The following is a 107,375-nucleotide window of genomic DNA, read 5'->3' as shown; positions in this document are numbered from 1 at the left end:
CGCGCCGGAGAGCAGCGGCACGAGGTCCTCGGCCGTGCTGTCGCCGCCGTACTCGTCGGTACCGAGCCAGAGTTCCAGCCTCTCCAGGGCGGGCAGGTCACTGCCCACGATCCCGCGCACGACCTCGGCACCCAGACCGCCGGTCTCCACGACCAGGCTCTCCAGACCGGTGTGTCGGATCGAGGGGAAGACCAGGTCCGAGCCTCCGCGCACCCCGAACTCCCGCAGGGCCGGGTAGGCGGCGAGCAGCGGGGTCACATCGGACTGGATGATCCAGGAGATCTCGCAGAGGGTAGCCCTGGCTGGCCCTGGACCTGCAGTGATACTCCATCACCCCTAGGGGGTGGGAAACCGATGGGAGATGATCTAGGTCTGGGCGCGCTTGGCCTCGCGCTCCTGGAACCCTTCCCACCGCTGCTGCAGTGTCTTCATGATGGCGCGTTCCATCGGCACTGTCACGCTGCTGTAGACGCCCTCCACGCCGCCCATCTCGTGACCCATGCGAGCCTCGACCGCATAGCGGCTGTGCTCCAGCTCCTCGTCCAGCCACGCCTTGTGCGCGTGCCGCAGCAAGTACATGCGCCGGCCCTCGAACTCGGGCACCGGCGGGATCGCGGGACGCGGAATCCTGACCCCCGGGCCCTTGGGCCGCTCGTCGGCGCCGCCGCGGATCTCGTACCAGTAGTCGCCGTTGAAGTCGCCGGCGGCGAGGCAGCCGCCGCGGTAGGCCGGGAAGACCCAGCGGCTCGCGTGTGAGGCCAGCACGCCCTCCAGCATGTCCGCCAGGAACGGCGGGATGACCAGGGTGCGCTGGCTGCCGTACTTCGGCGGGAAGAACTCGGCGCCCTTCACCCTCTTGGTGCGCTGGACCTGCCGCTCGACCCGGATGGCCGGCATGAGATCGCCGCCCTTGCCGTAGCGCTCCAGGTCCTCCTCGTACCGGTCGATCTCGTCCCGGTCGAGCCTCAAGTCCGCGGCCGGCCACGCCGGGTAGCAGTACTCGCGCGTCAGGCCGAACAGCTCACCCGGCCGCATCCCCGTCACAGCCATGGTCCAGATCATCACGTAGCCCGGCTCGCCCAGCAGGACGCGGGCGTTGCGGGCGAGTGCCTCGACGGTCTCCTCGGTGACGTCGCGCTTGCGCTCCTTCGGCCGCTTCGTGAACTTCCCTCGACGCTTCGTGCGCTCGACGGGGGAGACCTTGATCAGGCGGGGGACTGCGTCGTCCAGGATCATGCCGAGGGTCGACAGGACGTTCTTCGCCGTCGTCGTCCCGACGGTCTGCTCGATGTGCTTCTTGAACGCACGGTAGGCAAGGGTGTCGATGTCGCCGATCGCCATGCGCCCGAAGTAAGGCCGGATGTGGGCTTCGACCCGCGACCGGTAGGCGACCTCGGTGGTGAAGGCGTAGTTCATGGCGGCCAGCCAGTCGTCCAGCCATTCGCCCATGAGTGTCGCTCTGCTCCGGTTGGACACGTGGGTGCCGTGCCGGATCTCGTACAGCTTGTCCTGCCCGTGCCGATACGCCTCGTCCTCGTCGGTGAAGCCGCCCTTGGACTCGTAGCGCTTGCGGCCGTTGGGGAGGTACTCGCCGGACCACCACTTCACGCGGCAGGTGCCACCGCGCCACTCGATGTGGACGTGCTGGTCGACGTTGGCCATGGCCGTCTCCCTCTGTCGCTGGAGGCTGCGGTGCCCGGTCGGTTCCCCAACCGCCGGGCCTCCGCGATGCCATGATCTCAGGGAAGGCTGCCGAGCGGGCAACCCGCGCACTGGCCACAGCGGCCTCCCAGACCCTCGACCATCTCCCGGAGGACGTCTCCTTCCTCGTCGGGCGACTGGAGTTGGCGAGGTATGACGCAGACGATCCCGTCGCCGGTCTTGAGGGCTGTCCCATGGAAGGTCGGCCCGTAGTCGACTATGAGCGCGTCAGTTTTCAGCATGGCTCCCCCTGTCGGGTTGGTGCGGGAGCCTTCGAGGGTGTGCACAGACTCTGCCACGGAAAGTGGAAGTTGGAACTAGATGTGACGGAAGTTCAACGCTCGGTTTTGTCAGCATCTGAACTCTCGTGATGGTTGTACGACCATCGGATGAGTTTCAGCCGTCGAGGAAGCCCTTCTCCTTGAGGTCGGCCACCACCTTCTCGCTTAGGGCTCGGATCTCGTCGGCGGTCAGGCCGCTGGTGGTGGCGATGGCGGCGAGCTGCACGACGTCCTTCACGGCGTCGAGCGCTTCGGCCGGCATGGGCGAGATCGAGACACCCGATGCACTTTCGGCTGGGGTCACGAGGACTGGCGATTTGCCTTCGAGGACGGCGACGCAGCTTCCGGGGGCCCAGTGCAGTACGGGCTCGGCTCGGGAGTAGCTGAGGTCTCGGACTGGCTGACCAGTTTCGATGCGCTTCCAGGTCTCGAAGGCGATGCCTGCCTTCTTGGCAGCGGTCTTGTAGCCGTAGCCGAGCTCGATGCGGCGGTTCTTGACGGCCTGCGCGAGGGCGTCGAAGTCACGGGGTGCCATGTCCCCATAGTGACAGGGCCATCTAGGGCCAGCTAGGACCAGGGTCAAGTACGGCTGAATCCTTGACCCTCCCTAAAGGCTGCCTTAAGCCAGGACGTCTGCCCTGGTCAGACCACCTTGGTAGATCTTCTTGTCCAACCCAGGCAGATCAGGGACCAACCAGTGGTGGACATGAAGGTCTAACTAGGTCTACCTTCAAGGCATGCACCAAGCGCCAACCACCATCCAGGTGGACGGGGCAGAGCTGCGCGAACGACGCAAGGCCGCAGGTCTCGAAATCGACGACCTCGCCACAGCCGCCGGCATAAGCCGCTCGCACCTGAGCCACCTGGAAACCGGGTCCCGCACCCGGATGCGACCCGCCAGCCATAAGCGTCTGTTCGCCGCCCTCGCGGCGGCCGAACGGGCCCAGCCCGACAAGGAGTGACATGCCCGGGGACCGGAAAGAGCGGTACCAGAAGTACGAGACGCCGCAGGAGCCCAAGGACCTGAACGCCGACGTCATGACCGTCCAGGAGACGGCCTACGTCCTGAGCTGCAGCGTCCGCACCGTGCACCGCCGCCTCAACGAGCTCGGCCTGAAGCGCAAGCCGGGTCGCACGGTGGTGACCACCAAGGCAGACCGGCAGGCCCTGCTCGAGGACAGCCTGACCCAGCCGCCCAGGACGGCCGTGCCCCGTCGGGGCCGGCAGGGCCAGGGCCGCAAGCAGCTCATGCCCCTCGCCGCCTAGCGCGGTATGCGGGCCGGAGCCGGGCTCCTACACCCGACGGCCGGCCCTCCGAGATCCACCCCTCCACCGCACGCAACCTGCGAGAGAGAAGGAAGACCCCGTGTCCCGAGTATCTCAGACGCACCCCCAGTTGGTGCCCGTCCCGATCCCGGACGCCGTCGCCACCCTGATCGGCCTGTCGCTTCCGCGGCCCGTCCTGCAGGCGGAGATCGACGCCTTCGGTGAGGTCCGCGAGATCCGCCGGCTCCGGCCGCTCAACAGTGCCGAGGACCGCCAGGACTTCGAGGCCGCGCTCGGCCGGCTGGCCCGCGCCAACAAGACCCTCGGCGCCTACGGCCCGCGGCTCATCGTGCGAGGTGCGGCATGAGCACGAACCCCAAGCTGATCAACGCGGCGGCTGACGTGATCCAGGCTTCGATGGCCAGGGGTAACCGTGAGGCTTACTCGCTCGCCTTCGACCTGAACGCCGCCGGCCTGCTCCAGGCGCCGGAGTCCGAGCCGCTCGCATGGGCCAAGGAGCTGGACGCGAAGTCCCTCGACAACTTCCTCACCACGCTCGGCCTCGCAACGGAGCACGAGCCGTTGGACGAGGCGATCGACCAGATCCATGAGCTGATCCGGTCGTTCCGTGAGGCCGTCGAGGGCGGTGCCCGATGACCGCCGCCGACATTGCCCGCCTGGACGTGCCGCTCGCCGACGTCGAGCAGCAGATCGCCGACATCCGCGCCCACGCTCGCAAGGTCACGGGCAAGCAGAGGCTTGACCTCCTGACGGAAGCCGACGCCGAGGCCGCGCACTGGCGGCGCCTCGGACTCCTGCCCCGTGAAGGCGGCGCCCGATGAACGCCATCGACGACCTATGCCAGGTCTTGCGCGACTCCCAGACCCGTCACGCCGCCCTCGGCAACGAGCACGAGGTCGTCGCCGACGGAGACGCGATCTACATGCTCCGCCACCCCGAACTCTGCTCGAGCGACGCCGACTACCCGAACTGGACGCCTGGAGGGGCCCGATGAAGTGCGCGCAGGAGCTGTTCGAGGACGGCCAGACCATCAGCGTCTACGACTGCATCCGCGACATCGGCCACCCCGGCGCCCACGAGGACGCCCGCGGCCGGCGGTACGCCCGCCCGGAACCGCGCGGAGAGATGGACGACATCCTCGCCTTCATCGAGAGCCAGGTGCCGCGGCACCAGCAGTGGGGGCTCGACGAGCGCGACTACTACGTGAAGTTCGAGGTCACCTCGGTCTACCTGGTCAAGGTGTCCGCCGAGAGCCAGGACGCCGCGATCATGCAGTACGAGGACGGTTCCGACTGGCCCGACTTCAGCCGCAAGCAGGCCATCGACGGATCGGTCGACGTTCTTCGCCCCGACCACTACGACATGAGCAGCATGACCGGCGCGCCGTTCGGGCCTCAGATCGCCTGCCCGGACTGCGGAGCGCTCGCCATGCGCCGCGCCTGGTACCACAGCCCGTACCGGCGCTGCCACGGGCCGATCGAGTGGACCGAGACGAAGTCGCCCAGCCCGCGCTGGCGGTACCGGCGGGCATACCAGCAGGGCCCGACGCCGGTCTTCGAGGCCGTCTCATGACCCGGCCCGCGGTCGACATCCTGTCGCCGCTGCTGACCACCCCGACCGTCCCCGCGGCCGCCGCCCACCAGCTGCTCGCCGGCCTGGACCTCGCACCACGGACCGCCGTCCCCTCCTGGATCACCGACCCGAACCTGAGGGCCGACATCCTCGCCGGGTTCGCCGAGATCCCCGACGACGTGCGGGGTGCCCAGTGACCCGCCTCCCCATCTGGCGCACCGTCCTGGCCGTCGCCGCCGCATCCATCGCCCTGCTGGCCCTCGGCTGGCACCTCTCCAAGGAGTCGTCGTGAAGCTCATGGTTCAGATCGAGGACGAGATCCTCCCGCTCGCTCAATGCTTCTGGATCCGGTCCGACGCGAACGGCTGCGTGTACAGCAGCAGCCACGGCGACACCGCGGTCACCGCCGCCGAAGCTCACAAGGGCTTCACTCCCCGGCAGCGCGACCGGGACCGCGATCTGAAGAACGGCTGGACGGTCCGCCTCGTCACCAAGCAGCAGTGGAAGCAGCAGGCCGAACCGTGCTTCCGGGGGACCTGCGAGCACCGGAAGGCGGCCGCGGCGTGAACGGCTACCTGCGCTGTCCGATGCCCGGCTGCACCACCACGGTCACCGGCCTGCTCCACGAGCACGCGGTCGAGGTCATGACCGACCACCTCATCGAATCGCACGACCTGCCCGAGGTATCGGCCAGCTACGAGGCCCAGCTGCTCCTCCCGATCTGCGCTGACCCGCAGGCCGCCTGAACCGCCCGCCGGCCTGACGTGCAGACCACCGCCCGGCCGGCGGGACAAGACCACAACCCCATAGACCGGCGCGTCGAGCCACCCCCCGGCTCCGCGCCAGCCAGCCGCCCCCGAACCCCCAGCGCGGGGCGGCTGGCACCCCACACCCTCAGGAGCCCCAGATGGACAGCATCACCCCGGAAGTCGCGAACCACGTCCTCTTCCACTACGGCCGCGGCGGCTACCAGGCCGGCAGCTTCACCGAGCAGATCATCAAGGCCATCGACATGGCCGACCCCGCCAACCGCGACAAGCTCGCCCTCGGCTTCCCCGGCTACGTCGCCGCCGTCGTCGCCATCCAGTACGACCCCGACGGCGTCACCAACCTCCAGGGCATCGCCCAGGGTGAGGTGGCCGCGTGATCGCCGTCCAGCCCCCGACCGGGATCCTCCTCGGCCAGTACACCCCCGGCACACCCGAGTGGGAGAAGGCCCGTGGCGGCCTGTGCATCACCGCCACCGAGATCGCCGCGGTCGTCAACCTCTCCCCGTGGCAGTCCCGCTTCAGCCTCTGGCACAAGAAGGCCGGCCTGCCCACCCCGCCGTTCGAGTCCAACCCGGCCGTCGAATGGGGCAACCGGCTCGAAGCGGCCGTCGCCCAGAAGTGGTCCGACGGGCACGGCGTCGAACTCCACGAGACCGGCACATGGCGGCACCGCGACCGGGACTGGCAGCGCGCCACCCCCGACCGTATCGGCGACAACTCCCTCGTCGAGGTCAAGACGTCCCCGTTCGGTGAAGGCTGGGGCCCGGCCGGCAGCGACGAGATCCCCGTCTACTACCGCTGCCAGGTCCAGTGGCAGATGGATGTCACCGGCTACCGCACCACCCACATCGCGCTCCTCGTCTCCGGCCACGACTACCGCGAGTACGTCGTCGAGTACGACGCCGACGACGCGCAGATCCTCCGTGACGCGGCCGAGCGGTTCCTCGACGACGTGCGCCGCGGCAACCGGCCCCCCATCGACGGAGCCGACGCCACCTACCAGACCATCCGCGTCCAGCCCCACGGCCGCGACGACATCGACGTCGAGATCCCCCTCGAACTCGCCGCCCGCTACGAGGTCATCGGCGACCAGCGCCGCACCGTCGACACCGAGTTCACCCAAGTCCGCGGCGAAGTCCTCGACCACATCGGCAACGGCTACCGCGCCGTCTGCGGCGAGCGTCGCATCGCCTACCGCACGGTCAACACCGACGGCACCACCCTCGCCCTCCAGCCGTACAGGAGCCACAGCGCATGAGCCAGATCGGCAACGAGATCGCCCGCCAGTCCCACACGCCAGCGGCCATGATCGAGCAGTACAAGCCGGAGCTCGCCGTCGTCGCCGCCAGCCACGTGCGTGTCGACACCTTCGCCCGCCTCGCCGTCGGCGTCCTCCGCCAGAACGAGAAGCTCGCCGCCGCCGCCCAGAACAACCCCGGCAGCCTCATGAGCGCCCTCATGACCGCCGCCCGCCTCGGCCTCGAGCCCGGCACCGAGCAGTTCTACCTGAGGCCCATCAAGCGCAAGGGTCAGCTCGAAGTCCAGGGCATCGTCGGCTACCAGGGCATCGTCGAGCTCATCTACAACGCCGGCGCCGCCCAGTCCGTCGTCGTCGAAGTCGTCCGCACCAACGACGAGTTCGCATGGACGCCCGGCGCCCTCGACGACCACCGGCCACCGCGCTGGCCCGGCGCCATGAAGCAGCCCCACCACAAGGTCGACTGGTTCGGCGACCGCGGCCCGCTCGTCGGCGCCTACGCCTACGCCGTCATGCAGGGCGGGGCGATCAGCAAGGTCGTCGTCCTCAACCGCGACCACATCGCCCGCGCCAAGGCCAAGTCCGACGGCGCCGACAGCGACTACAGCCCGTGGCGCACCGACGAAGAGGCCATGTGGCTTAAGACGGCGGCCCGACGGCTCGGCAAGTGGGTACCCACCTCGGCCGAGAAGCGCAGCGGGGTCATCGAGCGCCTCGACGCACCCGCCCTCCCGCTCGGCGAGATCGACCCCGACGAGGACGAGCCCATCGACGGCGAACTCGTCGACTGAGCAAGGCGAATCAAGAACTCGTGTCCCCGCAGGTCAGCAGAAGGGAAACGCCGTGACCAAGATCGTGAAACCTTCCGTGAAACCAGCCGTGTCGCACCGCAGGCTTACAGGTAGTGGCATGACAAACCCCATCCAGCCCGCGCTCGACGGCACCATCCCCGAGCCGAAGCGGCCCGCCCGCCAGGAGCGCGCCGAGGACTACGAGACGTGGCTCGCCCAGGTCTGGCCCAAGTACATAGACGCCGCGGCAACCGGCCGCACGTTCACCTGCTTTGAGATCGCCGACGAGCACAAGTTGCCCGAGCCGCCGGACTCCGCCCACCACTGGGGACGGCTGATGACCCTCCTCCAGGACGAGGGCTACATCCGCAAAGCCGGCTGGGCCTGCAGCAGCCGCCCCACCGTGAACCACTCCGGAGTCCGCACCTGGAAGGGCACCGCCGCAGCACGCCAGGCCGCGGCATGACCCGCCGAGCCCGCCGCCGTGCCGCCGGCCTCCGCTTCAGGGCGGAGATCGAAATCCTCGCCGACCTCGAACGCTGGCGCCGCACCGACAGCCTCCGCCTCTGCCAGACCCTCTACGACCTCCCCGCACACCAGCCCGCCCGGAAGGAGACAGGACAGTGACCCGCACTGAAGCCCAGCGAGCCGCAAAGACCCACAACCAGCGCCGCCGCCGGCGACTCATGGCCTACGGCCAGTGGCAGCCCATGGTCGACGCCGAACCCGCCAGGCAGCACGTCCTCCGCCTCCAGGCCGGCGGACTCTCCATCGCCTCCCAGGCAGCAAAGACCGGCGTCCCCGTTCCCACGCTGTGCGGACTCCTCTACGGCAAGAACCCCTACCCGCCCAGCAAGCGGATCCGCCCCGAGACCGCCACCGCGATCCTCTCCTTCACGCCCACACTCGACGACTACCCGGCAGGCGCAAGGATCGACGCCACCGGCACCGTCCGTCGGATCCGGGCCCTTGCCCACCTTGGCTGGACCAGCCCCACCATCAACGGCCGCCTCCCCTGCAGCGCTCCTAGGACGATCGAACAGGTCGGGCGTTCGCCGAAGCTGACCGTGCAGGTCGCCCGCTCCGTTCGCGCTGTCTACACGGAGCTCTCGAATGTCGCGGCCGAGGAGACGGGCGTCACCCCGTGGATCGCGCAGCGTCGCCGCAACTACGCCACCGCGCGGGGCTGGGCTCCGCCGGCCGCCTGGGACGACGACACCATCGACGACCCGACCGCCCTCCCCGACTGGACCGGCTTCTGCGGCACGGACCGCGGCTGGTGGACCCACCGCCTGGAGAAGATCCCGGTCTGCCAGCCCTGCCAGGACGCCCACGACGACTGGCTGCAGGAGCGCAAGCACCTGAGTCCTGCTGACCGCTACCGCGCCCTTGGCATGGCCCGCGGCGAAGCTTCCAACCGCGGTGCCGCGATCGCCGAGAACGCCCGCGAGCTCATGCGACTCGGCGCCGACTATGAAACCGCCGCAGCTCGCATCGGCGTCACCCGCAACCACCTCCAGCAGGAACTGCTCCGGCACCCCGAGCCGCTGGACGTGGCCGCATGAGCGACGACGAGCCCCGCCGGCTGGAGATCGTCCCGCCGCCGTACCCGAAGACCACACCCGGGTTCTGCGAGACCGGTAACCCCGTCTGCGGGGAACCCGCCCGGCTCTACGCCGGCGGCTGGCGGTGCGACGAACACCAGCCCGGCCGCCACCACCAAGTCGCCGCCTAGCCACCCACCGCCTTAGCCAGAGAGAAGACGTCTCGTGAGGATCCGCCGCAGCAGGCTGACGAAGGACTTCCTTCAGGTCCCGAACGCCACCGTGCGCGACGACCGTCTGAGCCACATGGCGCGCGGCATTCTCGCCGAACTTCTCAGCCGGCCCGACGGATGGCAGGCCACGGCTGACGACATGTGGCGAGCCTCTGTCGCCAAGCACGGCAAAGCCAGCCCCGGCCGGCGACAGTTCCGCGCAGCCTTCGCCGAGCTCAAGAAATGCGGCTACCTGAGCCCCGACCTCGAGCCGATGAAGGGCGGACAAATCTCCACCGTCCTCCTCCTCACCGACGTACCACACGTCGGTACGTCGGCCCGACCTGCGAACTCTCGGAAAACCGCAGGCCAGACCGACGTACCACACGGTGGTACGTCGGAGAGCACCACCGACGTACCAGATGGTGGTACGTCGGCGCGACCTGCGGAAACGAACGAGAGCGCAGGTCAGACCGACGTGCCACATGGCGGTACGTCGGCGCGACCTGCGGAAACGGGTCTTTCCCCAGCTCGGACCGACGTGCCACACGGTGGTACGTCTAAAGAAGAAGACGGAGAGACGAAGACGGGAAAGAAAACGTCTTCTCTTCCCGCATCCACCCTCACCCCGCTCCCAGGCATCAAGCAGCCCGACCACCACCTCGCCGCCTTCGGTGCCTTCTGGGTGAACTACCCCCGCAAGCGCGACCGCGAGGAAGCCAAGCAGGCCTGGATCGCCGCCATCGAACGCGGCGTGGATCCCCAGCACATGGTCGACGCGGCACTGGCCTACGCCCGAGAGCGAGCCGGGCAGGAACCGCAGTTCACGAAGTACCCAGCCACCTGGCTCAACAAGGGCTGCTACGACGACGAGCCCGAGACCGCCGACCAGCCGCGCCTCCGCGCCGTCGGCGACTACCAGCCCTGGACCAACCCCAACGATCAGTCCGGCTACTACGAGGAGTTGTAGATCATGCAGTGGACACCGCCCATCGACCCCGCCCAGGACGACCTTGAGCCCCTGCTCGCATCCCAGGGCCGAACCGCCGACTGGCTCAACACCGACGACGGCGACCCCTACGGACCGTCCAACGTCGCCCGCTGGAGCAGCCACCAGGTTGCCAAGCAGATCCCCCTCCGCTACCGCGCCGCACACCCCCAGGAGCCGGAGGTCCGCACCTGGATCGCCGACCTGATCGACCGCGCCGCCGCCGAGCAGACGCGTCGAAAGGCTCCCGTCGCCAGCGTCACGGCCGGACCTTCGCTGCTGCTCCTCGGACCCACCGGCGTCGGCAAGACCTACGAGGCCTACGGCGCCATGCGCGAACTCGCCGTCACCGGCACCGTCGCCCGCTGGGTTGTCGTCACCGCGGCCGACTTGTACGCCCAGCTGCAGCCCCGCCACGGCATCGACTCCGAAGCCGAGTTCCAGCGCTATGCCAAGGCCCCCATCCTCCTCGTCGACGACCTCGGCGCCGGCGGCAAGATCTCCGAGTTCACCGAGAGCATCAACTTCCGCCTGGTCAACCACCGGTACGAGAACGAGCTGCCGACGCTCATCACGTCCAACGTGCTGCCGAAGGATCTCGCGGCCCGCCTCGGTGACCGGGTCACTTCCCGCCTTGCCGAGATGTGCCGACGCGTCGTCATCACCGGCCAGGACCGCCGTCGGGCGATGGCCGCATGACCACCGACATCGCGCCCGACATGTGGGACGACGCCCCCGCTGCTCCCGCCTACGACCGGCAGCTCCCGCAGGACATGGATGCCGAGCAGTCCGTTCTCGGCGGAATGATGCTCTCCAAGGACGCCATCATGGACGTCGTCGAGATCGTCACCGGCGCCGACTTCTACAAGCCCGCCCACGAGACCATCTTTGACGCGATCACCACACTGAATGCCAAGGGCGAGCCGGCCGACCCCGTCACGGTCACCAACCTGCTCCGCGAGCGAGGCGATCTCCAGCGCGTCGGCGGCATCAACGCGGCGTACAACCTGGTGCAGGCGACACCCACCGCGGCGAACGCCAGCTACTACGCCGAGATCGTCCGTGAGAAAGCCGTCCTCCGCAGCCTGGTCAAAGCGGGCACCAAGATCGCCGCGTTGGGCTACTCCGGCGGCGGCGCGAACGAGACCGCAGACGCCGCCATGGCCGAGCTCAACGCCGCAGTCCAGATCCGCGACAGTGCCGACTCGGCCCTCCTCGGCGAGGACGCCGAGGACATGGTCACCGAACTCGAAGAGCTTCAGAAGAACGGTCGCGCCTACGGCGTTCCCACCGGATTTGCCGACCTGGACGACCTGACCCACGGCCTCCACCCCGGCCAGATGGTCATCGTGGCCGGCCGTCCCGCCATGGGGAAGTCCACCCTGGGCGTCGACTTCCTGCGCGCTTGCACGATCAAGCACAACCGGCCGGCCGTCATGTTCAGCCTGGAGATGTCCCGGCGCGACGTCCAGCACCGCATCATGTCCGCCGAAGCGCGGGTCGGCCTCCATCACATCCGCGGCGGGTCGATGTCCGACTCGGACTGGGCCCGCTATGCGGAAGCCCTTCCACGGTTCACCTCCGCGCCGCTGACGATCGACGCAACCCCCGGCCAGACCGTTATGCAGATCAAGGCCCGCTCCCGGAAGCTCAAGCAGCGCCACGGCCTCGACCTCATCGTCATCGACTACCTCCAGCTCCTCGAATCAGGCACCTCCCGCGGCCGCGACAACCGGCAGCAGGAAGTCTCAGACATGAGCCGCAACGTGAAGCTCATGGCGCTGGAGCTCGAAGTCCCCGTCGTCGTCCTCTGCCAGCTCAACCGCGGGCCCGAGCAGCGGCAGGACAAGCGGCCCATGGTCTCCGACCTCCGCGAGTCCGGATCCCTTGAGCAGGACGCCGACATCGTGATCCTCGTCCACCGCGACGACGCCTACAACCGCGAGTCCGAGCGCGCCGGTGAAGTCGACCTCATCGTCGGCAAGCACCGCAACGGATCGCCCTCCACCATCACCGTCGCCAACCAGCTCCACTACAGCCGGTTCGTCGACATGGCCCACACGTGAGGGCCATCACCCCCGCCGCCTGACCCGCCCACCACGAAGGAGACCCCGTGCCCGACCTGTTCGCCGGCCCCGGAGGCATCGACGTAGCTGCCCGCCAGCTCGGCATCCCGCTCACCGGGATCGAGCGGGACCCCGGTGCTGTCGCCACCCGCCGCGCGGCCGGACTGCCCACCATCCACGGCAACGTCCGCGACTACCGGCCCGTCGACTGCGACGAGAACGTCCTTGCTGCCGGCCCGCCCTGCCAGACCTTCAGCATCGGCGGCACCGGCAAGGGCCGCGCCGTCCTCGACCTCCTCGTCGACACCGTGCAGCTGGCCGGGGACCGGCTCTGGGTCACGACGCCCGCCACGCTCGACGAGCGAACCGCCCTCGTGCTGGAGCCGCTGCGGTGGATCCTCGACGCCATCCGGGACCGCCACCCATACCGCGCGATCGTCCTGGAGCAGGTCCCCGCGGTCCTGCCGATCTGGCAGGCCTACGCCAAGGTGCTGGAAGCCCGCGGCTACCACGTCGCCTGCGGGGTCCTGAACGCCGAGGAGTACGGCGTACCCCAGACCCGGAAGCGCGCCGCCCTGGTGGCCCGCCTGGACGGCCCCGTGGCCCTGCCCGCGCCGACGCACCGCCCGTACCGGAAGGGTGTCCCGCGGTGCGACGGCGACCCGGCCCTGAAGCCGTGGGTGTCCATGGCCGACGCGCTGCCCGGCCGGAGCCCGTTCACCGTCGTGTCGAACTACGGCACCGGCGGAGACCCCAAGGCGCGCGGCCGACGCGACTGCGACGAGCCCGCGTTCACCGTCACCGGAAAGATCAGCCGCTTCCGGCTCGTCGACGCCGACGGGCGTGAGCTCGAACGGTTCAGCCACGCGGAGGCCGGCCAACTCCAGGGCTTCCCTGCCGGCTACCCGTGGTCCGGCCGCGACATCTCGCAGCAGATCGGCAACGCCTGCCCGCCGCCGCTCGCCCACGCGCTGCTCACCGCAGCCGCCGCCTGACCCGCCCACCACGAAGGAGACACACGACATGACCAGCACCCAGCCCCACACCGTCGACACCAACCTCGGCCCCATCGGCGTCGAGGCGACCGAGCCCGCGCCCGGCCTCCGTGTCTTTTCGCTCCCCACCAACGTCAGTCCGGACTCGCCGTACCGCTGGATCCTCGCCCACCACGACGGCCCCGCCCTGGCCAGCTTCGAGACCGACGACGCCGCCAAGCGCGCAGCTGAGCAGGTCGGTGCGCTCGTCGACTGGACGCGTAACGCCATGACCGTGGCCAACCTGCTCGGCCCCGGCGGGATGAACGACCTCATGGAGCAGCTCCGCAGCGCGGGCGGCCAGCACCCGAACGCCTGATCACGCAGCAGGTCCCCCCGCAGGCAACGCGGGGGGACCGGTATCCAGCATCCCACCACCCAGGAGCAGACCATGACCGAGCCGTACTACGTCGACGAGGCGGCGACCCTCCACCTCGGTGACAGCCTCGACATCCTCCCCACCCTGGCCGACGCCAGCATCGACGCGATCATCACCGACCCGCCTTACGAGATTGGCGTAGCCGGCCACGCCTGGGACTCCACCGGCATCGCCTACTCCGTCCCTCTGTGGACCGAGTGCCTGCGCGTCCTCAAGCCCGGCGGACACCTTCTCGCCTTTGGGGCCCCGCGGACCTACCACCGCATGGCCGTCGCCGTTGAGGACGCCGGATTCCGCATCATCGACCAGCTCGACTGGATCTACACCCACGGCAAGCCGAAAGGCACGGACCTTGCCCGCGCGATCGACCGGCGCCGCGACGACCGCGAGCAGGTACTGCAGGTCACCGCATGGCTGAAGGCGGCCCGCGACGCGGCAGGTTGGACCAACGCCCGGCTGAACGACCTGTTCGGGTTCGCCGCTGGCGGGCAGTCCCAGCACTGGACCACGCAAGGCGTTGCGGCCACTGTGCCGACCCGCGAACAGTGGGAACGCCTTGTCGATGCCCTTTGTCTGGATGACTCCGAAATCCGCCCCCTGGTGGAAGAACTCTGGGCGCGGAAGGGCACGGTCGGCGACGCGTTCGGTCAGCGTGAGGTCATCAGCGAGCAGCGTGGAACGGTGCGAGACACGGGGCACTACAAGGGCTACTCCGGGCACCGCGTCAAGTCCCGTGCCGCGTCCAACGAGGCCCGCCGCTGGGAGGGATGGAACACCACCCTGCGGCCCGCGCACGACCCGATCCTCCTCGCCCGCAAGGGAACCGGATTCGACACCCTCACCGCCTCCGTCCTCAAGCACGGCACCGGCGGCCTGAACGTGGCCGCCAGCCAGGCGTCCGGCGGCGGCTGGCCGACGAACATTCTCCTCGGCCACGACTGCCCGCCCGGCCGGTGCTCGTCCGGGTGCCCCGTCCGCGAGACCGGGGCCGCGGCCCGCTCCTTCCCTGTCTTCCGCCTGGAGTCCCGTACCCCGGCCACCGAACGCGTCGAGGTCGACGGCGTCCACCACGACACCCCCAAGCCCCTCGGCCTGATGCGGTGGCTCGTCCGCCTCGTCACCCCGCCCGGCGGTCTGGTCCTCGACCCGTTCACCGGCTCGGGCACCACCCTCCTCGCGGCCCTCGACGAAGGCGCCCGCGCGATCGGCATCGAGCAGTACGAGCCCTACGCCCGCATCACCACCGCCCGGCTGGACGCCCGGCATCCCAGCCTCTTCGACACCGCCTGACCGTCTCGTCTCCATTCCCGCCCCCACACCCCGCACGGGGGCGGGCCCAACCCGACAGGAGCCTTACGCCGTGACCACCTGGACCGTGGAGGACGAGCGATGACCCAGCCCACGCCGTGCCCGCACTGCCCCGACGGCCACGCCCCCGCCGACCGTGGCAGCCAGCCCTGGGCCGTCTGGGTCTCCGAGCACCGCGACGGAGACGGCCAACCCACCATCCTCATGGTCGCGCGTACCGGAGGAGCCCACGTGGCCGAGTCCGACGCCGAATGGATGCGGGCTCGCCTGAACGGACGGGACCGATGACCCAGCCCACGGACCGGCCCGGCATCGACCACATCACCAGCGACGGACTCGACCAGCTGTACGCGCGGCTGGACCAGGCCGAGCTCGACGCCGAGCAGCAGGAACGTAACTACCGCGCCCTGATGAACGAGCGGACCAGCTACCGCGAGGGCTGGAAGTACGAGCAGCAGCGCCGCGCCAAGGCCGAGGCCACCCTTACCGCCATCCGCGACGCCTTGATGAACCAGAGCTACCTCACCAGCCTCGACGAGACCATCCGCGCCGTCCTTGACCAGCACGGCCAGACAACTGCCTAACCCCAGACACCAACCGGGGCGCGTCCACCAGGCGCGCCCCACCCCGCCCAGGAAGGAGCAGGCATGAGCATCCAAGGCGAGCTGTGGACCGAAGGGTGGATCGCCGAAGCCGACGAGCAGGCGGCGCGCGACCTCCACGCCGAGCCGGAGTGGCCGCTGGCCGAGCACGGGCGGTCGTGCAGCCGGGCCGACATACCGCACCACCGGGCCGTCGACGACGTGCGCGTGACGGTGGAGGCGCTGTGAGCACTCCGCGATTCGGTCAGCCCCTGGGCGCCCGGGAGACCCAGGTCCTCCTGCTCGTGAGCGACGGGCTGAGCTACGGCGAAGCAGCGAGCAGGCTGCAGCCGAAGGTCTCTGAGAACACGGCCAAGGCTCACATGCAGAACGCCTTCATCAAGCTCGGCGCCAGGAGTGCAGCCCACGCCGTCTTCCTCGCCTGCCAGGCCGGGATCCTCGACGGCCGGCCCCGGCGCCACGGCGACCACGCCGGCTACGAAGCGCACCGGCGCCGCGGCGAGACCATCTGCGACCTCTGCCGGGCAGGCGAACGAGCCCACCGCAAGGCCATGAAGAAGACCAGCAAGCAGAACCGGGAGGCAGCGTGAACCCCAACTCGACCCCACTGGAAGGGCTGCACGCCCCTGTGGCGGCCTCTGGCGTCGAATCCAAGGATGGATGCGCCGACGCTGCGAACGGCCCGCAGGCGGCCACTCAGGACCCCGACCCCCAGGCCGTCATCCTCGACGCCATCTCCACCGCCCTCAACGCCGCCGGCTACTGGCTGCCCATCGAAGGCAAGCGAGCCGTCGCCGATGCAGTGCTCAAGGTGGGCGTCGACGAAGCGCGCGCCACAGTCGAGCGAGTCCGGGAGGCCGTGGCCATCGCCGACGACACCGACGTCACCGACTGGCAGCGCGGCTACCGAGCCTGCGTCGGGCGGGTCCTCGCCGCCCTCGACGGGCCCAGGGAGGCGCCGTGACCAAGCCCTACCGGATCCTCATCACCGGCTCCCGCGACTGGGACGACGTCACCACCATCGGGGCCGCCCTGGAGCAAGCCCTGATCGACGCTGGGGCGCGATCCGTCCTAGTGGTCCACGGCGACTGCCCCTCCGGCGCCGACTGGCACGCCGACCACTACGCCCGCTGGCTGCGAGGAAAAGGCTGCGACATCGACGTCGAACAGCACCCCGCCCAAGGCCACCCAACCGAAGACTTCGGCCCCTGGCCCGGCGCCGGCCCCCGCCGCAACCGCCACATGGTCAGCCTCGGCGCCGACCTCTGCCTCGCCTTCCTCGGTCCCTGCACCAGCCCACGCTGCCGCCGGCCAGAGCCGCACCCGTCGCACGGCGCGAGCGGATGCGCCGACCTCGCCGAAGCAGCCGGCATCCCCACCCGACGCTTCACCGCCTGACCGCCCCGCCCGCACCAGCACCGCCGCAAGGAGATCGCCGTGAACGAGTCCAACCACTGCACCGGATGCCCGCGCGAACTCCGCGACCACGAGGCTGGCCGGTATCTGTGTCGCCCCTGCGAGGACCGGGTCGCCGCCGCCCTCAACGACATTCCGGTCCGCTACCAGAAGCTCGGCAGCCTCCTCCACCGCGGCGCCAGCACCGGACCGGCCGTCTCCGGCAGCAAGAGCGCCCCCGTACCGCTGAGGCTCGACGTGCTCGAGATGCAGCTGGAGAAGGGCCCGATCCTCGGCACCCTGCAAGCCTGGGTACGCGACTGGGAGTTCTACGGGCATGCCGAACTCCACGAGACCGGCAGCCTCCAGGAACGCGTCGCCGGCGCCTGCGGCACCCTCCGTTACAACCTGCGCTGGGCCGTCGAGCAGCACCCCGCAGTCGACGAAGCGGCCTACGAGATCGGCCTCGCACACCGAGCCCTCGTCGGCATCACCAGCGGCGAGAAGCCCGCCCGGCACGTCACCGTTACCTGCCCCTGCCAGCAGCCCCTGCGGATCACCCTCGGCGTACAGGCACTCACCTGTCCTGGATGCCGCACCGAGTACGGGCACGGCGAGATCCTGCGGCTGCCGCTCGCGGAACGGCGGGCCGCGGCGTGAGCGACCGCCAGCCGATCGAACGCATCGGCAACAAGATCCCGATACGTACCGACCGCAACGGCCGCGCCTGGATCAAAGCCTCCGACGTTGCCCTACTTCTCCGGGCCATCGCGAGAGGCTGCCGCGAGTACGGCGACAACCCAGCCTGCGACCTCCACACTGCCGCAGCAGCCATCGACACCGAAGCCGACACCATCGAATGCCGGGCCATCATGCAGACCCGGTGAAGGAGACCTCATGAGCACGATCACAGCACTCGCCTACCGCACGAAGCACCGCATCGACAACCGCTGGTGGGACTTCCTCGCCGTCCTCAACGGCTACTGCAACGACCGGCCCGTCAAAACCGGCGTCCCCGGCCAGGGGGGCGGCTACAGCCACACGCGGTGCGCCCTCCCTCGCGGCCACGACAGTGTTCACCGCTCGCGGAACTACGTCTGGGGCGAGAACGGCAAGACCATGTACCTCCCCGTCGAGGACTTCCCCTCCCAGCCGTGGGGGCGGCACCCGACCAGCACGCTGCGGCAGGCCCGCAACGCCCGCCGCTGGCATGCCGAGCAGTCCGCACGTAGAAAGTTCGTCCGCCTCGACCGAGGCGAGCCCTACTGACCGGCTACTCCCCAGGCAGCCGCCGCGCCAGGTCCGTCGCGAGCTGGCCGGCCGCCGCACCCCGCGGCGACAGATCCAGCTGCTCCAGCAGGAACAGATGCCGGACCACCTCACGGGCCTCCGCGGCTGTCAGCAGAGGTAGGCGAGGGGTAGGCGGATAGTCGGCGGTGACAGGCTCGGGAGACTCCACGCAGAGACAACCCCGGCAGAGGCCAGCAGGACACGATGAAGCCCGCCACCCGATGGGGTGGCGGGCTGCTGATCAGAACTTGCGCGCGCAGGCGAGGCAGACCTGCGACCCATGCCACTGCTCCAGCCTGGCCGCCGCCTCCGCGGCATTCCGGTACACGACCGCGCCCCAGCCGACAGCGGCCACGACGACAGCCAGGCCCAGCCCCACCGCGCCCGACGCCGCTGTCGCGATGCCGAGCACCACCACGGCCACCGACGCCCAGTAACTTGCCGCCTCACCGGCCGGCGGCGCGTACCTCGCCTTCAAGGGCGACTCAGCCGGAAGCGACTGCCAGTAATGCGGAAGATCTACAACGTTCGGCGAACCACATCCGCCCTGCGGGCAAACGACCACACCAACCCCCTGAACGTCGGCAGTGAACCACCGCACGATGCCCGCTCGGTTGGGCGTCGACAACCTCACCGCCGGCGATGTGGCCAGCGCCACAACTCGGCAACCACTACGGCCCCGTTGGGCACTGCCCGCGCAAACAAAGGCCCGCCACTGACTGCAGTGGCGGGCCTGTTTGGCGTGCTTGAAGTCAGACGCGGAGCGTCTCGTCGAGGTACTCCTGCACCGGCTCGAACAGCCCCCACGGCACATAGGTCGGGATCTCCTCGAGCCGGATCCACGCGACCTCGGCCAGCTCCTCCTCGTCCGCGACGCGCGCCTCACCGCCGACGACCTCGCACGCGACGTAGGACATGTGCCGGCCGGTCTGCGGGTGGACACGCTCACCGAGGGACCGGACCGCCTTCACCTCCAGGTCGACCTCTTCGGCCGTCTCCCGGACCGCGGCCTGCTCCGGAGACTCGCCAGCCTCGATGCCGCCGCCCGGGAACGCCCACAGGAGCTTCCCCTCCCGCTCCCGCCGCCTGATCATCAGGACGCGGTCGCCGTCCGTAATGATCGCGGTCGAGATGCCCTGCTCGGTCGTCGTCTCGGTCATGCCAGCGCCTCCAGAATCGGCGGGAAGATCTGCTGCTCAGGGATGAAGCGGGTCAGGTCAGCGCGCGGCACCCACGCCACGTCGCTGTTCTCGTCGGGGTCCCGGTTCTCGGCCTCGCCCATCAGATACTCGGCCAAGTGGTACTCCACGAGCACCCCTGTTTTTGGGTGGACGCGCTCGCCGAGCTGCTGCCGGACCGCGCACCGAATACCGGTCTCCGCGCGGGTCTCTTCGACCGCCACCACGGCGCCGGTGCGACCGGGCTTCACGGTGCCGGCCGGGAACTGCCACGACAGGGCGTCGTCGCCGCGGCGGCAGACCAGCAACACCTCGGCGCCTCTGGTCACGACCGCGACCGCCACACGGAAGGCCTGGGCCTGAGCAGCCATAGGGGTCGGGCGGGATAAGGCTGCGAAGCGACGGATCACCGATACAGAGGCCCTTTCGTAGGCGGTGTCGAGGAGCTGCTGGGTGTCGTTCTTCGGGACCATGTCCGGCGCGCTGTGCCAACTGGCTACGGTGCGGACCCCGACGTCGAGGTGCTCAGCGAACTGCTCATTCGTCATCCTGAGGGCCTGCTGCAAAGCGCATGCTGTGCGGCCGGTCCACGTCACGACTTCCACTGTCCGCCCCTCGCGCGATCGGATTCGAGGTCTTGCACTGTCGCAGCACCGTAGGCGCACTGACACTGCCCTGCTCGCTCATGGCAGTTGAGCCGTCAAGTCGGTTGACTACAGGGCATGCAGACAGTGCTTCTACCTGGCGGCACGCGAGATTTGCTCGGCTCGCGAGCCTGTCACGCCGAGCAGCTTGCCGACCTGATTCCAGGAGCGGTCGACGTACAGCTCCTTCGCGACGTCGGCCTTGATCTCCTTGAGAGAAAGATCGAGCCGCGCCTCAAGCTCTTTGACCGCTTCGTACCGCTCGACGGCGTCGCTGATCTCCTTGAGCGCAGCGATGAGCGCCCTCTCTGCGGTGTCCACGGCATCGGTCATGACACGAGAGTAAGGGGCAACCCGAGCCACTTCAAGCAGCTGCTTGACGTGGGCTACGCGACCCCCTACATTCATCTTCAGCGAGGGAATCCAAGCGCCGCTTGGAACCCCTCGGTCGTCCACTCTCACCAGGTTCAGCCTGCGGACGGCGCTACAACAAAAAACGGGCTGGACGCTGCGACTCTCACCTCGCAGGCCAGCCCTACCACGAGGAATCTCTGAAGGGTCACCCTCATGGCTACGCAACAGCTTAGCGGCACCCGTGTGCCCGCTCACTCGAACACCCTCACCGTCGACCGTCTGCTCTCGGCCCCGCTGGCCGATCTGCTGGACGAGGTCGACGCCAAGATCGTCGACTCGTCGGTGACCGACGAGATGTTCTTCGGGCAGGTCGTGAAGCCCCGTACCGGCACCGCGCTGCTGTGCATGCCGGCGGGCCGTTCCGCCTTCGAGCGGGACACGATCGCCCGGATCCTCGTCGGCAAGCTGCTGGGTGCCCCGTTGTGCCCGGTCCCGCCGTCGCTCGACGTCCGCACCTTCGGCGGCTCCCAGTGAGCGCCGCCCCCGCGGTCGAGGCCGCCACGGTCGTCCCGCAGCGTCGCCTGGTCGCGGCCGGCATCAAGCGCGGCTCCGCCGACTTCTCGGTCGAGTACCCGCAGATGTCCGCCGCCGACAAGGCCGCGCACGCCGCCGCCACCCACGTCCGCACCCAGCCGGCCCGGTGATCGCCGTGTCTCAGATCGCCGAACAGCAGGCCGCTGACGCTCTCGCCCAGCAGCGCATCGCCGCCGCCGAGGCCGCCGCACGCGACGCCGAGGCCGCCCGCCTGGCCCGCCTCGCGGCCGAAGCGCAGCGCTAGCACCCCCTCTACTGCCGGGGCCGGCAGTCCAACCCCCTGCTGTCGGCCCCGGCGCTTCACCGCCCCCTTCCCGCACCTCTGCCACGAGGAGATTCGCCATGCCCAAGCTCGTCCTCATCCCGTCCGATGGCCCGTCCGAGCAGCAGCTCGCCGAGATCGAGGCCGGCGTCCGCGCCAGCGTCATCACCGACTTCCTGAAGGCCCGAAGCCGTGGCGACAGCCTCGCCCAGCTGGAGGCCGAGTATCTGGCCGCGCAGATCGACCGGTCCACGCCCGACGGCCCGCGGCTCTCCGACGAGCTCGACGCCCTCCGCCAGTCCACCGCCGCCTGAAGGAGCCCTGCCATGAGCAACCGCCCCGCAGAGAAGTCCGACGGCTTCGCAGGCAGCCGGCCGTTGAGTCGGGCCAACGAGCGCATCGGCAACAACGCCCGCGGCTCCGAGCACCCCAGCACGACCCGCAAGCCGAACGGGCCCAAGGCCTCATGAAGCTGCCTGAAGGCCCGGCCGTGACCGACATCAGCGCCGGCCAGGCCCTTGCCGCGGCCTGTGAAGGCCTCGCCGTCCTCGCGCTGGAGAAGCGACAGGCCGGCAGCACCCCGGAGACCGACGCGCAGCTGGACGCCCTGCTCGCCGCCGCCGCCGTCATCGCCCAAGACATCCGAGAGGACGCCTGATGCAGATCACCCCGTACAAGCTCGACGCCAAGCACCAGGCCGGCCTCGAACGCGTCGAGAGGGTCGCCGACAACTGCTCCGGCATCGTGATCCGGGAGCTCCGCGAGCGTACCGGCCACGTCGACATCCTGGTCACGAGCCGCCGGCACTTTGCCGAAGCCGTCATTTCGGCCGAGCAGCAGGCCGTCGACGTGGGTCACAGGCCACTGCTGGATGACGGCTACGACAACTGGGGCTTCACCACTGTCTCCAGCCGCGGCGCCGTGCTCGTCGTCGACGTCGAGTCCTGCCGCAGTGACCGCGAGATCGACCGGACCCTCATCCACGAGCTCGTGCATGCCGCGCAGTTCCGCAGGTCCGGGATCCGGGACCTCGTCCTCGCCGGGCTCCGCAACAACTACGGCATCCACCAGCTGGCCAAGTCCGAGGCGAAGCGCCTCAACCGGCAGATCGCCGCCCACGAGCGCGAGGCCGGCCGCTACGAGCGTTTCGCCCGCCAGCTTCGCCACTTCCACTAACCCCGAAAGGAGCCCGTCATGGGCCTGTTCAGCCGCAAGCAGGAGCCGAAGGGCTACCAGCCCACCGATGCGGAGATCGTCGACGCCGCCAAGAAGCTCAACGCGGGCAGCCACCACGCCGCCTGGGATCTGGCCCTTCACTCCGTCGACTACCGGCAGCAGACCGCGATGCGCATCCTCGCTGCCTCCGTCGACTACCCGCCCGAGGAGAAGTCCTGATGGGCAACGTCTGGCGTGACGCCCGCAGCATCAACGACCTCGGCCAGAACATGGCCGGCTGGTTGGAAGGCCGGATCCCCTCCTGGCCCGGCTACCTCTCGGAGGAGTTCGGCGCGGAGGAGACGGACGGTGCCCGGCACCTGGTACCGACGCTCATCGCCGCCAACCGCGCCGGGTTCGTCACCACCTGCTCCCAGCCCGGCGAGATCGGCGGAGGCTACCGGCAGCGGGCCTGGGTCGAGGGTGTCGTTCATGACCGCAGCCCGCTCCTTGGCCGCCTCCTCAGCCTGCAGGGCCAGGGGCTCACCGTGGTCCGTGGCTGGCCGAAGCGGCAGATCGTCCTCACCGAGGATGCCGGCCGCCCGTACACGACGATCGGTGGCTGGAGGATGCGCCGCAACGACATCCACGCGACGTGGCGTGGAGTCGGCGGCCAGGCCCTTCGTGAGCTGAAGGAGCACGGCGCCAAGCTCCACATCATCGACACCGAATGGGGCCGCGACGACCGACTGTGGCCCGCGTTGTTGGGAGCGGTCCGGTGATCTCGATCAGCATCGACTGGCGGCAGTTCGTGAAGCAGCTCCAGGGCTACGCCTTCTTCGGCTGCTTCGCCTGGATCTTCGGTCCGCAGGTCCCCGCCTGGCTTCGAGTGCTCCTCGTCGTCCTCGCGGTCGCCTCCGCTCTCGCCATCAGCGCCGAGCCCGCCACCCTCACCGCCCGCCTCATCAAGCCCGGCCCCATCCCGCCGCAGCGCACCCCCGCCTAGACCCTGAAGGGAATGATCGCCGTGAGCGCCACGTCGTTCACCGAGCAGTCCGCGAACGCGGAGAAGACACGGATCGAGGCCCAGAGCGCTGCGGCCGACGCCGAGGCCGCCCGCCGGCGGCGCGAAGCCCTCGACGCCCCCAAGCTCGCCGCCGCCCAGGCCCAGGCCGAAGAGATCAGGCGCAACGCCCAGGCCGCCGCCGAAGCGAAGGAGAAGGAGCGCGTCGAGGAGCTCGCCACCGAGCAGGCCGAGCACCGGCGCAAGCTCGCCGGGAAGAAGCTCGACACGAAGGCCGCCAAGGCAGTCAAGGCGTTCGCGATCGTCTGCTTCCTCGTCGCCCTGCCGCTGCAGATCCGGGCCTTCTACGACCCGGAGCGGCTGTGGAACGTGGCTCTGCCGATCATGCTGGAGTCGGCGGCCTGGGTGACGCTGCGTCTCGTCGAGGCCGCGATCGCGAACCGGCGGGTCGTCTGGCCGTACCTGGCCGCCACCGCGCTGTTCGCGTCGATCGCCGCCACCATCAACATCGCCGACGGCGCCCTCCACCCCGAGATCGGGCTCATCTTCGGTCTCGTCGGCGGCCTCGCGTCACTCGCCGGCCCCGGCGTGTGGACGATCCACAAGTTCGGTGACCGGGCCAAGCACGCCCAGGCCACCCGCGCCGAGCGGAAGACGGCCGAGGCCGCTGCGAAGAAGGCGGAGCTCGACCTCGCGGCGAAGCGGGTCGACGCCGACTCCAAGCGGCAGATCGAGAACGACCGGCGCGCCGCACACGAAGCGAAGGTCGCCGCCGACAAGGCGGCCGCCGACGCCGCCCTTGCCGCTCAGGACGAGCAGCGCCGCACCCTCTACCCGGAGGCGTGGGAGCAGTACGAGCGGATCCTTGCCGCGGCCCCGCTCGGCACGATCAGCCGGGACCGGGCATGGGACGAGGCCCGTCGCGCCGCCGCCCACCTCGACGTCTGGGCCCGCTACCAGATCCTCACCCTGAACGCGCCGGCCAACACCAGGTCGAGCGACCTGTGGGCCGAAGCCTGGCGGTCCGTGAAGGGCCTGCCGATCGGCCAGACCATTGAGACGCTGAGCGCCGAACTCGCCGCCCGCGAGTACGTCGAGCAGGTCGTCGCCGAGCGCATGACCGTTGCCAGCCACCTCGCCGTCGAGGAGCTCCTCACCGACATCTTCGGACGCGGAGGCGAGGGCGGCGGAAGCCCCGCGAAGGGCGCCCCCAAGAAGCCGTCCGGCGGCCCCGCCAAAGGTCCCGGAGCCCAAGGGGGAATTGAGAAGGAGGGTACTTCCCCCTCTGGCCGCAAGGACGCCACGGAGCCCCTCAAGGACTCCGATCTGGAAGCCGCCCGCGAGCTTTACGACGCGTCCCCGGCACTGTTCTCCACCCCCGCCGTCGCCAAGCTCATCGGCCGGTCCGACACCTACTCGAAGCGCATCCGCGACGCCGTCAAGTCCGAGAAGAGCTGAGGACTCGCCATGACCACCGCAGCCCACCCCACGCAGCCCGCAGAGCGGCCGACGCTCTCCATCGTCAAGGACAACACCGACCAGCCCGTCGAGGGCACGGTCGTCGAGCACCAGGGCGGCGCCGTCACCACCCGGCCGACGTGGCTGACCGCCGTGTACGAGCACGCCCTCGACAACCGGCTGTACGCGCCGCAGATCGGCCGCGGCTACGCCCATCTGACCCGAAACTGGTTCCACGCGCACCGCGACTACTGGCCCCAGCAGATCGCCACCGCCGAAGCCGACCTCGCAGCCGCCGCCGACTCCGCCACCCAGAACAAGGCGCGGGCCCAGTTGGAACAGCACCGCGCCAACTACTGCCACCACCGTCGCATCCACAGCCTCAAAGCCGGCGGCTGGGGAGTCGCAACCCTCGCCAGCGCCGGAGTCGGCACAGTGTTCGGCGGCGCCCTCTTCGACATCGGGCTCGGGCTTGCCGCACTCGGACTGGGTGCCTGGAAGGGCCGGGCAGGCGCCACTGCACGGCGTGCGCCCCTGAGCCCCAACCTCGCGCCGAGCGGCGAGACCACGTCCGGCATCGCGCCCACCGCAGGCGACGAGAAGGTCCTGGAGGTTCTGAAGAGGCTCGGGTTCGAGGCCGAGATCATCGAGCCGCTTACCCGGCAGGCCGACGGGACCTCGACCATGACCGTGGACCTCGACGACACCGTCACCGCCCTCAAGAGCAAGACCGAAGCCCTCGCCGGCGCCCTCAAGCGGGACATCACGATGGTCGACGTCAGCAAGGGCGCACACGCCAGCCAGGCCAAGATCTGGCTGGCCGACACCGACCCCTTCGCCACCACCCGCCGCACCCCCCTCCTCGACCAGGTGATGCCGCTCGACTCGTGGCGAGACGGCATCCCCATCGCCTACAGCAAGCGCGGCATCGCCATCCGCATCGCGCTCACCAACCAGAGCACCGTCATCGGAGGCCGCAGCCGCTCCGGCAAGGGCGTCGGCGCCTCCAACCTCATCGTCGGCGCCGCAATGGACCCGCTCGTCAATCTGCGAATCGTCGCCGGCAAGCACAACGGCGAATGGGACCCCTACGCCCGCACCGGCGTTGCCGCCACTTACTTCAAGCCCAGCCCCGAACGTCTCCTCGCCCTCCTCCAGGGCCTCCTGGCCGACAAGGACCGACGCGAACGCGACCTCGGCAAGCTCGCCAAGTCCAAGCTCATCCACGACCTCATCCATGAGATCGGCGGGATCGAAGTCCTCGTCATCGACGAGCTCGCCACCTACACCCGGCCCGGCAAGCGACTGCGCGACGAGATCCTTGCCGCCATCGAGGAGCTGTCGCAGGTCGCCCTCGGCGCCGGCATCCTCCTCGTGCTCATCACCCAGTACCCCGAGGTCGAGGTCCTGCCGCAAGCCATCAGCATGAACTGCGGCACCAAGTGGGCCATGTTCGTCGAGAACGCCAACCAGTCCAACGCCATCCTCGGCGCCGGCCAGGCCGGTGCCGGCCGGGATGCCTCCAAGTTCGACCCGCCCAGGCCCGGGCTCGGCTGGCTCGTCGACCCGTTCGCCGGAGTCACCGACCTCGCCCGGTCCTTCGACCTCGACGAGGACGAGCGCGGCGAGATCTCCGTGCTCCTCAAGCGGGCCGCGGCCTTCCGTGAGGCGGCGGGCAGGCTGGCCGGACAGTGGGACGACCCGATCGAGCGCTACCTGGTTGAGAAGACCGGCCTGTCCTCAGCGGCCGGCGGGCCCGACCGCACCGGCACCCCCGGCCGGATCGGCGGTTCGAAGAGCAGTGAGCTGCTCATCGCCCGAGTCATCGACGTGCTGACCGACGCGAAGGCCGACCGGATGAAGACGGAGCCGCTCGTCGAGGCACTGCGTGACCGCTGGTACCCGGAGCTGACTCCTGACCGGTTCAAAGAAGCGATGAAGGATGCGGGCGCCGGCAGCCCGGTCACCCTTGGCCCGATCGGCGAGGACAAGAACCCGCGCGGCTTCAAGCTGCGGGCACTGACCTCTCTACACCGCCCGTAATGCCCTGATCATCCCCTGCTCAGCCCTGCTCAGGAACGCATAACCCCAGGCCAGGGCCGCTCAAGGAGCTGCTCAGAGGCTGCTCAGCCCGAGCGGTCGAGTGCTCCTGAGCAGGCCCTGAGCAGGCCGCTGAGCACCCCTGACCTGCGCCTTAGCGACGCCCCCATGCCACTGAGCACCCGAAATCACCCCATACGTCCCTCATCTGAAAGGAGACCCGGACATGCCCCTCAAGCCCCACTACCTCCCCACCCGAGCCGACGCCGCAGACCTCGCCCGCGATGCCCAGCCCGGCGACCGGCTCTACGCCATCAACGGCGAGTACATCGTCACCGCCGACACCAGCCCCGTCTTCGGCAGCCACCTCGTCCGCCCCGCCGACAGCGCCCCCGGACCCGGCTCCATCACCCTCGCCCAACTCCTCGCCCACTGCGGCGGCATCTTCACCCAGCCCCTCAACCACGCCTGACCCAACCCCCGAAAGGACCACCGACATGAGCCTCAAGTACCAGTACCGCGCCACCCGCGGCGGCAAGAAGGACCTCATCCGCGACGCGCGGCCCGGGGACACCGTCTACGTCATCAACGAGCACTCCGACCGCGGAATGAGCTACTCGGTACGAGTCGTCACCAACGAGAGGTCCTGGCCCTCCGGAGTCCTCATGGTCGAGTGCCCCGCCACCGGCGCCACATGGAGCATCACCCAGCTCCTCGCCAGCGAACGCGAGGTCTACGGCCAGCAGCCCGCCGGCCTTCCGAACCGAGCCGCCAGGGTCCGCCACGCCGACTACAACCAGGACGCCGAGCTCGCGCGGCAGGAAGTCTCCGACCGCCTCGTCGACTCGAAAGCCGTCGACCTCGCGCAGCACTACAAGCGCCTCGCCCGCCGCTGAGCCTGACGGCTGCCTGTCCGCCCCCGCGACCACCACGGACCGGGGACGGGCAGGGAGCCGGGACAGGCCCGGACCAAACCGAGAGGAACCCCATGGACACCCCGACCCTTCACGGCCTGGAACTCTCCCACGGCGACCACGTGGGCACCGACATCCAGCCGGACTGCTGCGACCAGGACATGACGCCGAAGCCGCCCGCCCGCGACATGCACACGTTCAAGTGCGACAGCTGCTCGACCGTCGTCGTCATCGACAGCCAGGGGCTCGTCTTCGACATCCGCTGACCACCAGTAGAACCTCACCTAAGAAGCCCCGCCATGGCCGCGTCCACCGCCACCCGCCCCGCCGATCTGACGGTCGACGCGGCCACCCTCATCGCCGACATCGAGGCCTACCTCGCCGACCAGGCCCCGCGGACCGCGCACCCGCTCGTCACCAAGACCACCGCCGAACTCGTCGCCGAGGCCCTCGCCACGCCGCCGGCAGCCTCCGAGCAGCAGGCCCCGACTCTCACGGCCCCGAACCGGCTGTGGCGGATCATCCCCGACTGGGCGCTCGCCCTCACCCCCGCCCGACGACTCCACGGCGCCGGACGCGCCATCACCGTCACCCAGCACCTCGAACTCACCGCGCTCGTCATCCAGCAGTACGGATGGCACCGCGGCGCACTCCGATCCCGCGGCGGCGCACGCTGCATCCTCGGCGCCCAAGCCGTCCTCTACCGGCTCGGCTACGGCGACGAAGCGACCGCTGCCGCCGCCGGTCAGCAGATGCAGAACGTGCTCCGCCGCCGCGGCATCGACGAGCCCTACCACCGCTGGAACGACAGCTCGCAGCGCACCCTCGACGACGCACTCCACCTCATCCGAGAAGCCGTCACCAACACGCGACAGGAGAACAGCTGATGGCAACCCGACGGATCACCCTCTACATCGCCAAATGCGACCTGTGCGGCCGCAGGGCAGACGACGACGAATACGCCATGTACGGAGACACTCCCGAGGAAGCAGTCCAGCAAATGACCGGCAACACCGCCGACGACGGAGGAGGGTGGACCATCGACCCCGTCGGCCGCCTCGTCTGCAATCTCGTCAAGGACGCCGCCCACGAAGACGTCCATGCCGCCGCCGGGAAGCGCATGAGCGCGTGTGCCATGAGCGTCGGCTTCGCCAGCAACTAGCTGCCCGAATAGCTCTGAGCTATGAAGGCCGCCAAAAGAATTGCTTGACTCTATGATCTGGGCGAACGTACCGTTTGCTCAATCGGAGCTTTGCGCCTACTGAGGCCGCCCACGCTGGGCGGCCTTTCGCATACCCCCGCGGAGGTGACCGTGCCCTCCCTCGCCCTCGTCGACGAAGAAGCCGCCGCCCACTACGCAGGCAGACCCCGCGTCACCATCCGCAGATGGGCCCACGAAGGCCGCATCCAGCGATACGGCAAGGGGCGAGGGCGAGTTCGGTACAACGTCTTCGAGCTCAACCCAGCCATCCGAGACGAAGACACAGGCGAGATCCTCGAAGCGGGAAGCCCGCCGCCGCTGCCTTCCCGATCAGCAGCCGCATAGGTAGAGGAGCCGACGATGGCCAACATCGTTTTCAACGTCTCGCTTGGGCGTGTGGCATCGCTGGCCGCCCTCCCCGCAGCCAGCGATGCGCTCATCGCCGTACCGCTGGAAGCCACCGGCCTGGTCACCGACGCCACCATGCGCGACTACGACGACCTCAGCGCCCTCCTCGCCAGCGCGTCCAACGAGCAGACGACGATGGGCCGCAAGACCCTCACGGGCGTCACCGTCACCGTCGACGACACCAACGACAGGGTCGCCGTCGACTGTGCGGACATCACGTGGACTGCGGCCACCGGGAACGCGGTCGGCGCGGTCGTCATCTGCTACGACCCCGACACGACCACGGGAACGGATGCCGACCTCATCCCGCTGACCAAGCACGATGTGACGCTGACCCCAGACGGGAACAACTTCACGCTGACCGTCAGCGACTTCTACCGCGCCAGCTCCACCGCGTGACGGCCGGCTTACCGACGGAGGCGGGAGGTCGCCGTGGCCAGCTTCACTGACGACTTCAACCGCCCCGATTCCGCCGACCTGGGCTCCGGCTGGGTGCAGGTGTCCGGCTTCTGGTCGATCGCCTCCAACCAGCTGTCCCCGGGCTCGGACGGCGGGACGATCATCCTGCGTGCGGCCGACCCCATGGACAGCAGCGACCACTCCGCACAGGTCACGATCACGGCCACGACAGCAGCCAGCCACGGCATATGGTGCCGCGGCAACTCGAACATCAGCTCCGGCTACCTGTGGCGCAACGACGGCACAAGCTGGGATCTTTTCAGCGTCGTCAGCGGCACCTTCACCTCCATCGGCAGCTACGCGGCAGCCGCGGCCCCGGGCGACGTCGCGAAGCTGCAGGCCGTCGGCTCGACGATCAAGGGCTTCGTCAACGGGGTCGAGCGCGTATCGGTCACCAACACCGCCGTGACGACCGGCACCAGCGTCGGCATCCGCACCATCTCGTCCGGCTCGATCCGATTCGACGACTTCACTGCCAGCGATGTGGTCGCCGGGACCGCGCTGACGGCCGCCGCGGAGACCAACAGCGCGCAGGCCCTGACCGGCACCAAGGCGCTGACGCTCGGGCCCGCGGCGGCCACCGAAGCGGCACAGTCCACCGCCGGCAGCAAGACGGCCTCAGTCGCCTACGCAGCCGAGGCCGCCTCAGCGCAGCCCCTCGCCGGCGCCAAGACGCTACTGCTGCCCGCCGCGGCTGAGAGCGAGACAGCTCAGCCCCTGGCGGGCGCCAAGAGCGCCGCGCTCGGTACCGCGATCGAGACCGGCACCGCCCGGCCCCTGACCTCCGCCGGCGCCACGGATGCCCTCGGCGTCACCGTCGGCACCCCACGCAGCCTATGGACAGCAGGCCAGGCACAGCCGTCCACCTGGAGCGCGGGAACCCCGCGGACATAGAGGGGGCCCGGTGGACCACAGCAGCCTGCAAGAGCTCCTCACACCCGTCACCGCGCGCACAGACCCGACCGGCTACACCGTCCGCGTGGCCGTCATCCCCGACGGACAGCGCCCAGAGTCCGGCGACTGGCAGGAAGCCGAGTGGGTCACCATCGGCGGCCTGCCCTATGCCAGCCTGCTCGTCGGTCCCGGCGGCGCCGTACAAGTGAGCCGCGGCCCCTACCGCACATGGGTCGAGATCACCGCGCCCCCTGAGAAGCCCGTCGTCGCCAGCCCGACCTTCCATGTCACCTGATCGCCCTGGTGCCTAGGTCACAGCACGGCTACACCCGCCTTCAGCAGCCGTTCGTTCCGGCAGCCTGACCCGATGAACACCAGAACCGTCACCTCCACCCTCGCGGCCGCCCTGCTTCTCAGCCTCACCGCCTGCAGCAGCGAGGCCGGCCCCAAGCCACCGGCGTCCACCACCACGACGCCAGCGCCGTCCACCACCACCGACACCGAAGCCGCCGCACAGGCCTGCTCCGACGCCGTCTACGCCGCTGTCCAGGCCGCCGGGACTGGCAGCGACGACTTCCCCAAGCCGGCCGAGTGCGCAAGCATCAGCGACTCCGACTACCTCGATACCGTCTTCGCCGTCCTTCAGCAGTCCAACAAGGAAGGCCGGGACGCGCTGAAGGAGGCGGCCGAGGACGCCGCGTCTGCAGCCACGCCGAGCCCCTGAACGACGAGGAGGGCGCCCGTGGCCAGCAACCCACGCAACGGGCGCCCCTACCGCCGCCTCACCGCCTACCAGCGCGGCCTCGGCCTCCCCTGCTGGTGGTGTGGCCACGAGATCGACTACCGCATCACTGGCGAAGAAGCCAAGCGCTCCAGCTGGGCGTTCACCCTCGACCACGCCCAGCCAATCAGCCTCGGCGGCAACCTCCTCGACCCAGCCAACGCACGCTCGGCCCACCGCCGCTGTAACTCGGCCCGCGGAAACCGGACAACCGCCAGAGCGCCACAGAAGGCCTCGCGAAGGTGGTGACAGGATGTGACGCTCTACGTGGTCACCGGCCCGCCAGCCGCGGGCAAGTCCAGCTGGATCGCCGCCAACGCCCGAGCGTGCGACATCGTCATCGACCTCGACCGCATTGCCCTATCCCTCGCCGGCCCTGATGCACCCCAGTGGCGCCACGACCCCACCCTCCTCAAGGTCGCGCATCGCGCTCGCTTCGCGGCCATCGACGAGGCTCTGCGCCACCGTGAGGCCGTCGACGTCTACCTCATTCACACTCAACCGAGCGCTCGCGCGACCGCGAAGTACCGGCGCCACCAGGCCCAGTTCATCACCATCGACCCTGGTCGCGACATCGTCATGCAGCGTATCGCCGACATGCGAGACGCAGCGATGACCGCCGTCGCCACCCGCTGGTATCGCGAGGCAGCCAAGCGGAGCAGCAGTCACAAGACCACTCGGCAGGCCTCTCGCAACTGGTGATCAACGCCAGGGAGGGGGGTGCTTGGGCATCGTGAAATCCAGGGTGCGGGCGACCCAAATGCCCTTGTCGCTCAGACTTTTGCGCGGCCAATTTTGAAAGATCAACTTCCCCAGTTTGACAAACCGGGTAAATAGCGACTCTCCGTAGTCGTCACTGTGTGTCACCCTCATTGATCACCCGCTCCTGATCACAGCGGGCAGGAAGGCCCGAGTCTCCCGGCTCGGGCCTTCCGCATTTCCGGGAGGTCCTGTGTCCTTGACGAAGCCCTTCACCTGTGTCGACTGCGGCGCTGTCGGCGAACAGTCAACGCATGGGCGTGACCGTAGGCGCTGCGCCGACTGTTTGACCGCCTTTCGGTCCCACGGTGAGCGGAAAGGGCGCTGCAACGACCGGCCCTGCTCCGCCTGTGGCGCTCCCTTCAAGGCGCGGTCAGCTGCTCAGCGTTGGTGCTCTCAGAGGTGCGCTGCTTCCAACAAGTCGGGCGCTGGCCCGCGTGGCCGTTCTCCGGAATCGTTGGAGCGTCAGCGCCTGTACTGGCAGGCGAAGAATCGACGCCGGCGTGCAGCAAAGCGTGGCGGTGTCTCGGAGCCGTACACGCTGGCACAGATTGCAGAGCGCGACAGGGGGCTGTGCCGGCTCTGCGGCAAGCCTGCGGCGATGGATGAGCGCGTACCGCACCCGAAGGCACCGACGATCGACCACGTCGTGCCTGTCTCAGAGGGCGGGGACGACACCCGCGCGAACGTGCAACTGGCGCACTTCGTGTGCAACAGCGCGAAGGGGCCCCGGGGTAGCCAGCAGCTGGCCCTGATCGGCTGAGGGGGCGTCGTGGTTGCCGAGGAGATCCAGGCGGAGATCGACCAGCTTGGAGTGATGGCTGTAGCGCCAGGCCAGGCGGAACTGGCGTTGGCATTGGCCAGGACGTTCGACGAGACAGAGGCCCCGACCTCCCGAGCTGTGGTAGCCCGCGAGCTGGGTGTCGTGATGAAGACGCTGCGCGCACTTGCTCCGGTCCGATCGGAGGGGGACGCACTCGATGAGATCCAAGCTCGCCGAGAGAAGCGCCGCCACAGCGCCTGAACGCCTGCGCGGCGCCCAGCGGCCCCGCATCGAGACTGTCCCGCCCTACGTCTCCTCTGCCGGTCCTGAAGCGATCGAACTCGCAGCGTCAGCCGGCCTGATTCTTGACCCGTGGCAGCAGCATGCCCTCACGGTGGGCCTCGGAGAGACCGCAGACGGCCGCCACAGCGCCTTCGAGGTCGCCGTCACTGTGAGCCGGCAGAACGGCAAAGGGTCGATCATCGAAGCTCGGGAGCTTGCAGGCTTGTACCTGCTTGGCGAGGGCCTGATCATCCACAGTGCCCACGAGTTCAAGACGGCAATTGAAGCATTCCGCAGGATCGAATCACTGATCGTAAACGCCGACCATCTGCGGAAACGCGTCGCGCGGGTGCGGCGAACGACCGGCGAGGAAGCGATCGAGCTAATCACCGGCCAGCGGCTCCGCTTCCTGGCCCGCTCTGGTGGCAGCGGTCGAGGCTTCACCGGAGACTGCATCATCCTCGACGAGGACATGATTCTCGGCGACGACGCCATGGGCGCACTGATGCCCACAATGGCGGCTGTCGATGACCCTCAGGTCTGGTACCTCGGATCGGCAGGGATCGGAGCCCAGTCCCTCCAGCTCGCCCGCATCCGGCGCCGTGCCCTTGCGGCTATGGAGTCCGGCGAGCCCGATCCTTCGCTTGCCTACCTGGAATGGTCGATCAACGCGCACGTCAAGGAGTGCGCGACCAACTGCGCCGACCACGACGACCCGCTCGCCCCGGAGTCGGTGGCGAAGGCCAACCCTGCACTTGGGTACCGGCTGACGCTGGAGCACACCGAGCGCGAGCGCCGCACCATGGGTCCTGAGATCTTCGCCCGTGAGCGGCTTGGGGTCGGGGACTATCCGGCCGAGGAAGGCGACTCGTGGTCGGTCATCGGGAAGGACGTCTGGGAAGCCCTGGTGGAGGCAGACAGCCAGCCGGAGGCCCCGTACTCCTTCGCGATCGACACCACGCCGGAGCGGTCGCACACCTCCATCTGCATCGCGGGCCGCAACGACGCCGTCGTCCACGTTGAGGTCATCGAGAACCGGCCGGGCACCCAGTGGGTGGTGGACCGGGCCGCCGAGCTGCACGAGAAGTGGTCTCCGCGCTGTTGGGTCATCGATCCGTCGTCACCAGCTGGGTCCTTCATCAAGGAGCTGGAGGAACGCCTGGGCATCGAGGTGGTCACTCCGCGGGCCCGGGACGTCGCCCAGGCGACCGGCCAGTTCTATGACGCCGTGGTCTCGCAGCAGCTGGTCCACATCGGCCAGGCGCCCCTCTCTGTGGCACTTGCGGGTGCCAGGAAGCGCGACCTGGGCGAGGCGTGGGCGTGGGCCCGCCGCGGAGTCGGAGTCGACATCAGCCCCCTCGTGGGAGTCACGCTCGCCCGCTGGGGCCTGAGCGCAGAGGTCGAAGAGAAGCCGGATGAGGTGGAGCCATGGATCGCTTTCGACTGACCCGCAAGGGCTGGGCCCGCGCCGGAGTCCTGGCTGGCGGCGGGCTGGTGACGGCCGGGGTGGGGCTGGCGGTCGACCTGGCGGCGGCTTTGATCTCCAGCGGGGTGATGCTTGTCGCCTATTGCGTCGTCATCGCCGACATTGGCGGTGACGACACGTGACGACCCTGTGGAAGTCGCGGCGCCGCAAGGGCAGCCCGAGCCGGTCGATTTCGACGATCGACGACTACGCCCAGCTCCTCCAGGAGTCCCTCGGCTACGGCGGCTTCTCTCAGCTCGGGATCACGCAGACGCAGCCCGGCCAGGCGGCGGAGAAGGCCCCTGGGGACCTCCCGGGGTACGCCACTCTCTTTGCGACCAACCCGATCGTCTGGGCCTGCATGGTGGCCCGACAGTCCGTGTTCTCGTCGTCCCGGTTCACGTGGCAGCGCCTGAATCATGGCCGGCCCAGCGAGATGTTCGGCAACACGGAGCTGTCGATTCTGGAGACGCCGTGGGTTGGTGGGACGACTCAGGATCTGCTCGCCCGGGTCGTTCAGGACGCTGACCTCGCGGGCAACAGCTACTGGATGCGCGACGGCCCCGAGATGGTCCGGATGCGCCCCGACTGGGTGCAGATCGTCCTGGAGCGCCGGCAGCTCCGTGGCGGGCAACTGGGTTGGAAGCGGCTGGGCTACCTGTACCAGGAGCCCGGCGGCGACCCGGTGCCGCTGTTGGCGGACGAGGTGGCGCACTTCGCACCGGTCCCGGATCCGCTGGCGACGTACCGCGGCATGTCGTGGCTGACTCCGGTGCTGCGGGAGACGCAGAACGACAACCTGATGTCGGTGCACAAGCGGAAGTTCATGGAGAACGCCGCGACGCCGAACCTGGTGGTCAAGCTCGACCGCGAGGTGACCCCGGACGCCTTCGCCGCCTTCAAGGCGAAGATGGACTCGGGGCATCGCGGCATCGAGAACGCCTACAAGACCCTGTACCTGGGCGGCGGCGCCGACGTCAGCGTCGTGGGTAAGGACTTCCAACAGCTCGACTTCGCGAAGGTCCAAGGCGCCGGCGAAACCCGCATCGCGTCCGCAGCCGGCGTGCCGCCGGTCATCGTCGGCTTCTCCGAAGGCCTGGCAGCCGCCACTTACTCCAACTACGGGCAAGCCAGACGCCGCCTCGCGGACGGCACGATCCACCCCCTGTGGGGCAACGCCGCCGGCTCCTTTGCTCCGCTGCTCGCCTCCCCGGGCCCTGCGACACGGCTCTGGTACGACGTCCGCGACGTCCCGTTCCTCCGCGAGGACCGGAAGGACGCCGCCGAAATCCAAGGGATCCAGAGCAGGACGATCCGCGCCCTCGTGGATGCCGGATACACCCCGGAGTCCGTACAGCGCGCTGTCCAGGGCGAGGACTGGTCCCTGTTGGAGCACACCGGGCTCTTCTCCGTCCAACTCCAGGCCCCCGGTACACCCGGGCCGCCCACCATGCCCACGCCACCTGAGGAGGGGACCTGATGGGCACCCTGCTGCATCCCACGGCGCGAGACCTGACCAGGTCCGCGCCGTTCTCGTTCCAGCGAGCCGACGAAGAGCCGGACGATGACGGCCAGACCCTTCGCGGGTACGCCGCCGTGTTCGGCCAGGGCACGGAGATCGACTCGTGGGAGGGCTCGTTCACGGAGACGATCCGCAAGGGCGCCTTCCGGAAGACAATCCGCGAGTCGACGCCGGTCCTCCAGTTCGACCATGGTCGGCACCCGCTCATCGGCTCGCTCCCGATCGGTTCGATCGTCGACCTTCGCGAGGACGACGACGGCCTTTACGTCGAGGCCCGGATCACGGACAACTGGCTGATGGCCCCGGTCCGGGACGCCATCGCCGAGAAGACCGTCAAGGGGATGTCCTTCCGGTTCGAGGTCGTCCGCGAGCAGTGGACCGACGTCCACGGAAAGGTTGTCCGCGAGGACGAGATCGGCCACCTGCTGTGGCAGCCGGGGGACCGCGGTCCGCTCCGGCGGGAGCTGATCGAGCTGAAGTGCCGAGAGCTCGGGCCGGTGGTCTTTCCGGCCTATGCGGGCACCAGCGTGTCCGTGCGGGCCCGGGACATGGCCGACGGCCTGACCGCAGACGACCAGCTGACCCGGCAGATCCGCGCGTCCCTCGCGCGTGACGCCGCGGCCCCTCAGATTCCCGAGGACCCGCAACTGCGCCGCGAGGTCGCCGCGGCCCTTCTCTACCGCACCGTCCCCGGCCCGCTCCCTGAGCAGCCGGCCCCCGAGACCTCACCCCTTGGCGCGCCGCTCGAACGGGAGCACCCGCCAGCCTCCAGCACCACTGACGCGCCGCCCGCCGATGGGCACCCGTCGCCTTCCCCGCGCACCGCCGCCCTCCGTGCCCAGATCCGCGAGATCACCGGGCTCATGGGGGAGCGCCTCGCGTCCATCGACACCCCGAAGGAGAAGAGCTGATGGAGCTCTCCCACCCGCAGTCCGTCATCCGCCTCAACGACATCAAGGCCGAGCTGGAGCGCCTCGAGGAGAAGCCCGAGCTCACCGCCGAGGACGAGCAGTCCTTCGACGAGCTGACCCGCGAGTTCGCCGAGGTCGACGCCCACCGGCGTCAGCTGGAGCGCAAGTCCGCGCTGGAGCGCGTCAGGTCCGCCACCACCGCCACCGAGCGCCGGCCTGCCGCGACCCAGGTGCGCACCATCGGTGGCTCCTCGCACGGTGCCGACGGCTACGACGCCGACCCGATCCTCAACCCCGACTCGGTCGAGGACAGGCGCTTCCGCAACCCGTGGGACCTCTCGGAGGTCCGCACGTTCGGCCAGTCGAAGGGGCAGGTCGCCCACGAGATGCGGGCCCGAGCCCTCTCCGCAATCACGAAGATGGGCGGAGCCAGCGACCGCGTCCGCGCCGCTGCCACCGACATCATCGAGAAGTGGGACGACGGCGACGGACGCATCGCCCGCCACTGCCTGGCCACCAGCTCGCCCGAGTACCTGCGGGCCTGGTCGAAGGTTGCGGCGGGCAAGGGGCACATGATCACCCTCGACGAGCAGCGCGCCCTCGAGCGGGCCATGTCGCTCACCGACTCGGCGGGTGGCTACCTGGTGCCGTTCCAGCTCGACCCGACGGTCATCATCACCGCAAACGGCAGCCGCAACCAGATCAGGCAGGTGGCCCGTCAGGTGGTCGCCACCGGCGACGTGTGGAACGGCGTCTCCTCCGGCGCCGTGTCCTGGAGCTGGGACGCGGAAGGCGCCCAGGTCTCGGACGACTCCACCACGTTCGCGCAGCCGACCGTCCCCGTCCACAAGGCGGCCGGCTTCGTCCCGATCTCGATCGAGGCACTCGAGGACGAGGCGAACGTCACCCAGGAAGTCGCCCGCCTCCTGGCGTTCGGCCGCGACACCCTCGAGGCGGCGGCGTTCACGACGGGCTCCGGCTCCGGTCAGCCGACCGGCATCGTGACCGCTCTGGCCGGCGGTTCGTCCGAGGTCGCGCCGACGACGGCGGAGACCTTCGCCGCGGCCGACATCTACAAGCTCGACAACGCCCTCCCGGCCCGGTACCGCGCCGGAGCTTCGTGGCTGGCGAACCGGGCGATCTACAACCTGATCCGCCAGTTCGACACGTCTGGCGGCGCCCAGATGTGGGAGCGGATCGGCGCCGACGTCCCGCCGGAGCTCCTGGGTCGCCCGGCCCTGGAGGCCGAGGACATGGACGGCACGTTCGACGTCGCGGCCACGGCCAACAACTACCTGGCCGTGTACGGCGACTTCTCCAACTACGTCATCGCGGACCGGGTCGGTATGACGGTGGAGTTCATCCCGCACCTCGTGGGTGCCAACCAGCGTCCGACGGGCCAGCGCGGCTGGTACGCGTACTACCGGGTCGGCGCCGACAGCGTCAACGACGCCGCGTTCCGCATGCTCAACCTGGCCACGACTGCCTGACAGTCATCAGCTGCGCGGTGGGTCCAGCGAGCCATGGATCCGCCGCGCTGCAGAAAGGAAGCAGATCAGTGGCTATCAAGCGGTGCAAGGCGGCGTTCGCCGCCAACATCAACGGGGCTCCCCACATGTTCACGGTGGGGCAGCTCGTTGCCGACGACCACCCAGTCATCAAGGGACGCGAGGCTCTCTTCGAGGACGTCGAGACCTACGTGTCCGATCGCTCGGCATCCCGGGTCGAGCAGGCCACTGCCGCCCCGGGCGAGAAGCGATCGGTTGGCCGGGGCGCGGCCAAGAAGGTGGCCGCCAAGAAGCCGGACGCCCAGCCCGACTCGGGCTCCAGCGAGGGAGGCACGAAGTGAGGTCCAGTCTCTACAACGTCGCCCTGGTGAAGTCGACCGTCCTTCCGGCCGGCCCCCGGACCACAACCACAACTGGCACGACGGTGGACCGGATGACGGATGAGGGCGGATTCCGATCTGCCCTCATCGCCGTCCACGCGGGCGTCGTCACCGACGGCACCCACACCGTCGAGGTGCAGGACTCTCCGAACGGATCGGACTGGACTGCCGTCGCGAACGAGTTCCTGCAGGGTTCGGAACCTGCGATCACGTCCGCCAACGACGACCGTGTCCACGAGATCGGGTACACCGGCCACCAGCGCTACCTCCGCGTCGTCGTGACGGTGTCGGGCACGCCGTCGACGGGTGGCATCTACGGGGCGACGATCACGCTGGGCTGGCCACGGAAGATGCCCCCTTCGCGCGCGTAGAGGACCGGTGACGGATCATGCCGTTCGACCTCGGCGCGACAGCGCGCCTGACCGCGGAGTGTCGAGACCCTGGCGGCACCCTCACCACCGCCAGCGGTGTCACCGTTACGGTGACCCTGCCGGACGGCACAACCGCCTCCCCGACGGCATCGGAGTCGGGCACAGGCCAGTACCGGGTCGACTATCCGACGGCTCAGGCCGGACGGCATGTGATCCGCTGGCAGTTCACCAGCCCGGTAGATGCCCATACCGACTCCTTCGACGTTCGCGAGGCCGCCCCGCCGGGGATCCTCTCGCTCTCGGACGCCAAGCAGTACCTGAGGCTCACCAGCACGGCGGAGGACGACGAGCTCCGATCCTGGATCGAGTCGATCACGGCAGGCATCGAGGGGACTTGCGGGCCGGTCGTCGTCCGGACCGCCACCGAGCGGGTCGATTTCCGCTGCGCCTCGTCCATCGCGCTGCGGGCCATTCCGGTCATTGAGCTGGTGTCCGTCACCGCGCTGCTCGCCGACGGCACTGGGTACGCCACGGCAGAACTTGACCTCGACCCCGGTACCGGAATCGTTCGGCGTCTGGACGGCGGCATGCTCGTCGGCCCCCTCGTCTTCGCGACCCGGGTCGGCCGGCTGGTCGTCCCTGCCTCGCTCACCGCGGCGGCCCGGATCATCCTGCGGCACCTGTGGCAAACCCGGCAGGGCCCGCAGCGGCCGCAGCTTGGCACGGGTGACTTCGATGTCAACGAGCCCACGCCACACTTCGGCTACGCCATCCCGAACCGCGCGCTCCAGCTAATGGAGCCGTACCGACTGCCGCCGGGGGTGGGCTGATGGCGACCTCTGTCGTTCCTGCGGCGATCGATGCACTGCTGGAGATCCTCCGGGCCGCACCCGCCTTGACCGGCGTGCAGATCGTGGACGGGCCGCCGGTGGATGACCAGTCGGTCGCCGACCAGGTGTGCATCGGCTACCAGCCCGGCGAGGGCGAGGGCGCGTCCATGCTCCAGGACTTCGCGTACATCGGCGCCCGGCAGCGGGAGGAGAACGGCGTCATCTCCTGCTGGATCGACTGCTGGACTGGCGATGCCGACATCCGTCCCCGCAGGCAGCGTGGCTTCGAGCTCCTGGCTGTCGTCGAGGACGCCCTCCGCGCCAGTGAGGCCGCGCCGGAGGCCCCGACGCTGAACGGCGTCGTCCAGTGGGCCCAGGTCGCAGGCGCCTCCCTGCGCCAGGCCAACACCGATCAGGGCGCCCGGGCCGGAGTCGGATTCACGGTCACGTACCTCGCCCGCATCTGACCCACTACACCACCTTCGAGGAGACCCTCATGGCGCGCGTGCGCTTCCTCGGCCCGGAGCCGGTCACCGTGCCGGAGCTCGGCTCTCGGGCCATCAACCCTGACCAGATCGTCGAGATCCCCGATGACCGCTTCGACGGCTACGTCTGCCAGCCCGGCACGTGGCAGGCCGTCGAGGAACCCGCCCAGTGGCGCGGTGAGCACGGCCCCGAGACGGTCACATTTGGCCAGACCGCCCCCGCGGCCGCGGCCCAGAAGAAGACGGCGTCCAAGTCTGCAGCGAAGGAGGGCTGACCCGTGGCGATCGGATCCGGACTCGGCGCCCAACTGGGCATCGCTCCCGAGTCGACATACGGCACCTACGTGGCGCCGACGCAGTTCATCGAGTTCACGAAGGAAGGCCTCCAGCTCAAGAAGACGACCGCGCAGTCCGCGGGCATCGCGGCCGGCCGCCTCCTGCCGCTGTCTTCCCGTCGCGTCGTCACTCAGCGGCAGGCCTCCGGCAGCATCGACCTGGAGGTGACCACGAAGGCCATGGGGCTGCTGCTCCAGGCCCTCATGGGGACGTCGGTCACCCCTGTCCAGCAGGAAACGACCACGGCCTACCTTCAGACCCACACCCTGGCCGATGTCGCAGGGAAGTCGCTGACGATCCAGAAGGGTGTGCCGCTCACGACCGGCACGGTGACGAGGAAGAACTTCCTCGGCTGCAAGGTTGTCAGCGGCGAGTTCTCCTGCGGCGTGGGCGAGATGCTCACCGCGAGCTTCGAGATCGACGCCAAGGACGTCGAGGAGACGTCCGTCCTGGCTGCCGCGAGCTACCCCACCATGGCTCCGTTCCACTTCACGCAGATGGCGGTGAAGACCGGAACGTACAGCTCGGAGGCGGCTCGCAGCGGCATCCGCAAGGCGAGCGTGAAGATCGAGCGACCGCAGGACGTCGAGCGGTTCTACGCCGGGGCGTCCGGCCTGAAGGCCGAGCCGATCACGAACGACCAGGTGAAGATCACCGGATCACTGGAGATGGACTACGTCGATACCATCCTCGACGACCTCCACACCTCGGACGCAGCGACATCGCTGGTCCTGGAGTTCATCGGCGCCACGATCGAGGACACCTACGCCGAGACGTTCCGGATCACCCTGCCGGCGGTCCGGTTCGACGAGGCCCCGCCGGTGGTCGACGGATTCGGGATCATCAAGCCCACGCTGTCCTTCACTGGTCTCTTCGACGGGACGAACCAGCCTCGGATCGAGTACATCTCGACCGATGCCACCCTGTAGGCGGGATGGCCAGCTCCGTCCGAATCGTCGGCACGGCGCAGCTCCTGGCCCTCCAGGACCGGCTGCGTCGTGCCGACGAGGAACGCATTCGCGCCTCAATGCAGCGGCGAATCCGGCGAGCGGCCGAGCCGTTGCGGGATGGGATGCAGGACACGATCCGGTCCCTTCCGATCCGGGCTGAGCCACGCAAGGCGGGGTCCCGGGGTGGGCCGTCGCCAACGACGCGGCCGCTCCGGGCCACGGTTGCCGAGGCTGTCCGGATCACCGTCCGAACGACCGGCGCCGTTGGTGCACGCGTCTGGATGGACAAGAACCTCCTCCCCAGCGACCTGCGCGGCATGCCGGGGGCCATGAACAGCTCGAACGGCCGGATCCGCCATCCCACCTTCGGCCGCAAGGGCCGCGGGGGCTGGGTCAACCAGTGGACGACCCCCATGTGGTGGGAGAAGACCGTTCGCCAGCACACCCCCCGCATGACCGCAGAAGTCGGGCGGGTCCTCAACGACGTCCGCCAGATCCTCAGCTAGGAGAACCACGTGCTCATCGTGCACACCCCCGCCGACGGCGAAGTTGAACGCTTTGACTTCCGTACCGTCCGCACCTCGGAGGCGTCGATCATCACCGGCCTGGTCAGCGCTGACCTGAACTGGCAGCAGGTGAAGCAGCGGCTGGCCGATGAGGATCCGGATGTGCTGCGAGCCGTCGCCTTCGTGATCAAGAAGCGGAGTCACCCGTCGCTGCGGATCGCGGACTTCGACCCGCTCGTGGGCGAACTCGGCGTTCGGCTCGACCGCAAGGAGGTTGAGGAGTGGGCAGAGATCGCCGCTGAGCGGATCGCCGAGACCGAGCTGCCTGTCGAGGTGATCGAGATGTCCCTCTCAACGATCCTCGACGAGGCTGACGACACCGACCACGCCAAGGAGACGATCCAGCGGCTGCTCGCGGGAAAATCCGTCGCCGCCCCCGCCGCGGCGACGCCCGTCAGCGACCCGTCGACGACCGAGGAATCGACGAGCTCCGTACCGTCTACCTCGGACTCTTCGCCCACCTCCTCCACATTGATGGAAGTCGGCTCGACGACCTGAGGGTCGACGACTTCGAGGCCTATGTCGCCTGGATAGACCAGCACCTAGCCCAGCAGCAGAGCGGAGGCGGTGATGGCTGAGCGGCTGACGTTCGTTCTCGAAGGCCGGGACAACCTCTCCCGCGTTCTGGGGCATGCAGGGGAATCCGCAGAGCGCCTGCGCCGCTCGATGGAGGACGCGTCCGACGGCTCCGGCCGCGCCATGCTTACCCTCACCCGGGACGCTGACGGCCGGCTGCGAGACCTCGAGGGTCGCTTCATCTCCACAGCGGACGCGGCCGCGCTCATGGCCACCCGCACCGAGGAATCCGCGCGGCCAGTAGCAGACTGGTCCCGCGCCGCTGACACCGCCAGCAAGGCGGGCAAGCAGCTGCGTTCCTCGCTGCTGACGCTCGCGCCGGCCGCGATCCCGATGGCCGCCGCCATCGCGCCGCTTGCGGCGTCGACCGCTGCGGCCGGCGTGGGTCTGGCGGCGCTGGGGCTGGCGACCGGTCGCCAGGTCGCTGCGATGTCGGAGGCGGCGAAGGCGGAGCAGAAGTACAGCGATGCAGTCGATGAGTCCGGGAAGAACTCTGCCGCCGCGGTCAAGGCTCAGGTCGCTTACGCGAAGCAGATGGCGAAGCTGCCGCCGGAAACTCGCCGCGCTGCGGCAGCCCTGTCGGTGTTCAAGGGCGAGTTCGAAGACTGGTCGGACTCGCTCGCGAAGGACACCACGGCACCGCTGGTCAAGGGCCTGGGCGTGGTGCAGGCAATCTTCCCCAAGCTCACGCCAACAGTGAAGGGTGCGGCCGCGCAGCTGGACCGTATTCTCACGCTTGCCGGCGGCGGTGTCGCCAGCCCTGGCTTCGACGGCTTCATGGCCAAGGTCGACAAGTGGTCGACTGGTGCGCTCACCCGTGCCACCGACGGGCTCGTCCGGCTCATGCGCGCTGCCAGTGAGGGGAAGGTCGGCGGCGGCGTCGCCGAGTTCATGAGCTGGGCCCGACAGCAGGGCCCGGCCGTGTCTGCGACCTTGCGGGATCTGGGCCGCGCACTGCTGAGCATCGTGGAGTCAGGTGCCGAGGTCGGCGTGGGCATGCTCGACGTAGTCCAGGTCCTCAGCCGTCTTGTGGCCGCCGTACCTTCGGGGGCGCTCACGACGCTGCTCCAGCTTGCCATCGCCATCAAGGCAGTCAACCTGGCTGTGGCCGGAGGCGCGGCCGCGAAGGCCGCGATGGCAGCGTTCGGCGTACAGATCATGGCCATGCGGACCGCCGCGGCGGGCGCGCCAGGCCCACTTGCTGCGGCTGGCGCCGCGATCACCGGGCTGTCCCGCACAGCAAAGCTCGCCCTTGTGGGTACAGGCATCGGCCTGCTGGTCATTGCCCTGACCGAACTGTCGCAGATTGGACGGCAGGCGCCGCCGGACGTCGACAAGTTGACCGGCTCGCTGAGGCAGCTCGGATCCACAGGGCAGGTCACCGGCGAGGCTGCGCGGGCCTTCGGCCGCGATCTGGGTGGCCTGTACGACAAGGTCCGCTCCCTGACCGATCCGTCAGCGGTCGACAGCGTTCAGCAGTGGATCGTGACGCTGGGCGGACTCGGGAACTGGGACTCCACCCCAGTCAAGGAGGGCAAGGAGAATCTCGACGCCGTCGACAAGGCGTTGGCCGGCATGGTGTCCAGTGGCAACGCCGACCTGGCGGCGGCCGCACTCCGGGAGCTGACCGCCGAGTACGGCAAGGGCGGCCGGGACACTGCACAGTTCACGCAGCAGCTGGACGACTACGAGGCCGCGATCGCCGATGCCGCATTCGAGCAGCGGCTTGCGGCTCAGTCGATGGGTCTGTTCGGCGACCAGGCCGTAGCGACCAAGCAGAAGCTCGACGCGCAGAAGCTGAGCGCGGACGGCTTGCGGCAGTCGATCGTCGCTCTGAACGACGTCAACCGCGCCGGGCTCGGCGGGATGGTCGCCTTCGAGGCGGCGCTGGATGCGACAACCAAGGCGGCAAAGGAGAATGCGGGCGCCTGGGGCAAGAACGCCAGCACCTACGACCTGTCGACGGAGAAGGGCCGGACGGCAGCAACTGCGCTGAGTGATCTCGCAGCGAAGACGGATGCGGCCACGGCTGCCGCACGGGAGTCCGGGGCTTCGTGGTCCACAGTCAACGGGATCTACGACCGCGGGCGGCTGAAGCTCATCGAGTCTGCCAAGCAGATGGGTCTCAGTGAGGGGGCCGCGCGGCGCCTGGCCGATCAGATCCTGAAGACGCCGGACAAGACCGCGAAGCTCAAGGGCAACTTGGAGGACTTGCAGGCAAAGCTGGCCGACGCGAAGAAGCGTCTGGCGTCGGTCCCGGACAGCAAGAAGGCCGCGATTCGGGCGGAGATTGGCCAGCTCGAAGCTCAGGTCGCACGGGCCAAGGGTGCGATCAACTCGGTGCAGGGCAAGACCGTCTCTGTCATGGTCCAGTATCGGGCCTCCCACAGCAGCGCCTCGGACTTCACCAAGAGCATCGGCGGCTACGCCGGGGGCGGTACGCCGCGTGCTGGCGAGTGGGCGTGGGTCGGTGAAGAGGGTCCCGAGCTGGTGCAGTTCAAGGGCAGCGGTGCCCGGGTCTACGACCACCGCACGTCCATGGGAATGGCCGGACAGGCGGGCGCTGGTCAGGACGTGGGCGCCGGGCTGATGGCCGGGATGCTCGGGTCCCGGTCCGGGGTGGAGCAGGCCGCGCGGATCATGGCGGGCGGCGTCGAGGCCGGGATCCGGTCCGAGCTGGAGATCGCGTCCCCGTCGAAGAAGACGAAGCGGCTGATGGGCCACGCGGGGGACGGCGCCGCCCAGGGCCTGGCCAAGGCAAGGGCCAAGCTCCAGGCCCAGATGAAGCCCCTGATGCAGGACGTCCGGGACGGCATCATCCGTGGGCTGACCGGCTCCAAGTCAAAGATCCAGGCCACGGCGGCGGACCTCAACCGGGACATCTGGAAGGCATGGGAGGGCCAGAAGACCACCAAGGACAGCAACCTGGTCAAGCTGGTCAACCGGGAGCACGACAAGCTGCAGAAACTCGCGTCGAAGCGGGACGCCCTCGCATCGAAGGTCAAGAGCGCGCAAGACCTCCTGAAGTCCCGCATCGAGGAGCAGGCGAGCTACCGGGCCGGCGTGAAGTCGACGGCGCAGAACGCGTCGTCGCTGTCGAGCCTCGGTTTGGAGCCTGCTCAGGTCACAGCGGGCAGTATTCGTGCGGGCCTCCAGCAGAAGCTCGTGAAGCTCAGGCAGTTCAACCGCTACATCACCGCCCTGACCAAGCGGGGCCTGAGCAAGAACCTCCTCCGTCAGCTCCTCGCCATGGGGCCCGAGGAGGGGTTCGCCTACGCGGCTGCTCTTGCCGGAATGACGGCTCCGGAGTTCAAGCAGGTCAACTCGGTCCAGTCGCAGATCGACCGGGAGGCCGACTCCCTCGGCCGGACGGGTGCGAAGACCCTGTACGACGCGGGGGTCAATAGCGCCAAGGGCCTGGTCGCGGGGCTCCAGTCCCAGCAGAAGGCCATCGAGCAGCAGATGCTGACGATCGCTCGCGGCATGGAGCGGGCCCTTAAGAAGGCCCTCGGTATCAAGTCGCCCTCGCGCGTCGGGCATGGCATTGGCAGCAACTTTGCCCGGTCCACGGGTGATGGCGCGCTCGCCGAACTGGCCTACGTCGGCCGCGCGGTCGACGCGGTTGCAGGGCGGATGGCCGGCATGCGGCCAGCCCCCGGGCTGCCTGCCGCCGGGCTCGGCGTCGGAGCCTCGGGTGCTGCCACGGTCGTCAACCACTTCCACATCGAGAACGCCATGGACCCCGTCAGAGTCGGCAAGGAGATCCAAAAGGTGTTGGTCACGTTGAAGCGCACCAACGGTGGAGGAGGGCTCGGGTTCGCATGACGAGAGTGACAGTGCAGTGCGGGTTCGGTTACTCGGCGGTGGCGCCTGACCTGGCGTGGACGGACATCACCCAGTTCGTAAAGCTGACGGCCAGCGAGGGGATCTCCATCACCCGCGGGGCGTCCGACGAACTCGCGGACACCCAGACCGGCACCATGACGCTGGAGCTGGACAACCGCGACGGACGGTTCACCCCGGGCCGTGCGGGGCCGTACTCCCCGCACGTCCGCCGCAGCTGCCCGGTCCGGGTCATCGCCACCATCCTCGAAGGGAAGAACCACTGCACCCAGCCTGGGTTCGAAACCGACGACGGCAGCTGGTCGGCTCCTGACGGTCAGGAGCCGAGCGGCGCCGGCGTCGACACCGACCACGTCAAAAGTGGAACCTTCGCGCACAAGATCTCGTGGTCGACCTCCGGTACCGGCGGAGTGCTGCAGTACCCGCTGTATGGGCTCACGATCGGCGTGCCCTACACCGCGTCCATGTACGTGTGGGTGCCGGCCGGAGATCCAGCGGTCCGGCTCGACATCGACGGCGCCACCGTCGGCGCCGCCTCCACACTGACCGGGGCTTGGGACCGGATCTCCGTCACGTGGACCACCAGCGCGGCCTCCCATACGCTGCGGATCACCACGAACACCACCTCGCCGACCAGCGGGGACGCGGTGTGGATGGACGAGATGCAGGTTGAGGAGGGCTCCGCCCCGACGGCCTGGTCGTCCGGCCCGGCCACGCATCACGCCCGGTTCTTCGGAATGGTCACCTCCTGGCCGATGGGCTGGGAGGGCCTGCATTCCACAGTCACGATCACGGCGTCGGACACGACGAAGTGGCTGAGCCGGCGTCCGGCCCTCGGACCGATGCTGGTCGAGGAAGTCCAGGGCGACGAGGCCAAGCTGTACTACCCGCTGTCCGAGCCGGAGAGCTCAACGACGGGCGGGGACCAGTCCGGCTACTCGCGGCCGTCGATGACGATCCAGCAGACCGGGGCCGGCGGGACCCTCACGTTCGGCACGGATGTCGGCCCGCCGTCGGACGATCTGCCTGCGCCGACGTTCACACCAGCGTCGTCCTCGGCCGGGAAGTATCTACAGTGCACCGTGTCGCCGCTGCTCACCTCCAGCGGCGACACCGGTAACCCGATCCCGGGTTCCCAGGCGTTTGAGGTGTGGTTCTCCACGTCCACCTCCGGCCGCACGATCATGACGTGGTCGTCGGGCGCCCCGGCGGCCTTCGACAGTGGCATCCGGTTCCAACTGGAGTCCGGCACCGGGAAGCTCCAGATCGTCGAGTACGACTCCCACGGGCCGACCACCATTACGGTCGCCACCCCGAACCTGGCCACCGGAGCGCAGCACCACCTGGTGTGGGATGAGCAAGGGCATGACGTGTGGGTCGACGGCGTCCAGTACGCCGTCGCGACCACCACCTGGCAGGACCGGATCATCCTCACCGTCGGCGCCAACGAGTCCGGCACGGGCCTGTGGTCGGGCACGATCAGCCATGTCGCCGCCTACGTCCGCCTTGGGGGTTTCCCCGCGATCAGCGAGATCGTCGAGCACTACGCCGCAGGCATGACCGGCCACGAGGGCGAGTCCTCGTGGATCCGCATGTACCGGCTCGGCGGCTACGCCAAAATCCCGGCAGTCATCCCGCAGGGGTCGTTCAGTGCGGTGGCGTCGCAGGGACAGCTGGGATCGTCGCCGCTCTCGCACATGCGGGACGTGGAGCGGACAGAGAACGGCCGGCTCTTCGCCGACCGGGCGACCGCGCAGCTGGTGTTCCAGAGCCGGACCGTCCGCTACAACCCGACCAGCGCGGTGACCCTGGAGTACGCAGACCTGGAGACCCCCGACGTCGAGTTCAGCGACGACGACCAGAAACAGGTCAACCTCGTCCGGGCCAGCAGGCCGGGCGGGGCGACGCAGCGGATTCAGGACCCGACGTCGATCGCTCTTGACGGGATCGCCGAGCAGCAGCTCGACCTCCTGAAGACCACCGACGCCGAGGTCATCGATGCAGCAACGTGGCTGGTCATCCGCTACGCCGACCCGCAGCCGGAGATCCGGCAGCTCCCCGTCCAGGCCGCGACCCTGTCGACGGCCACGTACCGGGCGCTCCTCGACGCCGACATCTCCACGGTCTTCACGGTCACAGACCTGCCCGACGAGGCGATTTCGCCCACGTCCACGGTGCTGGTGGAGGGCTACACCGAGGAGATCAAGGAAGGCCAGCACACGTTGAACTTCCACACCTCGCGAGCGGACCTCGGCTCGGTCTGGGTCCTCGACGACCCCGTGTACTCGGTGCTCGGCACCACCAGCCGCCTCGCCTACTGAAAGGCCACCCATGCCGATCACCCGGGCGGAGAACTTCTATCTCCCTCCGCCGCATATGAGCCCCGGCGCCTGGGACAACGAGCCCCCGGCGATGCGCGCGGTCCGCTGGTACGAGATGCGCAGCCAGCGTCGGCTCCCAGTCACCGACGGCGTCCTCCTCGACCAGCAGCTCTACGCCCAGGTCAACCACGGCAGATGGGTGGCGAACTGCACCTGCATGTCGGCGCAGATCGTCACCCCGGCCGACCCCCGCATGTGGTGCGTCGAGTGCGGCACCGGCTGGTGGCAGGTCACCTTCCCCGCCGACGTCGCCGCCGTCGAGCAGCAGCTCGCCGCCCTGCCCCTCGCCGAGCGGAACTGGTGGGCGGACGACGACCCGACCGACCCGGCCCGCCCCACCCTGGAGGTCTGATGACGATCGCTACCCCCCGCACCTGGGTCGTCGGCGAGGTCGTCACCGCGGCCATGCTGAACGCCGAGATCCGGGATCAATGGACGGATCTGATCTCCAGCTGGACCAGCTACACCCCGTCCTGGACGGCGACCGGCACCGCGCCCGTCCTCGGCAATGGGACGATCTTCGGCCGGTACAAGATCGTCGGCAAGGTGTGCACCGTGGCCTTCGAGCAGGTCATGGGCACGACCACCACCTTCGGTACCGGCGCCTGGGGCTGGTCGCTCCCCTTCACCGCCGCGTCCCCCGCCAGCTCCTCGACGAACTTCGGCTACCTCGGCACCGCCCGGGGCCACTCCGCCACCACCTGGTACACCGGCGCGATCAACGTCGCCAAGGGCAGCGCCATCGCCCGTGCCTACTCACACAGTGCCTCCACCGACTGGTCCACATCCCAGCCCCACAGCTGGGTCGGCGCCAGCACCAACTTCCTGAACGCGCTGGTCACCTACGAGACCACCTGATCCGCACCCCCTACCGTCCGCCCCGAGCCGCTGGCCGGGGCTTTCCTGTTCCTGGAGGCGCCGTGCCAGCAGAGTGGATGCCGGGCGCGACCCGGCTTGATGTCGGCGGCCACGCCGAGACGGACGGCGGGCCGCCGAAGGCGATCGGCCACATCACGTGGGACGTCAACGCCACTGCCGCCAAGCCGGTCGACCTCATCCCCTACGAGCGGCTCGTGGACTGGTTCGGCTGGAACCCGGCCGGGATCCCGTCGGCGCCGCACGTTCTGTGGGATCCGTTCACCGGACGGGTGACTCAGTTCCTGCCCGCCTCGTCGCGGTCGAAGTCCCTCGCCGACAAGGCTGGCGGCACCCGTACCAACCGGGCCGGGTCCGTCGTGATCCAGGTCGAGGGCCTGTTCTTCCCGTACTGCCGTGTGGACGGCAAGGTCTACGCACGCCTCATCGACACCCCGTGCAAGGGCTGGCCTGAGCTCCTCGCCTGGATCCGGTCATGGGGCGTGCCGGACTCCTGGCCCATGGGCCGGCCGACGGACTTCACGTCGCGCCGCGACGAGGAGATCTGGCGCACCCGCGGCGGCTGGTACGCACACGCGCACGTCCCTGAGAACGACCACCAGGACCCGGGCTCGTGGCCCGCGTTCGCTACCGAGGAGGCTCCCGACTTGGACGCCACACAGGCCAAGCAGCTCGCTGAACTGCACAAGGCACTCGTGCCCTACGCGGGCTGGGACTACAAGGGCAAGGGCGTGAAGCCCGACGCCTACGCCGACCTCCGGGCCGCGTCGGCGCAGTCGACGGCCGCGGTGAAGGCGATCGGCGCCGTCGGCTCAAAGGTCGACGCTCTCAAGACCACCGCACTCACGGACGCCCAGATCGCCGCCATCGCCGACAAGGTCGCCGCCAGCCCCACCCTCGCCAACCGGATCGCCGAGCTCGTTGCGGACAAGCTCGCCGACCGCCTCGCCAACTAGGAGCCCGCCCATGACCGTCGACCTCGACCGTGCCTACTGGCTCGGCCTGCTCATCTCCGTCGTCCTGCCCGTCCTCGTCGGACTGGTGACGACCCGTGTCACGCACGCCGGCACCAAGGCCGTCCTGCTGCTGGCGCTGTCCGTGCTGAACGGCTTCCTCGTCGAGCTCGCGGCCCCGGGCCCCGGCTGGAGTGCGGGAACCGCTGCCGTGCTCGCCCTCGTGTCGTTCGCCACCGGTGTCCTCACCCACTTCGGCCTGTGGAAGCCGACGGGCCTGTCGGGCAAGGCGCAGGACAGCCTGATCACGGGACGCGCCCAGCCCCGAGGGGTGTAGGTGCCGCGCCGCGTAGCCCGGCGGCTGTCCCGGATCCTCGGCCGCCGCGGCGCGTTCCTCGCCTCTTTCGGAGGGCTGTGGACGCTGTACGGATTCGGGCAGCTCGTCGAGCCTCTGCCGGACACTCGCGGCATCCGGCTGCTGCTCAACGTGATGCCTCTCGACGCCTGGGCCTGCTGCTGGATCGTGTCCGGTCTGCTGGCTGTGGCGTCGTCTGCGCTGCCGGAGGGGCGGGACTGGATCGGTTTCCCCGCGCTTCTGGCCATCGTCGTTCCGTGGATGCTCTCGTACTTCGTGTCGTGGTGGCCTCTCGGAGACAACGCAAGGGGGTGGGTAACGGCACTGATCTGGGCGGTAGCCGCAGTGCCGGTGATCGTGGTGGCGGGGTGGCGAGAGCCTCCGCGCCCCAAAGAACTGGAGTGAGAGCCCATGAGCAACGCCGAGATGTGGACTGCAGTGTCCGGTGGCGTGGTGGGGGCGGCCTCAGCTGTGGCGACCTTCTGGGGCGGATGGGCAGCCCGCAGAACGCGAGGCGACCGCCGGCGGGACGACTTTACGGTCGTCACGGACCGCATGGAAAAGGAGATCGGCCGACAAGCGGACCGGCTCGACGAGTTGGAGGCAGCGGCCGAGGTGCAGGAGCAGCGCCTTGAGGGCGCGGGCGTGGCTATCACTTACCTCATCGACCGTGTGCGGGGCCTCACCGCCTGGATCCGCTCTGCTGGCCTTGAGCCGCCGACCGCACGGCCCGTTCCGGAGAGGGCCCGCGAGTTCATCCACCACGACCTGTGAACTGGATTGCTATGACCGAACCGCCGGGCGAGCGCCGCGTGCAACCGATCGTCGACCTGCTCGGGGCTGACACGGAGACGCTCGTGGAACTGGGCGTACTCGAACCGCAGCCTGAACCTCAGTTGTCTCCGCCGGTCGCGCTACCAGAGCCCTGAACTTGCCCCCATCGCTTCGGCGATGGGGGCCTTCTCTTGTGGGCTAGACCGGCTTGCCGTTGAAGAACTCCTGCCCACACGTTGTGCAGACTTTGTCCCCGGTGTCGGAGCCTTGAACGTGCTCCCTCTCACGCCTCAGGTGATCGCACGGAGGCGAACCCTTAGCTGCCCATTCCCGCTGCAGGCGTTGCGTCTGACTCCATTCCATGGCGGAACCATACGCGAGGCCTCAGGGCCGGACGCTGCCCTCACGCTGCCTCGTACTGGTGGGCCCGCCCGCCGCGCCATTCGACCCACTGCGGGTCGTCGAGCAGCTCTTCCGAGTCGGGGAGCCCGGCGCGACGAAGGAACTCGATGAGGTCGCCATCGTCGTGCGCCAGGCCGAGGATCTCGCCGCCGACCACCGTGACCCGGCGGCCGCCGGTCGGGCTGGGGCGGTGGACGACTATCGGTGCACCCATCTCTCCAGGGTGCACCGGGCCCGGCTACTCCAGCACGCCGAGCTCGGAGTCGGGCCGGCAGATCTCGCACGCTCGGATGCCGCCGCTCGTGATGGCCTGCCGTGCCTGCTCGCGGTCGAGGGGCTTGGTGTGGTGGCTGGTCATGTGGCAGTCGCCCAGGTGCACGCTGTCCGCGGTCGCCTTGCCGCCGACACGCAGGTAGGACAGGACGTACTCGGGGCCCTCGCGAAGCGGCAGCCGGGCGGCGCGCTCGCGCACCTTGGCCAGCTCGGCCTCGATCCAGCGCTCGGTCTGCGCAACCTGCCCGAGCTGCACGCGGTAGAGGAAGCGCAGCTTCTCCAGCTCAGGCGAGGTCGGCTCATCGTTCACATGTTCGATTCTAGTCTCGTGGAACGCCCCCGACTGTCAGCGGCTGCTCGTACAGTGGGGCTATCCATCCGCGTCTTCTGGCGACGTGGCACTCGGACCCGCCCCGGCGTGATGCACCGGGGCGGGGCACCACCTGGAGAACCCCATGGCCGACCTGATCGCGTTCCTTCGCGCCCGCCTCGACGAAGACTGGAAGCTGGCCTACGAGTCCGGCTGCGGAGGGCGTGACGACTGGGCATTCGACCCCGAGGACCCCTGGAACGGACCGAACGGTCCCCGCGAGGTTGTCCGGCGCGCGACTGGCGGATTCATCGCTGTCGTCGACCCCGACCACGGTAAGTACGGGACGTGGAACGCGCGCCACATCGCCCGCCACAACCCCGCGCGGGTGCTGGCCGAGGTCGACGCCAAACGGCGCATCCTCGACGAGGTCGTACCCGAGATGGACGGCATGACCGACCAGATCCATAGCGAGTGGGGAGTCGGCCCCATCGACCCCTCGACCTACGAGTCCCTGGTCCTGCTCCGCCTGCTCGCCCTGCCATACGCGTCGCACCCCGACTACCGCGACGAGTGGCGGTCGTAGCCGCCGACCGTCCTACTTCTTAGCCGCGGCCTTCTCGGCTTCCTTGCGCTTCTTCTCGGCGTAGCCTTCAGGGTTGAGCACAGCGAGTTTCACCTCGGCCTCGACGTCGAAGCGCGACTGGCTCGTGGCCTCCGCGTGCTCCGTGATCGCGGCCTGGCTGGCCTGGGCGGCTTCAAGCCACGGGCCCCAGGCCTCGGCGCTGTACGGGCCGGACTGGGCCTCCTGCTGGGCGGCAACTGCGGCCTGCTGGAGCTGGATGAGTTCGTCAGAGAGTTCGATCGGCACGGGCGGATCCTATGCGGCGAGCTCCTGCTCGGCCTGCGTCGCCTCGGCCCAGGCTGCCACGAGCACCTGATAGATCCGCTGCTCGTCGGCCGTCAGGGAGCGCTGCTGCTCGCCGGCGCGCACCCACAATGTGCGGATGGCGTCGTTCAGGGCTTCGGGGCTCGGGGTCTCTCTGTAGCGATCGGGCATGCAATCAAGGCTAGGGCCCGGGTCTGACAAAGCGGGCAGGGTTCGGGCGTGCGTTCCGCCACGCTCACCCTTTGGCCACCGGCTTGCGGGCGGTAACTGAAACGCACGGGGTGCGAACGGAATGTGGAATTCCCGCTCGCACGCCCGTTCCCAGGCATATGCCTGATGAGGCATGCTGCGTAATGCGCGTCAGGCCCTGCACTGCTGGGCGCCCCCGCTGACGTGCTACGTCGTGCCGCTCAGGCGGATCAGCCACCGATCCATTGGGAGGACGAGATCAGCAGTCTCCACGGGGCGCCCATCCCGATCCAGACGAGTGCGGACCAGGCGGTACGCGGCAGCATCGACGAGCAGGCCGAGCGAACGCGCCTCCGCCTCGTCGACAGGGCCGACTCCGACCTCGACGACGAACGACGCATGTGGCTGGCGCCTCCCTTGCCACCAGGAGGTGACGAGCATGGCCGACCGGCCGCCGGGGTCCATGCACTCGGCGACCTCCCGGTGCAGACTCACTCCGGCAGGAACATCCAGCCGCTCGGCCAGTTCTTGAGTCGCCCGGCACGAGGTCGTGTCAGTGACCTCGTTCCCGTAGGGCCACGAGGCGTCTGGATCCGTGAGAGTGCGCATAGCAGGAGGGTGCGCCACGTACACGCCGCGGCGCTGCTCTCCCTCAAGAATTCCAGTCTGGCGAAGGAGTACGTAGGCGAGCCGCAAGGTCTGCTCGTGGACGCTGTACTGGGTGGCCATGGCGGACCTGGATGGGAGCATGTCTCCTGGCATCCACTCGCCGGCCTGGATGCGGGCGTGAATGTCAGCGGCGATGCGGCGGTAGCGCGCGTCGGCTGACATGGCGACCTCTGATCATGATCACTAGTGAGGGTCGCACAGTACGATTCGCGCTACTTGCTTGATATATCCAGGGAGGGTTCGGCACGCTGAGTGCCACGAGGCAACTGCACAGTGAGAGTTCGGCGCTATGGGTTCAGGTCCCGGACGCGCCGACGGAACCGCCTCCAGTTCGCCTGTTCCCCGCGCGCGATCCGGAAGCGGCTCCGGCGGTCACCCGTCCCCGTATGACGGATGGCCGCACCGGCGAGTGTCCCTCAGGGAGTGATTCCTGTACGAGGCATTCGTTGGACATATGCCAGGGCCGGGTCGCTGCAAATGCCTTCGAGGGTGTTGAGCGATCCGGCCCTGGTCTGCCGTGGGGGAGCGGTGGGAAACAACTGGGAGATGATCTTGTCCAATCAAGGTTGGACGGTGACCAATCAGTGACGGACGCGAACGAGAAAATGCAGGTCAAGCGGCTATCGAGTAGAAATCCTGCAGGTCGTTTGCTCCGCGAATTACCGGCTGCGGGATCCAGGAGATCTCGCAGTCCTCGCCCGTCATGTCGCCGAGGAAGACCGCTTCCAGGGTGGTGAAACGGTTGTTGGCGGCGATGAGCGCCGTGACGATGTCGGCCGAGGAGTTCTCGTACGCCTCGTCCCAGCCGCCGACGACCAGGGCGCGCACCCGGCCCACGTCGACCGTCTTCAGGAAGCGCTCGAACCGCGCACCCCACTGCTCGTCGTCGTCCTCGCAGTAGGTCGGCGAGGAGAGCCGCCAGGCGACGGCCGCGGCGTCGGGCAGCTCGATCTCCGTGTCCGTGTCCGGGAAGTGGAACACGGGCAGGCCGTGGAATTCCTCGATGTAGTGGCCAACGGTCATGACTGCGCTCCCGGCAACGGACGGCGTGGATCGGCTGATCCCAAGAGTTCTACCAAGCGGCACCGACAGCGCCTGCCGGTGGGTGGGCCTCCACGGTGAGCGGGGTCGATTGTCAGACCCGGCCTCTAGCGTCGTTCTCGTGTTCGGCCGCACCGCGCCGAACGGGGAGGGGAGAGCCATGTACCGGCAGGGAGACGTACTGATCGCGCCCGTCGCGGAGACGGCCGTTCCGGAGCGGGTGAAGACGGCGGCGGGGGAGCCGAGGGACGCCCGGGGCCGCCTGGTCCTCGCCCTCGGCGAGGTGACCGGCCACGCCCACGCGATTCCCGGGCCCGGCCGACTCGTGCGGGAGCCGGGGCCCTTCGGCCCGTTCCTGCTCGAACTGCCCGAGGGCGGCCGGGTGGTGCACGAGGAGCACGCTCCGATACCGCTGCCCAAGGGCTGGTACCGGGTGGTGCGCCAGCGGGAGTACGTGCCCGGGGCGTACCGGATCGTCGCGGACTGACCGAGAGAATCCCTGGGGGCTTCCACATGAACCACGTCGACATGAACCCTGCCGACATGAACCGCACCACCGCACAGGACAAGTGGCGGTCCGTCGCCGCGGCCACCGGGCCCGCCGACCGCGCCGCCGCGGAGGCCGGCGTCCGGCTCGCCTACCGCACGGCCGGCCTGGCCGAACCCGCGCGCGTGCTCTGGGCGGACTCGCCGCTCGCGGCCGTCGCGCTGGTACGGGGGCTGAGCGATCAGGGCCGTTCGGTACGGGACGAGGTGCGCACCCGGCCGTGGGCCGAGGAACGGCGCCGACTCCACGACGCCCTCGGCCCGGCGGGCTGGGCGGCCCACTGGCAGGCGACCGGGGCCCACCTCTGGGACCTCACCCGAAGCCTGGCCGACCGGATACGGGCGGGGGTGACGGAGGCCGCCACGACCGCCGACGCCGGTGCGTCCGCCTCCTCCTCCTCCTCCTCCTCCGACGCGGCCTCGTCCTCGCGAGCGGCCACCGCCGTGCGGCTCGTGCTGCTCGACGCGGTGCTCGGGCAGCACGACGCCGCCTGGCTCGCCGCCTTCGACGGTCAGGGGGACCGCCTCGCGGGCCTCGCCGCCGTCGCCGGACACGCGGGCTGGTGGTGGCCGTACGAGAACCTCGCGGTGGTCTGCGAGCGGCCCGTGGAGCTGCACCGGGACGAGGCGGGGCGCCTCGACCGGGGCGACGGCCCCGCGCTCGCCTTCGCCGACGGATTCGCCCTGCACGCCTGGCGGGGCATGCCGGTGCCCGCCGAATTCCTCGCCGGTCTCGCCGGCCTCACCCCCGAGCGGATCCGGCAGGAGGAGAACGCCGAACTGCGGCGGGTGATGCTGGAGTACTACGGCTACGACCGCTATCTCGCCGCCTCGGGAGCCCGGCACCAGCACCGCGACGAGACCGGTGTCCTGTGGCGCATCGAGCTGGCCGACGACGAGGACGTGGCGATGGTCGAGGTGGTCAACTCGACGCCCGAGCCCGACGGCAGCCACCGCACGTACTGGCTCCGGGTCCCGCCCGCGACCCGGACCGCGAGAGAGGGCGTCGCGTGGACCTTCGGGCTGCACCCCGACGTGTACGAGCCGCTCGTCCAGACCTGAGCGCGTGATCCGGGAGCGGGCGGCGCGGCCGGTCCGGAAGGTGACTGGTACGGAGAGGTGAAGGGGGCCGACGGTCAGGAGTGGCATACGGGAGGCGGCGACGCCGGGTGCTGGGATGTGCCCGCCGGAGCCCCGGCACCCACCCCCGAAGGGACCGCCTGTGACGATCCGCCGGCCCAGCGCCGCCCGTACCGCCCGTCTGCTCGCCGCCACCGCCGTGCTCGGCGGTCTGCTCGTCGGCACCACGGCCCCCGCCCTGGCCGCCGCGCCCGAGCGGACGGCCCCGCGTGCTGTCCGGGCGGAGGCGCCCGCGACGGTCACCGTCACCGGACACGGCCGCGCGGCCGCCGCGCCCGATCTGGCGATCCTGTCCGTCGGGGTCGAGGCCACCCGTAAGACCGCGAAGGAGGCCATGGCCGCGCAGAAGACCGCGGCCGAGGCCCTCCTCGCGGTGCTGGACAAGCAGCGGATCGCCGAGCGGGACATCCGCACCGACAGCCTCTCCCTGTCCCCGGTCTACACCCAGAACGCCGCGGGCGAGAGCAAGGTGACGGGGTACCAGGCCGGGCAGTCCTTCTCCGTGAAGGTCCGGGAGATCGACCGGGCCGGTCAGGTCATCGGCGCTGTCAACGAAGCGACCGGGGACTCCGTCCGGATCAACGGGGTCGTCTTCGACGTCGCCGACCCGTCGGCGCTGCGGGTGAAGGCACGGGAGGCCGCCTACCGGGACGCGTACGACAAGGCGGCGCAACACGCGCGGCTCAGCGGCCACGAGCTCGGCCGGCTGGTCTCGCTCAGCGAGGGCGAGTCCGCGCGCCCCGGCCCCGGCGCCGTCGGCGCCGTGCCCGCGGACGAGGCGAGCGTCCCGTTGGCGCCGGGCGAGATCGAGGAGCAGGTCACGGTCTCGGCGGTCTTCGAGCTGGTCTAGGTCATGTCAGGAAAGTCCCGCCTGGCCCTACTCTCCGGACACGACCTGGGGGCCGAGCGGACCGTCGGTGCCGACCGGACCGACGGGGCCGGTCGTCTCCCTCTCCGCCCCTGCCACCGGCGCGGTCACCGTCGCGGTCGTGGTCGCCGTCTCCGTCTTCGGGGCCGAGAGGGGGGCGGGGAGCCCGCCCGGGTCCCCGTCCTCGTCCGGCAGGTTCAGTTCCCGGGCGAGGGCGGCGTCGGCCCAGCGGAGCATCGCGGTCCGGGAGAGGGAGCCGGCGTAGGCCGTCGTCTGGACCGCGAGGCCGTCGAGGAAGGCGGTGAGCCGCCAGGCCGCCGCGGCCGGGTCCGTACAGCGGAACTCCCCGGCCTCGGCACCCTCCGCGATCACCCGGGTCAGCGCCGCCTTCCACTCCTGGTCGAGGGAGGCGGCGACCCGGCGCAGTCCGGGGTCGCGCAGGGAGGCCGCCCAGCCCTCGATCCACAGGCGCCAGCCCTTGGCCTGTCCGGTCGGCGCGTACCAGCGCACCGCGGCGCGGAGTCGTCGTACGGCGGTGGAGCGGCGCCCGAGGAGCCGGCGCAGATGGGCGAGGTCGGCCTCGGCGGCGTGGGCGAAGGCCGCGGCGACCAGTTGTTCCTTGGACGAGAAGTGGTAGAGCACCAGGGCGTTGCTCACCCCGAGCGCGGAGGCCACGTCGGCGATCCGGACGGCCGCGACCCCGCGCGCCTCGATCTGCTCGACGGCGGCCCGCAGCAGCTCCTCCCGCCGCTCGGCCACGCTCAACCGCACTCTCGCCACGCCACGCAGCCTACACAGCACATGACGCGGTCATGATCGTCCGCGGCTGCGGGGTGTGGCCGCTTCAGTACCAGCCGTAGCGTTCGGCGATCTGCGGCAGTCGCTCCTCCACCAGCGCGTGCGCCGCGGCGCGCGGGCTCGTGCCGTCCGCCGCCGCCCGGTCGAGCATCCCGCCGACGAGCGTCCGCATCGCCGTGCGCACCCGGTCGAAGGACTGGTCGGCGTCGGCCTCGATGTCGCCGAAGAGCGTCCACCACCACCAGGCGTTGGTGCAGGAGTTCACGACCACGTCGGGCAGCACCGTGACCCCGCGCGCGGCCAGGGCCTCCTCGGCCTCCGGACGGACCGGCATGTTGGCCGCCTCGGCGATCCAGCGGGCCGTGATCCGTCCCTGGTTCCCGGCGTCGATCGCGTACGACACGGCCGCCGGGACCAGGACCTCCGCCTCGGCCGTGAGCCAGGCGTCGCCGGGCTCCTCCCGGTCCCCGGGGCGCAGCGCGGAGCGGTCGACGGCCCCGTGGGCGTCGCGGGCCGCGAGCAGTGCCTCGACGTCGAGGCCGTCGGGGTTCACGATCGTGCCCCGGACGTCGGCCACGGCCACCACCCGCAGCCCGGACCGCGCCAGGAACCGGGCGGTCGCCCCGCCCATCGTGCCGAGGCCCTGCACGGAGACCCGGGTCCCGGCGTACTCCCGGCCGGCCCGGTCGAGGGCGACGAGCACGGACTCGGCGACCCCGAGACCGCCCACCAGCTCGTCGAGGCCGATGCCGTCGACCTCGATCGCGAAGGCGTCGGCGAGCCTCTTGCGGGCGGCCGCCTCGTCCTCCAGGAGCGGGTAGACGGCCTGCACCGAGGAGACGAGGCCCGCCTCGGTCACGGCACGGTCCACCAGGTCCTGGGTGAGCCCCAGGTCCTCCCCGGTGGTCCAGAACCGCTCGACGTACGGCCGCATCGCCCGCAGGTAGCGCACGAGCACGCCGTACGCCTCGGGGGAGCGGGGGTCGCAGTCGATGCCTCCCTTGGCGCCGCCCAGCGGGACGTACCGGCCCTTCGGGTCGTAGTGCAGGGCTTCCTTCATGGTCATCCCGCGGGCGAGTCCGGCGACCTCCTCCGCCGTGCACCCCTCCCGCATCCGCAGACCGCCGCTGGCCACTCCGCGCACCAGCCGGTCGACCACCAGGTGGCCCCGGCGGCCGGTCACGTGGTCGGTCCAGCCGACGGAAAGCAGGGGGGCGGTACTCATCGCGCATCTCCTCGGGAGGGACGGTCCGGCCGCCCTCGTCGAGGGCGGCCATACTGAATGGTGGTTCAGTATGGCCGACCGTCCCGACCGTTCGCCGCGCGGTCCGCCCATAATGGAACGACCCCCAGAGATCAGGAGGTCCTGTGACCGGTACCGGCTCCGACCGTTCGCCACGGGCCCGGCTGCGCGCGCTGCGCCCCGAGTCCTTCGGCGCGGACCCCACGGGCGAGCGCCTCGCCCGTATCCACCGCTCGCCGAACTTCGCGGACGGGATCTTCCAGAACCCCGAACCCGCCCGGCGCGGCCCCTCCGGCTCCAGTGTCGAGTTCGCCAAGATCTACTTCGACAAGGAAGGCCGTTCGCGCCGCGCCCCCACCGGCACGATCCCCGTCCACCCCACCACGATCGCCGACCTGGCCAGGCCCCCGGCCACCGGCCTGCGTCTGACCTGGATGGGGCACTCCGGCGTCCTCGCCGAGATCGACGGCCACCGGGTCCTCTTCGACCCCGTCTGGGGCGAGCGCTGCTCCCCCTTCCCCTTCGCCGGCCCCAAGCGGCTGCACCCGGTGCCCGCGCCGCTCGCCGCGCTCGGTCCGGTCGACGTCGTCGTGATCTCGCACGACCACTACGACCACCTCGACCTGCCGACGATCAAGGCGCTCGCCACCACCGACACCGTCTTCGCGGTGCCGCTGGGCGTCGGCGCGCACCTGGAGCGCTGGGGGGTGCCCGCCTCCCGCCTCCGCGAGCTGGACTGGAACGAGTCCACCGAGATCGGCGAGCTGCGGCTCACGGCCACCCCGGCCCGGCACTTCTGCGGCCGCGGACTGCGCAACCGGCAGATGACGCTCTGGGCCTCCTGGGTGGTGACGGGACCCTCCCACCGGATCTTCCACAGCGGGGACACCGGATACTTCTCCGGATTCAAGGACATCGGCGCGGCCCACGGCCCCTTCGACGCCACCATGATCCAGATCGGCGCCTACTCGGAGTTCTGGACCGACATCCACATGACCCCGGAGGAGGGCATGCGGGCGCATCTGGACCTCCAGGGCGGCGGTCCCGCCGGGGTGATGCTGCCGATCCACTGGGGCACCTTCAACCTCGCCCCGCACCCGTGGGCCGAACCGGGGGAGGGCACGGTCGAGGCCGCCGCCGGAGCCGCCCAGCGGATCGCCCTGCCCATCCCGGGCGAACCCTTCGAGCCGGGCGCCGAGCAGGTGCCGGACAGCCCCTGGTGGCGTCCGGTCGCCCGGGTCCCCTCGGGCGGCTGGGCGGCTCCGGCTCTCACCGACGGTAATCGGTCACTCACCGGCGTGTCGGACGGGAACGCGGACGCGAACAGGGCCGCGAACGAGGCCGTGGACGCCGGGTCGACCTCCGGCGAGCCCGGTACGGACGCCGGCCGCGGTGCGCCGGAGGCGGCACGGACCCCCTGAGGGTCGAGCGGACCGGTCGGTCCGCACCCCGCCCGGGGATTCCGGTCGGGGACGATTTCCGCAGAGGGCGGAGGCGTGGGAACGCCTCCGCCCTCTTCCGTTCCCGGTGCTCGCTGCCCCATCCCCGTCGCGGCGTCGACTTTCGGCCGAAGCTTCTCGGCCTGTTGTGGAAGGGGTGATACCAGAGCGGGCGGCTCTACGGGTAAGTTTGCCAACTGCGCACCGCACATGAACGGTTGACGACTACAGTGTGTGGTTGGTGATCATCGGTAGGCTCATCGCAGTCATGTCGTCCACCATGTGAACCACCCCCGCAGGACCCCTTGCAAGAACCCCCGCAACACCCTTGCAAAGCCCCCGAGTCCACCCCCTCAGCACACTTCGCACGATGCCGAAGCACACCCCCGCAGTACGCCGATTCCTGGGCACGTACGTACCAAGGACACTCATGTCTCAACTTCGCGCACCCGCCTCGCGGTCCGATCGACGCGAGGGCGGGCGGCACGGCCGGTCAGGCGCCCGCCCCGCCCCCGGTACCGGTAGCAACCCCCCGGCGCAGCCCCCCGCGTCGCACACGACAGAAGCCCGCATACGCCCCCAACTCCTCCGTACCTCCGTGCTTCCCGCCGTCGCGGTGGCACTGGGCGGAGCCGCGGCAGTGCTCTTCACCATCCGCTCCACCGGCGCCACCCCGACGCCCGGCCTCTGGGCCGCGCTCACCGGCGCCGCCGCCCTCACCGTCGCCTCGGTGACGGCCGCCGCGCTCGGCGCGGACAGGGCCGCCAAGGCCGTCCTCGACCGCTGCAACGCCCTGCGCCGCACCAGCAGCAACAGCCAGGGCGAACTGCGTACGATCGTCGAACAGTTGCGCAAGGGTGAGGGCATCGCGCCCCGCCCCGCGCTGCCGACCGGCACCGCGTCCGGCGACGAATTCGACCTGCTCTCGCACGAGCTGACACGCTCTCACGAGGCCGCCGTGGCAGCCGTCGTGCAGGCGTCCCGGCTCTCCAGCAGCGTCGGCAACGAACAGAAGGTCGAGGTCTTCGTCAACCTCGCCCGGCGCCTGCAGTCCCTGGTCCACCGCGAGATCCAGCTCCTCGACGAGCTGGAGAACGAGGTCGAGGACCCGGAGCTGCTCAAGGGCCTGTTCCACGTCGACCACCTGGCCACCCGCATCCGCCGGCACGCCGAGAACCTCGCCGTGCTCGGTGGCGCCATCTCCCGCCGCCAGTGGTCGAACCCGGTCACCATGACCGAGGTGCTGCGCTCCTCCATCGCCGAGGTCGAGCAGTACCCGCGGGTGAAGCTCGTACCCCCGATCGACGGCACGCTCCGGGGCCATGCGGTGGCCGACGTCATCCACCTCCTGGCCGAACTCGTCGAGAACGCCACGCTGTTCTCCGCGCCGCACACCACGGTGCTGCTCCGCGCGCAGTACGTCACGGCCGGCCTCGCGATCGAGGTCGAGGACCGCGGTCTCGGCATGCCCGTCACCGAGCAGAACAAGATGAACGCCCTGCTCGCCGACCCCGACCAGGTCAACGTGGCGCACCTGCTCCAGGACGGCCGCATCGGACTCTTCGTCGTCTCGGCCCTCGCCCGCCGCCACGGCATCGCCGTACGCCTGCAGTCCAACATCTACGGCGGAGTCCAGGCCGTTCTCGTCCTCCCGCAGGGCCTCCTCGGCGCCGACCCCGAGGGTCTCGCCCAGCACGAGCGCCAGGCCGCCGCGACCGCCGGTTCCGCCGCGGTCCCGCCGAACCAGGTGCAGATGCAGCCCCAGCCGGCGACGCAGCCGCAGGCGCCGTCGCAGCCCGCGCCCGCGGTCACCGCCCCGATGACGGCCCCGGCGCCCATGCCGGCCCCCATGACGGCTCCGATGGCCCCGGCACCGGCCCACCCCCACGCGCCCGTGCCCGCGGCCATGGGCACGACGGCCCCCACCGGACTCGTCCCGCAGTCCGTGGCTCAGTCGGCACCTCAGTCGGCACCGCACTCCGTGCCGCAGTCCGTGCCCTCCCCGGAGCGGACCGCCGTCCGCCACGAAGAGGCCCACGACCCGCTCACCTACCCCCGCACCACCGAGCGGTCGAACGGGTACGCGGACTCCGGCCGTACGCCCGTGATACCGGCCCAGGCGGCCGGCGGCGCACACCCGGGCCCCCCGGCCTCCCTCATGTCGCCACTCCCCCCGGCGGCGCCCGAGGCCAACGGCCGGCCCGTGCTCCCCAAGCGGCGCGCCCAGGAGCACATCGTCCCGCAGCTGCGCGACGAGCCCGTGGCCCGCAAGCCCGAGGAGCACGCCCTGCACGACCCCGGCTTGATGGCCGCGTTCCAGCGCGGCATCGGTCTCGCCGAGTCCCAGCCCGCCCCCCATGAATCGCTGCGTCCAGGCGACGCGCACAAGGAGTAGACACCATGGCGAGCAATGTGCCGACCGGCCATTCCTCGGATCTCGACTGGCTGCTGAGCGGCCTGGTCCAGCGGGTCCCGTACACCCGCAACGCCGTTCTGCTCTCCTCCGACGGCCTCGTGAAATCCGTCCACGGTCTCGACCCCGACGCCGCCGACCACATGGCGGCCCTCGCCTCCGGGCTCTACTCGCTCGGCCGGAGCGCGGGCGCCCGGTTCGGCGACGGCGGCGAGGTGCGCCAGGTGGTCGTGGAGCTCGACTCCACCCTCCTGTTCGTGTCCACCGCGGGCTCCGGCACCTGCCTGGCCGTCCTCGCCGGGCGCGAGGCGGACGCCGCGGTCCTCGGGTACGAGATGGCGATGCTCGTCAAGAGCGTCCGGCCGTACCTGGTCACCCCCGCCCGGCAGGCAGCCGGAGCGGTGGGCGGCATCGGCCAGTGAACGTGACGACCCCTCAGGAAGGGCCCTGGCTCGACGACGCGGCCGGCCGGCTGATCCGCCCGTACACCGTCAGCGGTGGCCGGACCAAGCCGACCACCGCACTGGACCTGCTGTCCATGGTGATGGCGACCGGGTCGTCACCCCAGGCCCACATGGGTCCCGAGCACAGCCTGGCCCTCGGGCTGTGCGACGGGCCCACCTCGGTGGCCGAGATCGCGGCGCACTTACGGCTCCCCGCCGTGGTCACCAAGGTCCTGCTCTCCGACCTCGTGGACTGCGGGGCACTCACCGCCCGCGCTCCCCGGTTCCACGCCAACCCAACCGACCGTTCCTTGCTGGAGGCAGTGCTCGATGGCCTACGACAGCGGCTCTGAGCGCCACGACAGTCTCGCGACCGACCCGTTCCCCACCGCGCTCAAGATCCTGGTGGCGGGCGGCTTCGGCGTGGGCAAGACGACCCTCGTGGGCGCGGTCAGCGAGATCGAACCCCTGAGCACCGAAGAGCTGCTGACCTCGGTCAGCGCCGCCACCGACAGCCTGGAGGGCGTGGAGTCCAAGACCACGACCACCGTCGCCATGGACTTCGGCCGCATCACGCTCGACGACCGCCACGTCCTCTACCTGTTCGGCACCCCCGGCCAGGAGCGCTTCTGGTTCATGTGGGACGAACTCTCCGAGGGCGCGCTCGGGGCGGTCGTCCTCGCCGACACCCGCAGGCTCCAGGAGTGCTTCTCCGCCGTGGACTTCTTCGAACGACGGGGCATCCGGTTCGTCGTGGCGGTCAACGAGTTCGACGGCTCCTTCCGCTACGAGCCGGACGAGATCCGGTCCGCGCTCGACCTCAAGCCGGAGGTGCCGGTCGTCCTCTGCGACGCCCGGATCTCCAGCTCCGGCATCCGCACCCTGCTGACCCTCGTCCAGCATCTGCTCACCACCATCCCGGCCGCCGTGCCGAGCTACGGAGCCACGCCATGACGTACGACCCCACCGGTCACCTCCTGCTGACCCCCGTCGACAAGGACGCGCCCGCCCGTGTGCAGCGGCTGCGCGAACTCGGTCTCGGTGAGCGGCCGGAGCCGGCGTTCGACGAATTCGCCCACCGCCTCGCGGACGTGACCGGCGCCCCGTTCTCGATGGTCAACTTCATCGACGAGAACCGGCAGTTCTTCGCCGGCCTGCACACCCCCGAGGGCACCCACTCCGGCAGCGACCTGGGCGCGGCCGCAGCGGGCGCCGGCGGCGTCGGCCGCTTCATGGCCCGCGACCACGGCTACTGCCCGCACGTGGTGGTGCGGCGTAAGGCGCTCGTCCTGGAGGACGTCTGCGACTACCCGCGCTTCGCCGGGAACCCGGTCGTGGACGAGATCGGCATCCGCTCCTACATGGGCGCGCCGCTGATAGACCGCACCGGTGTCGCGCTCGGCACCATCTGCGTGGTCGACACCGACGTCCGGCCGTGGGGGCGCGCCGGTCTCGAGACGATCAAGGCGATGGCGGCCGAGCTGATGGAGCAGATCAACCGTCGCGAGGACGGCATGTTCTGACCGGCGAAACGACGACCGGCGTGTCTCTGACCGTCAGTACCTGACTGTTACATCCAAGATGCCCCGATATGCCGGGAGCCCCGGTGCGGCGATGGCCGTACCGGGGCTCTTGGCATATCGGGGGCGTCGCGTCAGGCGTGCACGGGCTCCAGCTCCGGTGTGCGGACCAGCTCGGAGAGGCGCTCCGACCAGCTGCCCTTGTCCTGGCCGAGGGCGACCTCGGCCAGCCGGAGGAGCTGGATGTCGGAGGTGCCGGCCGGGGCGAAGATGTGGTGGGCGTCGCGGAGGTAGCGCTCGATGGCCCGGTCCGTGAAGAGACCGGCGGCGGCGTGGATCTCCATGGCGTTACGGCCGGAGTCGATCGCCGACTCGACATTCACGAGCTTGGCGTTCATCAGCTCCGTGTCGCAGGAAAGCCCCTGGTCGAGCAGGTGCACGGCGTGGTACGCGGCCAGCCGGGCGGTCATGAGGCGGGACTGCATCTGACCCAGCTTCAGCTTGACCGTGGGGAGGTCGTGGAGCGGCTTTCCGTACCGGATGCGCTCGGAGGCGAAGCGGGTGGTCTCCTCCAGGATCGCCTGGTGGATGCCGAGCGAGACGGCGGTGAGGTTGGCCCGCCCGTACAGGACGCTGGAGGAGTACGCGACGGAGAGGCCGTCGCCCTCGTCGCCGAGACGGTTGGTGGCCGGAACCCGGCAGTTCTCGAAGATCAGCTCGCCGAAGCTGAAGCCGTGGAGCCCCATGGCCTGCTGCTGCGGTCCGGTCCTGAACCCAGGGCGATCGGATTCGACCAGGAATGCGGTGAGGCCCTTCGAACCGGGACCGGTCCTGACCACGACGCCGTGCAGATCGCCGACGTGGCTGTTGCCGACGTAGACCTTGCTGCCGTTGAGGATGTAGTCGTCGCCGTCCCGCACCGCGCTGGCGCTCATGCCGAGGACATGACCACCGGACTCGGGCTCGGTGACCGCGATGGTCGGCAGGCACTCACCGGCGGCGATGGCCGGAAGCCAGGTCTTGCGCTGCTCGTCGCTGCCGAAGTGGACGATCTTGGCGGTGCCCAGCTGCGAGGCCTGAACCATGGCACCCATGGCGCCGCTGACCCGGGACAGCTCCTCGATGATGATGGTCTTGGCCAGGTGACCGGCGCCCATGCCGCCGTACTCCTGGTTGATGGTGGCGCCCAGCCAGCCCTGCTCGGCGATCAGCCGTGACAGCTCGTGATGGACCGTGCGGGACGCCTCCATCTCGGCTATCCGTGGCCGAACCTCACGCTCTGCGAAATCGCGAACCGTCTCCCTGAGCTGATGATGCAGTCGACTGCTGAAGTAGCCGTCCATCCGGAGTACCTCTCCTGCGAAACGCCTGATCGGTTGTCCGGTCAGGTGGTGCATCGGCGGTGGCCCCGTCGCGAACAGGCCGACCACTTCATGGTGTTGATCTTTCTGGGACGGATCAATATCGCCACGATTTTTGTCCGAAACCCGAGTGGTTGACGATGGAACCTGACTGTGTTTTGCGTGGTCCTGGCCTGCTCGGCCCGATCCGAGCGACATTCCGCTTAGGCGTCTTTCTGCCACGTCCCCCCGGCGGCGAGCGCGCCGAAACAGGGCCAGGAGAGCGACCGGTACACCACATGAGCGGCTTCATGGCCGATTCCGGAAGTCTTCCCCTCTTCTGCCTGTACGGCTGGTACGCCCCTCCGTCCCGCCGGACCCCGCGCTCACCCTCCGAGGGGAGGTGCGCGAACACGCGCCCCGGCGCACAGAAGCGTCACGGAGAGTGAGCGCCCCGCTCCGCGCGCCCGCCCGTCTCCGGGTGCCGGGAAAGGGTTCGTGACCACCAGGGAAAGTGCGGTATTGTTCTCATGCGCGTCCAGCCGGGGGAAACCCCAGGTCAGACGGGCAGCGGGACGTGGCGCAGCTTGGTAGCGCACTTGACTGGGGGTCAAGGGGTCGCAGGTTCAAATCCTGTCGTCCCGACTCGAAAGAGTCGTAGGTCAGAGGCCGTTTCAGAGCAATCTGAAGCGGCCTCTGACTCGTTTTTGGGGACCACTCGGGGACCAACTCGCCTTGACCGCGTCAGCGGGCGACCACGATCGGGCTCGACTGGGACCGGGGCGCGCGCAGCACGCTGAGGTGTGCCGAGAGCGCGGCGCCGGCGGCGGCGATCTTGTGCACGTCGGGGTGCAGGTACCGCTGGATGGTGGTCAGCGAGCCATGGCCGGCGATCTTGCGGAGGACGTGCACCTGGACCCCGACGTCGGCGAACCAGGTGAGTCCGGTGTGCCGGAGGTCGTGTCGGCAAAGGTGCCCGTACCCGAGGTTTGTGACGGCGTCGTCCCAGTGGGTCGCGTTGCGCAGGACCGCAGCGGAGACATGGTCGCCCCGCGTCGGCCTGGATGGCCGGTGCCTAGCCCGGGGCCTTCGTCGCCGCGGCGTCGAGGTCACCGTCTTCGAGCGCGACGACGCTCTGTTCACTTGCAGTCAGGGTTACCGCCTATACACCGACCCCGACGGCGACAGCATCCTGCGCGGGGCGCTGCTGTCCGAGCGTACGAGCTCTTCCGCGCCGCCCGCCGGCTACCCGCCGCTGCGCATGCCGAGCTCGACCACCAGCCGAACGAACCCGCGTCGACGGCGGCCGGATCACCGCGCACTTCGCCGACGGCATCACCGCCACCGCCGACGACATCAACTCCGTCGTCCGCGCCAGTACCTGCAGCACGCGCAGATCATGGACAGCGGAGTCCGCCAGGTCTACGGCAAGGTCCTGCTCAACCACCAAACCCATGCCCTCTTCCCCGAGGCCATGTTCCACGTCTTCACGCTCCTGGTCGGCTCCCCACGAACGCTACATGGGCATCGGCCCCCACCAGCCGCACGAGAACGCCGCGCAGGCCGCGGACGCCTGGCTCCCGACGTCGAACTGCACGACGGCGGCGACTACACGGCCTGCTACTTCGGCGTACGCCCGCGCCGAACGCCGCCCCACGACCTGCGTACGCTTATCAGCCCCCAACTGCACCAATTCGCCCTCGATATGGCGGCGGACTGGTATCCGAGGCTGTGCGCCATCATCGAGCACCGGCTCCCCGACGCCGCCCTTCCCCCTCCCGCCCTGCGCACCAGCATCACGATCCCCGCCTGGCCCCGCCATCCGGGTCACCCCCCTCGGCGACGCCATCGAGTCCGCGAGGCAGCCCAGGACGGCTCCGAGCGCTACCACCAGAACCCGCTCCCCACCGCATAAGGGTCCCGGCAACACGAAAGCCCCAAGTCGTTGACCTGTGGCTTTGCCATGGAGCGGATCACGGGAATCGAAACCGTGCGGCGGAGCCGGTGCTTCTGCCAGGTATCTCGGTGCCGGTCCGATAGGAGCTCGAGGTCCGCCAATCGCAGAGAAGGCGGCTGCACGCCGCAGAGATCAGGGCGGATCACCGGGCGGACCCTGGGGGTTGAGGCAGAACAATGACGGAAAGTCCAGCCCCGTTGCGAAGTCCATCGAACTGGACGAGGCGGAGGGCTGCCCAAGCGCTACGTCGTCCAAGGGAGGGCCAGACAGCGTACTCCGATCGCGGGGGGCGATGGCGGCGGCCTAGCGTGGAGCAGCCGCACAAGCATCACCCGCTCCTTCGTCGGGGTTGGTGGGATGGAGAACTGGAATGGCGCAGCCGTCGTGGAGCGAGTACCGGCCGGGGCAGCGGTTCCCGGGAGTGATCGGTAGGACGACAGATGAGTCGAGTCCGGCGTGGCCGCAGCCGGTGCGGGGCGAGGCGGGTGCGCCGAACGTGTTGTTCCTCGTGTTCGATGACACCGGGTTCGGGCAGTTGGGCTGCTATGGCAGTCCGATCGAGACGCCGAACCTGGACGCGCTGGCCGCAGGTGGGCTGCTGTACAGCAATATGCACACCACCGCGTTGTGCTCGCCGTCGCGGTCCTGCATCATGACGGGCCGAAACCACCATGCCAACGGCATGGCGGCGATCACGGAGCTGGCCACCGGCTATCCGGGCTACAACGGGCAGATCCCGTTCGAGAACGGGTTCCTGTCGGAGATGCTGCTGCAGCAGGGCTACAACACGTACATGGTCGGCAAGTGGCACCTGATGCCCTCGGAGCAGGAGTCGGCGGCGGGCCCGTACGACCGGTGGCCGCTGGGGCGGGGCTTCGAGCGGTTCTACGGGTTCCTGGGCGGCGACACCAGCCAGTGGTATCCGGACCTCGTCTACGACAACCACCAGGTCGAGCCGCCCGCCACGCCGGCGGAGGGCTACCACCTGACAGAGGACCTCGTCGAGCGGGCGATGTCGTTCATCGCCGACGCCAAGCAGGTCGCCCCGGACAAGCCGTTCTTCCTGAACCTGTCCCTCGGTGCGACACATGCCCCGCACCATGCGCCGAAGGAGTGGGCCGACCGCTACCGGGGACGCTTCGACGACGGCTGGGACGCCTACCGGGAGCAGACCTTCGCCCGGCAGAAGGAGCTCGGCGTGGTGCCCACGGACGCCCGCCTGTCCCCGCGCGATCCGGACGTGCCCGCCTGGGAGTCGCTCACGCCGGACGCGCGGCGGCTTGCCTCGCGGTTGATGGAGGTCTACGCGGGCTTCCTCTCCCACGCCGACCACCACCTCGGCCGACTGTTGGACTTCCTGAAGGAGACCGGCGAGTTCGACAACACCTTGATCATGGTGGTCTCCGACAACGGAGCGAGTGCCGAGGGCGGGGTGACGGGCACCACCAACGAGATGCAGTTCTTCAACAACGCGCCCGAGACGCTCGAGGAGAGCCTGGCGCGCATCGACGAGCTCGGCGGCCCGGCCACCTTCAACCACTACCCGTGGGGATGGACGTGGGCGGGCAACACACCGTTCCGCCGATGGAAGCGGGAGACCTACCGCGGAGGCGTCAGCGACCCGTTCCTCGTCCACTGGCCCGACGGTATCCGGGCCCGCGGTGAGATCCGCGATCAGTTCGCGCACATCATCGACATGGTCCCCACCGTCCTGGACGTGCTCGGCATCGAGGCGCCCACGACCATTCGCGGCGTCACCCAGGCGCCCCTGCACGGCGTCAGCTTCGCTCACACCTTCGACGACGCCGGTGCACCGAGCCTCCACCGCACCCAGTACTACGAGATGCTGGGACACCGGGCCATCGACCACGACGGGTGGCGGGCGGTCTGCCCCTGGCCCGGCCCCTCCCTCGCGGAGGCCGGGCGGCCCTTCGGCACTCCGATCACCATGACGGACCTCGACGACCTCGATGCCCACCACTGGGAGCTGTACCACGTCGACCAGGACATCGCCGAGACCAGGAATCTCGCCCAGGAGCACCGCAGCAAGCTGATCGAGATGATCGCCTTGTGGTACGTGGAGGCCGGCAAGTACAACGTGCTGCCGATCGACGGCAGCGTCCTGCAGCGGCTGATGACCGAGCGCCCGCAGATCACCCAGGACCGCACCAGCTACACCTTCCGCCCGGGTACTCAGGTCCTGCCGGCCGCGGTTGCGCCCCGGGTCCTCAACCGCCCGCACAGCATCACCGCCGACGTCGAGATCCCGCCCGGCGGAGCCGAGGGCGTCCTTCTCTGCCAGGGCACCAACGCCGGCGGCTGGTCCTTCTACGTCAAGGACGGCCACCTGCACTACGCCCACAACTACGTTCAGCGGGCCCTGCACCACGTGGTCTCCAGCGAGGCCCTTCCAGAGGGGCGGCACGTGCTGCGTTTCGAGTTCGAGCCCACCGGGGCCCCGGACCTTTCCCAGGGCAGGGGTGCTCCCGGCCTTGCCCAGCTGTACGTCGACGGCCGCCTCGTCGGACAGATCGACATGCCGGTCACCACCCCGATCGCCTTCAATCCGGGCGGTGTGCTCTGCGGCGCCAACCCCGGTTCTGCCGTCACCCCCGACTACCGGGCGCCGTTCCGCTTCACCGGCACTCTGCACGGCGTCACCGTCGACCTGTCCGGCGACCTCATCGTCGACGCCGAGAGCGAGATGCGCATGCACATGGCCCGCCAGTAAGCCGCCCCCCCCACGAAGCGTTCGTGCAGGTGACAGGGCGCACGCATGAACGGGTATTCGGTCGTCACCTGTCGGATGTCCTCCCGGACAGCCTCAACGACCTCAACGCGAACGGCGCGCAACCTTGAAGCAGCGCCACTGCGGGTGGTGGCTGGCAGTCTCTACCGGCCCACTCCGGAGCAGAGCCAAGCCGCGGTGGACGACGGCTTGGCTCTGCAGCCCAACCCCGTCCGCATTCGCCGGCCACAGGCGGCGGATGACCCGGTAGACGGATTTGGGGAACACTTGGGGACCAACTCGCCTTGTCCGGTCAACGGGCGACCACGATCGGGCTCGGCAGGGACCGCGGTGCGCGGAGCGCACTGAGGTGTGCCGAGTGGGCGGCGCCGACGGCGGTGATCTTGTGTACGTCGGGGTGCAGGTATCGCTGGGTGGTGGTGAGCGAGCCATGGCCGGCGATCTTGCGGAGGACGTGCACCTGGACCCCGGCATCGGCGAACCAGGTGAGGTGCAGCCTTTCGCGGCCGACTGGGACCGCGTGACCGTACAAGAGGCCGAACAGTGGAACTGGCTCGCGGTCGAGATAGTCGAGATCCGGCGATGCGCCGAGGCTGGCGATCAGGCACACAACCGTCTTGCTCTCATCCTCCTGGACCACCTGGTGGAGGTGGTCATCGGCCGCGAGGTCAACGCCCGGCTCGCCTTCCAGGTCGCTGACAGCATCATCGCGGAGATGCGTGAGTTCCGTGACGATGGCGGGGAGCTCGCCGAGGAACTGAGCCAGTTGGTCGACGAGCACGTGGGGCCGGATCGCCGCAAGGCCATCGATGACCACCTGCACGAGAAGACCAAATTCCTGAAGCAGAAGGGCGTGTTGACAGCCCAGGAACGTGAAGTGCTCGACCGGCTACACCAGTACCGCAACGCCGCATACCACCGAGACACACTGGAGCCTGATCTGATCTCAGATCTCGTACTGGCTTACAGGGTTTTGGCCAATGAACTTATCGGCCGGCATCGCCCGATCATGTGGGCCATGGCGTCATCGGACTCCGATCCCGTCGTAGCGCCGCAGCAGCTTCGGGGTCGGCTCATCGAAGGCGTCGATGTCGATGTCAAAGCGATGGCCCGCCGGTTCCATGGTCACGAGGTAAAGCGGGTGCAGGCCGTTTTTGCGGCCGTGGCCACCGCGCGGCAACTGTTGGGCGTCGACAGCTCCGGGAAACCGGACGCCTCCCTCCCAGATGACGAAATGGTCAGAATACTGACCGGCCTCAGCAACGTGTCCAAGAACCTGCCGTCCTGGGCAAAGCAGGCAGAAGGGCTGAAATCCAAGACGTCGTCGCTCACCGGGCTGATGATTCCGTTCATCAACCTAGATCGGGCCCTCAACCGCATCGAACCGTCCGGCAGGCGCCTCGAAATGATCCTGGACTACTGGGAACAAGAGCGGATCGATGAACTCCGTGGCAAGTAGCAGTGATTCCCAAACGAAATCACGTGCAGTCAGCCGACACCTAAAGGTTGTCCCATAACCCTGAAGAGGGCGTCGGAGAGCTCACCGATTTCCGTGATCTACTCCGCCACTTCCTCGTCAGATTCGATCCGGGACTGGGACTCGTCGAGCCCGCCCTCGGCCGCGATGTGCTGGAGCTCCGCGTTCCAGGGATGCCCCTTCATGAGGTGGTTGAAGGAGTCCATTGCCGACCACATGAGCACGAAGGCGGTGTAGGGCGAGCGGTCGGCGGGGTTGGCCGCGCCGTGGCGCAGGGTCGGTTCGCCGTGGAGCACCACCTTGTCGTCGGCCGTGTCGTCGAAGAAGCACTGTGCGGCGGTGAGCGGCGGGTGGGCGAGCTGAGTCTCGCCGATCCACGCGGCGAGCAGCGGGGCACCGAGCCGTTTGAGGAGCGGGTTCAGGTTGATGAACTGGTTGGCCGGGTTGGAGGGGATCTTGGCGGCCTGGACGGCGTCGGGGATCGTACCCCTCACCGTCGAACTGCGGGCCCTGCCCGACCTGGGGCGGACGGCGCCGACGCGCTACTGACCGGGAGCGCCGGGAGCGCCGGGAGCGGCGACCTGGGGGAGTTATCCCAGACCTTGCTTTGCCTATCGAAAATCGATAGATTCCCATCGTAAGTCGATGGAAGGGTGGGTCATGGGGAAACTGGCAGTGCGCGCGTTGCGCGCCGTGCTCGCGGTGGTGCTCGTCGGCACCGTGTTCGTGCAGGCGTTGATGGTCTGGGTGTTGGTCAGTGGGAACGACCCGGAGGACGGGTCGCTCCCGCTGACCCCGCTGCGGGTGATCGTGGTCCTGGGCATGGTGTCGGCCCAGGTCGCTCTGGTCTGCGTCTGGCGGCTGGTGGCGATGGTGCGACGCGGAACCGTGTTCTCCCACACCGCCTTCCGGTACGTGGACGGTGTGATCGGCGCGATCGTGGCGGCGGCCCTCCTGTGGTTCGCGGTCACGGTCCTGAACGCGCCGGGCCAGCGGGAGGACCCGGGCGTCACCGTGATCATGGGCGGTCTCGGCTTGGCCATCCTGGGAGTCGCGCTCATCGTGCTCGTGCTGCGGATGCTGCTCGCCCAGGCCGTGGCGCGCGACGTCGAAGCCACGAGGATGCGGGCCGAGCTGGACGAGGTCATCTGATGCCGATCGCCGTCGACATCGACGTGATGCTGGCCAGGCGGAAGATGTCCGTGGGCGAGCTCGCGGAGCGTGTGGGGATCACGCCCGCCAACCTGGCGGTCCTCAAGAACGGCCGCGCCAAGGCGGTGCGCTTCGCGACGCTCGCCGCGCTCTGCGAGGTGCTCGAATGCCAGCCGGGCGACCTGCTGCGCTGGGAGGGCGAAGACATCGCGGACGGATGACGTGCCCCGGGGCGGACGTGAAGACGCCCGGCGCCAGTGACCCGGGACGCGGCACGCGTTACGCGGTACGCGGACTGTAGGGGCGTGGGCGTGGGCGTGGGCGTGGGGTCGCCGGCGCCCCGCCGTCCGCCCTGGAGTGCCTTCGTGTCCCTTGGTCCGAGTGGCCCCTATGGCCGTGCGAGGGTCGGGCGGCTGCGTCAGCATCGATGTGACCTGGGAAGCACGGGATGCGGGAGAGACGGAGACGGCCATGGCAGCAGGTTGGGAGCCCCGACCCTCGACCGACGCCGACGGAGCCGAATGGCGGCCTGCTCTGGACGTGCCCCCGCCGGGGGAGCAGCGTCGCTGGACCGTGTTCCTGCGCTGGCTGCTGCTCCTGCCGCAGTTCATCGTCGTCGCCCTGCTCTCCTTCGCCGGGTTCTTCGTCACCGTCGCGGGCTGGTTCAGCGCTCTGGTCCTGGGACGCCTGCCCGACCCGATCGCGTCCTTCCTCGGCTCGGTCCTCGCCTACCAGACCCGGGTCACCGCCAGTGCGACCCTGCTGGTCGACCGCTACCCGCCGTTCGCCTTCGACGCCCCCGACTACCCGGTGCGCATCGAGCTGCGCGCCACCCCGCTCAACCGGCTCGCCGTGCTGTTCCGGCTGATCCTGATGATTCCGGCGGCGATCGTCGTCGGCCTCGCGCAGTCCGGCTGGTTCGCGATCAGCTGGGTGTTCTGGCTGATCGGCATCGTCCTGGGCCGTCTGCCCGAACCGGTCTTCGGCGCCACGGCGGCCGTCGTCCGGTACCGGATGCGGCTGGCGGCCTACGTGACGATGCTGACCCCGGTGTACCCCAAGGGATTCCTGGGCGACGCCCCCGAGGCCGCCGCGCAGCCCGCGTACTCCGCGACGCGTCCGCTCCGCCTGAGCACCGCCGCGCAGGTCCTGCTCTGGCTCTTCCTGCTCCTCGGACTCGCCGGTCATGTCACCTCGGGCTCGATCGACTACGACGACGCGGGCGACGACCGCCCGGACGCGGCTGCCGCACCGGCTGCCGCACCGGTCGCCGGCGGGTTGTCCTCGCCGGAGTCGGTCGCGGGCCGGTAGTACGTTCCATGATCTCGGGGACGACGGTGATGAAGCGGGCGGCTGCGTAGGCGACGACGCGGCGGCCGTGGTCGCGGCGGAGCGTCTGCATGCCTATCCGGACTCGGACGGGGTGCTCCTTCGGAGGGGCCGGACCGACGGTCCGTCCGGCTCCTCCGAACGGACCGTCGTGCGGTTCGCCTCCGCCCGGGCGACGGGGCTGTCAGGCGAGAGCGGGGGCCCGGGTGAACCTCCTGCGGGGCGTCGGGCCCTCGTCGCAGTCGGGTTCGGGCCGTGGCTCCTCGTCGCCGCGCAGCAGCGCCACCAGCGAGGCGCGGGCCCGGGCCACGCGTGAGCGGACCGTGCCGATGGGACAGCCGATGGTCTCGGCGGCCTCGGCGTAGGGCAGGCCCAGGAGTTGGGTGAGGACGAACGCCTCCTTCCGCTCGGCCGGGATCGCGGCCAGGAGTTCGGCGAGGGCGATGCCGTCCTCGAAACCGGGGAGTCCCTGGGGCTGGGTGTGTTCGGCCTCCCGCTGCCAGTCGTCCCGATCGGACAGGCGGGGGCGGGCGGCCGCGTGCCGCAGGCTGTCGACCACCGTCCTGCGGGCTATGGACAACAGCCAGGTACGGGCCGAGGAACGCCCCTCGAACCGGGGCAGCGCGGCCAGCGCGCGGAGGAAGACCTCCTGGGTGAGGTCGTCGGCCGCCTGACGGTCGGCGCTCAGGTAGGCGACGTACCGCCGGACGTCGTGGTGGAGGGCGCGCACGAAAAGGTCGGCCTTGGCGGGATCGCCGTCCCTGGCCGCCAGCGCGAGCAGGGTCGTCGCCGCGTCAGTGTCGGCCGTGTGCGGGGAGCGGGACGGGCTCGTCGGTCCCGGGTGGAGGGTGTCGTGGGCAGGAGTCATCGCCACAAGTCCTTAGAAGGCAAAGGGAATCCGGCGGCGCGCGAACGGCGGCACGCCGGTGACTGGTACGGCCGGCCGGAAGGGCGTGGCCGATGCCCGAGCGACGGAACCGCGCCGTCGTGCTCGGGGAGCCGGCTGTCAGAGGACAGCGAGTGCCTGTGGGGGACCTCGGGAGATGACCGAATGGGCCAGGAGGAGTCGGAGCGGTACGCGCTCGTCAGCGGCGCGAACGGGCCGGAGACGAGACCGGTCCCGCGGTACGGGGAGGACGACGCCGAACAGGAGGCGCAGCGGCCGGAAGAGCCCCAGGGGCAGGGCCCGCAGGAGACGGAAGGCGGCCCGCTCGCCGTACGCCATCCACAGGCCGCTGAGCAGTGCGGCCAGCAAGTGCGCCGAGAGCATGCCGAAAGACGAGGTCATGTCCGTCATGTCGTGGGCGACGGGCGTCGTGTGAGACATCGTCAGATGAGCCGCGTGGGCGTGATCCATCGCCATGTGCGCGGTGGTCGACGGCGGCGGGCCGGGCGGCGCCTGCGACGAGGAGAACACCGTGTGCAGCACGCTCTGTACGACCACGGTCGCCGCCGTGACGGCTGACACGCCGCGCTCGTCGCCCGCGAGGAACCAGGCGACCGCCACGGTCACGACGAAGGAGAGGGAGAGCGCCCAAGTGGCCACGGCCTGCCCGGACATCAGGATGTGGCCGGTGGCGGCGAGCAGCACGCAGACGGCCGCGAACGTCGCGGCCCGCACTCCTCGCGAACATCGGCCTGGTGTCATGGCGCGCCCATCCTTGCACCCTCCCCGGAGGCGTGACGGCGGTACCGCACCCGCCAGGCCGCCCCCTCGACCTGTCGGGTCATGAGTACGCGACTGTGGCGCGCCCCACAAGGGTGCCTCGGGAACTCGACGGTGGGCCGCGACGACTTCTGGAGGTCGACGACGGAGAGCTCCGTCGCCGAACGGAGGAGACGGAGGAGGGGGCCACATGGAGACCGCGGATGCGCCGGACATCGCACCGGCCGGGGCCGGAGGTGGCGCGGTACGAGGGCTGACCGCGCTCCTGACCACGGCCATGGCCTTCTCGATGATGCAGCTCTTCCTGATCGGAGCGCTCGGTCCGCGGCTCGTCGACCGGCTCGGCGTCTCGGAGACCGTCCTCGGCCTGACCACGACGGTGGGGTTCGGCACGGCCGCCGTGCTCTCGCCCGCCGGCGGCCGGATCGTCGACCGGATCGGCCCCCGCCGGGCACTCGTGGCGCTGCTCGCCGTCTCGGCGTCGGCGCTGGGCCTGATCGGCGCGGCTCCTGGCCCCGCCCTGCTGCTCGCGGCCGTCGCCCTCGGCGGTCTGCCGCAGGCGCTCGCCAACCCGGCGACGAACAAGGCGATCCTGGCCACCGTCCCGGCGCCGAAGCGCGGCAGCGTGACCGGCACCAAGCAGTCCGGGGTCCAGCTCGGCGCCTTCGCGGCCGGGCTGCCGCTCGCCGCCACGGCGAGCGTGATCGGCTGGCGGGGTGCGGTGTGGCTGGCCGCCGGGGCGGCTCTCGTCGCGGCGGGTTGGGCCTGGCGGGCGCTGCCGGCCGACGCACCGCCCAAGGGCGACCCCGCACTCCGTACACCATCCCCTGCCGGTGGCCTCGTGCGCCGGCTCGCCGCCTACTCGTTCTTCCTGGGGGCGGGCATCGCCTCCGTCAACACGTACCTCGCGCTGTTCGGCGCCCGGCGTCTGGGCATGGGGCTCTCCGCGGCGGGGGCGCTGATCGCCGTCCTGGGCGTCGCGGGGATCGCCGGACGGGTCGGCTGGTCCCGGGCCGCCACGCCCGCGCGGGCGCCCTGGCTTCCCGGCCTGCTCGCGAGCGGGGCCGTGGGAGCGGCCCTGCTCCTGGCCGCGGCCCTTCGCGTCGAGCCGCTCGTGTGGGTGGGGGCCCTGGCGGTGGGGGTGTTCGCCGTGTCCGGCAACGCGGTCTCGATGGTGCTCGTGATGCAGCGCTCCGCGCCCGGCCGGGCCGGGCAGGACTCGGCGCTGGTCGCCGCCGGGTTCTTCGCCGGGTTCGCCGTCGGGCCACCGCTGTTCGGGCTGCTCGCGGAGCGCGGCCGGTACGGCGAGGGCTGGGCCCTGGTGGCGGTCGAGTTCGCTGCCGCCGGAGCCGTCGCCTTCGCCTGGGCGCTGCGGGACCGCCGTACGGCGACGGGCGTCCCGGCGTGACGGGCAGGGACTGGGCCGAAGAGGCCCTCGGCCTGCTGTTTCGGCGTGTGGTGGAGACCGCCGGGCAGGTGGGTGCGCGTTTCCCGCTGTACGCCGACCCGGCCGACGGCCGGTGGACCAGCACCGGCCGCGGGTCCTGGACCGGAGGGTTCTGGGCCGGACTGCTCTGGCTCAGGGCCCGGCACACCGGCCTCGACGCACACCGTTCGGCGGCGGCCGACGTCACCGCCCGGCTCGCTCCGTGGGCCGGGGCGGACACCGCGACCCGCGGCCTCATCGTCTGGTACGGCACGGCCCTGGCCGCCGGGGACGAAGCGGCCGACGCGCTGCGTGATCACGCGGCGAAGTCCGCCCTCGCCGCCTGGGACGCGACGCTGGGCCTGGTCCCCTGGGGGGCGGCGCTCGGCGGCCCACGGCTGCGGGCGCGTGCGGACGGCGTGCCGGGCCTCGTACCCCTGCTGGTATCCGCCGGGACCGAGGGGCAGGCGGCGGCCGCCGCGCACCTGCACCGTCACCTGGAGCTGTGTCTGCCGCGCCCGGGGGAGCGACGCCCCCGCCCGGCCTGGCGCTGGGACGAGGCGAGCGGCTGGTCGGCCGAATCCGAACCGGCGCCCGGCTGGACCAGGGGCGAGGCATGGCTGCTGCTGGCCGTGGCGGACGCCTTCGTCCACGCGAGGAACCCGTCGTCGCGCACGGACCGGCTGACCGAAGTGGCGGAACTGCTCCTCGAACGGGGTGAGTTCCTCACCGGACCGCTCGTCCCGCCCGCCGACGCCGACCATCCTGACGGGCCCCTGGACACCTCGGCCGCCGCCATCGCGGCGGTCGCGCTGCTGAAGCTCGCGCTCGTCCCCGGAGCCGGGTGGGTTCCCGCGTGCGTCGCTCGCGCGGAGGCCGTGCTGCACCGGCTCGCGCAGGCCCACCTCACCCGCCCGGGCGGTCCCCGTCCGTCGGGCATGCTCCTCGACGGGTGCTACGACGCGCCCCACGGCACGGCCGTCCGGCACGAACTGGTCTGGGGCGACTTCTTCCTGGCCCTCGGCCTCACCGCGCTCCTCGGTCGGGTCGACCTCAGGAGGGTGTGACGGCCGGATCCTGCCGGCTCCGCAGTACGCGCCGGGCGACCGAGGAGATGTGCTGCTCGTCGGGCCCGTCGAGGATCCGGGCCGTCCGGCCCGTACGGAACAGCGAGGGAAGCGGGGTGTCCGGGCCGAGCCCGGCGGCGCCGAAGACCTGGACGGCCCGGTCCGCGACGTCCTGAAGAGTGCGGGCCGCCGCCGTCTTCGCCAGGCCCACCTCCACCTGGGCGTCCCGGCCCTCGGCGACCAGCGCCATCGCCTCGTGGACGAGCGGACGTGCGGTCCGCAAGGCCAACAGTGCCTCGAAGACGTGCTGTTGGACGAGCTGCCGGTCCGCGAGCGGTCCTCGGGCGCCCTGCCGTGCGGTGGCGCGCCCACACATGAGGTCGAAGGCCCGCTGTGCCTGACCGATCCAGCGCAAGGCCCGGAGCGTACGCCCCAGTTGGAGTCGCTCGCCCGCGACGGCGAGCGCCCGGCCGGGTTCGCCGACGAGGCCGTCCTCGGCGACCTCGACATGGTCGAGCTCGATCTCGTACTGCCCGGTCGCGCCCAGGACGGGCAGCTCGCGGACGACCCGGAAGCCGGGGGAGTCCGTGGGGACGAGGAGCAGGGACAGCCCCTCGCGGTCCCCGGCCGATCCGCTCGTGCGGGCGAGCACGGTCACCAGGTCGGCGTCCGCCGCGTTCGACACGAACCACTTGCGCCCGGTGACGCTCCAGCCGCCACCAGCCCGCCGCTCGGCCAGGGTCGCCGTGAGCGCGGGCTCCGTTCCGGGTGTGTCCGGCTCCGTCATCGCGTAGCAGGCGCGGAGGTCACCGGCGACCAGGCGGGTGAGGTGGTCCGAGCGCACCCGCGAGGAGCCGTGCCGGGACAGCATGGTCACGTCGAGGAGGGACGCCGACCCCAGGGCGGCCGGACCGTGGTCGCTGGCGCCCTCGGCCTCGGCGAGCTTCGCGTACGCGCTCAATGCCAGCCCCCCGCCGCCCAGTTCGGACGGCAGGGGCAACGCCCAGAGGCCCGCCCCGCGCGCCTCCGCCCGCAGCCGCTCCCGCACCTCGCCGGCGGCCGGTCCACCGGCGTCGAGCAGGGGCTCGCACGGGAACACCCGGTCGCGGACGAACGCGGACACCCGCTTCCGCAGCAGGTCGACATCCGGTACGTCATGATCCGTCATGGTTTCTCCTCCATCCCGGGAACTCGGCAGAACACGCGTCCGACTGCCTGCCCGGGGAAGTGGTCGGGCGCACCGGCCCGCCAGTTCCCGCACCGGATCAGTTCCCGCACCGAGTCAGTTCCCGCACCGTGACAGTCCCGCACGGTGGCGGTCCCCGAGCGCCGGCCCTCGCCGCGCCAGGAGAGGAGAGGCATGCCGTCACCAGCGACCACGCACAGCGCGGTCCGCCGCCCGCTCGACGCACTCCGTTTCGAGATCGCCGGGCCTCCGGCCCTGACCAGGGTCGTCGGCGACCATCTCGGTCGACTCGGGGCGCGGTCGCACGACACGGGCGCCGGGGAGATCGTGCTCGACGGCGGCGGCTTCGGGCCCGTCACGGCCCGCACCGCGTGGGGTGCGCGCGGCTCCGGCGTCGAGGACGAGGCCACCGCGCAGGCCGCCACCGGCGTCATGGCCGTGCACGGACGCCGCCACGGGACACCGCGCGGCCTCGCCGTCGACTGGCTGGCCACCGCCACCGGCGTGCTCACCGTCCAGGGACTGCTCGCCGGACTCATCGGTCAGGCCCGAGGGGCCGGCCCGGCACCGCTCCTGAGCACGACGGCCGACCGCACCGGCCTGCTCACCGTCTCCCAGTACCTCGCCGCCTCCGGAGCCGACGAGCCGGAGGCCGTCGAACCCGCCCCCGGCGGGCCGCCGTTCACCTCCGCCGACGGCGTCCTCTTCGAGCTGGAGACGCTCGACCCCGGAGACTGGGCCGCGTTCTGGCGGGCCCTGGAGGCTCCCGCCGATGCGATACGGGTGGGATGGCGCCCCTTCCAGTTCCGGTACGCCACCGCCTGCGCGCCGTTCCCGGTCGTCCTGCACGAGACGACCCGGCTCCACACCTGGCAGCGGATCCGGCAGGCGGCCGGACTGTCCGGAGCGGAGGTGTGCCGACTGCGCACGCTCGCCGAGCGGGCCGGGGAGGACGACGGCGCCGACCCGTGGTCCCTGGACGCGCTGCGCCCCGGGTACCCGGCGACCGCCCCTGGTCCCAGGCCGGGTGGGGGTGCCGAGGGCGACCGCCACGCACGTCTTCCGCTGGCCGGCCTGACCGTCCTCGAAGCGGGCCGCCGCATCCAAGCACCGCTCGCCGCGCACCTGTTGGGGCTGCTCGGGGCGCGGGTGGTCCGGATCGAGCCGCCGGGCGGCGATCCGCTGCGCGGGATGCCGCCAGCCTGCGACGGGGTCTCGGCCCGCTGGCTCGCGCTCAACCGGGGCAAGGAGGCCGTCGAGATCGACATCAAGTCGGCCGGCGACCGGCGTCGGCTGCGCGAACTCGCCGCCGGAGCCGATGTGTTCCTGCACAACTGGGCCCCGGGCAAGGCCGCCGAGCTCGCACTCGACGCCGATCACCTGGCCGACGCCAACCCGGCCCTCGTGTACGCCTACACCGGCGGCTGGGCCGACCGCATCGACGACGCCCCCATGGGCACCGACTTCATGGTGCAGGCCCGAACCGGCGCCGGGGAGGCCGTCCACCCGGCCGGCGAACCGCCCGTACCGTCCCTGATGACGCTCCTCGACCTCCTGGGTGGACTGCACGGAACCGAGGCGGTCCTCGCCGGACTCCTGCTGCGCGAGCGCACCGGACACGGCGTACGGGTCGAGTCCTCGCTCCTCGGCGCGGCCGACACCCTGCTCGCCCCCGCGCTGCGAAGAGCCGCGAGGGGCGAGGACCCGCGCAGGCCCGCCGGCTTCCGCCACCCGCTCCGGACCTCGGACGGCTGGATCGCACCGAGCGACGCCTGCGCGACGGCCGCCGCCGCGTACGACGTCCGGGGGATGTGCACGGAGGACGCCCTGGACCGGCTGCGCCACCACGGCCTGACGGCGACCGCCGTCACCACCGACCTGACCGGCCTCCACCACGACCCGCGCCTGTCCGGCCCGATCGGCCGGGACGCGCACGGCGCCCCCGCCGTTCCCGACCCCTGGAGCTTCGCGTGACCGTCACCCTGACCGACCTGCTGCCCACTCGGCTCCGCCGCTCCTGGGCGGTGGACGGCACCTGCCCGGACCTCGATCTCTACAGCCTGTTCCGGGCCCGGCAGATCGCCGACCTGCACCGCACGGCCGTCATCGACGCCAAGGGCAAGCTCTGTTACACCGCTCTCGACCGCAAGGTCCGATGTCTGGCCGAGGGCCTGCGCGGCCTCGGCGTCGGCGGCGGGGACGTCGTCGCCGTACAACTCCCCAACCACCGCAACGCCGTCATCGCGGACCTGGCCCTCGCCGCCCTGGGCGCGATCGCCCTTCCCTTCCCGGTCGGCCGCGGGGCCGCGGAGGCCGAGGGCCTGCTGCGCCGTTCGGAGGCCGTGGCGGTCATCGCCGCCACGGAGCATCGCGGCCAGACGCACGCGGCCGACCTCAAGGCCCTGGCCGCGGCCCTGCCCGCACTGCGGCACGTGATCGCCGCCGGACCCGGCAGGGCGCCAGAAGGAACGATTCCGCTCGCGGAACTCCTCCGTACCGACCCCATCGGCTTCGTGGCGGCCCGCCCCGACCCCGACAGCGCGGCCCGCATCCTCGTCTCCTCCGGGTCGGAGGCGGAGCCGAAGATGATCGCGTACTCCCACAACGCCCTGGCCGGAGGGCGGGGGAACTTCTTCGCCTCCCTCATGCCCGACGACACCCCGCCCCGCTGCCTCTTCCTCGTCCCGCTCGGCTCGGCCTTCGGCTCCAACGGCACGGCCGTCACCCTCGCCCGGCACGGCGGCACCCTCGTCCTGCTCGACCACTTCACCCCCGAGGCCGCGCTCGCCGCCGTACGGGACCACGCGCCCACCCACATCCTCGGCGTCCCCACCATGCTCCGGATGATGCTGGAGACCAAGGAGACCAAGGAGACCAGGGAGACCAAGGAGACCAGGGAGATCAGGGAGACCAGTGAGGCCCTGGAGACCTTGGAGGGCAAGGAGGATCCTCTTCCGGCGCCCACCGCGCTCGTCCTGGGCGGCGCACCCCTCGACGAGGCCACCGCGAAGGCGGCGGCCGAGGCGTTCGGCTGCCCGGTCGTCAACCTGTACGGATCGGCGGACGGCGTCAACTGCCACACCGGACTTCAGCACACGGTGCCGCCCACCGACCGCTCCGGTGTCGTCGCGGGAAAGCCCGATCCCCGGGTAGCGGAGATCCGCATCGCCGACCCCGACACCCACGAGGAGCTGACCGACGGGCGGATCGGCGAGATCGTCTCGCGCGGCCCGATGACCCCGCTCTGCTACGTGGCCTCCCCGGACCTCGACGCCCGCTACCGCACGCCCGAGGGCTGGGTCCGCACCGGCGACCTCGGATTCCTCGACGACGAAGGCGTCCTCCACGTCGTCGGCCGCCTCAAGGACGTCGTGATACGCGGCGGCGCCAACATCAGCCCCGCCGAGGTCGAGCGCGGACTCGCCTCCCATCCGCAGGTGCGGGACGTGGTCTGCGTGGGGGTGCCGGACCCGCTGATGGGGGAGCGGCTCGCCGCCTGCCTGGTGACCAGGGGAGCGCGGGTCCCGTCGCTCGCGGAACTCGGTGAGCATCTGGCCGAGTCGGGGCTCGACCGGCACAAGCACCCCGAGCACCTGCTCCCGCTGCCCGAGCTGCCGCTCACCGCCGCCGGCAAACCGGACCGTGCCGCGCTGCGGCGCCGGATCGTGGAGGAACGGGGCGCGGCACTCGTCCAGGCGTGAGGTCACGGGGGAGGGGGAGGACCGTCGCCGACGGCCCTCCCCCTCCCCTCCGCCTTCCCCGCGACCTCGGATCAAGGCCGCCGACGGCCTACCGGATCAGGCCCCGCCCATCGACTTCTTCAGCTCGGCCGCCGCGTCGCGGTACACCGCGAGCAGGTCGAGGTCCTCGCCCGGGTAGTTGACGATCTTCACCTGCTTCGCGCCCGAGTCCGGCAGTACCGTGCCGGTCGACATGTGCGCGTTGTCGAGGACGTAGGCGGGCTTCTTCGCCGACAGGGAGGCCAGTTGGGCGGGGGTGACCGGCTCGGGGCCGTACGTTCCCACCGTGGTGGCGCCCGCGAGGCCGGCCGCCCAGGCGGTGAAGACCTGGGTGACGACGGCCGGGCTCTTCCCGCCGGGCCAGGCCGACTTGAGCTCCCCGTTCAGCTTCGCGACCTCACCGTCGAGGCTCGTCCTCCACCGCGCGGCGGAGTCCTTCGTACCGAACAGGCCGCCCAGGCGCACCACTTCGGCCCCGGCCTTCGCCGGGTCGTTGTCGAGGTTCACCTCGACCAGTTTCGCCTTCGACCCCGCGGCCTCCTTGATCTTCGCGGCGTACGGCTCGAACGGCGCGTACAGCACGAAGTCGGCCTTCGCCACGGCCGCCAGGTCGGAGGGCTTCGGGTCGTAGTCGGGCGCGTGGTGCACGGACCGCGGCACGATCACCGTGACGTCCTCGGCCCCGGCGGCCTTGGCGAAGGCCCCCTCCCAGGTGGTCGTCACGACCACCACCGGCCGGTGACCGGCGGCCTTCGGGTCGTCCGCGCCGGAGGGCGAGGAGTCGGTTCCGCAGCCGGTGACCAGTGGAAGGACCGCGCTCAGTGCGAGGAGGGAGACGATACGGGCGGTACGGACGCGGGTGCGCGCCATGAGCTGTTTCTCCGTTCGGGAATGAGATGCGAGGCGAGGACGACCGCCCCCGCCGTCAGGACGAGGACCGGGCCGGGAGGCCAGTCCAGCCACAGGGCCAGCAGGAAGCCCGTCAGATTGACCGCGACGCCGATCCCGACCGCCCACAGGGTGATCGACCACAGAGAGCGGCCCAGACGACGCGCGGCCAGTGCGGGCAGCAAGGTCAGGGCATCGACGAGGAGCGCCCCGGTCAGCTTGATCGCCCCCGCGACCGCGACGGCGACCAGCACGAGCAGCGCGGTGGTGAGGAGACGCACGGGGACACCCGAGACCTGGGCGAGCTCCCGGTCGTACAGGAGCAGGGCCACGTCCCGGCGTTTCCACCAGAAGAGCGCCGGTACGACGACGGCGAGGGCGGCGAGTACGACGAGGTCGGCGTCGCCCACCGAGAGGATCGACCCCCAGAGGAGCGCGAACGCGCCGGAGGCGTTGACGCCGGACACGGCGAGCAGCAGCAGCGCGGCGGCGATGGCCAGGCTCATCAGCAGACCCATCGCGCCGGACAGGCCGGCGGGCGTACGGGCCAGCGGGGCGACCCCCGCGCCGGACAGGGCACAGGCCACCAGCGCGCACAGCATCGGATCGAGCCCGGTGAGGAGCCCGACCGCGATGCCCAGCAGCGCGACGTGCATCATCGCGAACCGCACCGGCATGATGTCGAGCCCGACGATGACCACACCGATCACCGGCAGCCCGACCGCCGCGAGGAGCAGGGCGATGCCTGCCCGCTGCACCGGTGCGAGCTGGAGCACGGCGCCGAGATCGGCCGCCGCGAGCGCGTTCACCGCACCTCCCGCAGTCGGCCGGCGGCCATCTCCAGGACCCGGTCGCACCGTTCCGCGAGCGACCGGTCGTGGGTCACGACGACGAGGGTGACGGGCAACGCGGTCAGCACGTCCGCGGCTTCCTCCTGCCCCTCGAAGTCGAGTGCGGCGGTCGGCTCGTCGGCGAGGAGCACCTGCGCCCCGGCGGCGACGCAGCCGATCGCCCGCGCCAGGTACATGCGCTGCAACTGCCCGCCGGACAGGGTGTCCACGGGCCTTCCGGTCAGCGCGCCGACACCGAGCCTCTCCGCCGCCTCGGTCGCCTCCTTCGGCGCGCCACTGCTCGTCAGGAGCTCGTCGCCGCGCAGCGGAAACCGCCCGGCGGCCGGCTTCTGGGGGATCCACGCGCAGGACCGGCGCCGCGACGCCCACTCGGCGGCCGAGCGGGCGGTGTGTCCGCCGACCTCGATGGCGCCGCTCGTCCGCCGGTGCAGCCCGAGGACCGCGCGCAGCAAGGTCGTCTTCCCGGATCCGTTCGTCCCGGTCAGCGCGACGCGTTCACCGGCGGCGATCTCCAGATCGACGCCCACGACCGCCTCGTTCCGGCCGTGCCGACAGGCGACTCCGCGCATGCGTATGTCCAGTCCACCCATCCTCTGCCCTTCGCCGCTGCTGTGCCGGTGCGCTGAAGGAGTCGGACGGGAGCCGCGTCGGGTTCCCGCGCCTTGGCGGGGAACCCGGGGCCGTCGTCGTCGGCGGGGGACCCGGGGCCGTCGGCGGCCGGCCTCCTCACCGCCCTCCCCACCCTGCTGCCGCGTGCCCTGCCGCCGCAGACGCGCGACTGCGCCGGAGAAAAAGGTGAGAGTTGTTCACTTTCCATTGACAGGGTGGATCCCGGGACCCGAAAGTGCCGTGAGCAACCCGCGCCCGCCGATCGAAGCGAGTCCCCATGACAGCGCCCGTACCCGAGTTCCCGGCCGGCTTCCTCTGGGGAGTCTCCGCATCCGCCTTCCAGATCGAAGGCTCGCTCACGGCCGACGGCCGCGGCCCGTCCAGCTGGGACGCCTTCACCGGAGAACCGGGACGCATAAAGGACGGCTCGCACGCGGCCGTGGCCACCGACCACTACCGGCGCTACCGGGAGGACGTGGCGCTGATGGCCGAACTGGGCGTCGGCGCCTACCGGTTCTCGGTCTCCTGGTCCCGCGTCCTGCCCGACGGCCACGGACGGGTCAACGACAAGGGGCTGGACTTCTACGACCGGCTCGTCGACGAGCTGTGCGCCTCGGGGATCGCCCCGGTGCCGACGCTCTTCCACTGGGACACCCCGCTCGCCCTGGAGGAGCGGGGCGGCTGGCTGAACCGGGACACCGCCGAGCGGTTCGCGGCGTACGCCTCGGTGGTCGCGGAGCGGCTCGCCGACCGCGTGCCCAGGTGGATCACCATCAACGAGCCCGCCGAGGTCACCCTGCTCGGCTACGGCCTCGGCGAGCACGCCCCCGGCAAGCGCATGGTCTTCGACGCCCTGCCCGCGGCCCATCACCAACTCCTGGCCCACGGACTGGGAGTGCAGGCCCTGCGCGCCGCGGGCGCCCGCGAGATCGGCATCGCCGCCTCGCACAGCCCCGTCTGGGCCGCCGGAGACAGCGACGACGACCGGGCGGCCGCCGAGCTGTACGACACCCTCACCAACCGCTTCTTCGCCGACCCCATCCTGACCGGCGCCTACCCGGCGGGCCTGGCGTCGCTCCTCCCCGGCCCGGTCGCGGAGGACCTCAAGACGATCTCGGCACCCCTGGACTGGTACGGGATCAACTACTACAACCCGATGCTCGTCGGCGCCCCGCGGCCGATCGCCGACGCCGCCTCCGTCGATGCCGCAGGCTCCTCCTTCGGCGGCATCGACATACCGTCGGACCTCCCCTTCGTCATCCGGCAGATCGAAGGGCGCGAACTCACCGACTTCGGCTGGCCGGTGGTCCCGGACGGACTGCGCGAGCTGCTCGCCACCATGCGCGAGCGCTACGGCGACCGGCTGCCGCCCGTGTACATCACCGAGAACGGCTGCTCGTACGGCGACGGGCCGGACCCCGAGACCGGGCGGATCGACGACGCCCGCCGGATCGCGTACCACGACGGCCATGTGCGCGCGCTGCGCGAGGCGATGGCGGAGGGCGCCGACGTCCGCGGGTACTTCATCTGGTCGATCCTCGACAACTTCGAGTGGGCGGAGGGGTATCGACAGCGGTTCGGGCTCGTCCACGTCGACTACGAGACGCTGGCGCGGACGCCCAAGGAGTCGTACGCCTGGTACCGCGACCTGATCAAGAGCGGCAGATGACCGCCGAGGGGACGGCGGCGGAGGGGACCGCGGCCGGTCCGGCCCCGAAGACCGGTACCCCGGCGGGCGGGCGGTGGGTGGGCGCGCTGTCCCTCGCCAACCTCGGGGTCTGGGTCGGTTGGTTCGGCCCCCTGCAACTCCTCCTGGCCCGCCAGGCCGAGCACCTCACCCCCGGCCACAAGGCGTCCACCCTCGCCCTGGTCACGGGAGTGGGAGCGGTCGTGTCGATGGTCGCCAACCCCGTCTTCGGCGCGCTCTCCGACCGGACGACGGCGGCCGTGGGCCGACGCATCCCCTGGGTGGTCGGCGGAGTGACGGGCGGGGCGGCCGGGCTGCTCGTCCTCGCCGGGGCGCAGAGTGTCGCGACCGTGATCGCGGGCTGGTGCCTGGTCCAACTCGCCCTGAACGCGGCCTTCGCCGCGCTCACCGCGGCCGTCCCCGACCAGGTGCCGCCGCGGCAGCGCGGTCTCGTCGGCGGCTGGCTCGGCGTCTCCCAGGTCGTCGGCATCCTGGTGGGTACGGCGCTGGCCACCGTCGCGGGCGGGGTGGTCGGCGGCTATCTGGCCTGCGCGGTCTTCTCGGTGCTCGCCGCCGTTCCGTATGTACTGATGCGGCGCGACACCCCGCTCGCCCCCGCAGACCGGCCGGCCTTCCGGTGGGGGACCTTCCTCGGCGGATTCTGGATCGACCCGCGCCGCCATCCGGACTTCGGCTGGGCCTGGCTCACCCGGTTCCTGATGAACCTGTCGTACTCCATCAGCACGATGTACCTGCTGTACTACCTGACCGACGCCGTGCGGTACGAGGGCGACGCGGACAACGGCGTACTGATCCTCACGGCGCTCAACGCGCTCACCCTGCTCTCCACCGTGGTGATCAGCGGTATCCGGTCGGACCGCAGCGGCCGACGGAAGCCCTACGTCATGTGGTCGGGGCTCGTCATCGCCGCCGCCACCCTGCTGCTCGCCGTCTGGCAGACCTGGACGGGTGCGGTCGTCGCCTCGCTCGTGCTCGGCCTCGGCTTCGGCGTGTACACGGCCGTGGACTTCGCCCTGCTCACCGACGTGCTGCCGACGGCGGAGGACCGGGGCAAGGACCTGGGCGTCATCAACATCGCCAACGCGCTCCCCCAGGTGCTGGCCCCGGTGATCGCGGCCCCCGTCGTCACCCACTTCGGCGGGTACGCGGCCCTGTACGCGCTCGCGGGCGCGCTGGCCCTCGTGGGGTCGGTCCTGGTGACCCGTATCCGCTCGGTCCCCTGAGCCTGCGTCACGCCGTCCGGCGCGCTCGACGGCCCACCGTCCCCTGGCGAGTCATCGGCGCTCCAGGTGTCCGAGCTCGACGGAGATGGCTTCCCGCATCAGCTCACGGGCGTGGGTCAGGGTCAGGGCGCCGCTCAGCCATCGCGTACTGAGGCCTTCGAGCAGGGCCGTCAGGCGCTCCGCGGCGGCCGTGAGGGTGGGGGCGGGAACCGACGGGCACGCCTCGCCCAGAAGCGCCGCGACCTCGTGAACCCAGGCCAGGCCCGCCCTGGCCAGGTCCGCGCGCAGCTCGGGGTCGAAGACCGCGCTGGCTCGCAGCTCGCCCCACGCCGTGCTGTTCTCGCGGACCTCGGGACGGTCCTGGAACTCCAGCAGCAGGGAACGTTCCAGTACCTGGTGCGGCGCGAAGGGGCCGGTCGTCCCCTCCTCCTCGGCCGTGTAGCGTTCGGCCCGGTCGCCGATGAACTCCAGGGTGTGGCGGAGGATGCCCGCCCGGTCCTTGAAGTGGTAGTAGATCAGCGCGGTGGACACCCCCGCTTCGGCCGCCAACTCCTCGACCCGTAGCCCACGGACCCCCCGCCGGGCTATGACCCGGGCAGCCCCCTCCAAGATAGCCGTGCGGCGGTCCGTGGCCACGTATCTCCTCCTGATCGTCGTCCACAGTCTCTCATGCTGACTGAATCTTTAGTCCGTGAATTTCTTGACTGGAATTTCAGTCAAGGACAGGATGGCGTCTCACATCCTCCCGTCCCTCACCAGGGGAGTCCCATGGACCTGCCAGTCACGTCTCGTCGCCGACTGCTTCAACTCGGTGCGGCCGCTCTGCCACTCGCCGCACTCGGGTCGGCACTGCCGACGGCCGCCCGCGCCGCCACGGCCCCGTCGGGCGCCACCCTGCGGATGCCGGCCGAGACCGACGCGCATGTACGCACCTTCATGGCGTGGCCCGCCCTGTCGTCCGTCTGGTCGAGCCACCTCGGCGCGGTACGCCGGGACATCGCCAACATCGCGTACGCGATCTCGCGCTATGAGCCGGTCGTCGTGATCGCCCGCCCCGACCAGGCCGCCGACGCCCGGTACGCCTGCGGGAGCGGCGCCTACCACGGCATCGAGATCGTCGAGATCGCCAACGACGATCTGTGGATCCGCGACTTCGGCCCGACCTTCGTGGTCGCCCCCGGCGCCGTGGCCGGCGTGGACACCAACTTCAACGGCTGGGGCAAGACCGGCACGTCGTACGCCCAGCCCTACGCGAACGACGCCGCCGCGGCCACCACTCTGCTCGGCCAGTACGGGGTCAACCGCATCCAGGCCTCCTTCGTGGGCGAGGGCGGCTCACTGGAGACCGACGGCCAGGGCACCCTGCTGGCCACGGTCAGCTCGCTCGTCAACGCCAACCGCAACCCGGGCATGTCCCAGGACCAGGTCGAGCAGGCCATGAAGTCCGCGCTCGGCATCGACAAGGTCATCTGGGTGCCGGGCCTGGCCGGCCAGGACATCACCGACTGCCACATCGACTGCCTGGCCCGCTTCACGGCCCCGGGGGAGGTCATCCTGGACAAGCCGGGACCCGGCACCGACAGCAAGTGGGTCGCCGTCTACAACGAGACCAAGCAGGCCCTGCAGAGCGCGACCGACGCTCAGGGCCGCCGACTGACCATCACCGAACTCCCCGCCCCCGACCGCCGGTACATCCGCGGCAGGGGCACCGCCTTCCTGTCCAGCTACTCCAACTACTACACCGCGAACGGCGCCGTCCTCGTCCCCCAGTTCGGCGACAGCTACGCCGACGGCGTGGCCTACGCGATCCTGCAGGCCAAGTACCCCGGCCGGAACATCGTCCAGCTCGACATCGACAACGTCGCGAGCGGCGGCGGCGGCATTCACTGCGCCACCCAGTCGCAGCCGGTCGTACCCCCGGCAGTCTGACCGGGCCACGCAAGGGATGACACGCCGGTCGCCGTCCACCCGCGGCGACCGGCGTTCCGTGCCCCCGGCCGCCGCGGGCGGTCTCGTACGTCCGCCGTGGCGACACGGGCACGGGGAGGAGAGAAGAGAGTGCTCATGCGGCTCCGGGGAATGCGGTTCATCGCCGATCTCCTGCTGATCGCCGTGACCGGGACGACGGTCACGGCCCTACTGGACTGGGACAGCTGGAGCTCCGAGCAGGGCGCGCTGCTGGGAAGGGCGGGCCAGCTGGTGACCGCCGGATGCGCGGCGGCGGCGGTCCTCGTCCGCCGGGAACTGCCCGCGGTGGCGCTCACGGGCGCGGCCGTCCTCATGTCGGTCGAGCCGCTGACGGGAGGGGCGCTGGCGGCCGTGGCCTACACGGCGGGTCTGCGCTGGGCCCGTCTCGGCCACCGCGTCTTCCTGGTCGCCGTGTGCATGGTGGTGCCCACGGCGGTCACCGTGGCGATCGTGGCCGGGGAGCCGACCCCGGTCCTCCAGTACGAGGTCATGGTCGTCCTCGTCACGGGCATCGTCTGTGGAGTTCTGCCCGGTCTCGCCGGCGCGCTGGCAGGCCAGCGCGAGCGGCTCGTCCGTGCCCTCGCGGAGCGCAACGCCTTCCTGGAACGGGCACACCAGTCCGCGGAGGAGCAGGCCAGAACGCGCGAGCGTGCCCGGATCGCGGGAGAGATGCACGATCTGCTCGGCCACCGGCTGAGTCTCATCGCCCTGCACTCCGGCGGACTGGAGATGGCGAGCGAGGCGGGCGATCCGGAGGTCCGGCGCAGCGCGCTGCTGGTGCACAGCACGGTGCGCCAGGCGATGGCCGAGCTCCGCGACATCCTGGGCGTTCTGCGCGCGGGGGATCCGGTGGTCGGGGCGGAGCCGCTGACCCCCACGACGGGCACGCGTGCGGAGGTCGCCGCCATGGTGTCCCAGTCCCGTACGGCGGGCATCGCCGTGGGTCTGGAGTGGACCGGCGAGGACCTGGCCGGTGAGAGTGCCCCCGCGCGGCGCGCGGTGGACAGGGTGGTCCGGGAGGCGCTGACCAATGTGCACAAGCACGCGGCCGCCGCGGACGTCCAGGTCGTCGTACGCAGGGATGCCCGGCAGGTGAGGGTCGAGGTGCGCAACGGTCCCGAGACGGGCGCCGCCCGACCGTGGCGCCTGCCGGGAAGCGACCTCGGACTGGTCGGCCTGCACGAACGGATCCGCCTGCTCGGCGGCACACTGCGCGCCGAACCCGCCGACACCGGCGGATACGCCGTCGTCGCGCACATCCCCCTGGGGGCCGGCCCCGCCGTGGCGAGCACGCCGCCCCCGGCCGGTCACCACGTCGTGTCGTCCGTGCGGACGTGGTGGAACCAGCTGGCGATCGCCGCGGCCGTGGCGCTCGGCGTGGTGGGTGTGGTCGCCCTGCAGTTCGTCACCCTCGCCTTCGTCCCCTACCCGGACGGGGACGGGACGGCGGTCGTCGAGGAGTCCGCCGGTCCGGGGGAGTACGCCTTCCGCACGGGGGACCCCGCCGGACCGCCCCGCCCGCCCGCGCCGCACACACCCCCACACACCGTGAGGCTTCCGCAGTGATACGAGTTCTCCTCGCCGACGATCAGGATCTGGTCCGCGCCGGGATCAGGCTGGTCCTCAAACACGCCGACGACATCGAAGTGGTGGCGGAGGCCTCCGACGGACACGAGGCGGCACAGCTCGCCGTCCGGCACCAGGTCGACATCGCGATGCTGGACATCCAGATGCGGGGCACCGACGGCCTCTGCGCAGCCGAACGCATCGCCCGGAACGCCCCGTCGGTACGCGTCGTCATGCTCACCACGTTCGGCGAACACGCCTACGTGGCCCGCGCGCTGAAGGCGGGCGTCGCGGGATTCCTCCTCAAGGACAGCACCCCGCAGGAGCTCATCCAGGCTGTCCGCCGGGTCGCCTCCGGTGCGTCGGTCGTGGCGCCGCAGATCACCCAGCACCTCATCGACGGCTATCTCGACGGCGACGAGCAGCCGGCCGACCCGAGACTGGACCGCATCGCCGACCTCACCCACCGCGAACGGGAAGTGCTCGCGATGGTCGGCACCGGTGCCTCCAACGCGGAGATCGGCAAGAAACTGCACCTCGGGGAAGGCACGGTCAAGGCGTATGTGAGCCGCATGCTGACGAAGCTGCGCTGCGCCAACCGCGTTCAGGCGGCCATCCTGGCCCACGACGCCCGGCTCCTCCAGGACGAACGCCGACCACCAGAGCGTGTCTGACGATTCCCGTCGGATCAGGTCCTACGGCTCGGAGCGCGGCCGGTCGATCCGTCTCGGCGCCCTGCGTGCTCCGCGCGGTGAGCACGGCCAGCACGGCCAGCACGGCCAGCACGGCCAGCACGGCCGCCACGGCCGCCGCGGCCGCCGCGGCCGCCGCGGCCACCGCGGCCACCGCGGTCACCGCGATCAGCGGGGTCAGCGTGGGCTCGGGCGCGAAGGGTTCGGCACGGCTGTCGCAGGTGCCTCGGTACTTCCGCCGTGCGCGGGCCGCGGGGTCGCGACCGGTCCACCGGCCGGCGTCTCCCTGCCGGGATCCGTGTCGGCGACCGGTCGCGGCGGCTGCGCCCCCGCGGCACTGACCGCGAGAAACGCTCCCGCCGCCCCGGCGACGACGAACTTGGACACCAGCGCGGTCCAACGCATCAGGGCCTCCTCGGAATCGTGGCCGTGGTCACCAGACCGCGACCCGTGACGTTCTGGATCTGCAGACCCGGGCGGGCGTTGACCTCGAGAATCAGCGGCCCACGGTCGGCATCGACGACGATGTCCGCCCCCAGGTACCGCAGGCCCGTCGCCGCCGCGCACCGGCGGGCCGCGTCGAGGACCTCGGGCCAGTGCGGGACGGTCGCGCCGATCAGCCGCTCGCCGGTGTCGGGGTGGGTCTCGGTCGGCTCCTTGCCGACCAGCGCATGCGTGATCCGTCCGGTGGGTAGATCGACAGCGGCGCCGATGGCCTTCTGGTGCAGGTTGGCCCGCCCGCCGCTGAACCGGGTGGGCAGCCGCAGCATCGCCAGCCGCGGCCGGTCCCGGTCGCAGATCACCCGGATGTCCGGCAGGCCCTGGTGGGACAGCCGGGCCAGCTCCGGGTGAGCCCGGATCAGCGGCTCGAACATGGCCCAGTCGGTGGGCCGCGGTGAGAAGTCCCCGTCCACGATGCGGCGCAGGTGATCGGCGACGAGCGCTCGCGGAATCCTCTTCCCGGAGGAGGACGTCCAGTGGTTCCGGCGCCGGCCGAAGGCCAGCAGGATGCCGTTGCCGCCCAGGCTCTGGTTGGGCTTGAGAGCCCAGGTGTCGGGCAGGGCGTCCCAGTCCAGGGCGGCGATCTCGCGGCGTGAGCGCAGCACCGCGAGGGTGGGCGAGGTGGGGGCGCCGACCTCGGCCAGCGCCTCCTTGGTGGCGTACTTGTCGTTGACGAGCCTGATGGCGGCCGATGAGTTCTGCTGGGCGATCCGGGCGTTGCGCAGGTTCATGCCCATGACCGGATCCCAGCCGCGGAGCCGTATCACGATGTGGCCTCCTGGGCCTTGGCCGCGGGAGCGAAGCGGAAGAGTTCACTGAGGCGCAGTCCGCGGTAGGTGCCGACGGTCGCCGTCCACACCGCGCAGACGATCGCCAGTTGCAGGGGTACGGCCTCGGCGAGCTCCCGTACGTACGGGGTGAGCAGGAGCAGCGCCACCAGGACGGCCGTGCCCATGGTGAGGGCGGCCCCGACGGCAGCCGCCCTGACGCCGTCGAGGTCCCACACCTCCCACAGGCGCTCGGTGACGATCGCCGTGACGACGATGGGCAGTGACATGCCCCAGGAGTCGGAGAGTCCGAAACTGCCGAGCCCGAGCTGGGTGGCGATCAGTCCCGCCGTGACCACCCCGATCAGAACGCCGAGCCGGGCGACCCGCGGCAGGTGGAGGCGGCGGAGCAGGGGCTGCATGACGAAGCCGAGCGCGAACATCGCCAGCGTCAGGGGCACGCCCATCGGCAGACCGGCTTGGGCGTATGCCAGGGCCAGCAGCACCGGGCTGAAGGTGCCCAGCGTGTTCAGCCCGACGACGACCCGGAGCACCACGATCAGCAGGGCGGCCAGGGGCAGGAGCGCCATCATCGACACCGGGTCGATCGCGGGTGCCTTGGCGAACAGGATGCGAAGGGCCGACGGTGCGGCCGTCGCGTCGGGCTGGGTGAGCAGCCGCTTGCCCACGGCGACCTGGAGGCCCTGGACGTCCTGCCGTCCGAGCAGCACCGGAGTGTCGCGCTTGGACCGGTTGTTGACACTGGTCTTGGCGACGAACGACCGACCGGCCAGGCGCACCGTGATGTCGACCACCGGCCGCTTCTCGCGGCCGAGCGCCGACCCCACGGTGATCTCGGGCGCTGCGTCGAGGTCGAATGCGAGCTCCTTGGCCAGTGAGGTGTCCAGCGACGATGCCGAGGCGCCGGTGTCGATCAGAGCGAGAACCTCGACCGACTTGCCGGTCGGTCCGCTGATGCGCACCATCTCCCGCTCGCCGATGACCTCGGGGGAGCGCCCCAGGGGCCGGTCCGGGGAGCCGAGCACAGCGAGCAGGAGAACCCCCAGACCGGCCACCGCCGCGAGCACCTTCAAGAGCGCCGGCGCCTTCCTGCGCCCGCCCCGATGGGCCGCGACGGCGGTCGTCCGGCCCTCACCGTCCACGTACGTTTCATTCTTCAAGAGGTCATGCACACGAACAGACTTCATCGGTGGGCCGGGCCCTCACCAGTACCGATCGGCCATGCGCGGGCAACGAAAGTTGCACGGTGGCGGCATGGGCGAGCGCGGGTGTGCGGCAGGTTCACGAGGGCGTACGAGACACCGCCGAGAGCCCCGTGCCGCACGCTCGGGGGCGTGCGGCACGGGGCTCTCGACGGTGCGTGAGGTCAGGCGGCGGGCTTGCCCGGCTGGTCGTGGGTCGAGCAGTGGATGCCGCCGCCGCCGGAGGCGATGGTGTCGATCGGGACCATCACGACGTCGCGCTTGGGGAAGTGCTCCTGGAGGATGCCCTTCGCCCGGTTGTCGGCCTGGCGGTCGCCGAACTTCGGCATGAAGACGGCGTCGTTGGCGATGTAGAAGTTGGCGTACGTCGAGACGAAGTCGTCGCCTTCGCCGGTGATGCGGTCGAGGTCGGGCTGGGGGAGGTCGATGATCTCGAAGCGTCGGCCGCGGGAGTCGGTGGCCTTTTCGAGGACGGAGCGGGCCTGGTCGGCGGAGCGGGACCAGGAGTCCGGGGGTGTGCCGGGGAAGGCCTGGTCGAGGAGGACCACGCCGGGGGCGGTGAAGCGTACGAGGCTGTCCACGTGCGCGTCGGTGATGTCCTGGCCGCGTACGCCGGCGAGCCAGACGACCTTCTCCACGCCGAGGGTCTCGATGAGTTCGTCCTCGATCTGGTCCCGGGTCTTTCCGCGGTTGCGGTTGTCGTTGACGATCGAGCTCTCGGTGATGAGGAGGGTGCCCTCGCCGTCGGTCTCGAAGGAGCCGCCCTCGGCGATCAGAGGTGCCTCGACACGGGGGATCCGGTACTTCGCGAGCACGGTCTCGCCGACCAGGGCGTCGTTTTCGTGCCGCTGCTTGTTGCCCCAGCCGTTGAAGTTGAAGTCGACGCCGACGACCTCGCCCTCCTCCTCGACGAAGACCGGCACGGTGTCACGGGCCCAGAGGTCGTCGACGTCCAGGGGGATCACCTCCACCTGGGAACCGCAGGCCCGCTGCGCCGCCTTCAGCTGCGAGGGCCTGGCCATCATGATGACCTCTTCGTACTCCGCCACCGCACGCGCGATCCGTGCGATGTCCTTGCGCACGTAGGGCAGGTCCTCCGCCCAGACCGACTCAAGGGCCGGCCAGGACATGAAGGTGCGGGTGTGGCTCTCCCACTCGGCGCCCAGACGGCGCTCGCCGTCCGGCTCGCCGTCCGGTCCCGTGCTGCCGGCAGCGCCGGCCGGACCGGGGTCGGCGGGGCCGCAGGCCGAAGCGCCGAGGACGAGGGCGCTGATTCCGGCGAAGGAGCGGAGGGCGGAGCGTCGGGAGGGGAGAAAGGTCACGGTGGACTCCGATCGTGGACTGGCAGGACGGAGGCGGCCGGCCGCGGTGGGGACACGGGGAGTGGGGGCGCAGGGTCGCAGGCGAGTCCTGCTTCAAGGGTGCATGGTCCGCACCGCGGACGCCTGTAGCCGCGGCAGCGGGTACGGCCTCATGTCAGGCACTGTGGCACTGACTGGAATTTCAGTCAAATTCAGTAGGGTGCATGTGTCCCGCTGATTCCGGGGCCCTCATCGTCGGGTGGTCAGGTGGGCGATCTCCACCTCGATCGCCTCCCGCATCAGCTCGCGGGCGTGTTCCGGGCGCAGGATGCCGCCGAGTCGACGCGCGTTGAGCCCTTCGCGCAGCGCCGTCAGGCGCTCGGCGGAGGAGATGACCTCCGCGGTGGTCGCGGCCGGCTGTGCGAGGGCGAGGAGCTCCGTGGTCTGCCGGATCCAGGCCGCACCCGCCTCGGCGAGTTCTTCCCGGAGCTCGGGCTCGAAGATCGCGCTGGCGCGCAGCTCGCCCCACGCGGTGCTGTTCTCGCGGACCTCCGGAAGGTCCTGGAATTCCAGCAGTAAGGACAGTTCGAGGAGCTCTCGGGGGTTCGTGGGCCCCTCGGTGTCGTGCTGTCCCCGCGCGTACCGGCCCGCCCGGTCGGTGATGAACTCCAGGGTGCGTCGCAGGATGCCGGCCCGGTCCTTGAAGTGGTAGTAGACCAGCGCGGTCGACACCCCGGCCTCCGCCGCGAGCTCGTCCATCCGGAGCCCACGGACCCCGCGCCTGGCGATGGTGCGGGCGGACGCCTCCAGGATTGCCGTTCTGCGGTCCGTCACCGTGTGCATCCCTTCTGGTGGTCCTCGTCAACCATGTCAACCATCGTCTCATATTGACTGAAACTTTAGTTAGGGTCGCGGTGCGGAGAACGTCACCTCCAAGGAGAGATGCGCCGCCAGGCCGGACGCGGCCCGCGGGTCACGGGGCGGAAGGCATCGTCCAGAATCGGGGCATGGATGTTCCCAAGCTGCTGGAAGCCGCCTCTCTGCTGGTCCCCGAGGCCGTCGCCACCGAGAACGACATCACGGCGAACGACGTCTGGGAGTATCTCGCCCACGACGAGTGGGAGGTCGCTCTCGACCTGCTGGAGGGGCTTGGTGAGGTCCACCCGCTTCCGCTCGACTTCTGGCAGAGCCTCGCCACCGCCGCCGAGCAGATGCGACTCGACAGGAGCGCGGCCTGGTGTCACTGGCGCTGCTTCGAAGCCCGCAACGGCGTCATCCGAGCCGACCTCACCCTCACGCCGGCCCACGAGTCCCGTCGGCGGACACCCTTCTCCGGAGCCGGGGTCCTACGGCCGATGTGGAACATCGGAGGGAGAACCCCGACAGGCGAACCCGACCTGTACATAGCCGCCCTGTGGGTGGAGTTCACGCCCTTCATGGAGCCCGGAGGGCAGGCCACGGTGCGTCTCGCCCCGCTCTCCCCGGCGAAGTGGCAGCAGCTGCGGCCCGGTCAAGTGATCACCATGCACGAAGACCGGACCGTCGCCGGAACCGCGGTCGTCCTGGACGTCCAGGGGCCGTCGGCTCCACCACCTGCCACCTTGCGGTCGTAGCGAGGCCTGCGGCATCGAGCACCCGTTCGCAGGCCGTGGGATCCGCCGGGATGCCGCCGGGTAGGGTGCGCGCATGGCATCTCGTAGTACTCAGATCCTCGAAGCGGCTGCCCGGGTCATCGCCCGGCGCGGGATCCGCGGGCTGCGTGTGGAGGAGCTCGCCGCCGAGGCGGGCGTGTCCACGGCCCTGATCTACTACTACTTCAAGGACCGTTCCGGGATCCTGCGCCACACGCTGGAGTTCATCAGCGAGCGGGCGGAGCGCTACACGACCGACCGCGATCCGGACGCCCCGCCCCTGAGCCCGCGCGAAGAACTGGAGGAGACGCTCCTCCTGGAGCTCCAGGACACCGTCGAGGTACGGGAGAACAGCGCGGCCTGGGGCGAGTTGCGGGCGAGTGCCGTGTTCGACGAGCTGCTGCGCGAGGATCTCGCCCGGGCCACCCTCGCCTGGGCCCAGGAGGTCGCCGGGTTGCTCGGCCAGGTCCTGCCCATGGCGCCGGCGCCCGCGCTCGCCGCGGCCGGGGAGCGGCTCACGGCCCTCCTGGAGGGGCTGAGCATGCGCTGGCTCGGTGGCGGGATCACGGCGGACCACGCGCGCACCCTGCTGCGCGGTGCCATCGACGCGGAGCTGGCCGGGCTCCGCTGATCCGGGGGCATCACTCGCCCCTCTCCTCTCCTCTCTGCCGTGTTCTCCGGCGTGCAGATCTGTCGGGGCAGCGTTTCATCCAACATCTTGACTGGTTTTTCAGTCAGTGCCACAGTGGGGGCATTGCCGGGCTCCGCCGGCCCCGCTCACCCACCCTCACGGTGTCGAGCACAGGGCCGAGGCGCAGCGCCCGCCCCCTGGCTCTCCCCCACCTCTTCGCGGGGGAGGAAGGAAACACCCCCATGTACGTGACGTACGCGAGGCCGACATGCCGCTGACTCCCACCGAGCGGGACCGCCTGCTGCTGTTCACCGCCGCCGAACTCGCCCGGGCCCGCCACGCGCGCGGCCTTCGGCTCAACGTCCCGGAGGCGACCGCGCTCATCGCGGACACGGTCTGCGAGGCGGCCCGTGACGGACTGCGCCTGGCGGAGGCGATCGAGCGCGGCCGCACCGTCCTGGGCCCCGACGACGTGCTGCCCGGGGTCGTCGACGTGGTCACCGAGATCCACGTCGAGGCCGTCTTCGACGACGGCACCCGGCTCGCCGCGATCGCCGAGCCGTTCGGCGCCCAGGAACGCAACGACGGCGCCCCGGGCGCCCTGCTGCCCGCCCCGGACATCATCGAGGTGCCCGAGCCGACGCTCACGCTCCCCGTACGGAACACCGCGGCCGTCCCCGTGAGCGTCACCTCCCACTTCCACTTCTTCGAGGCCAACCCGCGCCTCGACTTCGACCGCGCCGCCGCCTACGGCATGCGGCTGGCCATCCCCGCCGGCGCCTCCTTCCGCTTCGACGCGGGCGGCGAGGCCGAGGTGGGCCTGGTCCCGATCGGCGGCGCTCGGGTCGCCATCGGCTTCGCGGGCCTGGTCGACGGCCCGCTGGACGCGCCCGGCGCGAAGGCGGAGGCACTGCGCAGGGCGGCCGCCTGCGGCTACCTCGGCGCGCACGGCGCGCACGGTGCGGACAGCCTGGACTCCTCGGGCGGCGCGGACGCCTCGGACGGTGCGAACGGTGTGAACGGCGACGCCGACGCTGCGTACAGCGGCGCTGCCGCCGCTCTGGAAGGAACGACCCTGTGAGTAAGCCGACCAGGCACAGCGACCACTGTGAGCCGGGCGTCAGCCGGCACGTCGACCCGTACGAGTACGCCACCGTCCACGGCCCGCGCGCGGGGGACCGGGTCCGGCTGGGTGACTCCGGGCTGGTCGTCCGGGTGGAGTCGGATTCCCAGCGGCCGGGCGACGAGTTCCTCGCGGGCTTCGGCAAGACCGCCCGTGACGGAATGCACCTGAAGGCCGCGGCCGTCCGCGAGACGTGCGACGTCGTCATCACCAACGTGCTGGTCATCGACGCCGTCCTCGGCATCCGCAAGGTGTCGATCGGCATCCGCGAGGGCCGCATCCACGCGATCGGCCGGGCCGGGAACCCCGATACGGTCGACGGCGTCGATGTCGTCGTCGGCACCGGGACGACCATGATCCCGGGCGAGGGGCTGATCGCCACCGCCGGAGCCGTCGACACCCATGTCCACCTGCTCTCGCCCCGGATCATGGAGGCCTCGCTCGCGAGCGGTGTCACCACGATCATCGGGCAGGAGATCGGGCCGAGTTGGGGCGTCGGCGTGAACTCGCCGTGGGCGCTGCGTCACGCGTTCAACGCCTTCGACGCCTGGCCGGTCAACATCGGCTTCCTGGCCCGGGGTTCGTCCTCGGACCCGGCGCCGCTGGTCGAGGCGCTCGCCGAGGGCGGGGCGTCCGGCTTCAAGGTCCACGAGGACATGGGCGCCCACACGCGCGCCCTCGACACCGCCCTGCGGGTCGCCGAGGAACACGACGTCCAGGTCGCCCTGCACAGCGACGGCCTCAACGAATGCCTCTCGGTCGAGGACACCCTGCGCGTCCTCGACGGCCGTACGATCCACGCCTTCCACATCGAGGGCTGCGGCGGCGGGCACGTACCCAACGTCCTGAAGATGGCGGGCGTGCCGAACGTCATCGGCTCCTCCACCAACCCCACGCTCCCCTTCGGCCGCGACGCCGTCGCCGAGCACTACGGGATGATCGTCTCCGTCCATGCGCTCAAGACGGACCTGCCGGGCGACGCCGCCATGGCACGTGACCGGATCCGGGCCGGGACGATGGGCGCGGAGGACGTCCTGCACGACCTCGGCGCGATCGGGATCACCTCCTCCGACGCCCAGGGCATGGGAAGGGCGGGGGAGACGATCCGGCGGACGTTCGCGATGGCCGGGAAGATGAAGGGCGAGCTGGGGCCTCTGGAGGGCGACAGCGAGCGCGACGACAACGCGCGCGTGCTGCGGTACATCGCCAAGCTCACCATCAACCCGGCGATCGCCCACGGCCTCGCGCACGAGATCGGTTCGATCGAGGTCGGGAAGATGGCCGACATCGTGCTGTGGCGGCCGCCGTTCTTCGGCGCCAAGCCGCAGATGGTCATCAAGAACGGCTTCCCCGCCTACGGCGTGACCGGCGATCCCAACGCCGCCACCGACACCTGCGAACCGCTCGTCCTCGGACCGCTGTTCGGCGCGCACGGCGCCACGCCCGCCGACCTCTCGGTGGCCTTCGTCAGCCGTGCCGCCGCCGAGTCCGGATCCTTCGGCCGCCCGTACGACGCCATGGCCACCCGCCGCCGCAGGGTCGCCGTGCGCGGTACCCGGGGCATCGGCCCCGCGGACATGATCGGCAACACGCGCCTGGGAGACGTCCAGGTCGACGGGCGCAGCGGCCTGGTCACTCTGGACGGGGAGCCCCTGCGCTCGGAGCCGGCCCAGGAGGTCTCGCTCAGCCGCCTCTATTTCCTCTGATCGCCGTCGCCCTTCCTTCTTCCGCTCACGCACCATCCTCCGTTCCGAAGGTGAACAGTCCCCGACTTTTCTCTTGACTGAATTTTCAGTCGAGAGGAAGATTTCAGCCACGAGAAGAGAGATCTCCGATGACCGCATTCCGAATGCCCGCCGAGTGGTCCGAGCACGAGCGCTGCCTCATGGCCTGGCCCACCCGCCCCGACCTCTGGGGCAGTGTGCTGAACGACGCCAAGGAGGAGTACGCGAACGTCGCTCGGGCCATCGCCGAGTTCGAGCCCGTGACGATGGTCGCCCCGCCCGGCCACGGCGACGAAGCCCGGACCTGGTGCGGCCCGGAGATCACCGTCGTCGAGCTTCCGCTGGACGACTCCTGGTTCCGCGACTCCGCGCCGCTGTTCGTGCTCGACGGCGCAGGACGACGCGCCGGCGTCGACTTCCGCTTCAACGCCTGGGGCAGCAAGCACCACCCCTACGACTCCGACGACCGGGTCAGCGGCCTGCTCCTGGAGCACCTCGGGGTCGACCGCATCCCCTCCGCAATGATCCTGGAGGGCGGGGCGATCACGGTCGACGGTGAGGGCACGCTCATCACGACCGAGCAGTGCCTGCTGCACCCCAACAGGAACCCCGGCCTGAACCGGGACGAAATCGAGGCCGAGCTGAAATCGCAGCTGGGCGTCAGTAAGGTTGTCTGGCTTCCGTACGGTGGCCTGCTGGACACCGAGACGGACGGTCACGTCGACGGAGTCTGTGCCTTCGCCGCCCCCGGCAAGGTCGTCGTCTCGCTGCCCGACGACCCCGCGCATCCCGACTACGCCCGGATGCGCGCCAACCGCGCGGTTCTGGAGGCCAGCACCGACGCCCAGGGCCGGCCGCTGGAGATCGTCGACGTCCCGCAGACCGCGTTCGTCGACGTCGCCGAGGGCGAGGTCGAGGTGTCGTACCTGAACTACTACGTCGCCAACGGCGGCGTCGTCGTCCCCGTGGCGGGCCTGCCCCAGGACGACGCCGCCCTCGCGGTGATCGCCGCGGCCCACCCCGGCCGCAAGGTGGTCGGCGTGCGGGCGCTCGCGATCGCGTTCGGTGGCGGGGGAGTGCACTGCATCACGCAGCAGGTCCCCGTCGCCCGCCCCCTCGCGTAGCCAGGACCGACCGCTCCTGCCGGGCCGTCCCCGCGGCCCGGCAGCCTCCCCCATCACGTACGCACAGACCGTACGGAAAGAGAGCGCGACGATGACCACAGTCGTACCCCGCACCAGCAGACGCACCAGCGTTCCCCGTGGCCGTCCGGCCGGCCGCCGCCGCGCCGCCGCGGCCGCCCTCCTGACGGCGGCGGCCCTGGTCGCGGCCTGTGCGGGGCCGCCCAAGGGCGGGGAGAGCACCGGCGACTTCACCCTCTCGAAGACCACGCCCGCGGCCAAGGGCGAGATCGACTCCTTCACCTGGGCCGTGTACGCGGAGCCGCCGACGCTCGACTACACCGTGGCCTTCGACTACCCGCAGAACACGATCCTCTCCAATGTGTGCGAGAGCCTGATGCGCTGGACGCCGGGCCTCACCCTCGAACCCGGGCTCGCCGAGAAGGCCTCCAACCCGGACCCGAAGACCTGGGTGTACGACCTGCGGCGCGGGGTGCGCTTCCACGACGGCCGGACCATGACCGCCGACGACGTCGTCTTCAGCCTCGGCCGCCAGACGGACCCGGACAACGCGGCGGCCTGGGCGCAGAACTTCCAGAACGTCGCCTCCGTACGGAAGACCGGCCCGCTCCAGGTCACCGTCAAGCTCAAGAAGCCCGACTCGCAGTTCCCGCAGTACATGGCGACCGCCGCCGGTGTGGTCGCCTCCAAGGCCGGGGTCGAAGCGGCCGGCAAGGACTACGGCACCTCCGGGGGACTCGCCTGCACCGGACCGTTCGAGCTCGGCACCTGGAACAAGGGCCAGTCCGTCGAGCTCGACCGCTTCGACGGCTACTGGGGGAAGAAGGCCAAGTCCGGCAAGGCCGTCTTCCGGTTCATCACCGATCCCTCCGCCCGTACGAACGCCCTGCTCAGCGGAGAGGCCGACGGCGGCTACCTCATCCCCACGGAGAGCTACGCCCGCCTCAAGGGCAGCGGCGTCGGAAAGCTCTACTTCGGCGAGGGCCTCAGCACCGTCAACGTCAACATCACGAACATGAAGGGCCCGCTCGGCGACATCCGCGTCCGGCGCGCGCTGTCCATGGCCCTGGACCGCTCCGGGTTCGTGAAGGCCGGCCTCGGTGGCGCGGGAACCGTCACGAACTCGCTCACCACCCGTGCCGCCTGGGCCGCCGGCTCGGAACAGACCAGGAAGAACGCCCTCGAAGCCCTCCCGAAGGTCACGCCCGACATCGAGAAGGCCAAGGCACTGATCAAGGAGGCCGGCGCCACCGGCAAGACCCTGACCGTCGCCACCAGCTCGATCGGCCAGGACGTCTCCCTCCTCGCGACGGCCGTCCAGGCCGCCGGCGCCCAGATCGGTCTCGACATCCGGCTCAAGACCATCGCCCCGAACGCGTTCACCGCGCTGTTCACCGACCCCGAGGCGCGCGAGGGCATCGACATGTTCCCGCTCACCTACTACGACTCGATCACCGACCCGCTGGACCTGCTCACGAACTTCAAGACCGGCGCCTACATGAACTTCGCCGGGTACAGCGACAAGAAGTACGACGAGGGCATCGACCGGGCGGTCTCCGTGTACGACCCGGACAAGCGCCTCGCGATCGAGGCGGACCTGCAGAAGCACGCCGCCGAGCAGCTGCTGTGGATCCCGGTCGCCGAATGGCCCACCGCCGTCTTCCTCAACAAGCGGATCACCGGCGCCCCCACGACCATCTCGTACATGTACTACCCGTGGGCCGCCGATGTGGGGTCCGCGCCGTGAACTTCGTGAGATTCGCCGTCCGGCGGGCCGCCGAGATGGCGGCCACCCTCCTCGTGGCGTCGTTCGTCGTCTTCGGCG

Annotated in this window: 139 protein-coding genes, 1 tRNA gene and 2 pseudogenes (2 of these 142 cut by a window edge); 111 read left to right on the top strand and 31 right to left on the bottom strand. The window is 70.3% G+C overall.

All coding sequences use genetic code 11. The features are described from left to right. From OG259_RS07910 to OG259_RS07895, 4 genes and pseudogenes are all read right to left on the bottom strand, one after another. Positions 1-288 (bottom strand): annotated as a pseudogene (locus OG259_RS07910) (STM4015 family protein) (its annotated part extends 339 nt beyond the left edge of the window); the annotation flags it as partial. A 78-nt stretch (positions 289-366) separates the two neighbouring features. Continuing rightward, positions 367-1,662, bottom strand: a complete 1,296-nt coding sequence (locus tag OG259_RS07905) for a tyrosine-type recombinase/integrase (protein WP_328941593.1) — start codon at positions 1,660-1,662, stop codon at positions 367-369. 77 nt (positions 1,663-1,739) lie between these two features. Next, positions 1,740-1,943 carry a hypothetical protein gene (locus OG259_RS07900; RefSeq protein WP_328941592.1) on the bottom strand — a complete coding sequence of 68 codons (204 nt, stop codon included), beginning with the start codon at positions 1,941-1,943 and terminating at the stop codon, positions 1,740-1,742. A gap of 154 nt (positions 1,944-2,097) precedes the next feature. After that, entirely contained in the window at positions 2,098-2,517 is a 420-nt protein-coding gene (locus OG259_RS07895) for a hypothetical protein (RefSeq protein WP_328941591.1), read from the bottom strand. A 202-nt stretch (positions 2,518-2,719) separates the two neighbouring features. Here OG259_RS07895 and OG259_RS07890 point away from each other — a divergent pair, with 202 nt between their 5' ends. The 32 genes from OG259_RS07890 to OG259_RS07735 all read left to right on the top strand — a co-directional run bounded on the left by OG259_RS07890 (position 2,720) and on the right by OG259_RS07735 (position 18,457). Then, entirely contained in the window at positions 2,720-2,944 is a 225-nt protein-coding gene (locus OG259_RS07890) for a helix-turn-helix domain-containing protein (RefSeq protein ID WP_328941590.1), read from the top strand. A gap of 1 nt (position 2,945) precedes the next feature. Further along, positions 2,946-3,248: a hypothetical protein gene (locus OG259_RS07885; RefSeq protein ID WP_328941589.1), complete on the top strand. Its 303-nt coding sequence runs from the start codon at positions 2,946-2,948 to the stop codon at positions 3,246-3,248. A gap of 100 nt (positions 3,249-3,348) precedes the next feature. Then, positions 3,349-3,615: a hypothetical protein gene (locus OG259_RS07880; protein WP_328941588.1), complete on the top strand. Its 267-nt coding sequence runs from the start codon at positions 3,349-3,351 to the stop codon at positions 3,613-3,615. Next, entirely contained in the window at positions 3,612-3,905 is a 294-nt protein-coding gene (locus tag OG259_RS07875; protein ID WP_328941587.1) for a hypothetical protein, read from the top strand. Before OG259_RS07880 ends, OG259_RS07875 begins: the two co-directional genes overlap by 4 nt. Next, on the top strand, positions 3,902-4,090 hold the full coding sequence (locus OG259_RS07870; RefSeq protein WP_328941586.1) for a hypothetical protein: 189 nt from the start codon (positions 3,902-3,904) through the stop codon (positions 4,088-4,090). Before OG259_RS07875 ends, OG259_RS07870 begins: the two co-directional genes overlap by 4 nt. Continuing rightward, positions 4,087-4,263 carry a hypothetical protein gene (locus OG259_RS07865; RefSeq protein ID WP_328941585.1) on the top strand — a complete coding sequence of 59 codons (177 nt, stop codon included), beginning with the start codon at positions 4,087-4,089 and terminating at the stop codon, positions 4,261-4,263. The genes OG259_RS07870 and OG259_RS07865 overlap by 4 nt, the downstream gene beginning before the upstream one ends. Then, on the top strand, positions 4,260-4,841 hold the full coding sequence (locus OG259_RS07860; protein WP_328941584.1) for a hypothetical protein: 582 nt from the start codon (positions 4,260-4,262) through the stop codon (positions 4,839-4,841). Before OG259_RS07865 ends, OG259_RS07860 begins: the two co-directional genes overlap by 4 nt. After that, a complete protein-coding gene (locus OG259_RS07855; RefSeq protein WP_328941583.1) occupies positions 4,838-5,038 on the top strand; it encodes a hypothetical protein in 201 nt (66 codons plus the stop codon). Before OG259_RS07860 ends, OG259_RS07855 begins: the two co-directional genes overlap by 4 nt. Before the next feature lie 91 nt (positions 5,039-5,129). After that, positions 5,130-5,408, top strand: a complete 279-nt coding sequence (locus OG259_RS07850; protein ID WP_328941582.1) for a hypothetical protein — start codon at positions 5,130-5,132, stop codon at positions 5,406-5,408. Next, positions 5,405-5,587, top strand: a complete 183-nt coding sequence (locus tag OG259_RS07845; protein ID WP_328941581.1) for a hypothetical protein — start codon at positions 5,405-5,407, stop codon at positions 5,585-5,587. Before OG259_RS07850 ends, OG259_RS07845 begins: the two co-directional genes overlap by 4 nt. A 161-nt stretch (positions 5,588-5,748) precedes the next feature. Continuing rightward, positions 5,749-5,988 (top strand): hypothetical protein, encoded by a 240-nt coding sequence (locus OG259_RS07840; RefSeq protein ID WP_328941580.1) that lies wholly within the window; start codon positions 5,749-5,751, stop codon positions 5,986-5,988. Then, positions 5,985-6,869 (top strand): YqaJ viral recombinase family nuclease, encoded by an 885-nt coding sequence (locus OG259_RS07835; protein WP_328941579.1) that lies wholly within the window; start codon positions 5,985-5,987, stop codon positions 6,867-6,869. The genes OG259_RS07840 and OG259_RS07835 overlap by 4 nt, the downstream gene beginning before the upstream one ends. Next, positions 6,866-7,660, top strand: coding sequence for a recombinase RecT (locus OG259_RS07830; protein ID WP_328941578.1), 795 nt, complete (start codon positions 6,866-6,868; stop codon positions 7,658-7,660). Before OG259_RS07835 ends, OG259_RS07830 begins: the two co-directional genes overlap by 4 nt. Positions 7,661-7,778: 118 nt before the next feature. Further along, a complete protein-coding gene (locus tag OG259_RS07825) occupies positions 7,779-8,126 on the top strand; it encodes a hypothetical protein (protein ID WP_328941577.1) in 348 nt (115 codons plus the stop codon). After that, positions 8,123-8,287, top strand: coding sequence for a hypothetical protein (locus OG259_RS07820; protein ID WP_328941576.1), 165 nt, complete (start codon positions 8,123-8,125; stop codon positions 8,285-8,287). The genes OG259_RS07825 and OG259_RS07820 overlap by 4 nt, the downstream gene beginning before the upstream one ends. Beyond that, entirely contained in the window at positions 8,284-9,225 is a 942-nt protein-coding gene (locus OG259_RS07815; RefSeq protein ID WP_328941575.1) for a hypothetical protein, read from the top strand. The genes OG259_RS07820 and OG259_RS07815 overlap by 4 nt, the downstream gene beginning before the upstream one ends. Next, positions 9,222-9,395 carry a hypothetical protein gene (locus OG259_RS07810; RefSeq protein ID WP_328941574.1) on the top strand — a complete coding sequence of 58 codons (174 nt, stop codon included), beginning with the start codon at positions 9,222-9,224 and terminating at the stop codon, positions 9,393-9,395. The genes OG259_RS07815 and OG259_RS07810 overlap by 4 nt, the downstream gene beginning before the upstream one ends. Before the next feature lie 34 nt (positions 9,396-9,429). Beyond that, the gene (locus tag OG259_RS07805) at positions 9,430-10,386 is read left to right on the top strand and encodes a hypothetical protein (protein WP_328941573.1); all 957 of its coding nucleotides are present in this window, start codon (positions 9,430-9,432) and stop codon (positions 10,384-10,386) included. Between the two features lie 3 nt (positions 10,387-10,389). After that, positions 10,390-11,103, top strand: a complete 714-nt coding sequence (locus OG259_RS07800; protein WP_328941572.1) for an ATP-binding protein — start codon at positions 10,390-10,392, stop codon at positions 11,101-11,103. Next, on the top strand, positions 11,100-12,470 hold the full coding sequence (gene dnaB, locus OG259_RS07795; RefSeq protein ID WP_328941571.1) for a replicative DNA helicase: 1,371 nt from the start codon (positions 11,100-11,102) through the stop codon (positions 12,468-12,470). Before OG259_RS07800 ends, dnaB begins: the two co-directional genes overlap by 4 nt. Before the next feature lie 47 nt (positions 12,471-12,517). Then, positions 12,518-13,465 carry a DNA cytosine methyltransferase gene (locus OG259_RS07790; protein WP_328941570.1) on the top strand — a complete coding sequence of 316 codons (948 nt, stop codon included), beginning with the start codon at positions 12,518-12,520 and terminating at the stop codon, positions 13,463-13,465. Between the two features lie 28 nt (positions 13,466-13,493). Beyond that, positions 13,494-13,823 carry a hypothetical protein gene (locus tag OG259_RS07785; protein WP_328941569.1) on the top strand — a complete coding sequence of 110 codons (330 nt, stop codon included), beginning with the start codon at positions 13,494-13,496 and terminating at the stop codon, positions 13,821-13,823. A gap of 72 nt (positions 13,824-13,895) precedes the next feature. Then, on the top strand, positions 13,896-15,173 hold the full coding sequence (locus OG259_RS07780; protein WP_328941568.1) for a DNA-methyltransferase: 1,278 nt from the start codon (positions 13,896-13,898) through the stop codon (positions 15,171-15,173). A gap of 99 nt (positions 15,174-15,272) precedes the next feature. Beyond that, on the top strand, positions 15,273-15,479 hold the full coding sequence (locus OG259_RS07775) for a hypothetical protein (protein ID WP_328941567.1): 207 nt from the start codon (positions 15,273-15,275) through the stop codon (positions 15,477-15,479). Further along, positions 15,476-15,775, top strand: coding sequence for a hypothetical protein (locus tag OG259_RS07770; protein ID WP_328941566.1), 300 nt, complete (start codon positions 15,476-15,478; stop codon positions 15,773-15,775). Before OG259_RS07775 ends, OG259_RS07770 begins: the two co-directional genes overlap by 4 nt. 63 nt (positions 15,776-15,838) lie before the next feature. After that, complete coding sequence (locus tag OG259_RS07765) at positions 15,839-16,021, top strand: hypothetical protein (RefSeq protein WP_328941565.1); 183 nt, start codon at positions 15,839-15,841, stop codon at positions 16,019-16,021. Then, positions 16,018-16,383 carry a response regulator transcription factor gene (locus OG259_RS07760; protein ID WP_328941564.1) on the top strand — a complete coding sequence of 122 codons (366 nt, stop codon included), beginning with the start codon at positions 16,018-16,020 and terminating at the stop codon, positions 16,381-16,383. Before OG259_RS07765 ends, OG259_RS07760 begins: the two co-directional genes overlap by 4 nt. Beyond that, complete coding sequence (locus OG259_RS07755) at positions 16,380-16,757, top strand: hypothetical protein (RefSeq protein WP_328941563.1); 378 nt, start codon at positions 16,380-16,382, stop codon at positions 16,755-16,757. Before OG259_RS07760 ends, OG259_RS07755 begins: the two co-directional genes overlap by 4 nt. Further along, a complete protein-coding gene (locus tag OG259_RS07750) occupies positions 16,754-17,191 on the top strand; it encodes an SLOG family protein (protein WP_328941562.1) in 438 nt (145 codons plus the stop codon). The genes OG259_RS07755 and OG259_RS07750 overlap by 4 nt, the downstream gene beginning before the upstream one ends. Positions 17,192-17,230: 39 nt before the next feature. Further along, positions 17,231-17,848 carry a hypothetical protein gene (locus tag OG259_RS07745; protein ID WP_328941561.1) on the top strand — a complete coding sequence of 206 codons (618 nt, stop codon included), beginning with the start codon at positions 17,231-17,233 and terminating at the stop codon, positions 17,846-17,848. Then, complete coding sequence (locus OG259_RS07740) at positions 17,845-18,075, top strand: hypothetical protein (RefSeq protein WP_328941560.1); 231 nt, start codon at positions 17,845-17,847, stop codon at positions 18,073-18,075. Before OG259_RS07745 ends, OG259_RS07740 begins: the two co-directional genes overlap by 4 nt. A gap of 10 nt (positions 18,076-18,085) precedes the next feature. Beyond that, positions 18,086-18,457 (top strand): hypothetical protein, encoded by a 372-nt coding sequence (locus OG259_RS07735; RefSeq protein ID WP_328941559.1) that lies wholly within the window; start codon positions 18,086-18,088, stop codon positions 18,455-18,457. Positions 18,458-18,719: 262 nt separating this feature from the next. On the opposite strand, the gene OG259_RS07730 is transcribed toward OG259_RS07735, so the two are convergent. From OG259_RS07730 to OG259_RS07715, 4 genes are all read right to left on the bottom strand, one after another. Next, the gene (locus tag OG259_RS07730; RefSeq protein ID WP_328941558.1) at positions 18,720-18,902 is read right to left on the bottom strand and encodes a hypothetical protein; all 183 of its coding nucleotides are present in this window, start codon (positions 18,900-18,902) and stop codon (positions 18,720-18,722) included. Between the two features lie 328 nt (positions 18,903-19,230). Further along, positions 19,231-19,638: an NUDIX hydrolase gene (locus OG259_RS07725; protein ID WP_328941557.1), complete on the bottom strand. Its 408-nt coding sequence runs from the start codon at positions 19,636-19,638 to the stop codon at positions 19,231-19,233. Continuing rightward, positions 19,635-20,261 (bottom strand): NUDIX hydrolase, encoded by a 627-nt coding sequence (locus OG259_RS07720; RefSeq protein WP_328941556.1) that lies wholly within the window; start codon positions 20,259-20,261, stop codon positions 19,635-19,637. The genes OG259_RS07725 and OG259_RS07720 overlap by 4 nt, the downstream gene beginning before the upstream one ends. Positions 20,262-20,393: 132 nt before the next feature. Then, positions 20,394-20,633, bottom strand: a complete 240-nt coding sequence (locus OG259_RS07715; protein ID WP_328941555.1) for a hypothetical protein — start codon at positions 20,631-20,633, stop codon at positions 20,394-20,396. Between the two features lie 234 nt (positions 20,634-20,867). Between OG259_RS07715 and OG259_RS07710 the strand changes: the two genes are divergently transcribed. The 46 genes from OG259_RS07710 to OG259_RS07485 all read left to right on the top strand — a co-directional run bounded on the left by OG259_RS07710 (position 20,868) and on the right by OG259_RS07485 (position 52,730). Then, the gene (locus tag OG259_RS07710) at positions 20,868-21,188 is read left to right on the top strand and encodes a hypothetical protein (RefSeq protein ID WP_328941554.1); all 321 of its coding nucleotides are present in this window, start codon (positions 20,868-20,870) and stop codon (positions 21,186-21,188) included. Further along, positions 21,185-21,358 (top strand): hypothetical protein, encoded by a 174-nt coding sequence (locus OG259_RS07705; protein WP_328941553.1) that lies wholly within the window; start codon positions 21,185-21,187, stop codon positions 21,356-21,358. Before OG259_RS07710 ends, OG259_RS07705 begins: the two co-directional genes overlap by 4 nt. A 5-nt stretch (positions 21,359-21,363) precedes the next feature. Further along, entirely contained in the window at positions 21,364-21,492 is a 129-nt protein-coding gene (locus OG259_RS07700) for a hypothetical protein (RefSeq protein ID WP_328941552.1), read from the top strand. Between the two features lie 98 nt (positions 21,493-21,590). Further along, positions 21,591-21,824 carry a hypothetical protein gene (locus OG259_RS07695; protein WP_328941551.1) on the top strand — a complete coding sequence of 78 codons (234 nt, stop codon included), beginning with the start codon at positions 21,591-21,593 and terminating at the stop codon, positions 21,822-21,824. 12 nt (positions 21,825-21,836) lie between these two features. Then, entirely contained in the window at positions 21,837-21,980 is a 144-nt protein-coding gene (locus OG259_RS07690; protein ID WP_328941550.1) for a hypothetical protein, read from the top strand. Further along, complete coding sequence (locus tag OG259_RS07685; RefSeq protein ID WP_328941549.1) at positions 21,977-22,168, top strand: hypothetical protein; 192 nt, start codon at positions 21,977-21,979, stop codon at positions 22,166-22,168. Before OG259_RS07690 ends, OG259_RS07685 begins: the two co-directional genes overlap by 4 nt. Then, positions 22,168-22,686 (top strand): hypothetical protein, encoded by a 519-nt coding sequence (locus OG259_RS07680; RefSeq protein WP_328941548.1) that lies wholly within the window; start codon positions 22,168-22,170, stop codon positions 22,684-22,686. Before OG259_RS07685 ends, OG259_RS07680 begins: the two co-directional genes overlap by 1 nt. An 18-nt stretch (positions 22,687-22,704) precedes the next feature. Beyond that, positions 22,705-22,905, top strand: coding sequence for a hypothetical protein (locus OG259_RS07675; RefSeq protein ID WP_328941547.1), 201 nt, complete (start codon positions 22,705-22,707; stop codon positions 22,903-22,905). Then, positions 22,905-23,447: a DUF6919 domain-containing protein gene (locus OG259_RS07670; protein WP_328941546.1), complete on the top strand. Its 543-nt coding sequence runs from the start codon at positions 22,905-22,907 to the stop codon at positions 23,445-23,447. The genes OG259_RS07675 and OG259_RS07670 overlap by 1 nt, the downstream gene beginning before the upstream one ends. Then, positions 23,444-23,671 carry a hypothetical protein gene (locus OG259_RS07665; protein WP_328941545.1) on the top strand — a complete coding sequence of 76 codons (228 nt, stop codon included), beginning with the start codon at positions 23,444-23,446 and terminating at the stop codon, positions 23,669-23,671. Before OG259_RS07670 ends, OG259_RS07665 begins: the two co-directional genes overlap by 4 nt. A gap of 21 nt (positions 23,672-23,692) precedes the next feature. Next, complete coding sequence (locus OG259_RS07660) at positions 23,693-25,147, top strand: hypothetical protein (protein WP_328941544.1); 1,455 nt, start codon at positions 23,693-23,695, stop codon at positions 25,145-25,147. A gap of 9 nt (positions 25,148-25,156) precedes the next feature. Beyond that, positions 25,157-27,190, top strand: coding sequence for a hypothetical protein (locus tag OG259_RS07655; RefSeq protein ID WP_328941543.1), 2,034 nt, complete (start codon positions 25,157-25,159; stop codon positions 27,188-27,190). Positions 27,191-27,413: 223 nt separating this feature from the next. Next, entirely contained in the window at positions 27,414-27,659 is a 246-nt protein-coding gene (locus OG259_RS07650; protein WP_328941542.1) for a hypothetical protein, read from the top strand. A 25-nt stretch (positions 27,660-27,684) separates the two neighbouring features. Next, positions 27,685-28,083 (top strand): hypothetical protein, encoded by a 399-nt coding sequence (locus OG259_RS07645; protein WP_328941541.1) that lies wholly within the window; start codon positions 27,685-27,687, stop codon positions 28,081-28,083. A gap of 92 nt (positions 28,084-28,175) precedes the next feature. After that, positions 28,176-28,367: a hypothetical protein gene (locus OG259_RS07640; RefSeq protein WP_328941540.1), complete on the top strand. Its 192-nt coding sequence runs from the start codon at positions 28,176-28,178 to the stop codon at positions 28,365-28,367. 33 nt (positions 28,368-28,400) lie between these two features. Beyond that, positions 28,401-28,988: a DUF6197 family protein gene (locus OG259_RS07635; RefSeq protein ID WP_328941539.1), complete on the top strand. Its 588-nt coding sequence runs from the start codon at positions 28,401-28,403 to the stop codon at positions 28,986-28,988. Continuing rightward, complete coding sequence (locus tag OG259_RS07630) at positions 28,988-29,263, top strand: hypothetical protein (protein WP_328941538.1); 276 nt, start codon at positions 28,988-28,990, stop codon at positions 29,261-29,263. The genes OG259_RS07635 and OG259_RS07630 overlap by 1 nt, the downstream gene beginning before the upstream one ends. Positions 29,264-29,662: 399 nt before the next feature. Further along, positions 29,663-30,109 (top strand): hypothetical protein, encoded by a 447-nt coding sequence (locus OG259_RS07625; RefSeq protein WP_328941537.1) that lies wholly within the window; start codon positions 29,663-29,665, stop codon positions 30,107-30,109. A gap of 33 nt (positions 30,110-30,142) precedes the next feature. Continuing rightward, positions 30,143-31,063 carry a hypothetical protein gene (locus tag OG259_RS07620; protein WP_328941536.1) on the top strand — a complete coding sequence of 307 codons (921 nt, stop codon included), beginning with the start codon at positions 30,143-30,145 and terminating at the stop codon, positions 31,061-31,063. A gap of 10 nt (positions 31,064-31,073) precedes the next feature. Then, the gene (locus OG259_RS07615) at positions 31,074-31,358 is read left to right on the top strand and encodes a hypothetical protein (RefSeq protein WP_328941535.1); all 285 of its coding nucleotides are present in this window, start codon (positions 31,074-31,076) and stop codon (positions 31,356-31,358) included. A gap of 72 nt (positions 31,359-31,430) precedes the next feature. Then, a complete protein-coding gene (locus OG259_RS07610) occupies positions 31,431-31,787 on the top strand; it encodes a hypothetical protein (protein ID WP_328941534.1) in 357 nt (118 codons plus the stop codon). 18 nt (positions 31,788-31,805) lie between these two features. Next, positions 31,806-32,093 (top strand): HNH endonuclease, encoded by a 288-nt coding sequence (locus tag OG259_RS07605; protein ID WP_328941533.1) that lies wholly within the window; start codon positions 31,806-31,808, stop codon positions 32,091-32,093. Positions 32,094-32,099: 6 nt separating this feature from the next. Further along, positions 32,100-32,546 carry a hypothetical protein gene (locus OG259_RS07600; protein ID WP_328941532.1) on the top strand — a complete coding sequence of 149 codons (447 nt, stop codon included), beginning with the start codon at positions 32,100-32,102 and terminating at the stop codon, positions 32,544-32,546. Positions 32,547-33,060: 514 nt separating this feature from the next. Next, positions 33,061-33,366 (top strand): HNH endonuclease, encoded by a 306-nt coding sequence (locus tag OG259_RS07595; RefSeq protein ID WP_328941531.1) that lies wholly within the window; start codon positions 33,061-33,063, stop codon positions 33,364-33,366. Between the two features lie 9 nt (positions 33,367-33,375). After that, positions 33,376-33,627 (top strand): hypothetical protein, encoded by a 252-nt coding sequence (locus OG259_RS07590; RefSeq protein ID WP_328941530.1) that lies wholly within the window; start codon positions 33,376-33,378, stop codon positions 33,625-33,627. Next, the gene (locus OG259_RS07585; RefSeq protein WP_328941529.1) at positions 33,584-35,095 is read left to right on the top strand and encodes a terminase; all 1,512 of its coding nucleotides are present in this window, start codon (positions 33,584-33,586) and stop codon (positions 35,093-35,095) included. Before OG259_RS07590 ends, OG259_RS07585 begins: the two co-directional genes overlap by 44 nt. Continuing rightward, positions 35,077-35,256: a hypothetical protein gene (locus OG259_RS07580; RefSeq protein WP_328941528.1), complete on the top strand. Its 180-nt coding sequence runs from the start codon at positions 35,077-35,079 to the stop codon at positions 35,254-35,256. The genes OG259_RS07585 and OG259_RS07580 overlap by 19 nt, the downstream gene beginning before the upstream one ends. Beyond that, positions 35,253-36,593, top strand: a complete 1,341-nt coding sequence (locus tag OG259_RS07575) for a phage portal protein (RefSeq protein WP_328941527.1) — start codon at positions 35,253-35,255, stop codon at positions 36,591-36,593. The genes OG259_RS07580 and OG259_RS07575 overlap by 4 nt, the downstream gene beginning before the upstream one ends. Further along, positions 36,593-37,546 (top strand): HK97 family phage prohead protease, encoded by a 954-nt coding sequence (locus OG259_RS07570; RefSeq protein ID WP_328941526.1) that lies wholly within the window; start codon positions 36,593-36,595, stop codon positions 37,544-37,546. Before OG259_RS07575 ends, OG259_RS07570 begins: the two co-directional genes overlap by 1 nt. Further along, positions 37,546-39,036 (top strand): phage major capsid protein, encoded by a 1,491-nt coding sequence (locus tag OG259_RS07565; protein ID WP_328941525.1) that lies wholly within the window; start codon positions 37,546-37,548, stop codon positions 39,034-39,036. Before OG259_RS07570 ends, OG259_RS07565 begins: the two co-directional genes overlap by 1 nt. A 68-nt stretch (positions 39,037-39,104) precedes the next feature. Continuing rightward, positions 39,105-39,395, top strand: a complete 291-nt coding sequence (locus OG259_RS07560; RefSeq protein WP_328941524.1) for a hypothetical protein — start codon at positions 39,105-39,107, stop codon at positions 39,393-39,395. After that, positions 39,392-39,805: a hypothetical protein gene (locus OG259_RS07555; protein ID WP_328941523.1), complete on the top strand. Its 414-nt coding sequence runs from the start codon at positions 39,392-39,394 to the stop codon at positions 39,803-39,805. Before OG259_RS07560 ends, OG259_RS07555 begins: the two co-directional genes overlap by 4 nt. A 17-nt stretch (positions 39,806-39,822) precedes the next feature. Then, positions 39,823-40,635 carry a head-tail connector protein gene (locus tag OG259_RS07550; protein ID WP_328941522.1) on the top strand — a complete coding sequence of 271 codons (813 nt, stop codon included), beginning with the start codon at positions 39,823-39,825 and terminating at the stop codon, positions 40,633-40,635. Continuing rightward, positions 40,635-41,102 carry a hypothetical protein gene (locus tag OG259_RS07545; protein ID WP_328941521.1) on the top strand — a complete coding sequence of 156 codons (468 nt, stop codon included), beginning with the start codon at positions 40,635-40,637 and terminating at the stop codon, positions 41,100-41,102. The genes OG259_RS07550 and OG259_RS07545 overlap by 1 nt, the downstream gene beginning before the upstream one ends. Before the next feature lie 29 nt (positions 41,103-41,131). After that, positions 41,132-41,395: a hypothetical protein gene (locus OG259_RS07540; protein WP_328941520.1), complete on the top strand. Its 264-nt coding sequence runs from the start codon at positions 41,132-41,134 to the stop codon at positions 41,393-41,395. A gap of 3 nt (positions 41,396-41,398) precedes the next feature. After that, positions 41,399-42,385, top strand: a complete 987-nt coding sequence (locus OG259_RS07535; RefSeq protein ID WP_328941519.1) for a phage tail tube protein — start codon at positions 41,399-41,401, stop codon at positions 42,383-42,385. 302 nt (positions 42,386-42,687) lie between these two features. Beyond that, complete coding sequence (locus OG259_RS07530; protein ID WP_328941518.1) at positions 42,688-42,912, top strand: hypothetical protein; 225 nt, start codon at positions 42,688-42,690, stop codon at positions 42,910-42,912. A 9-nt stretch (positions 42,913-42,921) separates the two neighbouring features. Next, on the top strand, positions 42,922-43,470 hold the full coding sequence (locus tag OG259_RS07525) for a hypothetical protein (protein ID WP_328941517.1): 549 nt from the start codon (positions 42,922-42,924) through the stop codon (positions 43,468-43,470). Between the two features lie 72 nt (positions 43,471-43,542). Next, positions 43,543-47,373, top strand: coding sequence for a hypothetical protein (locus tag OG259_RS07520; protein ID WP_328941516.1), 3,831 nt, complete (start codon positions 43,543-43,545; stop codon positions 47,371-47,373). Continuing rightward, positions 47,370-49,712, top strand: coding sequence for a carbohydrate binding domain-containing protein (locus OG259_RS07515; protein WP_328941515.1), 2,343 nt, complete (start codon positions 47,370-47,372; stop codon positions 49,710-49,712). The genes OG259_RS07520 and OG259_RS07515 overlap by 4 nt, the downstream gene beginning before the upstream one ends. Before the next feature lie 10 nt (positions 49,713-49,722). Next, positions 49,723-50,124: a hypothetical protein gene (locus OG259_RS07510; RefSeq protein WP_328941514.1), complete on the top strand. Its 402-nt coding sequence runs from the start codon at positions 49,723-49,725 to the stop codon at positions 50,122-50,124. Then, positions 50,124-50,630, top strand: coding sequence for a hypothetical protein (locus tag OG259_RS07505; protein WP_328941513.1), 507 nt, complete (start codon positions 50,124-50,126; stop codon positions 50,628-50,630). The genes OG259_RS07510 and OG259_RS07505 overlap by 1 nt, the downstream gene beginning before the upstream one ends. A gap of 62 nt (positions 50,631-50,692) precedes the next feature. Then, positions 50,693-51,604 carry a hypothetical protein gene (locus OG259_RS07500; protein ID WP_328941512.1) on the top strand — a complete coding sequence of 304 codons (912 nt, stop codon included), beginning with the start codon at positions 50,693-50,695 and terminating at the stop codon, positions 51,602-51,604. A 10-nt stretch (positions 51,605-51,614) separates the two neighbouring features. Then, positions 51,615-51,938 (top strand): hypothetical protein, encoded by a 324-nt coding sequence (locus OG259_RS07495; protein WP_328941511.1) that lies wholly within the window; start codon positions 51,615-51,617, stop codon positions 51,936-51,938. Further along, positions 51,939-52,361, top strand: a complete 423-nt coding sequence (locus tag OG259_RS07490) for a hypothetical protein (protein ID WP_328941510.1) — start codon at positions 51,939-51,941, stop codon at positions 52,359-52,361. It abuts the gene before it with no gap. Positions 52,362-52,367: 6 nt separating this feature from the next. Further along, the gene (locus OG259_RS07485; RefSeq protein ID WP_328941509.1) at positions 52,368-52,730 is read left to right on the top strand and encodes a hypothetical protein; all 363 of its coding nucleotides are present in this window, start codon (positions 52,368-52,370) and stop codon (positions 52,728-52,730) included. A gap of 403 nt (positions 52,731-53,133) precedes the next feature. On the opposite strand, the gene OG259_RS07480 is transcribed toward OG259_RS07485, so the two are convergent. Continuing rightward, positions 53,134-53,346 (bottom strand): hypothetical protein, encoded by a 213-nt coding sequence (locus OG259_RS07480; RefSeq protein ID WP_328941508.1) that lies wholly within the window; start codon positions 53,344-53,346, stop codon positions 53,134-53,136. Between the two features lie 24 nt (positions 53,347-53,370). Next, on the bottom strand, positions 53,371-53,715 hold the full coding sequence (locus OG259_RS07475; RefSeq protein WP_328941507.1) for a DUF6233 domain-containing protein: 345 nt from the start codon (positions 53,713-53,715) through the stop codon (positions 53,371-53,373). Positions 53,716-53,860: 145 nt separating this feature from the next. Between OG259_RS07475 and OG259_RS07470 the strand changes: the two genes are divergently transcribed. Continuing rightward, positions 53,861-54,301, top strand: coding sequence for a DUF6221 family protein (locus tag OG259_RS07470; RefSeq protein ID WP_328941506.1), 441 nt, complete (start codon positions 53,861-53,863; stop codon positions 54,299-54,301). Between the two features lie 12 nt (positions 54,302-54,313). On the opposite strand, the gene OG259_RS07465 is transcribed toward OG259_RS07470, so the two are convergent. The 4 genes from OG259_RS07465 to OG259_RS07450 all read right to left on the bottom strand — a co-directional run bounded on the left by OG259_RS07465 (position 54,314) and on the right by OG259_RS07450 (position 56,485). Next, a complete protein-coding gene (locus OG259_RS07465; RefSeq protein WP_328941505.1) occupies positions 54,314-54,586 on the bottom strand; it encodes a hypothetical protein in 273 nt (90 codons plus the stop codon). A gap of 9 nt (positions 54,587-54,595) precedes the next feature. Continuing rightward, positions 54,596-54,775: a hypothetical protein gene (locus OG259_RS07460; protein ID WP_328941504.1), complete on the bottom strand. Its 180-nt coding sequence runs from the start codon at positions 54,773-54,775 to the stop codon at positions 54,596-54,598. Between the two features lie 225 nt (positions 54,776-55,000). Then, positions 55,001-55,624 (bottom strand): GntR family transcriptional regulator, encoded by a 624-nt coding sequence (locus tag OG259_RS07455; RefSeq protein ID WP_328941503.1) that lies wholly within the window; start codon positions 55,622-55,624, stop codon positions 55,001-55,003. 450 nt (positions 55,625-56,074) lie between these two features. After that, on the bottom strand, positions 56,075-56,485 hold the full coding sequence (locus OG259_RS07450; RefSeq protein ID WP_328941502.1) for a hypothetical protein: 411 nt from the start codon (positions 56,483-56,485) through the stop codon (positions 56,075-56,077). A gap of 178 nt (positions 56,486-56,663) precedes the next feature. Between OG259_RS07450 and OG259_RS07445 the strand changes: the two genes are divergently transcribed. The 3 genes from OG259_RS07445 (at position 56,664) to OG259_RS07435 (ending at position 59,039) form a co-directional block, all read left to right on the top strand. After that, a complete protein-coding gene (locus tag OG259_RS07445; protein ID WP_328941501.1) occupies positions 56,664-56,990 on the top strand; it encodes a hypothetical protein in 327 nt (108 codons plus the stop codon). A gap of 56 nt (positions 56,991-57,046) precedes the next feature. After that, positions 57,047-58,111, top strand: coding sequence for a DUF6745 domain-containing protein (locus tag OG259_RS07440; RefSeq protein WP_328941500.1), 1,065 nt, complete (start codon positions 57,047-57,049; stop codon positions 58,109-58,111). Positions 58,112-58,271: 160 nt separating this feature from the next. Further along, positions 58,272-59,039, top strand: a complete 768-nt coding sequence (locus OG259_RS07435) for an SIMPL domain-containing protein (protein ID WP_328941499.1) — start codon at positions 58,272-58,274, stop codon at positions 59,037-59,039. Between the two features lie 27 nt (positions 59,040-59,066). On the opposite strand, the gene OG259_RS07430 is transcribed toward OG259_RS07435, so the two are convergent. Next, positions 59,067-59,837 carry a TetR/AcrR family transcriptional regulator gene (locus OG259_RS07430; protein ID WP_328941498.1) on the bottom strand — a complete coding sequence of 257 codons (771 nt, stop codon included), beginning with the start codon at positions 59,835-59,837 and terminating at the stop codon, positions 59,067-59,069. 64 nt (positions 59,838-59,901) lie between these two features. Further along, positions 59,902-61,080: a Glu/Leu/Phe/Val dehydrogenase dimerization domain-containing protein gene (locus OG259_RS07425; protein WP_328941497.1), complete on the bottom strand. Its 1,179-nt coding sequence runs from the start codon at positions 61,078-61,080 to the stop codon at positions 59,902-59,904. 143 nt (positions 61,081-61,223) lie between these two features. On the opposite strand from OG259_RS07425, the gene OG259_RS07420 reads away from it, so the two are divergent. The 6 genes from OG259_RS07420 (at position 61,224) to OG259_RS07395 (ending at position 66,916) form a co-directional block, all read left to right on the top strand. Beyond that, positions 61,224-62,519, top strand: coding sequence for an MBL fold metallo-hydrolase (locus OG259_RS07420; RefSeq protein ID WP_328941496.1), 1,296 nt, complete (start codon positions 61,224-61,226; stop codon positions 62,517-62,519). A 448-nt stretch (positions 62,520-62,967) separates the two neighbouring features. Beyond that, positions 62,968-64,932, top strand: coding sequence for an ATP-binding protein (locus tag OG259_RS07415; RefSeq protein ID WP_328941495.1), 1,965 nt, complete (start codon positions 62,968-62,970; stop codon positions 64,930-64,932). A gap of 5 nt (positions 64,933-64,937) precedes the next feature. Further along, on the top strand, positions 64,938-65,372 hold the full coding sequence (locus tag OG259_RS07410) for a roadblock/LC7 domain-containing protein (protein ID WP_030313740.1): 435 nt from the start codon (positions 64,938-64,940) through the stop codon (positions 65,370-65,372). Positions 65,373-65,374: 2 nt separating this feature from the next. Continuing rightward, entirely contained in the window at positions 65,375-65,746 is a 372-nt protein-coding gene (locus OG259_RS07405; protein WP_328941494.1) for a DUF742 domain-containing protein, read from the top strand. Next, a complete protein-coding gene (locus tag OG259_RS07400; RefSeq protein WP_328941493.1) occupies positions 65,724-66,347 on the top strand; it encodes a GTP-binding protein in 624 nt (207 codons plus the stop codon). Before OG259_RS07405 ends, OG259_RS07400 begins: the two co-directional genes overlap by 23 nt. Then, positions 66,344-66,916, top strand: a complete 573-nt coding sequence (locus tag OG259_RS07395) for a GAF domain-containing protein (RefSeq protein WP_266898923.1) — start codon at positions 66,344-66,346, stop codon at positions 66,914-66,916. Before OG259_RS07400 ends, OG259_RS07395 begins: the two co-directional genes overlap by 4 nt. A gap of 131 nt (positions 66,917-67,047) precedes the next feature. Here OG259_RS07395 and OG259_RS07390 read toward each other — a convergent pair whose 3' ends face one another. After that, on the bottom strand, positions 67,048-68,256 hold the full coding sequence (locus tag OG259_RS07390) for an acyl-CoA dehydrogenase family protein (protein ID WP_328941492.1): 1,209 nt from the start codon (positions 68,254-68,256) through the stop codon (positions 67,048-67,050). Positions 68,257-68,824: 568 nt separating this feature from the next. Here OG259_RS07390 and OG259_RS07385 point away from each other — a divergent pair. Next, positions 68,825-68,898 (top strand) — tRNA-Pro (locus tag OG259_RS07385). A 99-nt stretch (positions 68,899-68,997) separates the two neighbouring features. On the opposite strand, the gene OG259_RS07380 is transcribed toward OG259_RS07385, so the two are convergent. Further along, the gene (locus tag OG259_RS07380) at positions 68,998-69,366 is read right to left on the bottom strand and encodes a tyrosine-type recombinase/integrase (RefSeq protein ID WP_328947021.1); all 369 of its coding nucleotides are present in this window, start codon (positions 69,364-69,366) and stop codon (positions 68,998-69,000) included. 286 nt (positions 69,367-69,652) lie between these two features. Between OG259_RS07380 and OG259_RS07375 the strand changes: the two genes are divergently transcribed. Together OG259_RS07375 and OG259_RS07370 are read left to right on the top strand one after the other, a co-directional pair. Further along, positions 69,653-70,168 carry a hypothetical protein gene (locus tag OG259_RS07375; protein WP_328941491.1) on the top strand — a complete coding sequence of 172 codons (516 nt, stop codon included), beginning with the start codon at positions 69,653-69,655 and terminating at the stop codon, positions 70,166-70,168. Between the two features lie 412 nt (positions 70,169-70,580). Next, positions 70,581-72,941, top strand: a complete 2,361-nt coding sequence (locus OG259_RS07370) for an arylsulfatase (protein ID WP_328941490.1) — start codon at positions 70,581-70,583, stop codon at positions 72,939-72,941. Between the two features lie 310 nt (positions 72,942-73,251). Here OG259_RS07370 and OG259_RS07365 read toward each other — a convergent pair. After that, positions 73,252-73,449: pseudogene (locus OG259_RS07365) on the bottom strand (site-specific integrase); the annotation flags it as partial. Positions 73,450-73,479: 30 nt separating this feature from the next. On the opposite strand from OG259_RS07365, the gene OG259_RS07360 reads away from it, so the two are divergent. Next, positions 73,480-74,418, top strand: a complete 939-nt coding sequence (locus OG259_RS07360) for a hypothetical protein (protein ID WP_328941489.1) — start codon at positions 73,480-73,482, stop codon at positions 74,416-74,418. A gap of 98 nt (positions 74,419-74,516) precedes the next feature. On the opposite strand, the gene OG259_RS07355 is transcribed toward OG259_RS07360, so the two are convergent. Further along, the gene (locus OG259_RS07355) at positions 74,517-74,930 is read right to left on the bottom strand and encodes a hypothetical protein (protein WP_328941488.1); all 414 of its coding nucleotides are present in this window, start codon (positions 74,928-74,930) and stop codon (positions 74,517-74,519) included. Positions 74,931-75,096: 166 nt separating this feature from the next. Between OG259_RS07355 and OG259_RS07350 the strand changes: the two genes are divergently transcribed. The 3 genes from OG259_RS07350 to OG259_RS07340 all read left to right on the top strand — a co-directional run bounded on the left by OG259_RS07350 (position 75,097) and on the right by OG259_RS07340 (position 76,899). Then, positions 75,097-75,588 (top strand): DUF2975 domain-containing protein, encoded by a 492-nt coding sequence (locus OG259_RS07350; protein ID WP_328941487.1) that lies wholly within the window; start codon positions 75,097-75,099, stop codon positions 75,586-75,588. Next, the gene (locus OG259_RS07345; RefSeq protein WP_328941486.1) at positions 75,588-75,809 is read left to right on the top strand and encodes a helix-turn-helix domain-containing protein; all 222 of its coding nucleotides are present in this window, start codon (positions 75,588-75,590) and stop codon (positions 75,807-75,809) included. Before OG259_RS07350 ends, OG259_RS07345 begins: the two co-directional genes overlap by 1 nt. 250 nt (positions 75,810-76,059) lie before the next feature. Then, positions 76,060-76,899 carry a DUF4389 domain-containing protein gene (locus OG259_RS07340; RefSeq protein ID WP_328941485.1) on the top strand — a complete coding sequence of 280 codons (840 nt, stop codon included), beginning with the start codon at positions 76,060-76,062 and terminating at the stop codon, positions 76,897-76,899. Between the two features lie 202 nt (positions 76,900-77,101). On the opposite strand, the gene OG259_RS07335 is transcribed toward OG259_RS07340, so the two are convergent. After that, positions 77,102-77,785, bottom strand: a complete 684-nt coding sequence (locus tag OG259_RS07335; protein WP_328941484.1) for a sigma-70 family RNA polymerase sigma factor — start codon at positions 77,783-77,785, stop codon at positions 77,102-77,104. 138 nt (positions 77,786-77,923) lie between these two features. Further along, a complete protein-coding gene (locus tag OG259_RS07330; protein WP_328941483.1) occupies positions 77,924-78,565 on the bottom strand; it encodes a hypothetical protein in 642 nt (213 codons plus the stop codon). A gap of 208 nt (positions 78,566-78,773) precedes the next feature. On the opposite strand from OG259_RS07330, the gene OG259_RS07325 reads away from it, so the two are divergent. Next, on the top strand, positions 78,774-79,991 hold the full coding sequence (locus OG259_RS07325; RefSeq protein ID WP_328941482.1) for an MFS transporter: 1,218 nt from the start codon (positions 78,774-78,776) through the stop codon (positions 79,989-79,991). Then, on the top strand, positions 79,988-81,076 hold the full coding sequence (locus OG259_RS07320) for a sugar ABC transporter permease (RefSeq protein WP_328941481.1): 1,089 nt from the start codon (positions 79,988-79,990) through the stop codon (positions 81,074-81,076). The genes OG259_RS07325 and OG259_RS07320 overlap by 4 nt, the downstream gene beginning before the upstream one ends. Here the strand turns inward: OG259_RS07320 and OG259_RS07315 are convergent. Continuing rightward, complete coding sequence (locus tag OG259_RS07315; RefSeq protein WP_328941480.1) at positions 81,063-82,244, bottom strand: acyl-CoA dehydrogenase family protein; 1,182 nt, start codon at positions 82,242-82,244, stop codon at positions 81,063-81,065. The two genes, OG259_RS07320 and OG259_RS07315, sit on opposite strands and share 14 nt — an antisense overlap. Before the next feature lie 192 nt (positions 82,245-82,436). On the opposite strand from OG259_RS07315, the gene OG259_RS07310 reads away from it, so the two are divergent. Continuing rightward, complete coding sequence (locus tag OG259_RS07310; RefSeq protein ID WP_328941479.1) at positions 82,437-84,236, top strand: CoA transferase; 1,800 nt, start codon at positions 82,437-82,439, stop codon at positions 84,234-84,236. Next, positions 84,233-85,963 carry a class I adenylate-forming enzyme family protein gene (locus tag OG259_RS07305; RefSeq protein WP_328941478.1) on the top strand — a complete coding sequence of 577 codons (1,731 nt, stop codon included), beginning with the start codon at positions 84,233-84,235 and terminating at the stop codon, positions 85,961-85,963. Before OG259_RS07310 ends, OG259_RS07305 begins: the two co-directional genes overlap by 4 nt. Positions 85,964-86,059: 96 nt before the next feature. Here the strand turns inward: OG259_RS07305 and OG259_RS07300 are convergent, their stop codons facing one another. From OG259_RS07300 to OG259_RS07290, 3 genes are read right to left on the bottom strand one after another with little or no spacing between them, the layout of a single operon-like run. After that, positions 86,060-86,872 carry a metal ABC transporter solute-binding protein, Zn/Mn family gene (locus tag OG259_RS07300; protein ID WP_328941477.1) on the bottom strand — a complete coding sequence of 271 codons (813 nt, stop codon included), beginning with the start codon at positions 86,870-86,872 and terminating at the stop codon, positions 86,060-86,062. Then, the gene (locus OG259_RS07295; RefSeq protein WP_328941476.1) at positions 86,821-87,699 is read right to left on the bottom strand and encodes a metal ABC transporter permease; all 879 of its coding nucleotides are present in this window, start codon (positions 87,697-87,699) and stop codon (positions 86,821-86,823) included. Before OG259_RS07295 ends, OG259_RS07300 begins: the two co-directional genes overlap by 52 nt. Beyond that, entirely contained in the window at positions 87,696-88,331 is a 636-nt protein-coding gene (locus tag OG259_RS07290; protein WP_328941475.1) for a metal ABC transporter ATP-binding protein, read from the bottom strand. Before OG259_RS07290 ends, OG259_RS07295 begins: the two co-directional genes overlap by 4 nt. Positions 88,332-88,627: 296 nt before the next feature. On the opposite strand from OG259_RS07290, the gene OG259_RS07285 reads away from it, so the two are divergent. Further along, positions 88,628-90,019: a glycoside hydrolase family 1 protein gene (locus OG259_RS07285; protein ID WP_328941474.1), complete on the top strand. Its 1,392-nt coding sequence runs from the start codon at positions 88,628-88,630 to the stop codon at positions 90,017-90,019. Beyond that, positions 90,016-91,281 carry an MFS transporter gene (locus OG259_RS07280; protein ID WP_328941473.1) on the top strand — a complete coding sequence of 422 codons (1,266 nt, stop codon included), beginning with the start codon at positions 90,016-90,018 and terminating at the stop codon, positions 91,279-91,281. Before OG259_RS07285 ends, OG259_RS07280 begins: the two co-directional genes overlap by 4 nt. 51 nt (positions 91,282-91,332) lie before the next feature. Here OG259_RS07280 and OG259_RS07275 read toward each other — a convergent pair whose 3' ends face one another. Next, a complete protein-coding gene (locus OG259_RS07275) occupies positions 91,333-91,917 on the bottom strand; it encodes a TetR/AcrR family transcriptional regulator (RefSeq protein ID WP_328941472.1) in 585 nt (194 codons plus the stop codon). A gap of 132 nt (positions 91,918-92,049) precedes the next feature. On the opposite strand from OG259_RS07275, the gene OG259_RS07270 reads away from it, so the two are divergent. The 3 genes from OG259_RS07270 (at position 92,050) to OG259_RS07260 (ending at position 95,489) form a co-directional block, all read left to right on the top strand. Next, positions 92,050-93,210 carry an agmatine deiminase family protein gene (locus tag OG259_RS07270; RefSeq protein WP_328941471.1) on the top strand — a complete coding sequence of 387 codons (1,161 nt, stop codon included), beginning with the start codon at positions 92,050-92,052 and terminating at the stop codon, positions 93,208-93,210. A 135-nt stretch (positions 93,211-93,345) separates the two neighbouring features. Next, positions 93,346-94,815 (top strand): sensor histidine kinase, encoded by a 1,470-nt coding sequence (locus OG259_RS07265; protein ID WP_328941470.1) that lies wholly within the window; start codon positions 93,346-93,348, stop codon positions 94,813-94,815. Then, the gene (locus OG259_RS07260; protein WP_328941469.1) at positions 94,812-95,489 is read left to right on the top strand and encodes a response regulator transcription factor; all 678 of its coding nucleotides are present in this window, start codon (positions 94,812-94,814) and stop codon (positions 95,487-95,489) included. The genes OG259_RS07265 and OG259_RS07260 overlap by 4 nt, the downstream gene beginning before the upstream one ends. Before the next feature lie 422 nt (positions 95,490-95,911). On the opposite strand, the gene OG259_RS07255 is transcribed toward OG259_RS07260, so the two are convergent. The 4 genes from OG259_RS07255 to OG259_RS07240 form a co-directional block, all read right to left on the bottom strand. After that, positions 95,912-96,775, bottom strand: coding sequence for a sugar-transfer associated ATP-grasp domain-containing protein (locus OG259_RS07255; protein WP_328941468.1), 864 nt, complete (start codon positions 96,773-96,775; stop codon positions 95,912-95,914). After that, positions 96,772-97,956, bottom strand: coding sequence for a 7TM domain-containing protein (locus tag OG259_RS07250; protein WP_328941467.1), 1,185 nt, complete (start codon positions 97,954-97,956; stop codon positions 96,772-96,774). The genes OG259_RS07255 and OG259_RS07250 overlap by 4 nt, the downstream gene beginning before the upstream one ends. A 206-nt stretch (positions 97,957-98,162) precedes the next feature. Then, positions 98,163-99,320, bottom strand: a complete 1,158-nt coding sequence (locus OG259_RS07245; protein ID WP_328941466.1) for an agmatine deiminase family protein — start codon at positions 99,318-99,320, stop codon at positions 98,163-98,165. Between the two features lie 228 nt (positions 99,321-99,548). After that, positions 99,549-100,133, bottom strand: a complete 585-nt coding sequence (locus OG259_RS07240; protein WP_443051931.1) for a TetR/AcrR family transcriptional regulator — start codon at positions 100,131-100,133, stop codon at positions 99,549-99,551. 173 nt (positions 100,134-100,306) lie between these two features. On the opposite strand from OG259_RS07240, the gene OG259_RS07235 reads away from it, so the two are divergent. From OG259_RS07235 to OG259_RS07205, 7 genes are all read left to right on the top strand, one after another. Further along, positions 100,307-100,912, top strand: coding sequence for a hypothetical protein (locus OG259_RS07235; RefSeq protein WP_328941464.1), 606 nt, complete (start codon positions 100,307-100,309; stop codon positions 100,910-100,912). Positions 100,913-100,985: 73 nt separating this feature from the next. Then, the gene (locus tag OG259_RS07230) at positions 100,986-101,561 is read left to right on the top strand and encodes a TetR/AcrR family transcriptional regulator (RefSeq protein ID WP_266899002.1); all 576 of its coding nucleotides are present in this window, start codon (positions 100,986-100,988) and stop codon (positions 101,559-101,561) included. Between the two features lie 268 nt (positions 101,562-101,829). Beyond that, positions 101,830-102,642 (top strand): urease subunit gamma, encoded by an 813-nt coding sequence (ureA, locus tag OG259_RS07225; RefSeq protein WP_328941463.1) that lies wholly within the window; start codon positions 101,830-101,832, stop codon positions 102,640-102,642. After that, positions 102,639-104,390 (top strand): urease subunit alpha, encoded by a 1,752-nt coding sequence (locus tag OG259_RS07220; protein WP_328941462.1) that lies wholly within the window; start codon positions 102,639-102,641, stop codon positions 104,388-104,390. Before ureA ends, OG259_RS07220 begins: the two co-directional genes overlap by 4 nt. Before the next feature lie 128 nt (positions 104,391-104,518). Further along, positions 104,519-105,532 carry an agmatine deiminase family protein gene (locus OG259_RS07215; protein ID WP_328941461.1) on the top strand — a complete coding sequence of 338 codons (1,014 nt, stop codon included), beginning with the start codon at positions 104,519-104,521 and terminating at the stop codon, positions 105,530-105,532. A gap of 91 nt (positions 105,533-105,623) precedes the next feature. Continuing rightward, positions 105,624-107,297 carry an ABC transporter substrate-binding protein gene (locus OG259_RS07210; RefSeq protein WP_328941460.1) on the top strand — a complete coding sequence of 558 codons (1,674 nt, stop codon included), beginning with the start codon at positions 105,624-105,626 and terminating at the stop codon, positions 107,295-107,297. Beyond that, positions 107,294-107,375, top strand: the start of a protein-coding gene (locus OG259_RS07205; RefSeq protein WP_328941459.1) for an ABC transporter permease. 878 nt of this gene lie beyond the right edge of the window; the window shows 82 of its 960 coding nt (coding positions 1-82); it begins with the start codon at positions 107,294-107,296; the stop codon falls past the right edge of the window. Before OG259_RS07210 ends, OG259_RS07205 begins: the two co-directional genes overlap by 4 nt.

This window comes from Streptomyces sp. NBC_00250, assembly GCF_036192275.1.
In the GTDB taxonomy this organism is placed as follows: Bacteria; Actinomycetota; Actinomycetes; order Streptomycetales; family Streptomycetaceae; genus Streptomyces.
Note: the sequence above shows the minus strand (reverse complement) of the source record. Positions and strands in the feature narration are given on the sequence as shown.

Excerpts from the sequence above, each read along its gene's own strand:
- OG259_RS07235 (WP_328941464.1), top strand. The coding sequence starts at position 100,307 with ATGGATGTTCCCAAGCTGCTGGAAGCCGCCTCTCTGCTGGTCCCCGAG.
- OG259_RS07215 (WP_328941461.1), top strand. The coding sequence starts at position 104,519 with ATGACCGCATTCCGAATGCCCGCCGAGTGGTCCGAGCACGAGCGCTGC.
- OG259_RS07895 (WP_328941591.1), bottom strand. The coding sequence starts at position 2,517 with ATGGCACCCCGTGACTTCGACGCCCTCGCGCAGGCCGTCAAGAACCGC.
- OG259_RS07390 (WP_328941492.1), bottom strand. The coding sequence starts at position 68,256 with ATGGACGGCTACTTCAGCAGTCGACTGCATCATCAGCTCAGGGAGACG.
- OG259_RS07905 (WP_328941593.1), bottom strand. The coding sequence starts at position 1,662 with ATGGCCAACGTCGACCAGCACGTCCACATCGAGTGGCGCGGTGGCACC.
- OG259_RS07650 (WP_328941542.1), top strand. The coding sequence starts at position 27,414 with ATGCCCCTCAAGCCCCACTACCTCCCCACCCGAGCCGACGCCGCAGAC.
- OG259_RS07900 (WP_328941592.1), bottom strand. The coding sequence starts at position 1,943 with ATGCTGAAAACTGACGCGCTCATAGTCGACTACGGGCCGACCTTCCAT.
- OG259_RS07300 (WP_328941477.1), bottom strand. The coding sequence starts at position 86,872 with ATGGCGCGCACCCGCGTCCGTACCGCCCGTATCGTCTCCCTCCTCGCA.
- OG259_RS07270 (WP_328941471.1), top strand. The coding sequence starts at position 92,050 with ATGGACCTGCCAGTCACGTCTCGTCGCCGACTGCTTCAACTCGGTGCG.
- OG259_RS07505 (WP_328941513.1), top strand. The coding sequence starts at position 50,124 with ATGACGATCGCTACCCCCCGCACCTGGGTCGTCGGCGAGGTCGTCACC.
- OG259_RS07265 (WP_328941470.1), top strand. The coding sequence starts at position 93,346 with ATGCGGCTCCGGGGAATGCGGTTCATCGCCGATCTCCTGCTGATCGCC.
- OG259_RS07810 (WP_328941574.1), top strand. The coding sequence starts at position 9,222 with ATGAGCGACGACGAGCCCCGCCGGCTGGAGATCGTCCCGCCGCCGTAC.
- OG259_RS07885 (WP_328941589.1), top strand. The coding sequence starts at position 2,946 with ATGCCCGGGGACCGGAAAGAGCGGTACCAGAAGTACGAGACGCCGCAG.
- OG259_RS07410 (WP_030313740.1), top strand. The coding sequence starts at position 64,938 with ATGGCGAGCAATGTGCCGACCGGCCATTCCTCGGATCTCGACTGGCTG.
- OG259_RS07715 (WP_328941555.1), bottom strand. The coding sequence starts at position 20,633 with ATGACCGATGCCGTGGACACCGCAGAGAGGGCGCTCATCGCTGCGCTC.
- OG259_RS07640 (WP_328941540.1), top strand. The coding sequence starts at position 28,176 with ATGGACACCCCGACCCTTCACGGCCTGGAACTCTCCCACGGCGACCAC.
- OG259_RS07865 (WP_328941585.1), top strand. The coding sequence starts at position 4,087 with ATGAACGCCATCGACGACCTATGCCAGGTCTTGCGCGACTCCCAGACC.
- OG259_RS07875 (WP_328941587.1), top strand. The coding sequence starts at position 3,612 with ATGAGCACGAACCCCAAGCTGATCAACGCGGCGGCTGACGTGATCCAG.
- OG259_RS07545 (WP_328941521.1), top strand. The coding sequence starts at position 40,635 with ATGGCGACCTCTGTCGTTCCTGCGGCGATCGATGCACTGCTGGAGATC.
- OG259_RS07450 (WP_328941502.1), bottom strand. The coding sequence starts at position 56,485 with ATGACCGTTGGCCACTACATCGAGGAATTCCACGGCCTGCCCGTGTTC.
- OG259_RS07285 (WP_328941474.1), top strand. The coding sequence starts at position 88,628 with ATGACAGCGCCCGTACCCGAGTTCCCGGCCGGCTTCCTCTGGGGAGTC.
- OG259_RS07335 (WP_328941484.1), bottom strand. The coding sequence starts at position 77,785 with ATGACTCCTGCCCACGACACCCTCCACCCGGGACCGACGAGCCCGTCC.
- OG259_RS07330 (WP_328941483.1), bottom strand. The coding sequence starts at position 78,565 with ATGACACCAGGCCGATGTTCGCGAGGAGTGCGGGCCGCGACGTTCGCG.
- OG259_RS07520 (WP_328941516.1), top strand. The coding sequence starts at position 43,543 with ATGGCTGAGCGGCTGACGTTCGTTCTCGAAGGCCGGGACAACCTCTCC.
- OG259_RS07370 (WP_328941490.1), top strand. The coding sequence starts at position 70,581 with ATGGCGCAGCCGTCGTGGAGCGAGTACCGGCCGGGGCAGCGGTTCCCG.
- OG259_RS07550 (WP_328941522.1), top strand. The coding sequence starts at position 39,823 with ATGCCGTTCGACCTCGGCGCGACAGCGCGCCTGACCGCGGAGTGTCGA.
- OG259_RS07860 (WP_328941584.1), top strand. The coding sequence starts at position 4,260 with ATGAAGTGCGCGCAGGAGCTGTTCGAGGACGGCCAGACCATCAGCGTC.
- OG259_RS07610 (WP_328941534.1), top strand. The coding sequence starts at position 31,431 with ATGAACACCAGAACCGTCACCTCCACCCTCGCGGCCGCCCTGCTTCTC.
- OG259_RS07775 (WP_328941567.1), top strand. The coding sequence starts at position 15,273 with ATGACCCAGCCCACGCCGTGCCCGCACTGCCCCGACGGCCACGCCCCC.
- OG259_RS07675 (WP_328941547.1), top strand. The coding sequence starts at position 22,705 with ATGGGCCTGTTCAGCCGCAAGCAGGAGCCGAAGGGCTACCAGCCCACC.
- OG259_RS07690 (WP_328941550.1), top strand. The coding sequence starts at position 21,837 with ATGAGCAACCGCCCCGCAGAGAAGTCCGACGGCTTCGCAGGCAGCCGG.
- OG259_RS07685 (WP_328941549.1), top strand. The coding sequence starts at position 21,977 with ATGAAGCTGCCTGAAGGCCCGGCCGTGACCGACATCAGCGCCGGCCAG.
- OG259_RS07395 (WP_266898923.1), top strand. The coding sequence starts at position 66,344 with ATGACGTACGACCCCACCGGTCACCTCCTGCTGACCCCCGTCGACAAG.
- OG259_RS07580 (WP_328941528.1), top strand. The coding sequence starts at position 35,077 with ATGGATCGCTTTCGACTGACCCGCAAGGGCTGGGCCCGCGCCGGAGTC.
- OG259_RS07825 (WP_328941577.1), top strand. The coding sequence starts at position 7,779 with ATGACAAACCCCATCCAGCCCGCGCTCGACGGCACCATCCCCGAGCCG.
- OG259_RS07230 (WP_266899002.1), top strand. The coding sequence starts at position 100,986 with ATGGCATCTCGTAGTACTCAGATCCTCGAAGCGGCTGCCCGGGTCATC.
- OG259_RS07325 (WP_328941482.1), top strand. The coding sequence starts at position 78,774 with ATGGAGACCGCGGATGCGCCGGACATCGCACCGGCCGGGGCCGGAGGT.
- OG259_RS07670 (WP_328941546.1), top strand. The coding sequence starts at position 22,905 with ATGGGCAACGTCTGGCGTGACGCCCGCAGCATCAACGACCTCGGCCAG.
- OG259_RS07635 (WP_328941539.1), top strand. The coding sequence starts at position 28,401 with ATGGCCGCGTCCACCGCCACCCGCCCCGCCGATCTGACGGTCGACGCG.
- OG259_RS07445 (WP_328941501.1), top strand. The coding sequence starts at position 56,664 with ATGTACCGGCAGGGAGACGTACTGATCGCGCCCGTCGCGGAGACGGCC.
- OG259_RS07870 (WP_328941586.1), top strand. The coding sequence starts at position 3,902 with ATGACCGCCGCCGACATTGCCCGCCTGGACGTGCCGCTCGCCGACGTC.
- OG259_RS07345 (WP_328941486.1), top strand. The coding sequence starts at position 75,588 with ATGCCGATCGCCGTCGACATCGACGTGATGCTGGCCAGGCGGAAGATG.
- dnaB (WP_328941571.1), top strand. The coding sequence starts at position 11,100 with ATGACCACCGACATCGCGCCCGACATGTGGGACGACGCCCCCGCTGCT.
- OG259_RS07780 (WP_328941568.1), top strand. The coding sequence starts at position 13,896 with ATGACCGAGCCGTACTACGTCGACGAGGCGGCGACCCTCCACCTCGGT.
- OG259_RS07585 (WP_328941529.1), top strand. The coding sequence starts at position 33,584 with ATGAGATCCAAGCTCGCCGAGAGAAGCGCCGCCACAGCGCCTGAACGC.
- OG259_RS07785 (WP_328941569.1), top strand. The coding sequence starts at position 13,494 with ATGACCAGCACCCAGCCCCACACCGTCGACACCAACCTCGGCCCCATC.
- OG259_RS07310 (WP_328941479.1), top strand. The coding sequence starts at position 82,437 with ATGCCGTCACCAGCGACCACGCACAGCGCGGTCCGCCGCCCGCTCGAC.
- OG259_RS07455 (WP_328941503.1), bottom strand. The coding sequence starts at position 55,624 with ATGTCAGCCGACGCGCGCTACCGCCGCATCGCCGCTGACATTCACGCC.
- OG259_RS07350 (WP_328941487.1), top strand. The coding sequence starts at position 75,097 with ATGGGGAAACTGGCAGTGCGCGCGTTGCGCGCCGTGCTCGCGGTGGTG.
- OG259_RS07290 (WP_328941475.1), bottom strand. The coding sequence starts at position 88,331 with ATGGGTGGACTGGACATACGCATGCGCGGAGTCGCCTGTCGGCACGGC.
- OG259_RS07425 (WP_328941497.1), bottom strand. The coding sequence starts at position 61,080 with ATGAGTACCGCCCCCCTGCTTTCCGTCGGCTGGACCGACCACGTGACC.
- OG259_RS07510 (WP_328941514.1), top strand. The coding sequence starts at position 49,723 with ATGCCGATCACCCGGGCGGAGAACTTCTATCTCCCTCCGCCGCATATG.
- OG259_RS07315 (WP_328941480.1), bottom strand. The coding sequence starts at position 82,244 with ATGACGGATCATGACGTACCGGATGTCGACCTGCTGCGGAAGCGGGTG.
- OG259_RS07820 (WP_328941576.1), top strand. The coding sequence starts at position 8,123 with ATGACCCGCCGAGCCCGCCGCCGTGCCGCCGGCCTCCGCTTCAGGGCG.
- OG259_RS07840 (WP_328941580.1), top strand. The coding sequence starts at position 5,749 with ATGGACAGCATCACCCCGGAAGTCGCGAACCACGTCCTCTTCCACTAC.
- OG259_RS07280 (WP_328941473.1), top strand. The coding sequence starts at position 90,016 with ATGACCGCCGAGGGGACGGCGGCGGAGGGGACCGCGGCCGGTCCGGCC.
- OG259_RS07540 (WP_328941520.1), top strand. The coding sequence starts at position 41,132 with ATGGCGCGCGTGCGCTTCCTCGGCCCGGAGCCGGTCACCGTGCCGGAG.
- OG259_RS07565 (WP_328941525.1), top strand. The coding sequence starts at position 37,546 with ATGGAGCTCTCCCACCCGCAGTCCGTCATCCGCCTCAACGACATCAAG.
- OG259_RS07735 (WP_328941559.1), top strand. The coding sequence starts at position 18,086 with ATGAGCACGATCACAGCACTCGCCTACCGCACGAAGCACCGCATCGAC.
- OG259_RS07375 (WP_328941491.1), top strand. The coding sequence starts at position 69,653 with ATGGACAGCGGAGTCCGCCAGGTCTACGGCAAGGTCCTGCTCAACCAC.
- OG259_RS07680 (WP_328941548.1), top strand. The coding sequence starts at position 22,168 with ATGCAGATCACCCCGTACAAGCTCGACGCCAAGCACCAGGCCGGCCTC.
- ureA (WP_328941463.1), top strand. The coding sequence starts at position 101,830 with ATGCCGCTGACTCCCACCGAGCGGGACCGCCTGCTGCTGTTCACCGCC.
- OG259_RS07800 (WP_328941572.1), top strand. The coding sequence starts at position 10,390 with ATGCAGTGGACACCGCCCATCGACCCCGCCCAGGACGACCTTGAGCCC.
- OG259_RS07340 (WP_328941485.1), top strand. The coding sequence starts at position 76,060 with ATGGCAGCAGGTTGGGAGCCCCGACCCTCGACCGACGCCGACGGAGCC.
- OG259_RS07655 (WP_328941543.1), top strand. The coding sequence starts at position 25,157 with ATGACCACCGCAGCCCACCCCACGCAGCCCGCAGAGCGGCCGACGCTC.
- OG259_RS07495 (WP_328941511.1), top strand. The coding sequence starts at position 51,615 with ATGACCGTCGACCTCGACCGTGCCTACTGGCTCGGCCTGCTCATCTCC.
- OG259_RS07725 (WP_328941557.1), bottom strand. The coding sequence starts at position 19,638 with ATGACCGAGACGACGACCGAGCAGGGCATCTCGACCGCGATCATTACG.
- OG259_RS07400 (WP_328941493.1), top strand. The coding sequence starts at position 65,724 with ATGGCCTACGACAGCGGCTCTGAGCGCCACGACAGTCTCGCGACCGAC.
- OG259_RS07415 (WP_328941495.1), top strand. The coding sequence starts at position 62,968 with ATGTCTCAACTTCGCGCACCCGCCTCGCGGTCCGATCGACGCGAGGGC.
- OG259_RS07770 (WP_328941566.1), top strand. The coding sequence starts at position 15,476 with ATGACCCAGCCCACGGACCGGCCCGGCATCGACCACATCACCAGCGAC.
- OG259_RS07480 (WP_328941508.1), bottom strand. The coding sequence starts at position 53,346 with ATGGGTGCACCGATAGTCGTCCACCGCCCCAGCCCGACCGGCGGCCGC.
- OG259_RS07765 (WP_328941565.1), top strand. The coding sequence starts at position 15,839 with ATGAGCATCCAAGGCGAGCTGTGGACCGAAGGGTGGATCGCCGAAGCC.
- OG259_RS07855 (WP_328941583.1), top strand. The coding sequence starts at position 4,838 with ATGACCCGGCCCGCGGTCGACATCCTGTCGCCGCTGCTGACCACCCCG.
- OG259_RS07695 (WP_328941551.1), top strand. The coding sequence starts at position 21,591 with ATGCCCAAGCTCGTCCTCATCCCGTCCGATGGCCCGTCCGAGCAGCAG.
- OG259_RS07485 (WP_328941509.1), top strand. The coding sequence starts at position 52,368 with ATGAGCAACGCCGAGATGTGGACTGCAGTGTCCGGTGGCGTGGTGGGG.
- OG259_RS07460 (WP_328941504.1), bottom strand. The coding sequence starts at position 54,775 with ATGCCCGATCGCTACAGAGAGACCCCGAGCCCCGAAGCCCTGAACGAC.
- OG259_RS07645 (WP_328941541.1), top strand. The coding sequence starts at position 27,685 with ATGAGCCTCAAGTACCAGTACCGCGCCACCCGCGGCGGCAAGAAGGAC.
- OG259_RS07530 (WP_328941518.1), top strand. The coding sequence starts at position 42,688 with ATGGACAAGAACCTCCTCCCCAGCGACCTGCGCGGCATGCCGGGGGCC.
- OG259_RS07625 (WP_328941537.1), top strand. The coding sequence starts at position 29,663 with ATGGCCAACATCGTTTTCAACGTCTCGCTTGGGCGTGTGGCATCGCTG.
- OG259_RS07630 (WP_328941538.1), top strand. The coding sequence starts at position 28,988 with ATGGCAACCCGACGGATCACCCTCTACATCGCCAAATGCGACCTGTGC.
- OG259_RS07515 (WP_328941515.1), top strand. The coding sequence starts at position 47,370 with ATGACGAGAGTGACAGTGCAGTGCGGGTTCGGTTACTCGGCGGTGGCG.
- OG259_RS07440 (WP_328941500.1), top strand. The coding sequence starts at position 57,047 with ATGAACCGCACCACCGCACAGGACAAGTGGCGGTCCGTCGCCGCGGCC.
- OG259_RS07830 (WP_328941578.1), top strand. The coding sequence starts at position 6,866 with ATGAGCCAGATCGGCAACGAGATCGCCCGCCAGTCCCACACGCCAGCG.
- OG259_RS07710 (WP_328941554.1), top strand. The coding sequence starts at position 20,868 with ATGGCTACGCAACAGCTTAGCGGCACCCGTGTGCCCGCTCACTCGAAC.
- OG259_RS07210 (WP_328941460.1), top strand. The coding sequence starts at position 105,624 with ATGACCACAGTCGTACCCCGCACCAGCAGACGCACCAGCGTTCCCCGT.
- OG259_RS07890 (WP_328941590.1), top strand. The coding sequence starts at position 2,720 with ATGCACCAAGCGCCAACCACCATCCAGGTGGACGGGGCAGAGCTGCGC.
- OG259_RS07570 (WP_328941526.1), top strand. The coding sequence starts at position 36,593 with ATGGGCACCCTGCTGCATCCCACGGCGCGAGACCTGACCAGGTCCGCG.
- OG259_RS07470 (WP_328941506.1), top strand. The coding sequence starts at position 53,861 with ATGGCCGACCTGATCGCGTTCCTTCGCGCCCGCCTCGACGAAGACTGG.